Origin of the sequence: Streptomyces blattellae, from assembly GCF_009709555.1 — a bacterium.
GTDB classification, from domain to species: Bacteria; Actinomycetota; Actinomycetes; order Streptomycetales; family Streptomycetaceae; genus Streptomyces; species Streptomyces blattellae.
On record NZ_WJBG01000246.1, the window covers coordinates 1 to 97,663 of the forward strand.

Here is a 97,663-nt window from a genome sequence, read left to right on the forward strand (position 1 = left end):
CCTCCCTGACCGCGGACGACATCATGCGCGCGGCCGAGGATCTGGTGCCCCTGCTCCGCGAACGAGCCGCCGAGACCGACGAGTCGCGACGCATCTCGGACGACATCCACCGGCGGATGCAGGACGCCGGCCTCCTCCATATCCTCAGGCCCAAGAAATACGAGGGCCTGGAGCTCACCGATCATGAGCACGCGATGGTGACCCTGACGCTCGCCCGCGGCTGTGGCTCCACCGCCTGGGTCTTCTCCATCCTGAGCGCCAGCAGCGTCGTCGGCTTCGCCTTCCCGGAGGAGGCGCAGGACGAGATGTGGGGAGAGGACCCGTACGCGACGATCGCCGGAAACATCAACCTGAACCCGAAGGCCAAGGCGGAGCGGGTGCCGGGCGGCTACCGGCTGACCGGCCAGTGGGGGTTCTGCAGCGGTTCGGACTTCTCCCAGTGGCTGATGTGCAATGCGCCCGCGGGGGAGAACGGCGAAGGGCACATGTTCCTCGTCGACCAGAAGGAAGGCGTGACGATCGACGACTGGTTCCCGACAGGTCTGCGGGGGACCGGCAGCCGGTCGATGGCCTTCGAAGACGTGTTCGTCCCCGATCGCCGGGTCCTGCCGATGCGCGACATCGGCCGGATGACTGAGGAGCGGCGCTCCCTGCACCCCACGTTCGACTCGCTGTGGTCGTCCTGGCCCGCGGCGGGCCGGTTCCCGTTCTCGGCCGTCGCTGTCGGCGCCGCGCTGGGCGCCGCCGACCACTTCGCCGAGACGGCCGCGTCGGCCACCCGCGTCGCCAGCGCCGTGGGCGGCGTCACCAAGCTCGCCGACCAGGAGTACGTCGCGACCGAGTTCGCGGAGGCCGCCGGCGAGCTGGAGATGGCGCGCATGCTGGTCGACCAGCGCAGCCTGGAGGCTTCCCGGCGGAACACCGCACACCAGACCACGACCCCCGCCGAGCTGATACGTGACACGCGCGACAACGCGCTCGTCACCCGCATCGCGCTGCGCAACGTCCAGCGGATCGCTGCCCTCGTCGGTGCCAAGGGAGGCAACCCCAAGCACCCGGTCTCCATCGCCAAGCGCGACGTGGAGATGGCCTCGAACCATGTCAACCTCAGCTGGCGCCGCGCGGCCGTCGACTACATGGCCACCGTGGGGCAGGGCTGAACGGCCCCGCCGCGCACGTTTCTTACGATCAGAAATCAAAGGTAGGGACATGAATGCGTATTCCCCCCACAGCGACGACCTGAGCGCACACGGCGTGGCCGTGGCCGAGCCGATTCCCGTACTGCCCGCGGATGCCTTCAAGATGGCGTTCCGCCTCTACCCGGGCGGGGTGTCGCTGATCACGGCCGACGCCGGCGCCGGTCCGGTGGCGCTGACCGCGACGTCGGTGTCGCCGGTCAGCGCCGAGCCGCCCCTGATCATGTTCTCGCTGTCCGCTCTCTCCTCCAGCACGCCCACGCTCAGGGAGGCGGAGACGGTCGTCATTCACCTGCTCAATGCCGGCAGTATCGATTTGGCACAGTTGGGTGCCACGAGCGGTATCGACAGGTTCGCCGATACGGCCCGCTGGGAACGGCTGGCGACGGGTGAACCCGTTTTCACGGAGGCGCCGGTCTGGATCCGCGCGCGCGTCCAGAACCGTATGGAGGTCGGCGGCTCGACGGTGATCGTGGCCGAGGCCCTCGAATCCAGCGTGCAGCCGGAGTCGTTCGACACGTTGGCCTCCAGCGACGGGCTGGTGTACGTCAACCGGACGTGGCACCGCATCGGGACCCACTCCGAGATCAACTGAACGCGGCGCCCTGCTGAAGGAGTCGGGTATGCGCAAGCCCCATCGTCGGATCAGGAGCAAGCTGGAGGAAGGCGGCCGGGCATTCGGCATCAGGCTCCAGTTGCCGAGCCCGGACATCGCGGAGATCGCCGGGTATGCGGGCGCCGACTTCGTCTGGCTCGACGCCGAACACGGCACGATGGACCTCCGGGACATCGGCGAGGTCGTCCGTGCCGCGGACGCATCGGGCATCGACGCGATCGTTCGTGTGCCGGACCACTCGGCGAGCTTCATCCAGCGAGTACTGGACACGGGCGCCGCCGGGATCATCGCGCCGCACGTCCGTACCGTCGCCGAGGCGGCTGCGATCGCCGAAGCGACACGGTTCGGCCCGACCGGTACCCGGGGAGCGTGTGCGTCCACCCGCGCGTTCGGTCACCACAGCCCGGACTGGCCGGCCGATCGCCGGCGTGCCGACGCCGACGTTTTCGCCTTCGGGGTCATCGAGGACGCCGACGGTATGGAGAACGTCGAGGCCATCGCCCGTGAGTCGGGCCTGGACGGCCTGCTGTTCGGCGCGTTCGATCTCGCCCAGGACATGGGGCTCGAAGGCGACGTGGCCCATCCCGACATCGACAAGGTGCACCAACGATTCCTCGCGGCCGTGCGGGCGGCGGGCACGGAGTATCTCGCCGTCCCCGGCTGGGGATCCGGTGGTGTCAGCGCGCTGGCCGAGCACGCCCGGCTCTTCAGTCTCTCCGGGGACCGGGCCGTGCTCGCCACCGCGTTCCGCACCGCGCTCGTTGAGGGGGAGAGGGCGCTGATGACCGACTGAGCGAACCGCACGACCGAAGAGCCCCACGAGGCACCCCTCTCCGTCGCCGGCATGAGGAGTCGAGAGGGCGAAGGAATCCGAGTAGCAGCGCGCGGGGGACGCCCCGGGCGCTGTTACCGCTCGCCGCCGATCCGGACCTCCCCACCCGGGCGGCGGCACACATCAGGAATGGCCGGGCTGCGAGATCACGGCAGGGAAGGCCCGTAGACATCCGCTGAACCCACGACGCCTGAACGAACAGGTGAGTTACGCGATGAGCCGCTTCACATCTGCGTTTCCCCGCACAGCCCTCCCATGTCATGGAGCAGCCGCGCCCAGTGACATCGTGGCGTGGGCGGAAAGACGTCCTGTCTGGATAATCCGTTCCAACTGCCAGACGAGCTCAAACCGCCAGACGAGAGGCAACGATTTCCTGGCGAGACATTTGGCGGTGTTCGTCGACGTGCACATCAGCGCCACCGTTCGGGATGTTCAGACATCTCGACGGTGGCGTTTTTCGCGCTGTATGGCAAGGGTCGCGGGTTTCGCGACGAATGCACGATACCGCGGGTTCTACGACACAGTGGTCAATATCCGCGGCCCCCTGGACCATGCGGCAGCCAACCTTGGTGAACGCTTGCGTTCACTGCACGGTCCGGCGGCAGAGCAGCCGCCCTCGCCGAGGAGGGAGAGTGCGCTGACGGAATAAAGCCGTGGGGGCCCCAATCGATGTGGAGCCGCCATGTCGGGATCTTTCGACCGGTAGTGTTTTCCCGGTTTCTGTCCATACGCAGGGAGAGAGAAGCGCATGACAACGACGTCCAGCGTCATCACTTTGAATGTCAACGGTGAAAAACACACCTTGCCCGTCGACCATCGCACGACCTTGCTCGACGCGTTGCGGGAGCGGCTGGATCTGACCGGGACCAAGAAGGGTTGCGACCAGGGCCAGTGCGGGGCGTGCACGGTCTTGATCGACGGGCGACGGGTCGTGTCCTGCCTGCAGCTTGCGATGGCGGCCGAGGACCGTGAGATCACCACGGTCGAGGGCCTCGCGGAGGACGACCGGCTGCACCCGGTGCAGCAGGCGTTCCTCGATCTGGACGGCTACCAGTGCGGTTACTGCACCCCGGGACAGATCTGCTCGGCCGTCGGAGTGCTCGCCGAGCATGCGGAGGGCTGGCCGAGCGCGGTGACCGGTGATGTCCGGCCGGAGGCGGGAGCGCCCGCACTGACGGCGGAGGAGATCCGGGAGCGGATGAGCGGCAACCTGTGCCGCTGCGGCGCGTACGTGGCCATCGTCGACGCGGTCGCCCGGGCGGCTCAAGCCCCGGACCAGGCATCCGCCGTGAGCGCTCAGGACGAGGGGTCGATACGGTGAAGGAATTCCAGTACCAGCGCGCGGGAGACGTCCGGGGCGCTGTCGCACTGCTGTCCGCCGACCCCGAGGCTCGCTTCCTGGGCGGCGGCACCAACCTCGTCGACCTCATGAAGACCGGCGTCGAACGACCCGCCCGGCTCATCGACATCCGGCGGCTGCCCCTCGACCGGATCGAGCCGACCGGGGACGGCGGGCTACGCCTCGGCGCGACCGTGACCAACAGCGATCTGGCGGCTCATCCGGAGGTCCGCAGGCGCTACCCGGCACTGGCACAGGCGGTGTTGGCCGGTGCCTCCGGGCAACTGCGCAACATGGCCACGGTCGGTGGGAACCTGCTGCAGCGCACGCGGTGCGCCTACTTCGCGGACCTTTCCAAGCCATGCAACAAGCGCGTCCCGGGCAGCGGGTGCCCCGCCATCACGGGCGAGCACCACAACCACGCGATCCTGGGCGCCTCGGCCCATTGTGTCGCCACGCACCCCTCGGACATGGGTGTCGCGTTGACCGCCTTCGACGCGATCGTGGAGTACGAGACGGCCGAAGGACCGGGCGAGTTGCCGCTCGCCGACTTCTATCTCCCGGTCGGCGACAGCCCGCATCGGGAGACGGCCCTGCCGCCGGGCGCGCTGATCACCGGCGTCGTGCTGCCGCCGGTCGCGGTCGCCGCGCACTCCCGCTACCGCAAGGTGCGCGAGCGTGCCTCGTACGCCTTCGCGATCGGCTCGATCGCCGCCGCGCTCGACGTCCGGGACGGCATCGTCCACGACGTGCGCCTGGCCTTCGGAGCGGTGGCGTCGCGGCCGTGGCGTGCCCGCGCGGCCGAGCGGCTGCTGGCGGGTGGCCCCGCGGACGCGGACGCCTTCGCCGCGGCAGCCGACGCCGAACTCGCCGCGGCGAGGCCGCTGGCCGACAACGCCTACAAGGTGACGCTGATCCGCAACCTCGTGGTGTCCGAACTCGCCACCCTGGCCCAGGAGGGGACCCGATGACTGTCACCGCAGGAAGGGAAGTCACCGCATCCGTCGGCACCGCGAAGGTCCGTCTGGAGGGCCGGGAAAAGGTGACCGGAGCGGCCCGCTACGCGGGCGAGGTCCCCTTCCCCGATCTGGCGCACGGCTGGCTGGTGCTGTCCACCGTCGCTCGTGGCCGCATCCGTTCGGTGCGGACCGCGGACGTCCTGAAGATGCCGGGCGTGCTGGAGGTCTTCCACCACGGCAACGCCCTGCCCATCGACGCCGGCTTCGTCATCCCGCTGCTGGGCACCCCTCCGGACTCCCTGGTCGCGCTGTTCCAGGACGACCGGGTTCCCTGCGCGGGCTGGCCGGTGGCGCTGGTCGTCGCCGAGACCTCCGAACAGGCCAGGGAAGCCGCCGAGGCACTCGTGGTGCACTACGAGACCGAGCCCCACGACATCCGGCTCTCCGGCGAGCGTCCGGACGCCGTCCCGCTGGACAGCCAGGTGAGCGGGCCGGGAGTGACCCAGAAGGGAGACCTGGACGCCGAACTCGCGGCGTCGAGCTTCGTCGTGGACGCGGAGTACACCACCCCGCAGGAGCACCACAACCCGATGGAGCCGCACGCGGCCGTGGCCCGATGGCACGACGGCATACTTGAGGTCGTCGACGCCAACCAGGGCAGCGGCTACATCGCGCAGCTCCTCGCGCAGCTGTTCTCGCTCGACCCGGGCGTCGTGCGGGTACGCGCCGAGCACGTCGGCGGCGGCTTCGGCGGCAAGGGGCAGATCAGCGTGCACCAGGTCGCCGCCGTGATGGCCGCGACCGTTCTGCGACGCCCGGTCCGCGTGGTCCTCACCCGCCGCCAGATGTTCTCGCTCACGGGCTATCGCAGCGCCACCGTCCAGCGCGTCCGGCTCGGCGCGGACGCCGGGGGGCGGCTGCGGGCACTGAGCCACCGGGCGGTCGCCATGACCTCGACCACGTACGACTTCGCCGAGCCGACCACCGCCGTGGCCCGGGTGATGTACGACGCGGACGCCCACCACACCTCCAACGAGATCGTCCGGCTCGACGTGCCGACCCCGTCGTTCATGCGCTCGCCGGGCGAGACACCGGGGGCGTTCGCGCTGGAGTGCGCACTCGACGAACTCGCGGAGAAGAGCGGCATCGACCCGATCGAGCTGCGCGTCCGCAACGAGCCCGAACGGGGACCGGTGTCCGGGCTGCCCTTCAGCAGCCGCAACGTGGTCGCCTGCTTCCGCGAAGGGGCACGGCGGTTCGGGTGGAACGACCGCGACCCCCGTCCCGGCATACGCCGGGACGGGCGCTGGCTGATCGGCACGGGCACCGCGGCGGCGACCCACCTCGTGATGTCCGTGCCGTCCACGGCGGCCGTGACCGCGGAGGCGGACGGGACCTTCACCGTCCGGATCGGCGCGGCCGACATCGGCACCGGCGCGCGGACCACGCTCGCGATGATCGCCGCCGACGCCCTCGAAGTCGTGCCGGACCGGGTCCGGATCCGCATCGGGGACAGCTCCCTGCCTCCGGCGGTCATCGCCCTCGGTTCGACGGGGACGCGCTCCTGGGGCTGGGCGATCAAGATCGCGGTCGATGAGCTGCGGGACATGCTCACCCCCGGCGTGATCATCCCGCCCGAGGGCATCACCGCCAGGTCGGACACCACCGCCGCCGTCGTCGGCCTCATGCAGAGCGCGCCGAAGGAACGGCACACCTATGGAGCGCACTTCGCCGAGGCCGCGGTGGACACCACCACCGGCGAGGTGCGGGTGCGGCGCATGCTCGGTGTCTTCGCCGCGGGCCCGATCGTGAACCCGTTGACGGCTCGGTCCCAGCTCATCGGCGGCATGATCTGGGGCATCTCCATGGCCCTGCACGAACAGGCGATCGTGGACCAGTCCACGGGCTGCCTCGTCGGAGCCGACTTCGCGAACTACCACATCGCCGCGCACGCCGACGTCCCGTCGGTGGAGGCGACGTGGGTGGACGAAGCCCCGGACCCGGATGACCCGGTCGGGTTCAAGGGCATCGGCGAACTCGGGAACGTCGGGCCGGCCGCGGCGATCGCCAACGCCGTCTGGCACGCGACCGGCGTACGCCACCGCAACCTGCCCATCCTCCCCAGCCGGGTTCTGTCGTCGCGCGGCGACGCTGTCTGACGAAAGGCGACACCATGAATACCTCGCAGCGATCTGCCAGTGAGACGACAGACGATGTGCGTCCTGAACACGACTCCGACATCGTGGTCGTGGGCGGAGGAATCGCCGGCCTCGCGGCGGCCTTCCGCCTTCACGAGCAGGGCTGGAGTGTGACCGTTCTCGAAGCGGCGGAGGCGGTCGGCGGGCGGATGTCCACCGTCGAGCGCGACGGGTACGTGCTCAACCGCGGGGCTACGATGCTGCCGGAATCCTTCACCAATATCGTCAAGTTGACGGAGGACGCCGGTCTCGGGAAACCGTTCAAGCCGCTGGCCGTCACCGTGGGCATGCCGCGTGACGGTCGGATGCGCTTCCTCGTCCGCCGATCCGGCCCCGGCGCACTCCTGGACCTGGTGGGCACGGATCTGCTCTCCTTCCGCAGCAAATTGCTGATGCCTCGCCTCGCGGTGGATCTGCGGCGCTGGCGCCGCCAACTGGCGAATGACAAGACGTATCAGGCGGCGGCACGACTCGACAACGAATCCGTTGCCTCATACGCACTTCGCAGGCTCAACCAGGAGATTCTCGACTACGTGCTGGATCCGTTCCTCCGCGCGCTCTACCTGGGCGAAACGACTGACATGTCGGTCGTCGACCTGTTCCTCTCGCTCAGCAAGCTCGGCGGCGGGCCGATGCAGTATCCGCGCGGCATCGACTTCCTGGCCAAACGGCTGGCGTCCTTCGTCGACGTGCGCACCGGAGCCACCGTCCAGGACGTCCGGCATGTCGACGGTGGCGTTCGCACCGTATGGAAAGACAGCGAGGGCGAGCACACGCTCACCACGCGCGGCGCCGTTCTCGCCATGAACGGACAGGACCTGCTGCCGGTCTACCACGACCTGTCCGACCAGCAGCGCGAACTGATCCAGTCGGTCCGCCACAAGAGCGTGCTGAAGGGGATCTTCGCGTTGCGCCGCCTGCCGGCGGATGTGCCGACCCTCATTCCCGTGCCCCGCGCCGCAGGCATGGGCCTCGGCATCACCGTCGTCGACTCCCAGTCGATGCCCGATTCGGTTCCGCCCGGCGGGGCCGTGATCTCCGGTCACTGGGTCAGTGAATACAGCAAGGGAATACTCGAACGTCCCGACGACGAATTGATTCCCGAAATGATAAAGGAGATGGAGACGGTCATACCCGGCCTTTCCGCCGAGTTGGAGTTCGTCCATGTCGTACGATGGGGCTTCGCGACGAACGCGCGATACCGTGGGTTCTACGACACGGTGGCGAATATCCGCCGCACCCTGGCCGAGGATGACGTCATCCAGCTCGCCGGCGAATACCTCGCGCTCTCCGGGACGAACAACTCCGTCGACAACGGCGAACGCGCGGCAGCCCATCTGAACGAACGTATGCGTTCGCTGTACGGCCCGCCGGTGAAACGCCCGAATCCGTGAATCGACCTGAGCCCGAAACCGCTCCCGATTCCGGATCCACGGCCAAGACCTTCCGCGGCGCTGCCCGTCGGTGTAACCCCGACGGGCTCGCCCGGCCCGCGGCGAACCCGGACTGCGCCGGGTTCATTGACTGACCGACGACGGAAGACAGAAGGTGGCATTATAGGCCGAAGCGATGTGGATATATGCGCCGTTGCGTAGGTGAGGTGTTCATGGCAATCCTGGGCGAGGGTGGCGAGGGCGCTGCGCTCGACGAGGTCGCCGTCGTGCTGCTGGACGATGCGGGGATCGTCAGGCTGTGGTCGGACACGGCCGCTCACCTGCTGGGACATGCGGCGCGGGAGGCCTGTGGCCGGCCTGTGTCGCAACTGCTCGTCGATCCATCGCAGTGGAGAGCGGAGACAGCGACCGGTTCCGCCGCCGGGCGGCGGCTGTTTCGGCGCAGATCCGGACCGCCCGTCGAACTCGTGGTCCGTACGGTACGCGTGGACGGCATGGACGGTTCTTCCGAGGCCGTTCTGCTGTCGCCCCCCGCGCCGGGCGGGACGCCGGGCGGGACCGTCGCCGAGCAGGGATCGAGCTTCCTGACCTCCCTGCTCGGCCAGGACCGGCTGGGGGTCGTGCTCTTCGACCCCGAACTGGGCGTCGTACGCGCGAACAGCCTGGTGGGGTCGGCCGGGTTGCCGACCCTGCGCGCGGGTTGCCGCCTGCGTGACGTGGTGCGCGCGGAGGACGCGGAGGCGGCCGAGACCCACCTGCGCCAGGTACTGGAGACCGGAGTTCCACTGGTCGGGGGACAGATGCGGATGCGCCCGACCGGTACGTCCGCTCAGGAGCGCTATCTGTCGGCATCCGTTGTCCGCCTGGAGGACGCCGCCGGCCGTCCGACCGGCGTGGCGGCACTCGTCACCGACGACACGGAGCAGCGGCGGGCCATGCAGCGCGCCGCGGTGCGCCATGACGCGTCGGTCCGCATCGGTGCCTCCCTGGACGTGGCCCGTACCGCCAAGGACATCGCGGACGTGCTCGTACCGACCTTCGCGGACATGGCTTCGGTGGACATCGGCGAGGTCGTACTCGAAGGCGACGAACCCGCAAAAGGTGTCTTCCCGAGCGGGCAGTGGCGGATGCGGCGCGTGGCGGCGGTCTCCGCCGGTGGTCCCTGGCCCGCCGAGCTCATCCAGGTGGGCGGTGTCATCCCGCCGCCCCCGGACGTGCCACAGGCGCGGCGGGCGGCGCTGCACGGCGACACCGTCCTGAAGACTTCACGGCAAGAGATGGAGGAGTCGCTCGGAGACCCGGAAGCGATCCGCGCGCTGCTGCCCGAGAAGGGGCATTCGTTGGTCATCTCGCCGTTGTTCGCGCGCGGCCTGCTGCTGGGTTTCGTCTCGGCGTGGCGGACCGAACGGCCCGAGGTGTTCCAGCGGGGGGACGCCGATCTCCTGTTCGACATCGCCTCGCGTGCGGCGCTGAGCGTGGACAACGCCCGCAGGTACACACGGGAGCGCCGGGCGGCGGTCGCGCTGCAACAGCGCCTGCTTCCCCATGCGACCACACGCGCCACAGCGGCGGAGTCGGCCGGCCACTACGTGCCCGCGGGCGGTGGGGCGGACATCAGTGGCGACTGGTTCGACGTCATCGCCCTGTCGTCGTTGCGGGTCGCCTTCGTCGTGGGTGACGTCGTGGGCCACGGCCTGCACGCCGCGGCCACGATGGGGCGTCTGCGGACCGCCATCCGCACGCTGGCCGAGCTGGAACTGGAGCCCGGAGAACTCCTCATCCACCTGGACGACCTCGTGCAGCAACTCGCCGACGAATCCGCTCCCGAGGACCGGGACTCGATCGGCGCCACCTGCTTGTACGCGCTCTACGACCCCATCGCCGGCACGTGCGCACTGGCCAACGCCGGGCATCCGCCCCCCGCCGTGATCCCGCCCGACGGCACCGCCCGGCTGATCGAGGTCAGCCCGGGTCCCCCGCTGGGCGTGGGCGGCATGCCGTTCGAGGTCACCACGGTCCGCATCGAGCCCGGCAGCACCCTCGCCCTCTACACCGACGGCCTCGTGGAACGAGCCTCGGACCATCTCGACGAGCGGACTCAGGACCTCCTGGACTCGCTTTCGTCCCTCTGCAGCAGCGCACGAGGCCTTGAGGACATCGCCCACGACGTCGTGTCCGCGGCGTCCGAAGGGCCACCCCGCGACGACATGGCGCTTCTCCTGGCCCGTACCCACGTGCTTCCGGCCGCCGACACCGCGGACTGGCAGTTTCCCCCCGACCCCTCCCGGGTGGCCGACGCCCGCAAAGTCGTCGCCCGCCAGCTCGCCGACTGGGGGCTGGACGACCTCGGCTTCACCACCGAACTGATCGTGAGTGAACTGGTCACCAACGCGATGCGCTACGCGGACGGCACCGTGGGACTGCGCCTCTTCCATGACGACAAGACCCTGGTGTGCGAGGTCTCGGACTCCAGCAACACCCAGCCACGGCTGATCCGGGCGCGGGCCGGCGACGAGGGAGGGCGCGGCCTCTTCCTGGTGGCCCAACTCGCCAAACGGTGGGGGAGCCGGTACCACCGCAACGGCAAGACCATCTGGGCCGAGCAGACGATCACCGCCGACTCGGGCCTGGGACTCGACTTCGCCGGCATCTGGGACACACCGGAGATCTGAGCACCCGCCGTCGCCCGGCCAGTCGCCGGCCGGTAGGTGCGGGCACCATGCGCGTGACGGATGCGAAGCACCTCCGGTGCGGGCGACATGACCCGGCTCCGGTGCGGGTCCGTCGCCGTGAGCGGGGGTCGGCTCCGGTGGTTGGTCATGTGGGCGACCGGTGTCGGCTGCGAGGGTGTGGTCGCGCGAGCATGGATGGGGAGCGGCTCCGGTGCGGGTCCGTCGCCGTGAGCGGGGGTCGGCTCCGGTGGAGGTCATGTGGGCGACCGGTGTCGGCTGCGAGGGCGTGGTCGCGCAGCGCGTGGATGGGGAGCGGCTCCAGGGCGGGTCATGTCGCCGTGAGCGGGGGTCGGCTCCGGTGGAGGTCATGCGGGCGACCGGTGTCGGTCACGAGGGCGTGGTCGCGCAGAACGTCGAGGTCGGCCTGCTCGTCGGCTCAGCAGGCCTCGGGGTGGGCGGGGCCGAGGTCGTAGGCGGAGGTCATGACCTGGCTCCCGGCGACCGGTGCCGGGAGGCGGGCCCCGGCCGAGGGTCGGATGAACGGCAGCGCGTCATGCGCCGGTGATCAAGGTCCCTGCGGCCGGGGCCGGGAGCCGGTCAGCTGCCGCTGATCGCGGCAGCGGTGGAGCGCAGCGCCTGGGCGGTGCGGCGGAGGTCGGCGTGGACCAGTCGGCCCGCGGCCTTCATCAGCCGTCCCGCGACGATGACGGTGTCCACGTTCTGGGGATTGGCGGCCTGGACCACGGCTGCGATCGGGTCGCGTTCGGCGGTGAGCATGTCGAGGTCCTCCAGGCGCAGCAGGACGACGTCGGCCTGCTTGCCGGGGCGCAGGGAACCGATCCGATCGGCGAGCCCCAGCGCGGTGGCGCCGTCGAGCGTGGCCATCCGCAGGACGTCCTTGGCGGTCAGCGGTGAGTCGTCGGTGATCTGGCTGGCGAGCAGCGCTGCCCGCATCAGGGAGAACATGTCGCCGGGGACCGAGGACACCGCGTCGACGCCGAGGCCGGTGGTGACGCCGAGGCGCCGGTAGCGGCTCGCGACCGGTGCGCCGACGCGCATCTGTGCCTCGGAGGCCGGCGTCACGGCGGCCTTGCCGCCGGAGTCGCCGATCAGCTTGAGCTCGTTGTCATCGAGCGAGTTTCCGTGCACGTAGAGCGTGTTCGGGCGCAGCAGGCCGCGCTCGCGCAGGGCGGAGATCGGCGTCGGCGTGACGGGGCCGGCGCTGACGTGGAAGGACAGCGGCAGGTTCAGGTCGTCTGCCACACGCCATTCCTCGACAACCGTCTCTATCGGCGTGAAGGACGGGCCGAGCGGGCCGTACGCCATGGTGACGAGCGCCTTGTCGTCGGACAGGCGCGTGGTGCGGACCCGGCGGACATCGGCGAGGTCGGGGTTTGCGTCGACCGCGCCGTAGGTGAACACCGCGCGAAGTCCCGCCGCCTGCAGGGCGTCGATCGCCGCGTCGGCTTCCTCGGGCGTGTAGAGCCCGTGCGAGTAGTCCAGCTGAGTCGTGATTCCGGCGTTCAGGCTCTCCAGCGCGCCGGCCAGGGTCGCGTTGTACATGTCCTGCGGGCGGAACCGCGGGCCGTACTGCCCCAGGACGCCGAGGTACGAGTTGAGGTCCAGGCCCACGGTCGCGCTGCGCAGCGCCGACAGCCATACGTGGCGGTGGGTGTCGACGAACCCCGGCAGCACGATCCGGTCGGTGGCGTCGATGACGGTGGCGCCGTCGGCGCTGAGGTTGCGCCCGACGGCCGTGATCCGCCCTCTCTCGATCAGGACATCGGTGCCGGCCTGGGCTACCGGCTGGGGCTCGGTGTCGATCACATGGCCGTTGCGGAGCAGGATGCGGGCGCTCGCCGTGGGTGTTGAGCCGGTGGGTCGGCTTCCCCAGGGCGCCGCGGTCGCGGGTGACGAAGCCAGGGTGGCCGCGGCCGCGGCGGCGGCCGCGCCGGTCAGCACGGTTCGGCGGGGCAGATTCATTGTTGAACTCCGTTGTCTTGGAAGGTCGCGTGGGCGGGACCCGTAATTTGGTTCGCGGTGTGCGCCGCAGCGGCACTGGTCGCCGCGGTCGCGGGCGCTCGGCCAGCTAAGCGGACAGCAGTCCGCTACTGGGGGAGAACGTACCGGACGGTTGTCCGGTTGGCAAGGATGAAGGGTGTCAGGCGACCCTGGGCGCGAGTTCGGGGTGACCGCTCCCGAAGGGAGTGCTCCGGCGTGGGAAGGTTGATCGCGCTTGCCACCCGGACGGCCGTCCGCTAGCGTTTATCGATAGTGGACAGCTGTCCGGTTTGCTTGGCCGTTACGGCGTGAAAGTGGCTGTCGGCGTGCTTCTGCGCACCCGCAGCACCAGCTCATCGGTCCGTGCCTGACCACGGCGGCCGGCCGGATCACCGCGACAGGGTTCACCGGCGCCGTGGACGGCGCTGCCCCAACGGCACGGACACGTGCGGGTGTTCACCGAGCTGAAGAAGGCCGAACCTTGGAGGTGGGATGGTCGAGAGGCGCAGGCTCGGCACGACCGACATCGAGATAACCCCCATCGGCCTCGGATGCGCGCAAATGACCGTGAGCGGGATGACCTCTCGGGTCTATTCCACGCGGGAGTCGGGCGCCGTGGTCCAGGCCGCCTTGTCGGGCGGAGTCAACTGGTTCGACACGGCGGAGGGGTACGGTCGTGGAGAATCCGAGCGGGCGCTGACCACCGGTCTGCGGGCGGCAGGTGTGCGGCCCGGCGAGGCGGTGATCGCGACCAAGTGGCTGCCCTTCGGTCGCCGGGCCTCGAACATGTCGCGCACCATCGACGGCCGTGCCGACGCGTTGCAGGGCTACCCCATCGATCTCTACCAGATCCATCAGCCCTGGAGTCTCTCGCCCGTCGAGAGCGAGATGCGCGAGATGGCCAAGCTGCTGCGGGCCGGCAAGATCCGGTCGATCGGCGTGAGCAACTTCAGCGCCCGCCAGATGTCCCGGGCAGCCGCTGCCCTGCGCGCAGAGGGTGTCGAACTGGCTGCCAACCAGGTGCAGATCAGCCTGCTGAACCGCACCGTCGAGCGCAACGGCGTGCTGGACAGCGCCCGCAAGCTGGGTGTCACGCTGATCGCGTACTCGCCGTTGCAGGCCGGCATCCTCACCGGACGCTTCCACGACGATCCCGCCGCCCTGCGCCGGGCGCCCTTGTTGCGCAAGGCCATGTTCGGCCGCGCCCGGGACCTGGAGCGCAGTCGGAACCTGGTGCGTGAGCTGGGCAGGATCGGCGACGCGTACGGGGTCTCCCGCGCTCAGGTGGCGTTGAACTGGCTGATCAACTTCTACGGCGACACCGTGGTGGCGATCCCAGGCGCCTCCAAGGCGAAGCAGGCCGAGGAGAGCGCCGGCGCGCAGACGTTCCGGCTCACCGAGAAGGAACTCGGACGCCTGGACGAGCTGTCGTCGTGACAGCTGTCAGGCGCGGGAGTCCGTACCCGGCCTCATGGCTCTTGTCTCAGCAACGTCCCCATCAAGGAGCACAAAGGAGCACAACGCGTGTCTCACCTGCCCGACGTACAGGACCCCGGCCACAGCCGTGTGGACAACATCGACTCGCTCGACGGCCTTCACACCGACCTGGCCCGACGGCACAAGGCCACAGAAAGCAGTGGAGCCACGGTCCCGGACGAGGTGGTCGACGCCGACTTCGCCGCCGTGGAGCGCGACGGATACGTCATCCTGGAGGACCTGCTCACCGAGTCCGAGTGCGAGGAGATCCGGTCGGCCGTCACCCCTCTGCTGGACCGGACCGGCCGCAACACCTTCGAGGGCGAGCGGACCCAACGCGTCTACAGCGTCCTCAACAAGACCCGAGCCTGTGACCGGCTGGTCGACCACCCGAGAGTGCTGGCCCTCCTGGACCGGCTGCTCATGCCCAACTACCTGCTCTCCCAACTCCAGGTCATCAACATCCAACCCGGCGAGAGCGCCCAGCTGCTGCACCCCGACGACGGCATGTACCCCGTGCCCCGACCCCGGCCGCCGCTGAGCGCGGCCACGGTGTGGGCCATCGACGCCTTCACCGAGGACAACGGCGCCACCGTGGTGCTGCCGGGCAGTCAGCGCTGGGGCGACCGCCGGCCGGCCGACGGCGACGCCCGGGTGAAGGCCGTCATGCCGCCCGGTTCGTGCGTCTTCTTCGTCGGCACCCTGTGGCACGGGGGAGGCGCCAACGCGTCCGACCGTGCCCGTCTTGCCGTCACGGCCCAGTACTGCGAGCCGTGGCTCCGGCCGCAGGAGGCGTTCACCCTGTCCACCACCCCGGACACGGTCCGAGCGGTGTCGGAGGACCTCCGCCGGATGCTCGGCTACAGCATCCATCCGCCCTTCCTCGGGATGGTCGACGGCATGCACCCCAAACGTCTGCTCGACGGGGCGTCCTGACCGTCCTCCGCTTCACCCGGCGGGCTCCGCGCGGCCGTTCGGCGATCGAGTACCGGTGCGGCCGCCCGTCCATCGGGGCTCGGGCACCGAGGTGCGGAGCCCGCATCCGCCGACGTCGGCCGGTCCGTGAGGCCGGCGTGGTGGTGGGCCTTGCCGCTGCTGTGGTCCACGGCCGACCGCAGCCGGCTGTCGACGAGCCGCACATGGCTGAGCGAGCCTCCGCCGGGAGACTCGCTCCGCCCCCATGCCGCTGCAGCCGTCCGGTTCGCCAGGTCCACCCGGTCCACCAGGTCCACCCGGTTCACCCGGTTCACTTGGTTCGCCCGGGAGAACTCGTGGCCACCCGCGCATGTCCGGCCCACGCCATGGCCGACTGCGCCTTACGGCACTCGGACCCAGGCGCCGTACTGCAAGGATCCCAGGATCTGGCTGCCCTGTTCCCGCACTGCCTTCTCCAGCCGGTCGGTCAGGGTGTCGTCGGCCACGAGGCCCTCGGGCAGGGACAGGCCCATCTTCTCCAGGGCGGGTTCGAGGCTGCGCAGCGTGTACGCCAGCCACGGGACGATCGGCGAGTCCCCGCCCGACGCGACGGAGGCGTGGCATTCGAGCGTCGGGCCGGGCAGTCCGGCATCGAGGAAGGTGCGGTTCAGCCGTCGCCCGAAGTCCGGCGGAGTGCCGTTGGCCAGAAACACCTCGGTGAGCAGCCGGTAGCTGTCGTCCCACAGGGAGGCCGGCGGCCAACTGGGGTTCTGCACCGTGAAGTCGATCTCGTGGAAGACGAGTACGCCGCCGGGCCGCAGGAAGCGGGCGAACCGTCGGAGCGTGGCGGCCGGATCGTTCTGGTACAGCAGGACGAAGCGGCCCACCACGGCGTCGAAGCGTTCCGTGGCCTCGAAGTCGTCGAGGTCGGCGACCTGGAACTCAAGGCTCTTGCCGAAGCCCTCGTCCCGCGCCCTGACCCGGGCCTTCTCCGTGGTCACCGGGTCGCGGTCGATGCCCAGGACCCGGCCGCGCGGTCCCACGATCTCGGCGGCCAGCATCGAGACATCACCCATCCCCGAGCCGAGGTCGAGAACGGACATGCCTGGCCCGAGACCTCCCAGGCGCAGAAACTGCTCCGTCGAGGGCCGCAGGATCCGCGCCTGCAGCATGAGTCGCTGATGCTCCTGGTCGGAGCTTCCGAGCACATAGTCGGCCTGCGCGTCCGGGGTTGCGATCGCTGTGGCCTGCGGGGAGTGTCCGCTCATCAGGTCTTCCTTCGTGGAAACCCGGCCTTCAGGCCGGGAGGAAACGAAGCTCCTGCGGAGCAGGGCAGGCAGAGCCGGTTCGCCGCCGGCGGACCGGCGTCCACCGCATCCCGGCCGACCCGCGCCACTCACACGGGAGCTGACAGAACGTGAGGTGTGACGCAACAGGTCAAGTACGTTCGGCTGCGTCCGCCTCGTGTACAACAAGGCGCTGGAAGAGCACACATGGGCGTGGTACGGGCGTGAACTCGTCGTGATCGACCTCAACGGGAGTCCTCCCGGACGGGGCAGTCGTCGATGAAGCAGGAACCCCAGCGGGCGACCGTTGGAGCCCCCGCCTGTTGCGGGGGTGGAAGCCGACAGGCTTCTCTCACGGACCGACCGGGCCATCGGCACCGGTCGTGACGCCACCGTCCGCCCGCCCTGCTCCGAGCTAAGCGGACAGTAGTCCGTTACTCCTGGCAAACGTAGCGGACGACTGTCCGGTTTGCAAGTGCGGGATAGGCGCAGGCTCGTGAGTCGGTGACCGGAGCCCTCGCCAATTCTGCTGGGGCGCGGCGCAGTTGCTGGAGGCGCGTGGGCTCGCGCGGACGCGCTCGGGGTCTGGTGGATGCAGGCCGGTGAAGGTGTGGGTGCGCGTGGGCTCGGCCCGACAGCCGGACGGCTGCCCCCTACGTCTCCCGTAGTGGACAGCCGTCTGCTTCAGCCGGGCTCGGTGGGGCGGACGGACCGGCCGTCACCGGCCGAGGTGACGGTCGTCCGCAACTCCACCCTCAAGCTGCGTCAGTGCTGCGGGGCAGCGGGCGAGCGGGTGGGGACCGCGTCGAGTTCGGCGAGCGTCTCCTTGTCGAGCGTGACCGCGCCCGCCGCCAGGTTCGCCTCAAGGTGACCGGCGTTGGTGGTGCCCGGGATGAGCAGCACATTCGGGGCGTGGTGCAGCAGCCAGGCCAGGCCGATCTGCACCGGGGAACATCCCAGCTTCTCGGCGGCGGCGAGCACGGCAGGCTCGTCCGTCACCTTCGGGCGACCCGGGAACGCGCCGCCGAGGGGGAAGTAGGGCACCCAGGGGATCTGCTCCTGCGCGCAGAACTCAAGCATGTCCTCGTCTTCGCGTGAGGCGAGGCTGTAGGGGTTCTGCACGCAGACGATGCCGGCCGGCAGGGCGCGGCGCAGTACGTCCAAGGTCACGCTGCTCAGCCCGATCGCACCGATCTTGCCCTCATTGCGCAACGCGATCATTTCCGCGAGCTGGTCGTCGAGGTCGACCACCTGGTCGTCCGGGACGGGGGGTCCCATGTGCGCGCCATCGACGCGGCGGAGGTTCACCACCGGGATCTGCTCCAGCTGGAGGGTGGTGAGCTCGGCCTCGATCTCGGCCCGCAGCTCCTCGGGCCGTTGCGCCAGACGCACCGGGACCGGTCCGTCGGGGTCGGAGGTGGCGCCGAGCTTGCTCACGATCAGGACGTCGTCCTGGGGACGTATCGCCTCGCGGATCACCTCGTTGACGAAGCCGCTGCCGTAGAACTGGGCGGTGTCCACGTGGTCGACGCCGAGGTCGATCGCCTGGCGTACCAGGGCGACGGCGGCACTGCGGTCGCTCTGCAGGCGGGCCAGCTGCATCGAGCCGTACCCGACGCGCGAGACGGTTCGGCCGGCCAGCGAACCAGCGCCGCCGGGGCGCGGGGCCCCGGCGGGAGTGGCGTCGGAGGTGGGGGTGCCTGCGGACGTCATGGCTACCTGCTCTCGTGAGAGAATGATAAAAACGGAGGATCCTCCGTTACGTCCACCGTAGCACTACCGGAGGTGCCTCCGTTTTGAGACCGCCCGAAGCGTCACCGGCCCGCACACCGGCCGACTCGCCGGATGCCGCCGGCCGGCCGGGCCGCCGTGATGCGCGTCGCAACCGCGAGAAGCTCCTCACCGCCGCGCAGGCCGCCTTCGCGGCAGCCGAGGGCCCGGTCGCGCTGGAGGCCATCGCCCGGCAGGCCGGGGTCGGGATCGGGACGCTGTATCGCCACTTCCCCACCCGCGAAAGCCTCATCGACGCCGTCTACTCCGCCGAACTCGACAGCGTCACGGCGAGCGTCCCCGCCCTGCTCGAACGGTACCCCGCCGACGTCGCGCTCCGGGCCTGGATGGGTCGCTACGCCACCTTCGTCGCCACCAAGCGCGGGATGATGGAAACGCTGCGGGCCGGGTTCGCCGCCAGGCGCATCCCGCCTCCCTCGCGGGAACGGGTCACTGCCACGATCGCCGACATCCTGGAGCAGGGTGTCGCGGAAGGCACGCTCCGTGCGGATGTCGACGCGGAGGATGTCACGACGATGCTCATCGGTGTGTTCTTCGCCATGGCGGCCGACTCTCCCCGGCAGCAGATCGACCGTCTGCTCGACCTCCTCTCCGACGCGCTCAGGCCGCAGGCGGGTGCCGCTGCGGACTCGTGATCAACGCCAGCGGGCCGGGCGTCCGTGCCGGAACGGTGGTGCGGACCGAAGCCCGGTCCGTGCTGTCGCCAGGCCGCGCAACTCGCCGCCGCGGCCGGCGCGGTGTCGGTGACCCGGGTCCAGGGCCGGGCGGTCCTCGTGCCGGCGGAACACGGTGTGAGGCACTCGGACGGTGATCGCGCCCCATGTGCCCCGCCCCTGGCCGCACCGCATGACGCGTCCACGGCCGAGCCGCCGAGAGGGCCGCGAGCCGCGGTCCGGTGACGCGGAGACAGCCGGCGAAGACCATCCGCGCGCTTCACCCGGAGTCGGCGGACGCGGCGGGCCACGAGTTCGTGGACCTCGCACGTGGTGTTGATCCCGAAGAGGTACCGGCCGTAGCGGGCGGTGAGGAAGTCGACGTACCCGGAGTAGGGGTGGTCGGGCTCGAAGTTCTCGCGGCTGATCGTGCCGACGCCCGGCTGGTAGGCGATCGGGCAGATTTTCCCGGCCGGTGCCTGCGGTGCCCAGTCGTCGCCGGTGTTGATGTCCTCCATGAAGTCGGCGTCGATGTTGCCGGTGCGGGCCCAGTAGTCGCGGAACTGGAACCGGCCATTGGTGCGCAGTTGCACGGTGTGCTCATGGGCCGGGGCCATGACGTGCAGCCGCCCGCTGCCCGCGACGCCCCGGTTCTGGACGTAGAGCGAGCCGAAGATACGGGTGTCGCCGTCGCGCATCGACACGAACATGTTGTCGACGTCGACCCAGGCGAACCGCTCGTAGTCGGCCGGGTCCACGCCCAGTTCGGCGATCTCCGCGGCGCTGTAGGAGCGGAAGTCGGTCTGCGGCAGGACCCGCTTCGCCTTGACGGTGCCGAAGCGGTCGTACGTCGCGCGTCCGCCGGTGAGATACGCCCAGGTCTCGGCGAGCCGCAGATCGACCTTGAGCCACTGGGTGACGGCGTTGAACTGGTTGAAGTACTGGCGGTCGGCGAGCTGCTGCTGGGAGATGCCGACGGCCTGGCGGGCGTACTCCCAGTACATGTCCCAGCCGCTGCCTGCGTAACGGTCGGCGTGCGCGGCCATGTGCGCCTCGACGGCGGCGAGGAAGAGCGACTGGCCCCGGTTGATGCGGATGCAGTAGCCCGGGATGCCGGGGGAGTAGACGTTGCGCTCGTCGATGACGCCCTCGGTGCGCATCAGACGGTTGATGCCGCTGTCGTCCGCCGCGGGGTAGCGGGTGTGGGCGCGGGCGTGCAGGTTGCGCAGCGTGAGCTTGAGGATCTCGTCGTTCAGCTCCTCGTCGCCCTCGTGGCCCCAGGTCTTGAAGAAGTACTCGCCGAGGTACTGGGAGGCCTCCTCGCCGTAGTTGCCGACGTAGGTGTTCTCGCGGGTGAGGCCCGCCGCGGTGATGCCGGTGTAGTGCTTGCCGTAGGGCAGTCGCCGCACGATCTCGCCGTCCGCGTCGAGCTTGCTCTTCGCCAGACCCTTGCCCACGATCTGCACGTAGTCGTCGGTGAAGCGGGCGGTCTGGTCGTGGTAGAAGAGCGAGTGGTACAGGTCGAGGTCCTCGCCGTCGGGGCCCACCAGGACCTCCTCGCCGAGGAACGGCACCGTCCCGAGGGCCTCACCCAGGATCGCGTGGCTGCGCTTCTTGCCCTCGTAGAACGTCGAGCCGATCACCCGCAGGCCCTCGTGGGCCTCCCAGGCGCCCTCGTAGGTGAAGAACATCTGGTTGTAGATGTACGACAGCCGCGACCGCGCGAAGTCGAAGTTGGCCTTGAGGCAGCGCCCCCAGGCGGCGCGGCGGGTGAGCGGGGAACCGTCGAAGTCGACGTCCTTGAGGGAGGTCTCGCCCTCCTGGGTGCCGGTGGTGAACGGCTCGTCGAGGAAGGCCCGGAAGACGTACCTCACCGGAGGGATGGGCTCCCGGCACGACTGGGAGTCCTTCGGGGACGCGTACGAGCTGCCCTGCGACCGCGCGTACACCGAGACCTGCGCTGCCATCGCCTCGGTTCACTTCAGCTGGCGGATGGCGCTGCTCACCGGCGAGGCCCGCCACTCGGACCTCATCGAACGCACGCTGTACAACGGCTTCCTCAGTGGTGTGGGCCTGGACGGGCGTACCTGGCTGTACGTCAATCCGCTGCAGCGGCGTGCGCACACACACGAGCGGCCCGGCGACCAGACCTCGCAGCGGACGCCTTGGTCCGCTGCGCCTGCTGCCCGCCCAACGCGATGCGCCTGCTGGCCGGCCTTCCGCACTACTTCGCCAGCGCCGACGACGGCGGTCTGCAACTGCACCAGTACGCCACCGGCGAGTACGCGGGCAGCGGCCTCGCGGTACGCGTGAGCACCGAGTACCCGTGGCACGGCACGGTGACCGTGACCGTCGACGACGCTCCCGCAAAGGAGCGCACCCTTTCCCTCCGGGTTCCCGCGTGGTGCGGGCAGTTCCGTCTCTTCGTGAACGGAACGCCCGTGCGGGAACAGCCGGAGCGCGGCTGGCTGCGCCTCACCCAGGCCTTCCGGCCGGGCGACACCGTCCGGCTCGAACTCGACCTGCCGGTGCGCCTGACCCACCCGCACCCCTATGCCGACGCCGTGCGCGGGTGCGTGGCGCTGGAGCGCGGTCCGCTGGTGTACTGCCTGGAGGAAGCCGACAACGCCGGTGGTCTCGACGGTGTCGTACTCGACCCCGCTACGGCTCCCGTTGTGCGCGAACGCCCCGATCTGCTCGGCGGCGTCGCCACCATCGTCGCCTCCGGTCGACGTCTCTCGCCGGACGAGACCGATTGGTGGCCGTATCCCACCGACGCCGCGCACACCCGACTCGCCGACCGGCCCGTCGGGTTGACCGCCGTGCCCTACTACGCCTGGGCGAACCGCAGCGACGGCGCGATGCGTGTGTGGATACCCCGGCAGGGGTGAACGGACGGCCGGCGACGGCGCCTTGGCATGCGGTGGCACGACACAAGCCACGCGCCGTCTCCGGCCGGAGGCCCAGGCGCTCCCCGGTGCCCGACGCGGTTCCGCAGGCATTCGCCGGCCTCGGTGCCTGCTCCCGGGCAGCGGCAGAGCCTCAGGGCAATCGAGACTGTCGCGTACGGGCGAGCAGCTGACCGAGACGCGGTGGCGGTGCCCGAGGTGGGGCACGACCTGATGGTGATCGACCCAGGGGTCATGGATGCCGCTCGGCGGCCGGAGGTCCGGGCCGAGGCCATTGAGCCTGTGCCGGCCGCGCTTGCGGTGGCCTGTGGAGTGGAGAAAACCGGCGCGGGCGTGGTGGGTCAACTTCCGGGTGATCGACCAGGGCGTGTTTCGAACGTCCCGTCGTCCGCCCGGAGGGCGGGCCGCGGTGGCGATGGCGCGGCGACGGGGGAGCGTGCGATCGCAAGGCGCCGGTGCGCCCTCATGGCGGAGCTGTTCGGGCGTTTCGGCAACGCAGCTGGGGCCCCTCTGGGGGAGTGCGTGCCAGGCGTCGCGGGGCAGACGGGGCGTTGGGGGTTTCACCGAGCAGAGAGAGTCGCGGCGGTCCGCGCCGCGGTGGGCGTCTGAAGTCCGGGACGTCGAGTGTGGCCCGGCTCAGGCCTTCATCGTGGCGAGGACGAGCGCCTGCAACTGTTCCGCGGTGTGGTCGAGGGGCTGGGTGCTGCGCTTGGCGCGGCACATGGCCACGGTTCCCTCGACGGCCGCGACGATGAGCGTCGCGAGCTGGGCCGCCTGATCGGGCTCGGCGCCGTGCTCGCGCAACGAGTCGGCGAGCAGGCTCTCCCATGTGGTGAAGACGTCGGCGGCGGCCGCGAGGGCGGCCGGCGTCTCGTCGCCGGCGGGTTCCTCGATGGCGACGGCGAGCACGGGGCAGCCGGCCCGGAAGTCGCTGTCGACGACGATCTTGCGCCACAGGGTGAGGAAGGCCCGCAGACCGGCGACCGGACCCGCCGCCAGTTCCTTGCGCAGGCAGCGCGCGGTCCACTCGCCCGTGAAACGCACGGCCTCGGTGGCCAGTTGCTGCTTGCCCTCGGGGAAGTAGTGGTACGTCGACCCGAGCGGCGCCCCGGCGTGCTTGGCCATCTCGCGGATGCTCGTCGCGTTGAGGCCGCGTCGGCTGATCATGTCGGCCGCACCGGCCACGATCCGCTCGCGTGCTGACGGGCTGGGCTTGGTCACGTACGTGATCCCTTCTGACCCCACTGGCTATAACGATCGTCATAGTCTAGCGTGGTCGTCGTCCATAACGACCGTCATAGACGCATGCCGTCGCACGAAACGCAGAGAGAGGGATGTCCATGCCGATGATCCGGCTCACGGCCCCGGCCGGCGCCCTGACCGAACAAGGCCGCAGCAGCGTCCAGCGGGACCTCGCCGCGGTACTGCTGCGCTGGGAGGGCGCCCCCGACACCGCCTTCTTCCGCGCCCAGGCCTGGAGCTACCTGGTCGAACTGGAGCAGGGCGCCCAGACCACTGCCGAGGACGACGCACCGCGCTTCCTGGTGGAGGTCACCGTCCCGCAGGGTGCCCTCTCCGAGCGCCGCAAGGCCGGTCTGGTCGAGGAGGCGACGAAGACCGTGCTGGCCGCTGCCGGACTGGCCTCGGACGACGCCCTGCGGGTGTGGGTGCTGGTGCACGAGCAGCCCGACGGCACCTGGGGCGCCGGCGGGGCGGTCATCCGGTACGCCGACCTGGTGGCTCTGGCGAAGGGGCAGCGCACCGATGCGTGAACTGACCTACGTCGCCAAGCGCACCGTCGAGTGGCGTGAGGCGCCCGACCTCAAACTCCAGTCGGACGGGGAGGCGATCGTCGCTCCGGTCGCCGCCACCCCCTGTGACGTCGACTCCTCCATCCTCGCCGGCCATGGCTTCATCGACCCGCCCTTCGCCCTCGGCCACGAGTGCGTCGCCCGGGTCGTCGAGACCGGCGACGCCGTCACCGCCGTGGCCCCCGGCGACCTTGTCGTCGTGCCCTGGTCCATCAGCTGCGGCAGCTGCGACCGCTGCCGGTCCGGGCTGACCGCCCACTGCTCCGCCGTGCCCTACATGGCGATGTACGGCGCCCCCATCGGCGGCAGCTGGGGCGGACTCTTCTCCGACCTGGTCCGCGTGCCCTACGCCGACGCCATGCTCGTACCCCTGCCCACCGGCCTCGACCCGGTCGCCATGGCCTCCGCCAGCGACAACTGGTCCCTGGCCTGGCGCCTGGTCGCCCCCCACCTCAAGGCCCGCCCCGGAGCGCGGGTGCTGGTCGTCGCCCGCGGCAGCATCGGCCTGTACGTCTGCGACATCGCCCGCGCCCTCGGCGCCTCCGAGGTGCTCTACGTCGATCCGGAGCCCGAACACCGTGCGCTGGCCAGGGGATACGGCGCCGCCACGGCCGAGGTGCTGGAGCCGATGCCGCAGAGCTACGACATCGCCGTTGAAGCCACCGGCCGCGTCGACCAGCTCGCCCTGGCCGTCAAGTGCCTGACCCCGGAAGGGATCTGCGAATCGGCGGGCAACCACTTCCGCCCCGGCGAACTGCCCCTGCTCGACATGTACCTCACCGGCGTCACCCTGCGCATCGCCCGCGACAGCGTACGCGCGCACATCCCCGACGCCCTCGAACTCGCGGCCTCGGGCAAGGTCGCCCCCGAGAAGGTCGTCTCCCATGTCATCGACTGGGAGGACCTGCCGGCCGCGCTGCCGGAGAGGCACCTCAAGCCCGTCTTCGTCCGGGCCGATGACTGACCTCACCCGGACCTCGCCCCGCCCTCCCGCCGAACTCAGAAACCCGATGCACACCTCCCGCACCGACCCGCCCGCACGAGGGACAGCCGAGGACCTGGCGCACCAGAAGGCGGCCATCGCCGGCCTCGGACACGAACTGCGCGCCCTGGTGGACGCCACAGTTCGAACCGCTGCCTCCCCGGACACCCTCCACCGTGTGGCAGACGGTGTCCGTCACCTCACCGGTCAGCTGACGGGGCGACGGCGGGCCCGTGCGGAGATTCCCGAGGTGGACGAGTTCCCGGCGGGGCCACGGATGTACAGCCCGGTCACCGGGGCCGGCAGCCCGCTGGCCCCACCCCTGCACATGACGCCCACGTCGGACGGCCTGATCGGCCACTGCACGCTGGGCATCGCCCACGAGGGCCCGCCCGGGTACGGTCACGGCGGCATGAGCGCCATGCTCCTGGACGAGGCCATGGGCCGCGCCTGCGTAGCCGCGGGAATGCCCGGCCTGACCGTCTCCCTTCAGCTGCGCTACCGCCGGCCCGTCCCGCTGGAAACACCGCTGAGGGTCCTCGGCCGAGTCACGGGCACGGATGACCGCAAGATTTTCGTGACCGGGTCGGTCACCACCCAGGAGGACCCTGCCACTGACCTGGTCACCGCCGACGGAGTCTTCGTCGCACCCGACCTGCATCGCGCCCGCGCCCTCTTCCCCGACCTGCCGGGAGAATCCTGACGCTGCCGCGAGGCAGGCGGCGCCACGGTGGCGCGGGCCACTGAACTCGGCCTCGGGGACGGTGCGGCGCCGATGCTTTCAGATCACCGCGCCTGCGCAGCCGCGGCGTGCGTGGCCTGGTGTGCCTCGGTGATCAGGGCGGTCGCGACCTCCAGGACCGCCTTGCGCTTCTCCTCGTCGGTACCCGGAAGGTCGTCGAGGGCGATCATGCCGGCGTGCATCGTGAAGACCGCGCTGACGCAGCGGACCTGGTCGACCAGCGGGGCGTGCGGGTCGATGAGGATGTCGCGGAGGCCCAGCATGCGGTTGCGGAACCTCTCGCCGGTGCGCAGTTCCTTCAATGTCGCCTGGTTCTCCTGCATGAAGCGGAAGAGCGGGAGCGCCTCGGCGAGGGCCTCGCTGTAGCGGCGGACGATCTCCTGCTTCGTCTCCAGGGTGGGCGGCTGCCGCCTGCCCCACTCGATCAGGTCCTCGATCGGCTGCGTCAGGTCCTCGAAGAGGCTGACAAGGATCTCTTCCTTCGTCTTGAAGTGGTAGTAGAGCGCCGCCTTGGTGACGTCGAGGCGCTCTGCGATCTCGCGCAGCGAGGTCTTCTCGTAGCCCTGCTCGGCGAAGAGTTTGAGCGCCACGTCCTGGATGCGCTGGCGGGTGTCCCCGCGGCGCCGCTGCTTGGTGCCTTCCATCGTGCCGCCCATTCTCGCGCTCCTCATGCCCTCTGGAAACTTACTTGCCGTCCGACTAGATAACTTACTTGACGCCCGGCTAGTTCCCGGTCTACCTTTCCGAGTGTAGTCAACTTGCCGGGCGACAAGTAAGTGCCCGGGTTTGAGCGATTCCGCATAACAACACGCAGCACAACAGGCAGATCAGGGACGCAGTCCTAGGGAGTGGGAACGATGGCGGACACACAGGCAGTCGACGCGGTCGACTCAGCTGACGCAGAGGCTGAGGAGCAACCCAGGAACACCACGCTCGTGATGTTCGCGCTCATGATCGCGATGATGCTCGCGATGCTCGACAACATGATCATCGGTACCGCGATGCCGACGATCGTGGGCGAACTCGGCGGCACCGAGCACCTGTCGTGGGTGGTGACGGCGTACACGCTGGCCACCGCGGCGGCCACCCCGGTCTGGGGCAAGCTCGGTGACATGTACGGCCGCAAGACCACCTTCATGTCCTCGATCGTGCTCTTCCTGATCGGCTCCGCACTCAGCGGCATGGCGCAGGACATGGCCCAGCTGATCGGTTTCCGGGCCGTGCAGGGTCTCGGTGCCGGTGGTCTGATGGTCGGTGTCATGGCGATCATCGGTGACCTGATCCCGCCGCGGGAGCGCGGAAGGTACCAGGGCATGATCGCCGGTGTCATGGCGGTCGCGATGGTCGGCGGACCGCTGGTCGGTGGCACCATCACCGACAACTGGGGCTGGCGCTGGACGTTCTACATCAACCTGCCGCTCGGTGTCGTCGCGCTGGGTCTGATCGCTGCGGTGCTGCATCTGCCGAAGAAGAGGGCCAAGTCCGGTATCGACTACCTCGGTGTCATCCTGCTGACCCTCGGCATCACCTCCATCGTCCTGGTCACCACCTGGGGCGGCGTGGAGTACGACTGGGCGTCCGGGCAGATCATCGGGCTCACCATCGGCGGTGTCGCCGCGCTCATCGGGTTCGTGTACTGGCAGACCAAGGCCGCTGAGCCGGTGGTGCCGCTGCACATCTTCCGCAGCCGGAACTTCACGCTGATGTCGGTCATGGGCTTCATCACGGGCTTCGTGATGTTCGGTGCCACGCTGTACCTGCCGCTGTACCAGCAGTCGGTGCAGGGGGCCTCCGCGACCAACTCCGGGTTGCTGCTGCTGCCGATGCTCGGCGCGATGCTGGTCACCTCGGTGCTGGCGGGGCGGATCACCACGAACACCGGCAAGTACAAGGTGTTCCCGCTCGCCGGCAGTGCCCTGATGATCGTCGGCCTGTACCTGCTGTCCACGATGGACACGGGCACCTCGCGGGTCACGTCCGGCGTCTTCATGGCGGTCGTCGGTCTGGGCCTCGGCTTCCTGATGCAGGTCACCATGCTGGTCGCGCAGAACAGCGTCGAGATGAAGGACATGGGCGTCGCGTCCTCGGTGACCACCCTGCTGCGTACGCTCGGCTCCTCCTTCGGCGTCGCGATCATGGGTGCTCTGTTCAACAGCCGGGTCGCGGACGTCATGGCCGAGCGGGCCGGGGAACTGGGATCCCAGGCCACCGAGCAGACGGCGCAACTGGACGCGGCGAGCCTGGCGAAGCTGCCGGAGGCGGTTCGGGAGGCCTACCAGTACGCGGTCTCGTCCGGAATCCACTCGGCCTTCCTCCTCGCGACCGGGGTGGCCGTGGTCTCGCTGGTGGCGGCGGTGTTCGTGAAGGAGGTCGTGCTGCGCGGCGGGGAGCCGGGCGCTGAGGGGGCCGTCGAGAAGCCGCCGGTCGTCGAGCCCGTCTGATCCGATCCGACACTGAGCAGAAGGCCCCCGGATGGTGTCCGCCCCGGGGGCCTTCGTCGTGCGTGTTCAGCTGCTCGGGCGCAGGCCGCGATTACCACGCCGTCGGATCAGTCGCCTTGCCGAGAACCCGAGTAGTCGTGGAAGCCGCGCCCCGACTTCCGGCCGAGGAGCCCGGCCTCCACCATGCGCAGCAAGAGCGGCGGCGGGGCGTGCAGCGGGTCCTTGAAGTCCGCGTACATGGCCTCGGCGATGGCGGTGAGGGTGTCCAGGCCGATCAGATCGGCAAGGCTCAGCGGGCCCATGGGATGGGCACAGCCCAGGACCATGCCGGTGTCGATGTCCTCCGCGGAGGCGAGGCCGGACTCCAGCATCCGGACCGCGGACAGCAGATAGGGGACCAGCAGGGCGTTCACCACGAAGCCGGCCCGGTCCTGGGCGCGGATCACCTTCTTGCCCAGGACGTGCGTGGCGAAGTCCTCGGCCCTGGACTGGGTCTGAGGCGCCGTCAGGAGCGACGGCACGATCTCCACGAGTTCCAGCACCGGGACCGGATTGAAGAAGTGCACCCCGATCACCTGGTGCGGCCGGGTGGTGGCCATGCCCAGTTTCATGATGGGCAGCGAGGAGGTGTTCGACGCGAGCAGCGCGTCCTCCCGCCCGACGATCCGGTCGAGTTCGGCGAACAACCCGACCTTGACGTCTTCGTCCTCTGTCGCCGCCTCCACCACCAGGTCCCGGTCGGACAGGGCCACGAGATCGGTGGTGACCCGCACTCGGTCGAGCGCGGCCTCACGATCGGCGGCCGAGAGCTTTCCGCGCCGGACAGCGCGGTCGAGCGAGGCGGTGACCCGGGACAGGCCCGCCTCGGCCGCGTCCGCGTTCATCTCGTGGATCACCACGTCCAGGCCGGCCCGGGCGCAGACCTCGGCGATGCCCGAGCCCATCAGGCCGCAGCCGACGACACCGACCCGGTGTATGTCTGCCTTCGCCTCTGCCAGGTCAGGGCCGTGTGCTGGTGCCGAAGGGCGCCCGGCAACCGTCCTGCCGACGCTTTCCGCCGCCGTGCTCATCGGAAGGCTGCCTGCCCGGTCAGAGCCTGGCCGATCATGAGGGTGTGCATCTCCACGGTGCCCTCGTAGGTGAGGACCGACTCCAGGTTGTTGGCGTGCCGGATGACCGGATACTCCAGGGAGATGCCGTTGGCGCCCATCACGGTGCGTGCGGTGCGGCAGATCTCCAGCGCGGCGCGGGTGTTGTTGAGCTTGCCGTAGCTGACCTGCTCGGGGCGCAGGCCGCGGTCGTCCTTGATCCGGCCGAGGTGGAAGGCGAGCAGCGTGCCCTTGGCCACCTCCAGGGCCATGTCGGTCAGCTTGGCCTGCGTCAGCTGGAAGGAGCTGATCGGGCGGCCGAACTGGACGCGGTCGCCCGCGTAGGCCAGGGCCGTGCGGAAGGCGGAGCGGGCTGCTCCCATGGCGCCCCAGGCGATGCCGTACCGGGCCTCGTTGAGACAGGACAGTGGTCCGCGCAGCCCGCGTACCTCGGGGAGTACGGCCGCCGCGGGCAGTCGTACGGAGTCCAGGACGAGTTCGCTGGTGACGGAGGCCCGCAGCGACATCTTGTGCTTGATGGCGGGGGCCGAGAAGCCGGGGGTGCCGGCGGGGACGACGAAGCCGCGGATCCCGTCCTCGGTGCGGGCCCAGACCACCGCGACGTCGGCGACCGATCCGTTGGTGATCCACATCTTGCGTCCGTCGAGGATCCAGTCGTCGCCGTCGCGGCGGGCGGTGGTGCGCATGCCGCCCGGGTCGGAGCCGGAGTCGGGCTCGGTGAGTCCGAAGCAGCCGATGGCGGTGCCCGCCGCGAGACGGGGCAGCCACTCCTCCTTGTGTTCCTCCGAACCGAACGCGTGGAGGGCGAACATGGCCAGCGAGCCCTGTACCGAGACCAGCGAGCGCAGACCGGAGTCGGTCGCTTCCAGTTCCAGGCAGGCCAGGCCGTAGTCGACGGCGCTCATGCCCGCGCAGCCGTAGCCCTCCAGGTGCATGCCCAGCAGGCCGAGCTCCCCGAGTTCCTTGGTGAGCCCGCGGATGTCGTCGATCGCGCCGTTCTCGAACCACTCGGCGATGTGCGGTTCGACGCGCCGGTCGCAGAAGGTGCGGACGGTGTCACGGACGGCGCGCTCGTCAGGGGTCAGCAGGCTGTCCAGTTCCACGAGGTCCAACGGGTCGGCCGGGCGGGGGGCGTGCTGCGCGTGCATCAGTTCTCCAAGAATCAAGGGATGACAAAGGCGGGGCCGCCGGCATAGGGGAGTGGACCGACGGCCCCTGGTCAGAGGGAATCGCCAGAAGGCTCAGAAGGCGGCCCTGGGGTTGATGACGAAGTTGCTGAAACCGCCGTTGCGCTGGGCGATTCCGCCGATGGCCTCGTTGATCTGTTCCAGCGGGAACACCTGGTGCTCCAGCGGGCTGAGGTCGATCACACCGGCTTCCACCAGGTCGGCCATCGCCTGGCCCTCGCCGGAGGTGAACCAGGCCGATCCGATCAGCCGCAGCTGCTGGTCCATCATCCGGTGGATGTCGATGGGCAGGTCACCGGCGACGGCGCCGATGTTCACCGCGATGCCGCCGCGCGCCATCGCCCGCATACCGGCCAGGAAGGTCTCGTGCGGCGCACCGGGGCCGAGGGCGTCGATGTAGATGTCGACGCCGTAGCCGTTGGTCTCCTCGCGGATCCACTCGTCGAGCGGGCCGTCGTTGAGGGAGTGCAGGTGCAGTCGGCCGCCGCCGAGCTTGCCGACCTGGTCGAGCAGGCTCTGGTCGCGGCCGGTGCCGTAGACGTGGGTGAGGCCGAAGGCGGGGGCGAGGAGCGCCGCGCCGATGCCGAGGGTGCCGCTGATGCCGTTGATCAGGACCGACTTGCCCGGTGCGGCACCGGCCTTGCGGAGGGCGGAGTACATGGTGCCGAGGTAGCCGAAGCGGGCGGCGGTGTCGAAGGACAGGTTCTCGGGGAGCTTCACCAGCGAGTACGCCGGGGCCAGCATGTACTCGGCGAGGCCGCCCTGGTAGCGGTCGAGCAGGTCGATCGCGGTGGGGGAGAAGCCGAAGTACCCGGCGAAGGCGTAACTGGCGCAGTTGATCGAGTCGTTGTCGCGGCAGGAGCGGCACGAGCCGCAGCTGCGGCCCGGGTTGACGTACACCCGGTCGCCGACCTCGAATCCGTGGACCCCTTCGCCGACCGCCTCGACCACTCCGGCCGGGTCGAGTCCGAAGATCGCCGGAAGGGTCGGCAGGGGGCTGTGCGGGAACCAAGTGGTCCACATGCTCAGGATGTTGGCGAGATTGGGGACGATGTTGACGGCGTGGACGGCCACGCGGACGTCGCCGCGACCCGGCTCGGGGACAGGGAGTTCCTCAAGCTTCATCGGTTCGCCGACGTGGTGCATCCGCGCGGCTCGCATGGTCGCACTCATGGCTTCTCCTCGGGGAGGGGTGGTGGAGATGTCGCCGGTGGAGCCGGCCCCCATCTCGGTGAGCGGGAATGGGTGTGGAGGGCGGTCGGGGTGCGTGAGGGGAGGGCGCCCGACAGGTGTCAGTCGCCGAGCAGGGTGGTGAGGCGCTGCCGTTGCAGCTTCCCGGTGGCTCCGCGCGGCAGCGCCGGTACGACGCGGAGGCGACGGGGCCATTTGTGCCGGGCCAGCCGGCCGTCGAGGTGGGCGCGGACGTCGTCCAGGGACGGTTCACCGGCGTCACTGACCAGGAAGGCGGTCACGAGCTCGCCCCAGACCGGATCCGGCGTCCCGGACACCGCGACCTCGACGACTCCCGGCAGGTCGGCCAGGGCGTTCTCGACCTCGGCGGGGTCGACGTTCTCGCCCCCGGTGATGATGGTGTCCTTGACCCGGCCGACGACCTCCACGCGGCCCTCGGCGTCGAGGCGGCCCCGGTCACCGGAGTGGAACCAGCCCTCGGCGTCGGTCACGGGGACCGGCCCGGCCGCGGTCCAGTACTCGGCCGCGACCGACGGACCGCGCACCCAGATCTCACCGGGCGCTCCGGTGGGTGCGGGTGACCCGGTCGCGTCCACCACGGTCAGCTCCACGTGCGGGACGGGGAGGCCGGTGGAGGTCGCGGCGTCGTCGGGCGCGGAGTACGTCACCCCCGCACTCGTCTCCGTCAAGCCGTAGGAGTTGACCACACCGATCCCGCGGGCCCGGAACATCTCGCGGGTGGCGCTCTGAGCCGGTGATCCGCCGGACAGCACCCACCGCAGGGTGTCCAGGTCGCCGCCGCCGAAGCGGGGGTGACGGGCCAGCAGGGCCGACATGGCCGGTACGGCGAAGGCGCAGGTGACCCGGTGGTCGCGGACCAGGTCGAGGAACAGGCCGGGGTCGAAGCGCGGAGCCAGGATCACGGTCCCGCGCCGCGCCCACGTGTACTGCGGGAGCCCGCCCAGTACGGCGACATGGGCCAACGGGGTGGCGACGAGCGCGGTGTCCTGCTCGCCGAGGGGCAGCCGCGCCAGCCCGTTGACCATGCTCCAGTGGAGATTGCCGTGGGTCAGCGCGACGCCCTTGGGGCGGCCCGACGTGCCGGAGGTGAACGCGATGACGGCGACGTCGCAACCGGCCGGCGGATCACAGGTGGGCGCCTCGGGCCCCTCGTCGCCGGGGTACAGGTCCGCCCAGGTCAGCCGGAGGCCGGTACTCGCCGGGAAGCCCTCGTCGGCGACCACGGCCACGGGGGCGGTCTCCTCGCACACGACGGCGAGTTCGCCACCGGTCACCTGCGGGTGGAGCGGCACCAGCACCGCGCCCATCCGGGCGACCGCGAACAGCGTGATCAAGGCCTCCGGCCGCGCCGCCCCCTGCATCACCACCCGGTCGCCCCGGCGCACACCGAACGTGTCGAGGCGGGCGACGGTGCGCCGTACGGCGATGTCGAGTGCGCCGTAGGACCAGCTTCGGCCCTCGAAGACCAGGGCGGTCCTGGATCCGGCCTCGGCCGCGCTCCCCACCAGGTGGGCACCGAACCAGGTGTTCATGCCCGTACCCCCGCTCCACGTCTGGCCCGCGCGAGGGCGCCGAGCGTCGACCCCGTGAGGTCGCCGGCCGAGACCGGCACCTGCCGCTCCAGCAGCCGGCGGGCGGCCAGGTGCTCGGCGGGCCAGTTCAGCGTCTCCGCGGCGACCAGCCGGTCGCCGCGGAAGGCGTACGCCGCCAGCCGGTCGGGGGAGTCGCCCGGCACCACGCGCACCTCGTCGGTGTCCGTACGCAGCCCGGCGATCTGCAGTTTGACGGCGCCCTGGTCGCTCCAGAACCACGGCAGGCTCCGGTACGGGGCCGCTGACCCCGCGATACGGCGGCCCACCAACGCCCCCTGGTCGGTGGCGTTCTGCACGGACTCCAGCCGCACCAGCCCGGCCGCGTGCGGGTGGGGATGGCGGGCACAGTCGCCGACGGCGGAGATCCGCGGGTCGGTGACCGAGCGGAGGTGCTCGTCGACGATCACGCCGTCGTCCACGGCCAGACCGGCGTCACGGGCCAGCTCGTCGCGCGGCGCGGCGCCGATGCCGTAGACGACGAGGTCCGCTGGGAGCACGCCACGGTCCGTGACGACCCTCTCGACCCGTCCGGCGCCCTCGACGGCCCGTACGCCCGTGCCGGTGAGGATCCGGACGCCGCTGTGTTCGTGCCGCTGTCGCAGGTGCTCCTGCAGTTGGGGGGAGACGGCCCGGCTCAGCAGCCGGCCGGCCAGTTCGAGCACCGTCACGCGTGCTCCGCCGGCCACGGCGACCTGGGCGAGTTCGAGGCCGATGAATCCTCCGCCCACCACGACCACGTCCCGGGCCGTCGTCAGCGCCCGGCCGATCGCCAGGGCGTCGTCGAGCGAGCGCAGCGCGTGTACGCCGTCCAGCCCGGCGCCGGGCACGGGCAGCCGGCGGTTGCGCGCGCCGGTCGCCAGGACCAGGTGGTCGTACGGGACACGGGTGCCCGTGCCGGTGACCACCGTGCGGGCGGCGGTGTCGAGGGCGGTCACGCGCTCGCCCAGCCGGAGTCCGATGGCGCGCTCCCGGTAGAAGGACTCGGGCACCAACTCGACGCGTGTGCCGTCGGGTTCGGTGTGGGCCTGCTTGGACAGCGGCGGTCGCTGGTACGGCAGATGGCGCTCATCGGCGAAGACGGTGACCGGTCCGTCGTACCCGGCGCCGCGCAGGGCCGAGACGACGCTGTATCCGGCCTGCCCGCCGCCGACGACGACCACGCCCGCGGCGGACGTCATACCTGCTCCTCGGGCACGTGGACGACCAGTCCGTCCAGGGCGTCGGACAGCCGGACCTGGCAGCTGAGCCGGCTGGTGGCACGGCGCTCGGCGGCGGTGAAGTCCAGCATCTCCTCCTCCACGCCGTTCGGCGGCCCCACCAGTGCGGTGTGCTGCTCGTCGACGTAGACGTGGCAGGTGGCGCAGGAGGCGTTGCCTCCGCACTCGGCGACGATGCCGTCGACGCCGTTCGAGACGGCCGCCTGCATGAGCGCCGTACCGGACTCGGCGGTGACCTTGCGCTCGGTGCCGTCGGGCAACTGGAAGATGACGATGGGCATGAAGTACTCCTGGTGGGGACGGCTCAGGTGCCTGCCGGCTCAGGCGGCTTGCCAGGTGACGTGCAGCGAGGTGAGCCCGCGGAACACCCAGCCCTCCATGTGGTCCTCCGTACCGTCGTCGAGGCGGAGGCCTTTGAGGCGGCTGAAGACGAGGGGCCAGGCGAGTCCGCTGACCTCGTGGCGCGCGACCCACGCGCCCATGCAGAAGTGGGGTCCGCCGCCGAAGGCGAGGTGCGGGCGGTGGGGCCGGTCGATGTCGAACTCGTCGGCCCGCTCGAAGACCGACTCGTCCCGGTTCCCCGAGGCGATCACCAGGGCGACCCGGCTCCCGGCGGGCAGGGCGACACCGGCGATCTCGTGGTCCTGGACCAGCTGGCGCGGATACATGCCGATCGGGGAGACCCAGCGGGCGGTTTCCTCGAAGACCCGCTTCCACAGCGAGGGATCTGCGAGGACGCGGTCCCGTACGTCGGGGCGGTTCAGCAGCGCCTGCGCGCCCACGCCGAAGACGTCACGGGGCTCGTTGACGCCTCCGCCGATGACGACCTTGACGTTGTTCTGGATCGCGGAGAGCGCCATGTCCGCGTGGACCATCGAGGAGATCACCGAGCCGTCGGGCTCGCGCCGGACCGCCCCGGCGATCTCCGCGACCGCCTCCTCGATGGCGTCGGTGGCCCGCTCGGCACGCAGCCAGACGTCGGGGTCGTCGGCGTAGTTGCCGTTGGCCGCCATCATCGCCCGCGACCACTCGGCGATGTCGTCGGCCGTGGCGTTGCGCAGACCGAGGACCAGGGCCAGGTTCGCCGCCGCCAGCGGTTCGGCGAAGTCGGCGACCAGATCGGCCTCGCCGCGCCCGGCGATGCGCTCCAGCAGGTCGTGGGCGTTCTTCTCGAAGGCGTCCGCCCACAGGTCGCGCACCTGGCGGGGCCGGGTGGGCGGCTCGGCGCCGGCGCGCAGCAGCCGGTGCTCCGCGCCGTCCTCGCGCAGCAGGTTCGGGCCGACGGTCCGCAGCAGCAGCGAGCCCTGCTCGCGGGAGCTGAACACCTCGGGCAGCTTCTCGGCGTGGACGATGTCGCCGTACCGGGTCAGCAGGTGCCGTCCGACGGACGGCACCCAGGCCAGCGGCGCGGTGCGGCGCAGTTCGGCGTAGGCGGGGTAGGGGTCCCGGCGCAGTTGGGCGAGGTCGAAGTCGACGACGGGTGCGCCGGGGGCCGCCGTGGTCGGGGTGCTCATGCCGTGCCCGCCGCGCCGATGAGGACGAAGAACAAGGTGGCGGGCTCGGCGCCGTTGTTGCGCCAGGCGTGCCGGGTGCCGTTCTGCACGACCAGATCACCGGGACCGAGGATCGCGGTCTCGCCGCCGTCGAGGTCGAGGACGATCTCTCCGCTCAGGACGACGCCGTAGTCCACGGTGGGCGTGGTGTGCATGCCCGGGTTGTCGGGCTCGAAGAGTTCCGCCAGACCGGGCGTGTTCTCCAGTTGCTCGGCGCCGGCGGCAACGGGGTCCCAGCCCGGGTCGGCGTAGACGCTGCCCGGCGGGAAGGTGACGGTCAGGGCGATCGTCTCGCCGGGGGCCGGGACGTAGGACTTCAGGGTCTGCGTCGGGTCGGCCGACGGGGTCGCGGGAGCCGCCGTGTTCCACACCAGGGAGCGGGCGAAGCCCGGGGTGTGGGTGTACTGGCGGGTGACGGGCGGCTCTCCGTCGCTGACGATCACGGGCTTGCCGCTGGCGCTGACACCGGTGACGACTCGACGGACCATGGTTCTCTCCCTTGAGAAGCACTGCTGAGAAGCACTGCTGAGAAGCACAACTGAGGAAATCAAGACGTTAGGGGTATGACAGTAAGAGTCCTGACGACTTTGCGGTTGTCGTGACCCGAAGCGGACTGCGTCCGCGGGCGGTTCGCTATGAGTGGTGGCGTATGGGCGGTCAGTCTGCGGCCGGAGTGTCCTGATTGACCAGGGTTCGCAGCAGGTGAACCAGCTCACTCAGCTGGTCGTCGCGCAGGACCGCCGTCCAGGCCCGCTCGCGCTTCGTCTGGGCCGCGATGGCCTTGCGCAGCGTCTGGGTGCCCTCGTCGGTGAGCTCGACGACCAGCTGGCGACGGTCGGTCTCGTCCCGCTCGCGAGTGACCAGCCCCCGGCTCTCCAGGGTCGCCAGCGCGCTGGAGATGCTGGCACGGGTGGAGCCCGAGACCCGGCCGATGTCCTGCTGGCCGATCGGGCCGTAGACCCACAGGGCGTTCAGGATCCTGAAGCCCGCCCAGGTCAGGCCGAGCGGCCGGTGGACGTGCTTCTCGAAGTCCTTGGTCAGCCGGGCTTCGAGGCGGGTGAGGTCGGTGACCATCTCGATCGCGTCGAGGTCCCGGGGCTCGGTCGTCCCCAGCTCGCGATGCTGGTGGCGCAGCAGCTCCGAGAACTCCCGGGTCCGGCTCGCGCCGGCGGTCCCCGTCTCGCGCACGGTGTCCGTCACGATCTCCCGCCCTTTCTGCTCCGACCGCACCGCTGTCAGCCGGCGACGATCGGGTTGACCATGGTCCCGACGCCCGTGACCTCGGTCCGCAGGACCTTACCCTCGGTCAGGTACAGCCGGGGCGTGCGGCGGACACCGCAGCCCGCCGGAGTGCCCGTGAAGATCATGTCGCCGGGCTCGAACGTCACCCGCTTCGACAGCCAGGCGATCAGCTCGGGCACGCTGAAGATGAGGTCCGAGGTCCGGCCCCGCTGCACCTCCAGGTCGTCGACCCAGCCGGCCACCTCGATGTCGTCCGGGTCCTCGAACTCGTCGACCGTCACCAGGTACGGGCCGACCGGGCTGAAGGTGTCGTACGACTTCGGCAGCGTGAACTGGTTGATCGGCTTGCGCCACTGCTCCTTGCGGTCGCTGATGTCCTGACCCGCGGTGACACCCGCGACGTAGGACCAGGCGTCGGCCTCGGAGATGTTCTTGCCGGTCTTCCCCATCACCACCACGAGCTCGGCCTCGAAGTCGACCTTGTCGTACTGCGGCTCCACCACGACCGCGTCGTACGGGCCGACCACGGACGAGGCGAACTTGGCGAACACCGACGGCTCGTCCGGAACGGGCAGGTTGGACTCCTCGGCGTGCGCACGGTAGTTCAGGGCCACGCCGATCGCCTTGTACGGCTTGGCGACCCGGCCCAGGTCACGCGGCTCGAACGGCTTCCAGTCCGCGTCCGCGGCCCGCTCGGCGAGGGTGCGCAGCTCGTCGTGGAGGGAGAGGTCGGACAGCACCTCCAGGCGCGGCTCGATCGCTCCCTTGCCGGCGTCCGCGACGTCCAGGGCACGGTCGTCGCGCACGACGACGGGGCGGCCGGCGAGGTTGGCGAGCTTCATGCGGCTTCATCCTTCTTCTGGTCGACGGGCCGGGGCAGGTCGAGCGCGAGACCGCCCTCGACCTGGACCCCGAGGGTGTTGATGACGGTGGCGATGGTGAGGTACTGGCCGACCGTGTAGAGCACGTCGATGACCTGCTCGGTGCCGAGGTGGGACGTCAGCCGGTCCCACAGCTCGTCGTCGACGCCCTGGCGGTCCAGGAGCGAGTCGGTGGCGGCGAGCAGTACGCGGTCGAGCTCGTCGAGGCCGTCCCAGTCGCCTGCCGCGGCGGCGAGGATCGTGTCGTCGGTGAGTCCGGCCCGGCGGGCGATCCGGACGTGCTGGTCCCACTCGTACGCGGCCTGTGCCCGAGCGGCGATCCGCAGGATCATCAGCTCGCGGGACGCCAGCGGCAGGGTGTTCTTCCCCAGCACGTGGTTGCCGAAGACGAGGAAGCGGCGCAGCGCGTCCTCGTGGTGGGCCAGGGTCGCCCAGATCGTGTAGATCCGGCCGTCCTGATCGCGGTACGGCGCCAGCGACGCCAGCGTCTTCTCGTGCAGCGCGCTCTCGTCGACGGGCTGCAGGCGGGCCTTCTCGGGCACCTCTCCCGGCATCGGGGACCTCCTCGGCTCGATGGCGTCAACGTATTCGTATGACCCTTGACCGTCAAGGGTCTAACAAATATTGTTCTCGCCATGACGATCCAGAGCCTTGGGTACGTGGGCATCGGTGCGCCCGACCCGGACGCATGGGCGGAATACGCCCGCACAGTGATAGGCCTCAGCGTCGAGAGCGTCGAGCCGGGAACGGCAGCCGATGGCGGCTGTGCCGCGGGCGGCGACTTCGCGCGTTACCGCCTGCGCATGGACCAGCACCCGTTCCGCATGTGGCTGACCGAGGCGGAGACCGGCGGCGTGACGGTCATCGGCTGGGAGGTCCGCGACCCCGCGGCGATCGACGAGATGACCGTGCGCCTGAAGGAGGCCGGCGTCGACGTCACCGCGGGCACGGACGAGGAGTGCCGCGACCGCCAGGTGACCCGCATGGTCCACTTCACCGGCCCGCTCGGCATCCGCACCGAACTGTTCTGCGGCCGCCGCCTCGCCCCGAGCCAGTTCGTCTCACCGCTGGGCGTCGACTTCGTGACCGGCGAGCAGGGCCTGGGGCACGTGGTGATGAAGACGCCCCGCGTGCAGGAGGCGGTCGACTTCTACTGCGAGGTGCTGGGATTCCGGCTCAGCGACACCGCGGACTACCCGTGGGGCACCTTCTACTTCCTCGGCTGCAACCCCCGCCACCACAGCATCGCCTTCATCCGCTCGTACAAGAACGAGGGCACCCACCACATCCTGTGCGAGGTGACCAGCCCGGAGGAGGTGGGCCGCGCCCTGGACCGCACGCGCCAGCATGACGTCAAGCTCATGGCGACGCTCGGCAAGCACGCCAACGACGGGATGTTCTCCTTCTACATGACCTCACCGGCCGGCTTCGGCATCGAGATCGGCGCGGGCGGCGTGCAGGTCGACGAGAGCACCTGGGTCAGCCGCACCTACACCGCCGACATCTGGGGCCACCACCCGGTGGACTGACCGCCCCGGCCTTCCCTGCCCGCCTTTGACGAAAGCAGCCGTATCCCATGCAGCCGTATCCCATGCTCCAGAGCTATCTGCAGGACACCTGGGTCACCCCTACGGCCACGCACGCGTCGGCGGTCGCCGTACGCGACGCGGTCACCGGCGAGACGGTCTGCCACGTCTCCTCCGAAGGGCTCGACGTCGCGGGGGCGTTCGACCACGGTCGGCGCGTCGTCGGCCCCGCCCTGCGCGCCCTCACCTTCCACCGGCGAGCCGACCTCCTGGACGCGACCGCCGCCGCCGTACGCGCCCGCCGAGAGGAGCTCTACGCCCTGTCCACGCGCGCCGGAGCCACCCTGAACGACGCCAGGTACGACATCGACGGCGGCATCCGCGTCCTTCGCGACTACGCCGCCCGCGCCCGGGCCGAACTCCCGGACGTGCCGCACCTGGTGGAGGGCACAGCCGAGCGTCTCGCGCGCGGCGAGGACTTTCTCGGCGTCCACCTGGTCGCGCCCGCTCCGGGCCTGATGCTCCAGGTGAACGCCTTCAACTTCCCCGTCTGGGCCCCGCTGGAGAAGCTCGCCCAGGCCGTCCTCGCCGGACTGCCCAGCGTGGTGAAACCGGCCACGCCCACCGCGTATCTCACCGAACACCTCGTCCGGATCGTCACCGAGGCCGGGATCCTGCCGCCCGGCACTCTCCAGATGGTCGTCGGCTCGGTGCGCTCGGCGCTCGACCTGCTCCGGGAACAGGACGTGCTCTCCTTCACCGGCTCGGCCGTCACCGCCGCGAGCCTGCGCACGCACCCGAACCTGGTGGCCCGCTCGGTACGGTTCAACGCGGAGGCGGACTCCGTCAACGCCATCGTCCTCGCGCCGGATGTCCAGCCGGGGTCCCCGCTGTTCGAGGCGTTCGTACGCGAGGTCGTGAGCGAGATGACCGTCAAGGCGGGCCAGAAGTGCACCGCCATCCGCCGCATCCTCGTCCCGCGCGCACACGAGGCCGCCGCCCTCGACGCGATCTCGGCCGAGTTGGCGGGGGTGACCATCGGCAACCCCGCCTCGGAGGGCGTCCGCATGGGGGCCGTCGTCAGCCTCGACCAGCGCGACGACGTACGGCAGGCGGTGCGCAGGATCGCAGAGTCGGGCCGCCTCGTGCACGGCGACCCCGACAAGGTGCGCGTGGTCGACGCCGACGCGGAACGCGGCGCCTTCCTGGACACCCTGCTCGTCTCCGCGGATCCGGATGCCGCCGCGCCGCACGAGGTCGAGCCGTTCGGACCGGCCGCGACCGTGCTGGCGTACCGCGACACGGCCCATGCCCTCGACCTGGTGGCACGCGGCCGGGGCAGCCTGGTCGCCTCCGCGGTCGGCGACGACCTCGCCTGGACATCCCTGTTCGTCCGGGAGTCGGCCCCTTGGCACGGGCGGCTGCACCTGATGGACTCGGCGAACATGACGCAGACCACCGGGCACGGATCGCCGCTTCCCGCACTGCGCCACGGTGGCCCCGGCCGGGCCGGCGGGGGCTCGGAGATGGCGGGCGTGCGCGGTGTCCTGGACCTGATGCAGCGCACGGCACTCCAGGCATCGCCGAGGCTGCTGGACTCCCTCCGTGCGACACACACGCGCTCGTCGGCTGACCCCGTGTGACCGCAATGCGGACGCAGCACCTGCGCTTGATGGCGCACCTGCGCTCGTACGACCGCCTCGGTCGGCTCCCGCAGGACTGTCGACGCGACCGAGTGGTCGGCGCCGATGACGAGGGCGAGCCCCCCGTATGCCCGTGGCGGTGACGTAGACCGGCGGAGCCTCTTGCGCGCCGCTGATGATGTCGGATCCCTCGGCGGCGCGGCGGAATTCGGAGAACCCGTCGATACTCTGGATGGCCCCGATGGTGGCGCCGAGGCGTTGTCGCATGCGTCGCACGTCGGTCGCGATCGACATGACGGGTAGCGGGGCGCCACCGCGGAGACCTTGACCGAGCGGGGCCAGGTCCAGCGGTCCTGCCGGCGCGATGCCGTCGCCGACTCGCTGTACCGGTCGGCGAGGTCGACGTGGCCTGCCGCGGCGAGGCGGTCGAGCCATTGCGCTTCGTCGTCCGTGAGCGCGTTACTGGCCAGCACCGCCAGGCCCTGTTCCAGGATGAGCGCCGCGTCCATCGTGACCTCGCGGGTCTGGGCCCACGCGGCGCGGTAAACAGGAGGCCGCCGCCGCCCAGTTGCCGTGGGCGCCCTCCCACTCGGCCAGCCACGTCGCGGAGATGATGGCCAAGGGAGTGTCTACGCCCACGGCATCGGCGAGCGCCTCCTGCGTGAGCGCCATAGCCTCCGTCATGTACGGGCCGGCCTTCATGCCCAGGTTTCGCGCGAGGTTGTAGCGCACCATCGCGTGGTGTCCGGGGAGGGAGACGCTGTCCGCGAGCGCCTCCCGTAGAAGCGTGAAAGACTCCTCGTCCCGGTCGTGGTCGCCGCCGGTCCCAGCTTGGACGAAGAGAATCGTACCGAGGAGCGCGGTGACGACGAGGTGTGGCACGGAGCCTCGCCGAGTGAGCAGGCGTGCCGCACGCAGCGCGGCGATGGCCGAATCCATCGTCGCGGATCAGGACGTGGCCGCTGCGAGTGCCGCGATGCCGCTGCCCACCGGATACGCCTCCGCCGTCAGGCAACTCCTCGCGCTCGCCTGTGGGTCGGGGACCCTCGCCTGTGGGTCGGGGACGGTCCCCGTGGTCGGGGACCTCGCACCCCACCGTTTCCTGCGAAGCTGGCTGTTGTCAGTGGGCCGCCGGTCACCAGCCTGAGCCGGAGGGCCCGCGAATCCGCCTGGTGGCACAGTCGGGACGACGGCCCGGTCGGTGAACCGTCACCGACCGGGCCGTGCTCACCGTGGATTCACGCGGACTGCTGGCCGCCGCGCCACGGCGGGGCCGCCGTCCGGTGGCCGTGGTCCCACACGTGGGCGGCCTTGTCGGTCTGTCGGCGCAGCCGGTCCTGGAGCTGGTCGACGAGCTCCGTGCCCGTGGCCTCCTCAGCGAGGACGACGACCTGCCGGTTGCCGACGTGCAGTTCGGCTGTCGCCGACCAGGGGCGGTCCGCGTGGTGAGCGGCCGCTCGTGCGATCCGCACCTCGCCGGAGACGTCGGGCAGTCCCGGTCGGCCCACAACAGCGTCGATCTTCGTACGCGCGTACTCCAGGGTCTGCTCGTCCACCGGGCCGTCTGTCCGCAGCCGCACTGTGGGCGCTGCGTCCTGCGTGCTGTCGTTCGTCATTACTCGTTCCTCCTCAGGACGAAAGGGATCGGCACGGTTCAGGCGGTGGTGTCGGGCAGCCACAGGTCGGGGCCGAAGACCTCGTAGCGGATGCGCTGTGACGGAACGCCGGCGCGCAGCAGCTGGGCGCGGGCCTCGCGCATGAACGGCAGCGGGCCGCACAGGAACACCGTGGCGTTCTCGGGGATTCTGATGCCGTAGAGGTCCATCAGGCCCTCGTGAGCGTCGGGTTCCTCCGGGCCGGGGCGCTCGTACCAGAAGACCGTGCGGGCGTTGGGCAGTTGCCGAACCAGCTCGCTCGTCTCGGTGCGCAGGGCGTGCTCGGCGGGGGAGCGGTCGGCGTGCAGGACCAGCACCGGGCGGGCCGCGCCGAGGGCGGTGAGATGGGCCAGGATGCTGGTCATGGGGGTGCCGCCGATGCCTGCAGAGATCAGGACGACGGGAGTGCCGGCGTCGGCCGGGCCGTCGAGGAAGACGTCTCCGAACGGGGCGGACAGTGTCAGTTCGTCGCCGTCGTGGACCTGTTCGTGCAGAAGGTTGGAGACCTCGCCGTCCGGCGCGTCGGCCGTGCCGGCGACCCGCTTGACGGTGATCCGCCGCAGTTCCCCGCCCGGGTCGGACGACAGGCTGTACTGGCGCAACTGGTGTACCCCGTCGGCCATGAGAACCCGTACGCTCACGTATTGGCCGGCCCGCGCCGACGGGGCCGGTTCGCCGTCGGCCGGGCGGAGCACGAAGGACACCACGTCCGGTGTCTCGGTGCGGCGCTCGACGACCGTCCACTGCCGCCACACCTTGCCGGGCTCAACGCCCGCGTCCTGGTACAGGCGGGCCTCACGGCCGATCAGGGCGCCGGCCATCAGCCAGTACACCTCGTCCCAGGCGGCGGCGACCTCTGGGGTGACCGCGTCGCCGAGGACGTCGGCTATCGCGCCGAACAGGTACTTGTGGACGATCGTGTACTGGTCGTCGGTGACGCCGACGGCGGCGTGTTTGTGCGCGATCCGGTCCAGCAACGCGTCCGGGCGGGTGTCCGGATCGTCGAGCAGCGCTGTCGCGAATCCGGCGATCGAGCCGGCCAGCGCGCGGCGCTGGGCTCCGCTGGCCTGGTTGCCGCGGTTGAACATCCCGTCGAGGAGTTCCGGCCGGTCGCGGAACATCGCGCCGTAGAAGCGCGTGGTGATCTCGTCGAGCGCGCCGGCCACGGCAGGCAGCGTGGCGCGGATGACGGCGGCGGATTCTGCGGACAGCATGAAGACTCCCAGGCAGGTGGGTGAGGTGGGACAGTTGCCGCAACCCAAAGGGCGACCGTCTTCTGTGTAGCAGGCACCGGACCGCGTTTCGGCGGCGCTGAGCGAGGAGGGGCCGAACGGCCCCACCGATTCAGGCACAGCGGCCCCATGGGTCCCACCCGGGCCAGGGCCGGATGGTGCGGGGACGACCTCCCGTCGGCCCTGTCCGTTTCCGTTGTCGGAGGCGTCCGACAACGATGGCGTTCGCAGTCGCCCCACAAGAAACGTGTGGCGGAGTTCGGATCGCTCGGTGGCCTACTGGTCGCGGTGCCACTCCCGGTACGCGGCCACGGCCGTCGGCAGAGTGGGGAAGATCCGCTCGGTGCCGACCGTGTCCGCGAGGCCGTACGCCGTCAGGTCGTCCAGCAGGTCCTGCTTGACGCGGGCGAGGGCGAAGACGAGGCCGCGGTCGGTGAGTTCGCGGCGGAGTTCGTCGACGGCGTCCAGGGCGGTGATGTCGACCTCGACGTGGGCCTCGGTGTTGAGGACGAACCATTGGGCCGGGCTGGACTGTTCGTCGACCGCCAAACTCCGGCAGGCGCAGGCGCAGGCGCAGGCGCAGGCGCAGGTCCAGGTCCAGGTCCAGGTCCAGGTCCAGGTCCAGGTCTAGGTCCAGGTCTAGGTCCCGGGCCGTTCCGGTGCTGGTCGGGATGATGTTCACGGCGGCGGTGCGGCCACGGCGCAGGTCCTTGTGAGGGCCGTCGAGGACGACCTGGTCGTTGGTGCAGCCGTGTCCGGGTCGTACCGTGTCCTTGTTTGCGCCCATGACGACGGTGGCGTCAACTCCCTTGCCCGGCACGGACAGCAGCACCTTGCGGGCCCCGCCCTTCAGGTGCAGCCCGGCGTCCTCGCGGTTGTGGAAGCGTCCGGTGGACTCAATGACGACGTCCACGCTGAGGCCGGCCCGGTCCAGGGCGGCGGGATCGCGTTCGGCGGTCCCGGCGATGCGGTGGCCGTCGTATATCGCCAGTCGCGGGAATCGGACCGTCAGATGGCGGGACCGGTCCTTCCCTGTCGCAGATCATGCGCGTTTCCGGGCCCGAACGGCCCTTTCCGCTCCGACGTTTCCGCATTCCGACGCGTACCGGTTTCGACCGTCTGCCCCGCGTCGGCTGGTGCCGAACGCCAAGGGGGAGGCCGGACGGGCCTCAACTATGAGGACCATGCCGTGCGAGTCGGGACCATCGGCCCCTGGAACCGCGGCCGCGTGGTCGGGACGCTCGGGACCAGGGCCGGCGCCATCGTCCGCGGCCCGCTGGTCTCGTATACCGGAGGTGTCTTTCCATGATTCGCCCCATAACTGTCGGCCTCGACGGATCTCCCGAAAGCCTGGCCGCCGCCGACTGGGCCGCGCGCGAGGCGCTGCGCCGTGCCGTGCCCCTGCATCTGGTGCATGCCTCGATCTGGCAGCCGCACGACGTACCCGCCGCTCAGGACCTGGACACGCAGAAGCACTGGGCTCTGCGCGTTCTGCGGGAGGCCGAGGAAGAACTGCGCGGCAGGTATCCGGAGCTGGTGGTCAGCACAGAGCAGATATCCGACACCGCAGCCGAGGTACTGCTGGGGCAGGCGGAGAAGGCGCAGATGCTGGTGCTCGGCTCCAGCGGTCACGGCGCCATTGCCGGGTTCCTGCTCGGCTCCGTCGGGCAGCAGGTGCTCGCACGGGCGAACAGCCCGGTGGTCATGGTGCGGGCGAACACCTCCTCGTCCGCCGGGCACGACGGTGGAGAGGTCGTGGTCGGGCTCGACGACCTGGGCGACCCGGCCGCGCCCCTGCTGGAATTCGCCTTCGCCTCGGCCGCCGCCCGCGGGACCGCACTGCGCGCTGTGCACGCGCCGAACCTGCCGCCGCTGTACGGACACGGCCCGGTAGTGGGGCAGCTGGCCAGCCAGGAAGGCGGCATCACCGGGCAGGCGAAGAAGGCACTGGCCGACACTCTCACGCCGTGGCGCGAAAAGTACCCGCAGGTCCCGGTCGCCCACACCGTCGAACTCGCGCGCCCGTCCGGAGTCGTACTGCGCGCAGCCGCGTCGGCCGGACTCGTCGTGGTCGGCCGCCGCACGCACCGTCCGGCGCTCGGTATGCGCATCGGACCGGTGGCCCACGCCGTGCTGCACCACACCGCCGCCCCGGTCGCCGTCGTGCCTCACGACTGAGGGGCTGGGTGCCGCCTGGCTTTGGGGCCGGGTGGCCCCATCGTGAGGACATCCGGTACCTGCCGCCGCAACGCGGACCGGCCGACCCTTGAACCGCACCGACGAGACAGACCCGAGGAGCATCAAATGAAGGCAGCAGTCGTCCGGTCCTTCGGCGAGCCGCTGGTGATCGAGGAGCGGCCGGACCCGGAGCCCGGCCCCGGTCAGGTACGCATCCGCTTGGAGGCGTCCGGGCTGTGCCACACCGACATCCACGCGGCGCACGGTGACTGGCCGGTCAAGCCCACCCCGCCGTTCGTCCCCGGTCACGAGGGTGTCGGCATCGTCGAGGCGCTCGGCGAACGGGTGACGCACCTGGCGGTCGGGCAGCGGGTGGCGGTGCCCTGGCTGGGCTGGGCCTGCGGGCGGTGCGAGCACTGCCTGTCGGGCTGGGAGACGCTGTGCGAGAAGCAGCAGAACACCGGCTACAGCGTGGACGGCGGCTACGCCGAGAAGATGCTTGCTCCGGCCGACTTCGCCGCTCCGGTCCCCGAGACCATCGACCCGCGTGACGCCGCTCCGCTGACCTGCGCCGGTGTCACCACGTACAAGGCGCTGAAGGTCGCGGGCGTCGCTCCGGCCCAGCTGGTGGCGATCTCCGGCATCGGCGGTCTCGGGCACCTGGCCGTGCAGTACGCGAAGATCGCCGGGGCCACGGTAGCCGCGATCGACGTCACCGACGACAAGCTCGACCTCGCCCGGGAGCTCGGCGCCGACATCCTCATCGACGCCCGCAAGGAGGATCCGGCCGAGGTGCTCAAGCAGCACGGCGGCGCGCACGCGGCGCTCGCGCTGGCCGTCAACGAGCAGGCGTTCGCCTCCGTCTACGGCGGGCTGCGGCGCGGCGGCAAGCTGGTCATGGTCGCCCTGCCCGCGGGCGGAACCATCAGCGTGCCGATCTTCGACACCGTGGTGAACGGCACCTCCGTCATCGGCTCCATCGTCGGCACCCGCCAGGACCTGGACGAGGTCTTCAAACTGCACGCCGCCGGACGCACCAAGGTGATCTACGAGACCCGGCCGCTGGAGACTGTCAACGAGTCCATCGCCGAAGTCCTGGACGGGCGGATCAAGGCACGCATCGTCTTCGAGATGTGACCCGCCCAACCCGCCGCCGACCGGGCGTCAACCGGGGCCAGCGCCCGGTCGGCGACCCGGCCCAGGCAACCCCGTCCCCCGTTATGTTCTTCGCGGTCCTGCAAGAGGGCCGCTGGCCTCCGGGCCCGGACGAAGGTGCGGCCACAGAGCGGCGGAACGCAGGACACGCCTGACGAGCCGCTCCTCGCGGCCATCATCTATGTCCTGGTCAGCAGATGCGCCTGGCGCCAACTGCCGCCCTGCTTCGGGATATCGAAGTCGACCGTCCACCGCCGGTTCCTGATCTGGTCGAGAGCCGGTGTCTGGGGACGCGCCTCCACGAAGCCGTGCTGCACCGCCTCGACGACGCCGGCCTCATCGACGTCACCCGCGTCGTGCTCGGCACCGCCCACGTCGGGCTGAAAAAGAGGGGCGGACACACAGGTCCGAGTCCCGTGGACCGGGGCAAGCCGGGCTCCAAGACGCACACCCTGTCGGACGTGAACGGGGCTGGGCTACCCCTTCTCGTCGGCATCTCAGCCGGCAACACCCATGACAGTGAAGGGCTGAAGCCCATGGTGGCGGGTCACCAAACGAGACACGACCCTGATCGAGTCAAGCGAACGACTAGAGCGGCGCCGCCGGGTCATCGAGCGCACCATGTCCTGCTGTCCTGCTGTCCTGCTGTCCTGCTGTCCTGGCTGTCCGGCTACCGCCGGCTCAGCGCTCGCCGCGAACGCAATCCCCGCAACTACCTGGCTTTCCTCAGACTTGCCGCCGCTCTGTGCTGCTACAAGCGACTCGTCCGCCTCACCACATAGGACACGGTCTCAGCGATTGTCTCACGTGGCAGGTTTCGCGAGCTTCTTGTAACAGGTGTCAGGGCGGCGGCCTTGGCCGGGCCTCGGCTCTGCCAGTCGTTGCGGACCATGTACGGGATCTTGAGACCACGAGCAGCCCATGGCAGGCTCGGGCCGCATGATCGACGAATTCGCGAAGGGCAACCTGCACGGGAGACTGCGGCGGGACCGCAAGGCGCTGCTCTGGAAACTCGACGGCTTGTCCGAATACGACGCCCGCCGACCTTTGACAGTGACCGGGACCAACCTCCTCGGCCTGGTCAAACACGTGGCCACCGTCGAGGCCAGGTACTTCGGCGAGGTCTTCGACCGCCCCTCCCCGGAACCGCTGCCCCGGTGGCAGGACTCCAACGGCAGCGATCTGTGGGCGACCGAGGACGAGACCTGCGACCAGATCGTCGAGTTCTACCGGCGCACGTGGGAACACTCGGACGCGACGATCAACGAGCTTCCCCTCGACGCCCCCGGCCATGTGCCGTGGTGGCCGGAGCCTTATGCCGACACGAACCTGTTCGCCATCGTCGTCCATGTCCTCGGCGAGTCCATCCGGCATGCCGGGCACGCCGATATCCTGCGCGAGGGCCTCGACGGCCGGACCGGGCTGCGCGTCGAACACGAGCAGCCGATCGACGAGGAAGCCCGTGCAGCCTACTGCGCGAAGATCGAGCAGGCCGCCAGGTTGGCCGCGCCAATCAAGGCTTAGAGGGTGTCTCACGTGACTTGATGTTCCTGCGGCATGAGCCGGTTGTGGGTGCTGATCTATCGAAACGTCTGGTTCCTGGTGAACTCTGGGCGCTGGCCGCCCCGTTGCTGCCGTCGTTCGGTGCTCGTCCGCAAGGTGGTGGGACCGCTCCGTGTGACGAGCGGGCCGTGTTCACGGCAGTGATGTACGCGCTGACCAGCGGCTGTGCCTGGCGGCATCTGCCGCCGGCGTTCGGCACGTCGCCCGCCACCGCGCATCGCCGCCTTCACGGTAAGGACCGAGGCCGGCCTGTGGCGTCGGCCGCGCCGCGCGGTGCTGGACGGACTCGGGGCCCAAGGTGAGGTGGCCTGGACCTCGGCGATCGTCGACGCGGCCTCCGTTCGCGCCCAAAGGGGGGATCGCGGACCGGGCCGAACCCGGTTTATCGCGGCAGGAAGGGCAGCAAGCTGCGCGTGCTGTCCGATGCCCAGGGCATCTTGACTCGCCGTCGCCGTGTCCGGCGCGAACATGCACGACAGCCTCGCGCTCAAGCCGCTCAAGCCGCTCACCCGCGGCATACCGCCGTCCGGTCCCGCCGGGGACCACGGCGGAGCCGACCCGTCGAACTCCGCGTGGACAAGGCGTACTTCTCCGCTGAACACCTGGCCCGGCTGCGCGAGCGCGGTCTCGTCGCGCGCATCGCGCGGCCCGGCATCGAGTCCGGCGAACGCCTAGGTCGGCACCGCTGGAAGATCGAGCGGTCGATCGCTTGGCTCGTCGGCTACCGCCGCCCCACCGTCCGATACGAACGAAAGGGCTCGCACTTCCTCGCCTTCCTCGGCCTGGCCGCCGCCCTGAACCTGCTGTCGGGAGTAAGGCCGAATTTCGTCTCGCGCCCCAGAACCGCCCGGGCGCGGGCGCCTGACGGACATATGCCCAGGTCAGGCGCCCTTTTTCTACGCCTAGTAGAAGCCCAGCTTCTGCGGCGCGTACGACACCAGCAGGTTCTTCGTCTGCTGGTAGTGCTCCAGCATCATCTTGTGCGTCTCACGGCCGATCCCGGACTGCTTGTACCCACCGAACGCCGCGTGTGCCGGGTAGGCGTGGTAGCAGTTCGTCCAGACGCGGCCCGCCTGGATCGCGCGGCCGGCCCGGTAGGCGGTGTTGATGTCGCGGGTCCACACCCCGGCGCCGAGGCCGTACAGGGTGTCGTTGGCGATCTTGATCGCGTCGTCGAAGTCGTCGAAGGACGTCACGGACACGACCGGTCCGAAGATCTCCTCCTGGAAGATCCGCATGCGGTTGCCGCCCTCGAAGATGGTCGGCTGGACGTAGTAGCCACCTTTCAACTCGCCGTCGTGCTCGACGCGTTCGCCGCCCGTGAGGATCCTCGCGCCCTCTTGGCGGCCGATGTCCAGGTAGGAGAGGATCTTCTCCAACTGGTCGTTGGAGGCCTGCGCGCCGATCATCGTGTCGGTGTCGAGGGGATGGCCCGCCGTGATCTGCTCGGTACGGGCGACGGCCGCCTCCAGGAACTCGGCGTAGTGACCGCGCTGGACGAGCGCCCGGGACGGGCAGGTGCACACCTCGCCCTGGTTGAGCGCGAACATCGTGAAACCTTCGAGTGCCTTGTCGCGGAAGTCGTCGTCGTGCGCCCATACATCGTCGAAGAAGATGTTCGGCGACTTGCCGCCGAGTTCCAGCGTGACCGGCTTGATGTTCTCGGAGGCGTACTGCATGATCAGCCGCCCCGTCGTCGTCTCACCCGTGAACGCCACCTTCGCCACCCGCGGGCTCGACGCGAGCGGCTTGCCCGCCTCCGCGCCGAAGCCGTTGACGATGTTCACCACACCCGGCGGCAGCAGGTCCGCGATCAGGCTCATCCAGTAGTGGATGGACGCCGGAGTCTGCTCGGCGGGCTTGATGACGACCGCGTTGCCCGCAGCGAGGGCGGGCGCGAGCTTCCAAGTCGCCATCAGGAGAGGGAAGTTCCACGGGATGATCTGTGCGACGACGCCCAGCGGTTCGTGGAAGTGGTACGCCACCGTGTCGTCGTCGAGCTCGCCCAGCGAGCCCTCCCGGGAGCGGATCGCGCCCGCGAAGTAGCGGAAGTGGTCGATGGCCAGCGGGATGTCCGCGGCGAGGGTCTCCCGGACCGGTTTGCCGTTCTCCCAGCTCTCGGCGACCGCCAGCGGCTCCAGGTGCGCGGCCATCCGGTCGGCGATCTTGAGCAGGATGTCGGACCGCTCGGTCGTCGAGGTGCGGCCCCAGGTCGGGGCGACCGCGTGCGCCGCGTCGAGTGCCCGCTCCACGTCCTCCGCGGTGCCGCGCGCGACCTCCGTGAACGGCTGCCCGTTCACCGGCGACGGGTTCTCGAAGTACTGCCCGCGGATCGGCGGCACCCATTCGCCGCCGATGAAGTGGTCGTAGCGCGCCTGGTAGGAGACGATCGCGCCCTGTGTGCCGGGCGCCGCGTAACGGGTCATGGTGCTCTGCCTCCCGGAGCTGCGCTGCCCGCCGTTGGGCAGCTCTCGGCGCGAGGCTAGGGACGGGGACGTTGCGAGTAGGTTGCGTGGACGACGCCGCTCCTACCCTCCTTGGACGTGCTGATGTGAGCAGGCCACGAGTGACGGTCGGTCAGCGGGTCACCCAGCGCGTCCGGTCGGCGCGTGGCCAGCCGGTCGGCGCCGACAGCTCCGACTCCAGCGTGGCCAACCGCGCGCGGACTGCGGCGGTCGGGCGCACGGCGGCCAGTGCGCGCCAGACGTCGACGTCGTCCTCGCCCCACGGCGCGTGCGCCCAGCCGGCCAGCAGGTCGGGGTCGCCGCGGGCGATCAGCGCCGTCCGCAGGCCGGCGGCCAGGCGGTGCCTCAGCCGCACCACCGCCGGTGCCTGCGAGGCGGGCAGCAGCGGGCCGGTGTACGCCGTCACCGCCGCCGTGACCGCACCGGTCTCCAGGCGTCGCTCGACGGCGGCGGCATCGGACTCGACCGACGAGGTCAGCCGGTAGGGCCGTGAGGCCAGCAGCCCAGGGCCGAGAATTCTGCGCAGCCGGGCCAGTTCGGCGCGCAGGGTCACCGGTGTCACCGACTCGTCCTCGTACAGCGCGCAGAGCAGCTCGTCGCCGGTCAGCCCTTCCGGGTGGCGGGCCAGCAGCACCAGGATCTCGCTGTGCCGACGGCTGAGCCGGAGCCGGCGGCCTCCCGAGACGAGCAGTGCCTCGTCCCGGCCCAGCGCGGTCAGCTCGGGCGTGTCGGCGGTCGGCTGCCCCTCGGCGAGCAGGGCCAGCTGGGACTCGGCGGCCCGGGCGACCGCCTGGACGAAGCCCAGGCTGTGCGGATGCGCCAGCCCATCGCCGCCGGTGATGTCCACGGCGCCCAGCACTCGCCCGGTGCGCGGATCGTGCACCGGAGCTGCCGCGCAGGTCCAGGGCTGCACCCGCCGGATGAAGTGCTCGGCGGCGAAGACCTGCACCGGACGGTCGACGGCGACAGCCGTGCCGGGCGCGTTCGTGCCGACCGCGGTCTCCGCCCAGCGCGCGCCGGGCACGAAGTTCATCCGGTCGGCCCGTCGACGGGTCGTCGGATGGCCCTCGACCCACAGCAGCCTGCCGTGAGCGTCGCACACCGCGAGCAGATGCTCGCCGTCGGTCGCGAACGTGCCCATGAGCTCCCGGAACAGCGGCATCACCCGGGCCAGCGGATGCTCGGCGCGATAGGCACCGAGGTCACCGTCCGCTAGCTCCACCCTCGCCGTGCCGTCGGGGCCGACCCCCGCCCGCACGGAACGCCGCCATGAGTCGGCCACCACCGCACGCACGGGCCGCGGCACCGTGCCCGCCTCGGTGAACGTCTCATACGCGCGACGCAGCATCCGCACACGCTCGGCAGGGTCGGCCCCCGGTTCCAGGGCCACCCATGGATCGGTCAACTCGGCCTCCCCGGACGGCGATGCGGCTGGGGACATCGTCACTCCGGGTGCGCGCGCGGACAACCACTTCGACCGGGGCGGCCCGAACGAGGGGCGTGGTTACCCGTCAGGCTCATTCGACCCGTCCCCGGTCGTGCGGTCGACCGGTCTCAGGTCAGGCTTCGGATGGCGGTTTCAGGTAGGCCCCGGCGGCCAGTCTCAGGGCAGGGCCCGGATGGTCAGTTTCTGGGCAGGGCCTGGGTGGCTGGTTTCAGGGCAGGGCTCGGCCGACCGGTCTCCAGGTCAGGCCCGATCGACCGGTCTCCAGGTCAGGCCCGATCGACCAGTCTCAGATAGCGAGCCCAGTCCCAGTTCGGTCCGGGATCGGTGTGGTCCGTGCCCGGCACCTCGTGGTGCCCGATGATGTGCGCGCGGTCCCTCGGGATGCCGTGTCTGGTGCAGATCGCCGCGGTGACTGCGGCCGACTCCTCGTACATCACGTCGGTGAAGTAGCCGGGCCGGTCCACCCAGCCTTCGTGCTCGATGCCGATGCTGCTCGTGTTGTACTCCCAGTTCCCTGCGTGCCAGGCGATGTCGGACTCTCGGACGCACTGCGCCACATGCCCGTCGGCCGAGCGGACGACGTAGTGCGCGGACACTTCCTTCTTCGGGTTCTGGAAAATGGACAGGGTGGTGGTGAAGGTCGCCTGCGTGACGTGGATGATCACGCGGTCGACCAGTCGCTCCGTAGCGGGTTCTGCCGCCGTGTAGTTGGAGGTGTTCGCCGGGTGCCACTCGGCCGACGGGTGGTCGACAACCTGGACCCGCTGGACCCGCGCTCCGGCCGGCGCGTCGGGGAGCAGCGCGTACGGTACGGCGGCCAGGGCGGCGCCCTTCAGCAGTCGGCGTCTCGTGGGAAGCGGTCTTGCCCGTTCCATGGGGGCGGTGCCTTTCGGTGGTCAGAAGGTCTTGCTCAGTGCCGCCTTGGCCAACGGCGCCTCGACGCACTGGGTTGCGAATTGGTACGCGTCCAGCTCACTGAATCCTTGGTCGCGCACCAGCCACTGCACCAGGTCGAGTTGGGATCTCCGGAACGCGTCCTCCAGCGGGCGTGCCGATCCCGTCGAGATGATGTGGGTGTCCGACTCGATGCGCGGCCAGGGTGTGGCGAGTCCCTTGAGCACTTCGACGATCACCACAGTGTTCATCGCGCACTCGACGACGACTCCGCGTGTCTCGCCCTCGCCCTCGCCCTGCCGGGCGTGGCCGTTGCCGAGTGTGTCCATGTTGCCGCCATGTGCGTCGGGCACCAGGGTCGAACGCACCTCCAGGTTGGCGGGAGCCACGCCCACGGTGCCGTGCATCGGGTCGAGGGGCAGTTCGGTCTCGATGTCTTCGGTCTCGATGTCACTGTCCTGCGCCCGGAACAGGGCCGTACGGCGGGTCCGGTCGAGCTGCCGGATCCAGACCCGGAGGTCGCTCATCATCCTGGGGTCGCTCATCGCGGTACAGCTCCGTTCTGCGGAAGGTCGGTGGGGAGGGGGTGCCGGGCGGACATGCCAGGGCACGCTTATTCGCTCCTGAACCCCGGATGCAGCCGTTTCCCAAGACATGTGGATCCCCCCTTTCACCTCGCCGCGCCCACCGCCCTCTGACTCGACGGCCGCGCCTCACGTGAATCAAGGTACGTCGCATGCGGGGTGGGCAGAAGCAGGCGCCGTGTATCCGTGGACGGGTGCGGGATTGTGGAAAACTCGCTCACCCGGACGGGTGAAGTCCGGCTGAGGTCAGTCGAGTTCGGCCGCCGGCGCAGAGGCGTCCGTCGATCAGGGGCGGTGGGCCGCAGCCGTCGGGGCGCTTGCCGATGAGACGTGTTCGGCCGCAGCCGTCGGGTGGGCTGCCGAGCAGGCGCGCTCGGCCACGGCTTTGGGGTGTTTGCCGATCAGCCGTGTTCGGCCACGGCCTTGGGGTGTTTGCCGATCAGCCCCGTCCGGCCACAGCCGCCGGATCGTCCAGCACCGCCCGTACGACCGAGTGCGCGGCACCCAGCAACGGCCCCTCGGGACCCAGCCGCGATATGGCCACTGGACATGCGGGCCCCGCCGTACGGCGTGCCAACTCGGCCTCCAGGGAGGGCAGCAGCCATGGCGCGAGCCCGGCCAGCGCGCCGCCCAGCACCACAACCTCGGGGTCGAGCAGATTGACGGCCCCGGTCAGCGCGATGCCGAGCGCTTCACCCGCGTCGCGCAGGGCACGTCGTACAGCCGTGTCGCCGTCCGAGGCGTGCCCCGCGAGCAGCCCGACGCGGTCCTCGCCCGGCTCCAGGCCGGCCGCTCGCAGCACCGCCTCCTCCCCGGCGTACTGCTCCAGGCAACCGTGGCCCCCGCACCGACACGCCGGTCCGTCCGGACGGACCGGCACATGTCCCAGCTCGCCCGCGAAACCCCGCGTCCCGCGCAGCAGTTGCCCGTCCACCACGACCGCCGCGCCGATGCCGATCTCGGCGGACACATGCAGGAAGTCCCGCGGGGTGCCCTCGCCGAGCCGGAGTTCGGCGAGCGCGCCGAAGTTGGCCTCGTTGTCGACGGTCAACGGGAGGCCTGCGGGCAGCAGCGCGCCGAGGTCCGTGTCGTGCCAGTCGAGGTTCGGGGCGCGTACGACCGTTCGCGCGTCGCGTGCCACCAGGCCCGGCACGGCCACGGCGAGCCCGGCCGGCCACAGGCCCTCGTGCTCGGCCTCGGTGACGATCCGGCCCACCAGCTCGGTGAGTTCCTCGATCACGGGGCGGGGGGAGCGCCCACGGTTCGTGCCGTACCGCACGGCCCGGGCCCGCACCTCTCCGCGCAGATCGATCGCGCACACCGCGAGATGGTCCACGCCGACCTCCGCGCCGATACCCGCCGGACCGTGTCCGCTGACGGCGAGTGCCGAGCCGGGCCGTCCCACCCGGCCGGGACGCTCGGGGCCCAGCTCCTCCAGCAGTCCCGAGCGGATCAGCTCGTCGACGAGGGTCGACACGGCGGCACGGGTCAGCCCGATGCGCGAGGCGACGGCGGCACGGGAGAGCGGCCCCTCGGCGCTTACGGTGTGCATCACCCGGGCGAGGTTGCGGCGGCGCATGCCCTGTTGTGTGTCGGGCAGTGCGCGCCCCCTTCCTGTCGGCCGGGCCTCGTGCAGCGGTGCGGTCATGCCTCCGTCGTCCTCAGTGGTTCCCCGCGCTCCGGTCGAGCAGCGGGGCCGCGTCGGAGAGTACCCCGGAGATCCTGGCCAGGGTTGCCTCGTCCCGCTCCACCGCGTCCAGCACCGGTCCCTCGGCGGTACGCCAGCGCCGGGCCACCGCGGCGGGATCCTCGCCGGTCAGCAGGCCGGCCGCCTGCGCGGCGGCGCCGAGCGCGACCAGTTCCCTGGCCTCGGGCACCTGCACGGGGCGCCCCGACAGCCGTCGTACGGTCTGCTGCCATGCCGTGCCCCGGGCGCCGCCGCCGATCAGCAGCAGCGGGGCGGAGCGGTCGGCGTCCTCGTCGAGGACCAGGTCGAGCGCGCCCAGCAGCGCGTGGACGGCGCCGTCGTAGGCGGCCTGGAGGAGCTGGCCTGCGGTCGTGTCGTGCCGCAGGCCGTGCAGCAGGCCGGAGGCGTGGGGGAGGGCGGGGGTGCGTTCGCCGTCCAGGTAGGGCAGCAGGGTGACGTCGGTGGCGGGCTCCACGGCCTCGCGGTCCAGGCCCAGCAGGGAGGCGACGCGGTCGACGGCGAGCGTGCAGTTCAGGGTGCAGGCCAGCGGCAGCCAGTCGCCGTGTGCGTCGGCGAAGCCGGCCACGGTTCCGGTCGGGTCGGTGGGGCGCCGCTTCGACACCGCGTACACCGTGCCCGACGTGCCCAGGCTCAGCACCGGGGTGCCGGGACGCAGCCCGAGGCCCAGCGCGGCGGCCGCGTTGTCGCCGGTGCCCGGGGCGACCAGGGTGCCCTTGGAGAACGGCAGGTCATGGCTGTCGCGCACGGTGCCCGCGACCTCGCCGGGCCGCACCACACGGGGCAGCAGCGCGGGGTCAAGCCCGACGTGCGCCAGGATCTCCTCGTCGTACGCCTCGGTCCCGGATGCCCACCAGCCCGTCCCGGACGCGTCACCGCGGTCGGTCGTGCCCTGTCCGGTGAGGCGTTCGGTGAGGTAGTCGTGGGGCAGGCGTACGGCCTTGGTGGCGCGGACCGCGTCCGGCTCGTGCTCGGCCAGCCAGGCCCACTTCGTGACCGTGAAGGACGGCGCGGGGACGAGCCCGGTGCGCTCGGCCCAGAACTTCGCGCCGCCCAGTTCCTCGGTCAGCCGGCGTGCCTGCGGCGCCGAACGTACGTCGTTCCACAGCAGGGCAGGACGCACGGGCTCGCCCTGGCCGTCCAGTGTGACGAGCCCGTGCTGCTGGCCGCCGATAGACACCGACGCGGCCTCGTGCGCGGCGTCACCGCACTGGCGCAGGGCCTCGCACAGGGCGTCCCACCATTGGCGTGGATCGCTCTCCCGGCCGGCCCCGGCGGACACGGTGTGCGGTGCCTGGCCGCTCGCGACGACCTCGCCGGTGGACACGTCGACGACCAGCGCCTTGGTGGACTGCGTGGACGTGTCCACACCGACGACGAGCGGACCCTCGGCTGCTGACATCGGGTTCTCCCTTTTCCTGCGGCTCATGTCTGGCTCACGCCTGACGAAAGACACCTTGTCTCTTCCCAGAGATGCCTCCGCATACTAATTTGTAAAGCGCCATGACGAAATAGTCGTGCGCGACAGTCGCAAGCGAGCAAGGGAGCCGCGGCATGAACTACCAGCCCACCCCCGAGGACAGGTTCACCTTCGGCCTGTGGACCGTCGGCTGGCAGGGAAGGGACCCGTTCGGCGACGCCACACGGCGTGCCCTCGACCCGGTCGAGACGGTGCAGCGCCTGGCCGAGCTCGGTGCATACGGAGTGACCTTCCACGACGACGACCTGATCCCCTTCGGGTCCTCGGACACCGAGCGCGAGTCCCACATCAAGCGCTTCCGCCAGGCGCTCGACACGACCGGCATGACCGTGCCGATGGCCACGACCAACCTCTTCACCCACCCGGTCTTCAAGGACGGAGCCTTCACGGCGAACGACCGTGACGTGCGGCGCTACGCCCTGCGCAAGACGATCCGCAACATCGACCTGGCGGTCGAGCTCGGGGCCAAGACCTACGTCGCGTGGGGGGGCCGGGAGGGTGCCGAGTCCGGCGCCGCCAAGGACGTACGCGTGGCTCTCGACCGTATGAAGGAGGCCTTCGACCTCCTCGGCGAGTACGTCACCTCCCAGGGCTACGACCTGAAGTTCGCGATCGAGCCCAAGCCGAACGAGCCGCGCGGCGACATCCTGCTGCCCACCGTCGGCCACGCACTGGCGTTCATCGAGCGCCTGGAGCGCCCCGAGCTGTACGGCGTCAACCCCGAGGTCGGCCATGAGCAGATGGCCGGGCTGAACTTCCCGCACGGCATCGCGCAGGCCCTGTGGGCGGACAAGCTCTTCCACATCGACCTCAACGGTCAGTCCGGCATCAAGTACGACCAGGACCTGCGCTTCGGCGCCGGCGATCTGCGTTCCGCGTTCTGGCTGGTCGACCTCCTGGAGAGCGCCGGTTACGCCGGACCCCGCCACTTCGACTTCAAGCCGCCGCGGACCGAGGACCTGGACGGCGTGTGGGCGTCGGCCGCGGGCTGCATGCGCAACTACCTCGTCCTGAAGGAGCGTTCCGCCGCCTTCCGTGCCGACCCGGAGGTCCAGGAGGCCCTGCGCGCCGCGCGTCTGGACGAGCTGGCGCAGCCCACCGCGGGGGACGGTCTGCAGGCGCTGCTCGCCGACCGCTCGGCCTTCGAGGAGTTCGACGTGGAGGCCGCCGCCGTGCGCGGGATGGCCTTCGAACGGCTTGACCAGCTGGCCATGGACCATCTGCTGGGGGCGCGCGGCTGAGCACGCGCGCGTGCCGGTGAAAACCGGCTGCCGGACGATACCGAAATCCAGTGGTGAGGCGACCTCCGCGCGGAATGCTCCGGAATCATGCGATCCATGCCATGAGTCCGTATCAACCGCCGTGCGGGGGTCGCCTCCCGCGCCGGTCCGAGGCGACGCTTGACGGTATGGCCATGCCGCCGGTACCACCTCAACCGCCTGGACCACCGGGTGGCACGCCGCCTCCAGGCGGCGGCTTCGCACCGCCCTCGTACGGTGACTGGCCGCCGCCGGAGCAGTCGTCGGACGACGGCCCCGGCCGGCGCCGCAATCCGCTCTTCATCCTGATCGCCGCACTCGTGGGCGTCGCCGCTGTCGTCGCCGTGGTGCTGGTCGCTTCGGGAGGCAACGATGCGCCGGGCGAGAAGGCGCCCGCCGAGAGCAGTACGAGCGGCACTCCGCGGCCGTCCCTGAGCCTCCCGACCGAGCTGCCCAGCAGACTGCCCAGCGAGGTGCCTTCGCTGCCCTCGCAGTTCCCGAGCGGTCTGCCGAGCGGTCTGCCGAGCGACATCGAGTCGCTGCTGCCGTCGCTCGGGGTCGACCTGCCGTAGACGTCGCTCTGGGGCGGCCTGACTCGGGGGGATGTGGTTCAGTGCGGCACGCGCGCGTGCCGCACTCTCACGGCCCGGGATCAGATCCCGCGCGGCAGCCGCACGTACGTCACGGTCGTCTCGACGCCGCTGTCCACGAGCCGGCCGTTCGCGTCGAACGCGTCGGTGCCGTCCGTCATGCCGAAGTCGTTGTCGTTGATGAGGGCGAGGGTGTCGCGATCCACGCGCGCGACGCCCTCGATCTTCCCGGGCACGCCGTCGACCGTGCCCAGGTCGACGACGAGGCGCTTGGCCAGGACAGGCACACCGGAGGCCGCCGGGTCGTCGAGTTGCTCAAGCGACGGGGAGGTCGTGTCGTCGTCCCAGGGGCCGCCGAGGATGTTCGCCTTGCGTCCCACGTGCACGAGTTGCAGCCGCGCGGTTTTGTCCGTGCGCTCCTCGACCAGCAGCCGGTCCCGGCCCACGGCGACCACCGACGAGATCTTCAGCTCGGAGGTGTCGTCCTCGCCCGGGTCCACCACGTTCACGGGGTCGAAGCGGTACGCGTACTCGGCGGTGACCGCTTTCTTCTTCGGCGAGAAGCGCAGCAGCCGGGTGGTGAGCGAGGCGTCCCCCACGTCTCCGTCGGGCAGGGACAGGGGGCTCTGCACGGCTATCACCAGGTCACCGCCGGGCAGTTGAGCCAATCCCTCAAAGCCCCGGTTGGTCTTCCGACGCAGCAGGACGGACGGCAACGACTGCACGACCGGGTAGTCCGCACCCATGAGGTTCAACCCTTCGGGCACATAGCGCGCCAGCACCTCCCCGCGCGCGGAGACACGCACCAGAGAGGGCCCGTACTCGTCGGCCAGCCAGAAACTCCCGTCCCCGGCCCGCACAATGCCCTCGGTGTCCAGCCCGTTCGCGTCCGCCGGCGTGTCGTGTGCCTGACTCCAGGTCAGCAACCACGCCTGGCCGCCGGATGCTGTGGCGGCGAGCGCCGACAGGAACCGCCATGCCAGACCGGTACCACGCGCGCGTGCCCGCACTCCCCGTCCGTCGATCTCCAGGGCGTCCACGAGTAGTTGGTTCACCCGGTCCGCGCCGAGGCCGTCGGGCAGGCTTCAGCCGGGCACCGGGCACCGGGCACCGGGCACCGGGCACCGGGCACCGGGCACCGGGCGTCGCGCAGCGCCAACACGACGCGGAATCCGGGGGGCGCGCATCCGTCCCCACTCGCTCCCGGAACTCCACCCTGGTCGTCTCGGGCTCCCGGGCATCCCACGGAGGCGCCGTGAAGACCGCCGCGTATGCCTCCGAAGGCTGGTCGGCGACGGTGAGCAGCCTGGCCGAAGTGCTTCGTGCCACGCCAACCCACCGTCCTAGACGGCCCCTTCAGACGAATGGATCTCTGCCGACGCAAGCGCCGTCGCCGGATCCCGGACCGCCCTCCCTGCGGGCACCCAGCGGCCTCGCTCTTTCCGGTACGGCCACCAGCGTCCGTCCCGGCCAAGGCGCAGCTGAGCGGGTGCGCCGACGACCGTCCACCGGTTGGCGCGAGCGCGCAGAGGCGGCCTCTCGTCCTCCTCCCAGGCCGACTCCAGAGCGGCACGCGCGCGTGCGAGCGTTTCCCCGGCGACGGTCCACTCCTCCTCCAGCACGGACAGCGCGGCCGTGCCTCCCAGGCTCCAGGCACGGACGGCCAGTTCCAACGATTCCCTGCTGCGCCCCGACCCGTCCGCGAGCCGGTCCAGGACATGCGGTCCGGGGGTGCCCGCTGACAGGCGTACGGCGTCCTGCGCAACGGTCGATTCCGTCTCCGGCGCGTCCGATTCCGGTGTGGCCCGCAGAGCCTCGGCGAGCAGGAAGTGCGCCTGCGCGGCAGTCCGCGCGGCCAGGTACTCCAGCGCGGCCGGATCGATGCCGGGTACGGGCGGGGCCTCGGTATCCAGTGAAGGAGGAACGCCGGGCTCGTCAGGCAGTTCGGGCGACGCGGGCAGCGGCGGCAGGACGCCCGCGGACCCGTAGGCCTCCGCCGCATCCACTCCCTCCGGCTCGGAAAGCCTCTCGGTGGGAGCGGTGCTGCGGGACTGCAGGGCGTCCACCACGGCCTGTTCGCCCCGTCCCCGCATCAGCAGCAGGACGAAGGGATCCTCGTCCAGCAGGCGTGCCACCTGATAGCAGAGCGCGGCCGTGTGTCCGCAGTGGTCCCAGGCACCGCAGTCGCACATGGGCTCCAGATCGCCCAGGCCCGGCAGCAACTCGATCCCCGCGGCTGCCGCGTCCTCGACCAGATGCGGCGGCATTTCGTGGTCCAGCAGCGCAGCGACATGCCCGGCTCGTTCGACGGCCATGTCCGCGAAATGGTCCCACTGATCGTCGGTCAGCTCCGCCAGCAGGACATCGGCACGGTGCCTTGAGTGATCGCGGTCCTGGACGACGGCGGTGATGCGCCCCGGCCGCACCGACACCGCGCCGCAGGCTCCCGCGCGCGCGAGCCTGCGGCCCGTCTTCACCTGCTGCGAGTCCAGCGCCGCGTCCTCGAGTGCCTGCAGCCAGGCCTGGCCCCACCAGGTCTGAGCGAAGCTCCTCCCGCTCGCGGGAGGCAGCGCCGCGAACGTGCGCTCCGTGTCACGGTCGTACGCGTTCATCGCGTGCCCCCTCGCAGTTCCACCAGATCGGCCAGCTCCGCGTCCGTCAGTTCGGTCAGTGCCGCCTCGCCGGAGCCGAGTACCGCCTCGGCCAGTTCCCGCTTGCGGCTCAGCATGTCGGCGATGCGGTCCTCGATGGTCCCTTCGGCGATCAGCCGGTGCACCTGCACCGGCCTGTCCTGGCCGATCCGGTACGCGCGATCGGTGGCCTGCGCCTCCACCGCGGGGTTCCACCAGCGGTCGTAGTGCACGACGTGCTCGGCGCGGGTGAGGTTCAGCCCGGTGCCCGCAGCCTTCAATGACAACAGGAACACAGGCACTTCCCCGTCCTGGAATCGCCTCACCATCGCCTCCCGTTCCGCGACGGGGGTGCCGCCGTGCAGGAACTGCGAGGACATGCCACGGGCCGCCAAGTGCCGCTCGATGAGCCGCGCCATCTGGACGTACTGGGTGAAGACCAGGACGCTGGCCCCCTCGGAAAGGATCGTGTCGAGCAGTTCGTCCAGGAGCTCCAGCTTCCCGGAGCGTCCGGTGATCCTGGGCCGCTCTTCCCTGAGGAACTGCGCCGGATGGTTGCAGATCTGCTTCAGGCCCGTCAGCAACTTCATGATCAACCCGCGCCGCTCCATGCTGTCGGCACCGGAGATCTCCGCCAGTGTCTCGCGCACCACGGCCTCGTACAGACCCATCTGCTCCTTGGCGAGCGACACGGCCCGATCCGTCTCGGTCTTGGGCGGCAGCTCGGGTGCGATCCCCGGGTCCGACTTGCGCCGGCGCAGCAGGAACGGCCGTACGAGCCGGGCCAGGCGCTCCGCGGCGGCCGGGTCCTGACCGCCCTCGACGGCCTGGGCGTAGCGGGTGCGGAAGGCGCCGAGCCGGCCCAGCAGACCCGGGGTCGTCCAGTCCAGGATCGCCCACAGCTCCGACAGGTTGTTCTCCACGGGGGTGCCGGTGAGCGCCACGCGCGCGCGTGCGCCGATCGAGCGCAGCTCCCGGGCGGTCGTCGCGTACGGGTTCTTCACGTGCTGGGCCTCGTCGGCCACGACCATGCCCCACGGCACATCGGCGAGCCGGCCCGCGTCCAGGCGCATCGTGCCGTACGTGGTGAGCACGAACTCCCCGTCGTCCAGGGCCCCCAGATCGCGGCGCGGTCCGTGGAAGCGGCGCACGGGTGTGCCCGGTGCGAACCTCTCGATCTCGCGCTGCCAGTTGCCCATCAGGGAGGTTGGACAGACCACCAGGGTGGGCCCGGCCGCCGACTCGTCGGTCTGCCGGTGCAGATGCAGAGCGATCAACGTGATCGTCTTGCCGAGCCCCATGTCGTCGGCCAGACAACAGCCCAGGCCCAGGGATGTCATCTGCGCCAGCCAGTTGAGGCCACGCCGCTGGTAGTCGCGGAGCGTGGCCGCCAGCGCGGCAGGCTGCTCGACCGGCTCCTGCGCCTCGGGGTCCGCGAGTCGCTCCCGCAGGGCGGCCAGCCACCCGGTCGGGTGCACGTCGACCCGCTGACCGTCGACCTCCGCGCAACCCGTCAGAGCGGCGCTCAGGGCGTGGACGGGTGTGATCTTGCGGTCCTGCATCGCGCGGGCGCGATGTACTTCCCGGGGGTCGATCAGGACCCATCGGTCACGCAGCCGCACGATGGGGCGGTGCGCCTCGGCGAGCTGATCCACCTCCTCTCGGGAGAGGCGCTGGTCGTCCAGCGCGAATCGCCAGTCGAAGGCGAGCAGGGCGTCCGCGGTCAGGAACGAGGGGGTGTCCGAGGAGGCGGCGCCCGGCGCCGACTCGTCGTCGGGCGGGCCGACCACCGCGTGGGCAGTCAGTTTGCGGGCCAGCTCGCGGGGCCAGTGCACGTCGACTCCGGCGCCGGCGAGGGCACGGCTGCCTTCGCCGAGCAGGTCGGTGATCTCCTCGTCGGCCAGCTCGACCGCGTCCGGCACGGCCACCGAGAGCAACGGCGCCAGCGGAGGCCACGCGCGCGCGGCGCGGCGAAGTGCCAGGAGAGCGTCCATCGGAGCGCGCGATCCGAAGGCGCCCGTTCCCGACCACACGCGAACGGCGTCCGCGACGAGCGCGGGATCGCTGACGCTGTGCACCTGCGGCACGGCCCGGAACGAGACAGCCGCGTCGTCCTGCGCCGCGGCGGCCAGACCGCGCGCCTCGATCCGCAGCGAGAGCCGCACGCCCGCGTCATGACCCGCGGCCAGATCGGCGGCCCACGGACGCTGATCGGGCAGATGCTGAGGCTCCCGGCAGGCGTACGCGGGCCCGCCGGTCACCAGCGGCGCGGCGGGGGAGCGGGGCAGCGTGTCGGCGACCGCGTCGAGGAAGGACCGCAGCAGTCCGTCCGGGCCGGGCAGCCGCAGCGGACCCTTGCCCGCAATCGGCACGGCATGCGACTCGGGCGGCATGGCGGCGGCGAGCGCGCGCAGGCGATCGACGTCCTCCGCGCGCAGGGGACCGACCCGCCAGGCGTCGTGGTCGCTCTCGGAGAGGCCGGGCAGCACAAGCCCACGGGCCACGAGGTGCAGGGCGTGCACTGCGGCAGCGCCCCAGAACACGGCCGCCCGGTGGGCGTGCGCAGCGACACGCGCGCGCGTGAGTACCGGCAGGGCGGCATGCACCGGTAGCAGCACAGCGGGCACGGTCACCAGCTCGACTCCGTCCCCGCCGGGCAGAACGACGGTCAGGTCCTCGACGGAACCGGACGCGACGACCGCTGGGACTTCGCCGTCGGGACACCAGAATGCGACGCGGCCGGTGCGGGCCGGATCGCCGGGTACGAATACCGCATGGCAGCGGGCCAGTTCGTTGATCTCGGACGGCGTCGCGGCGAACTCGGACGGTGTGGCGACGGGAGGTGTCTGCACAGCGATGACTTATTCCTCAAATTTGACTACCAGTGTCGGGTCGCCGAGGGTACAGCACCGAGGCGGCTCGCTCGGTATGACCGGACAGTGAACCGGGTCACTCCACGCTCCGGCTGGGTATCCACTCAGTGCGGAGACACATGTGGCTGTGCGATCTCAGGGGTGCCTCGGGGTTCGGGTCTCAGGGGTGTCTCAGGGTCGTGGTCCGGAACTGTGGGAGGCGCGGACCCGTTTTCAGGACAGAGAGCGGCAGTGGCCGCGAAGGAGGCGACACATGTCGAAGAACGCGAAGATCGCCGCAGGAGGTGTGGCAGCCGGGATAGTCCTGCTGATCTGGCTGCCCTGGTGGGCGGCGCTCCTGATAATCCTGGGAGTCCCGGCAGCCGCGTACCTCACGCTGGACCCCTCGCAGCGGCGCAGGTTGCGCCGCGTCACCCGCAAGGAGCTCGGCCGCTGAGGGAATACCGTATCGGCGCATCCCGGTCGGCCGCAGTACAGAAGCCGACCACATCGCCGCCCGCGGGCCTGCCGACGGTACGGTCCGCGGGCGGCTCGCGGGACTCGCGAGGCGGAGTCCCGCGGTCGTGACCCGCTCAGATGGGGCGTACGGCCATCTTGTCGAGGGCCTTGAGCAGACCCGGCAGCTCAGGTCCCCGGCCCACCGGCATGACCTCGCCGGGCTCATCGTCGAGCAGCACGAAGGCGATGTCGTCGGTCCTGGCCACGAGGGACCAGCCCGGGCCGTCGGCGCGCAGGGTCCGCGCGTCGCCCGGTGCGAAGGAAGACCGTACACGGCCGAGTGGCGGCGGCGTGTCGACGTAGGCGCGGGCCTCTGCGAGGACGCGCCGGATGCCGCCATGGCCGGGCTTGGCCGCTTCCTCGGTCTCGTCCTGCTTGTGGGGCGTCTCGTCCTGCTCGGCCTGGCCCGTGTCCGCCGACTCGGCCTGGTCCGGGTCCGTCGCGGACGAGCCGTTGGGGCTCTGGAAGTCCGCGTCGTCGATCTGCTCGCGCCACATCGCCCACTGCCGCGCAATCTCGTCCGCGCCCAGGCGGCGCTGGGCCGAGCCCCAGACGCTGGTGTCCGGGGGCGCCAATGGGGGGCGGTCCGCGACATCGGGACCGGGATCGTGCGGTGCGGGCACACCGGGCGCCGCGACGGCGACCTCCAGAGGCCAGCCGGGCAGCGCGGCCACGACCGTCCGCTCGTCGGGCGACAGGTCGTACTCCATGCCGCAGTCCCAGGACGCGATGGCCACGGCGACCAGCGACACGTCGTCGATGGCGACCGTCCAGCGGGCGCCGTCGCCGTCCTGGCCGAGCACCAGGCCGTACCCGTCGGCCAGCGGCGCGAGTCCGAGTGCCGCGCAGGCTTCCGGGTAGTCGTCGCCCAGCACGCTCGGGAACTTCGCCGGCGTCAGCAGCACCGCCGTGAGCACATAGAGCGCGTCGTCCTCGGCGGCGACGGCGTCCTCGTCCGTCCCGGCCATCCCAGCCTCCCCATCGGTCCGTACAACGGCGCACCCTAGTGCGACTGGAAGGCCGTTGTCACGACTCCCAGGCCCACCCGGAGCTGCAGTTTTCCGGCTCGACGGGGCGAATCGACCACGGCTGCTCCCCGGCGTCAGGCGGTCGGCAGCCCGAGGAGCGCCCGGGCCACGGTCTGCGGCGACTCGTCGCGTTCCCGCGCGAGCGCGATGACGGCCCGGCAGGCCAGTTCGCTCACCCCGAACGACAGCGCCTCCGGCGACACCCAGCCGGCTGCCTCGTCGATCTGTTCCTGGTCGTCCTCGGCGCACGCCGACACATAGGCAGCGGCGGCCTCGAACAGATTGTGCGTGCGCCTGTCCCGGCCGGTGTCCCGCTCCGCACGCAAGGCGTTGAGGAATCTGGCACCGGACTTGCGGACCCTCCCGAACATGCTGACCACCTTCCCCCTGCGTGGTTGCCACGGCTGATCCTTCAGCTCCTGCTCCTCAACGTAGAGTTGAAGCCCCGGCGGCAGAAGAGGGACGACGCGGTGAAGCGTTTCGAGCGACTCGAACGAATCCGGCGGATGGACCCGTACGAGGACGCGTCCGAGATCTACCGTCTCTCGGCGGCGTACGAGTTCCCCTGGGACTTCACCCGATCCCTGGAACTGGCCCTCTACCGTACGTACGCCGTGCCCGGCATCGGCAGGCTCCTGGCCGCGACGGCCGAGCTCACGGACCGCACGCAGAAACGCTACGACGACACCACCCTGCTGCTGGACGCCGTCGTCGAGCACGGCTTCGGCAGCGGAGAAGGCCGCACGGCGATACGCCGTATCAACCAGATGCACCGCAGCTACGACATCAGCAACGACGACATGCGCTACGTCCTGTGCACGTTCGTCGTCATGCCCAAGCGGTGGATCGACTCCTACGGATGGCGCAGGCTGTCACACCACGAGAGGGTCGCCTCCGCGGTCCACCACCGCACGCTGGGCCGGCACATGGGTATCCAGGACATACCCGAGTCCTACGAGGAGTTCGAGGCCTGCCTCGACGCGTACGAGGAGGCCCACTTCGGCTGGGACGCGGACGCGCGACGCGTATCGGACGCCACCCTCGCCCTGATGGCCTCCTGGTACCCACGCCCACTGCGCCCCCTCCTGCGCACAGCGACCCTCGCCCTGCTGGACGACCCGCTGCTGCGGGCCTTCCACTACTCTCCGCCGAACGCCGCCACCCGCACCCTGGTGCGCCGTGCCGTACGGACGCGCGGACGGCTCGTCCGTCTCCTGCCACCACGGAGGGCACCGCACCACGCGCGCCAGAACTGGGAGATCAAGGGCTATCCGAACGGCTACCGCCTCGACGAGCTGGGCACCCGCCCGGTGCCCGGACTGCGCGGCTGCCCCGTGCGCCCCACGGATCCGTCAGCCACGGCCGACGAGTGAGCCGATCGTCTCCCGCGGCCAGGCAGTTCGGTGCGGGAGGTGGCCCGCGCGTGCCGGATTCCGTCGCGAGTGCCTTCGGGGCGAGCTGGGCGATGAACGGGAAGGCATGGATGCCGCGAGCGCTCGTGTGGTGACAGTGCCCGGCGCCGGCCGCAACGTCATCGCCGACCGCCCCGGCGCTCTCGCGGCGGCGGTCGCCGGGCGAGCATGAGGCTCAGCCTTCGCGCACCGCCAGTGCCAGGAACCGGGCGTCCTCGTCGACGTACGACGTCATACGCCACCCCGAACGCGCCAACAGAGGCCGCAGGTTGGATTCCGCGCGCAGGTCGTCCGGGGTGAGCTGCCGTCCCTGGCGTGCCGCGAGTGCCGCCCGGCCGATCGGGTGGAAGAGGGCCAGGGTGCCGCCCTTGCGTACCACGCGCGCCAACTCCCTCAGGTTCTGGTCCGGTTGGGGGAGATGGGCGATGAGCCCCGCCGCGAACACGGCGTCGAGCGACTGCGAGCGCAGCGGCAGCGCGGCGACGTCGGTGAGCAGCAATTGCCCGTCCCGGTCCCGTCCGGCCCGTACGGCGGCCTCCAGCATGGCCGGGGTCAGATCGGCTCCCAGGACCACTCCGGAGGGCCCCACGGCCGCGCGCAGCGGCGTCAGGGCCCGGCCCGTGCCACAGCCCGCGTCGAGTACCCGGGCTCCCCCGGGCAGGGCGAGTTCGGTGACCGCGGCCGCGTAGGCCGGGCCGTCGTCCGGAAAACGGCTGTCCCAGTCCGCCGCGCGGGCGCTGAAGAACTCCTGGACATGTGTGTGGTCGTCGCTCATGATCCGCATGATCCCTCACTGACAGGGAGGACGTCGCGGCGCACACGTTCGAGCGCGACGCGATCGTTCAGCCACCTCTCTGCGTCATATTCCAGCACCTTTCGAAACGCGCCCCCTTGGTGTGCCCCTGCCCCCTAGCGTCCCTGGGCCATGGGACACCTGGACCACGCCGCCCTGGGCTGGCTGACACCCGCACTGTCGTACGTCATGGCCTGTATAGGCGCCGCGCTCGGACTGCGCTGCACCGTCCGAGCGCTCGGTGCCACCGGCCGGTCGCGCCGCAACTGGCTCATCACCGCCGCCTCGGCCATCGGAACCGGCATCTGGACCATGCACTTCGTGGCCATGCTCGGCTTCAGCGTCAGCGGCACCGACATCCACTACGACGTGCCGCTCACCATCCTGAGCCTCCTCGTCGCCATGGCGGTCGTCTGTACCGGCGTCTTCGCCGTCGGCTACAGCCGTGACCGCGGCCGTGCGCTGCTGATCGGCGGACTCACCACCGGCCTCGGCGTGGCAAGCATGCACTACCTGGGAATGGCGGCGTTGCGCCTGCACGGAGACGTCGGCTACGACCCGGTGCTCGTCGGACTCTCCGTGCTGATCGCCGTCGTCGCCGCCACGGCGGCCCTGTGGGCGGCCCTCAACATCAAGTCCCCGGTCGCCGTCACGATCGCCTCGCTCATCATGGGGGCGGCGGTGAGCAGCATGCACTACACCGGGATGTTCGCGGTGAGCGTGCACGTCACGCCGTCCGGCGAGGTCCTGCCCGGCGCCACGGCGATGCAGTTCATCTTCCCCCTCGCCGTCGGCCTCGGGTCCTACCTGTTCCTGACCTCGGCCTTCGTCGCCCTGTCTCCCACGACGGGCGAGCGCGAGGCATCCGCCTCGGCCCAGCGTCCGGTCGAGAGCGTCGCCCGCTGAGCGGGTCCGTCGAAATGTCGAAGTCCGGGGCGTATCGGCGCACGCCCAAAGGAGCGCGGGGGTGTGCCGATGTGCGGCTACCGCCGCGCGGGCGCGACCAGCCACGACGGGCCCGTGGCCGACGGACCGGGACCCGCAGCCGACGCACCGGACGTCCAGCGGAGCGCCTAGCGGCGGATCCGCCCCGGAGAGGTCCGGCAGGGACGCCCCGAACGACTTCCGAGCGAGGAGGCCATGCGTACACCCCGAAAAGCCCCTGAAGCCGGCGCCGCGCCGCCGCCCGTGCGCGGGCGCCGCGCCCACGCCGGACCGCCCGCGGACGAAGGGCGGGACGACCCCGTGGACACGGTGGTGGCCGACGCACCCGCGCGCGGAAGGCGATGGCGGATACGTCCGCGCACCGTACGCGCCAAGATCGTCTGCCTGCTGATGGTGTCGGTTGTCTCGCTGCTCGCCCTGTGGGCCTACGCCACCGTGAGCACCGCCCAGGACGTCTCCCGGCTGCGGCAGTTGCAGCGGGTGGACTCCGCGATCCGTGCCCCCGTCGCGGACGCCGTCGCCGCGCTCCAGGCGGAGCGCGAGGCCGCCGTGCGTCACGCCACCGATCCATCCGCCGGACAGAGCGGTGACATCGGGCGGCTCGCCGAGCGCACGGACCGGGCCGTGAAGGAACTCCGGCTCGGCGAGGACAACACCGTCGCCGACAGCGAGGCACTCCCCGCCGGAGTGGCCGCACGTCTGGAAGCGTTCGTCATGGCCGCCGAGGAACTACGCCCGCTGCGCACCGCGGTGCTTGACCGGCGCGCGGGCTGGGACGAGACGTACCGGCAGTACACCAGGACCATCGCGGCGGCCTTCACCGTGGGCGGCGCGCTCACCGGCATCCAGGACGCCGAACTCGGCTCGGACGCGCGCGTACTGCTCGAATTCTCCCGCGCGGGCGAGGCGCTGGCCCAAGAGAACGTCGTGCTGGCAGGCGCACGCCTCGCCGGTCGCCTCGACGGAGAGCGGATGCGGCGGTTCACCGGAGCCGTCGACACCCGCCGCACCCTCACCGAGTCCGCCGTCGCGGACCTGCGCGGTCCCGAACGCACCGCTTGGCGGGAACTCGCCGACGGCAGCGCCTACGCCGCCCTGGGCGCCGCCGAGGACAAGATCCTCGCGACCGGCTCGGGCGCACGGGCGATCGACGCGGCACCGGAAGCCACCTGGGATCGGGCGCACGCGCGCGTGCAGGACGCGATGCGCACGATCGAAGCGAACGCCGGACGGGGCGTCGCCGACCGGGCCGACCCGTTCACCCGAGGTCTGCTCACCCCGGCCGGTGCCGCGGTCCTGCTCGGCCTCGTTGCCGTCGCAGCGTCGCTCGTCATCTCCGTACGCATCGGCCGGGCTCTCGTGGTCGAGCTGGTGACTCTGCGCAACAGCGCCCTGGAGATCGCCCGGCGCAAGCTGCCCGAAGCCATGCGGAAGCTGCGCGCGGGCGAGGAGATCGACGTCCACGTCGAGGCGCCGCCCGGTCCGCCCGCGGAGGACGAGGCCGGTCAGGTCGCCGAGGCGCTCGCCACCGTGCACCGCGCCGCGCTGCGGGCCGCCGTGGAGCGCGCGGAGCTGGCCAGCGGCATCTCCGGTGTCTTCGTCAACCTGGCCCGCCGCAGCCAGATCCTCGTCCACCGTCAGCTCAGCCTCCTCGACAGCATGGAACGCCGCTCCGAGGACCCCAACGAACTCAGCGACCTGTTCCGGCTCGACCACCTCACCACCCGTATGCGGCGCCACGCCGAAAGCTTGATCATCCTCTCCGGGTCGGCACCCGGCCGGGCGTGGCGCATGCCGGTCTCCCTGACGAACGTGGTCCGCGCGGCGGTCTCCGAAGTCGAGGACTACGCGCGCGTGGAGGTACGACAACTCCCCGACGCCGCCGTCATCGGGGCGGCCGTGGCCGACCTCACCCACCTCCTCGCGGAGATCGTCGAGAACGCCGCCCAGTTCTCGCCCCCGCACACGCGCGTGCGGATCACCGGCGAACCCGTCGGCAACGGCTACGTCATCGAAGTCGAGGACCGGGGCCTGGGCATGGGCAAGGAGACCCTCGCCGAGGCCAACCGCCGTATCGAACAGTCCGAGGCCCTCGACCTGTTCGACAGCGACCGGCTCGGCCTCTTCGTGGTCAGCAGGCTCGCGGCCCGGCACGGCGTCAAGGTGCACCTGCGGACCTCCCCCTACGGCGGTACCACCGCGGTCGTGCTGCTGCCCACCGCCCTGCTGCACAGCGGCGCGGAGGATCGTTCCCCTGGCAAGACCGCGGAGAAGGAACGGCCCGCGGAAGGCGAGTACGCGCGCGTGCCCGGTCCCGCCCGCCATCAGGAGTCCGTGACCGGGCCCGCGGACCGCCCCGCGCTGGTGGCCCCCGTAGCCGCCGCTGTGGACACCGCGGCAGACACACCACCCCCCGGAGTCACCACCTTGCGACTGCACCGCCCGTCGGACGACTCCGAAGCCTCCGACGACCTTCCCCGCCGCGTACGGCAGGCGAACCTCGCCCCCCAACTGCGCGACGGGCGCCCAGAGGATCCGGCCCCACCGGCTACCCCGCGGGACGACGACGAGCGCACACCCGAACTCGTGCGGGACCGCATGGCGGCATACCGCGACGGCTGGGCGCGCGGCGGCGGCAGGCAGCCGGGACGCGCTGCCGCTCCCAAGACCCCGGCGGGCAGAGACAGCAGCGAAGGAGACCCTGCATGATCCAGGACCCGAGCACGAGAGCCGCCCAGCACCCGGGCGAACTCGACTGGCTGCTGGATGACTTGGTCCTGCGCGTGAGCGAGGTCAGGCACGCCGTGGTGCTGTCCAACGACGGACTGGCCGTCGGCGCGTCCACCGACCTCCGCCGTGAGGACGCCGAACACCTCGCCGCGGTCGCCTCCGGCTTCCACAGCCTGGCCAAGGGCACCGGCCGGCACTTCGGCGCGGGCGGCGTACGCCAGACCATGGTGGAGATGGACGACGGCTTCCTGTTCGTGGCCGCGGCGGGCGACGGCTCCTGCCTCGCCGTCCTGACCGCCGTCACCGCCGACATCGGGCTGGTGGCCTACGAGATGGCGCGGCTGGTCAAGCGCGTCGGCGAGCACCTCTACGCGGCACCGCGCGTCGCCGCCCGGCCGCCCGCCGCCGGATGAACCGAGAGGGCGGTCCGCGCACATGAACGATCACCTGACGGGCGCCCCGCGGGAGCAGGGCAGCCAGTGGTACGACAACGAGGCCGGACCCCTCGTCCGCCCGTACGCGATGACGGGCGGACGCACCAAACCCGGCCCCACCGGAGTGCGGTTCGACCTCATCGCACTCGTCACCCTGGACGCGGGCGCATCCGGATTCGACGACACGGCACTCGGGCCCGAACACCGCGCGCTTGTCGATCTGTGCCGAAACGAGACCCAGTCGGTCGCGGAACTCGCCGCGGGCGCCGATCTGCCCGTGGGCGTGGTGCGTGTGCTCCTGGGGGACCTGCTGGAACTCGGCTGCGTCACCGTCAGCCGCCCGGTGCCGCCGGCGCAGCTTCCCGACGAACGGATTCTGCGCGAGGTGATCGAGGGATTGCGGGCGCTGTAGATGAACGTTCGGAAATCAGCCAATAGCGGTCCAATCCCTCAAGAGAAAGCCGCAGTTGTCATGATGCTGCCTTCACACGTCGACCGTTGCCGGCACTCCCGAGAGAAGTGATCGATGGTCTCCGAGCACTCCGACGCCCAGGGCGGCGAGTCCGCCCCTCTGGCGCTGAAGATACTGGTCGCCGGCGGATTCGGCGTGGGCAAGACCACCCTGGTGGGCGCGGTCAGCGAGATCAAACCCCTGCGCACCGAGGAACTGCTCAGCGAGGTCGGCCAGTCGGTGGACGACACCGACGGCGTGGACCAGAAGGTCACCACGACCGTCGCCATGGACTTCGGGCGCATCACCATCAGGTCGGGCCTGTCCCTCTACCTCTTCGGTACACCGGGCCAGGACCGTTTCTGGTTCCTGTGGGACGAGTTGTCGCAAGGAGCCCTGGGCGCCGTCGTCCTCGCGGACACCCGGCGCCTGGAGGACTGCTTCCCCGCCGTCGACTACTTCGAGCACCGGCACATCCCGTTCGTGGTCGCCGTGAACTGCTTCGCCGGCGCACGGACGTACGGCGCACATGACGTCTCGCGCGCCCTCGACCTGGACCGGGGAACACCCGTGGTGCTCTGCGACGCCCGCGACCGCGACTCGGGCAAGGAGGTACTGATCCGACTCGTCGAGTACGCCGGGCGCATGCACACCGCCCGGCTGCTCAACTCCGTGAGCTGAGGCGGGAGTACGGCTCAGTCCGCGATGCCCTTCTGCGCCAGGACTTTGTCGGTCGTGACCCGGACCGCAGCTCCGCGAGATTCTCCGAAAGGTGAGCGCGACCGGTCTGCACCACACAGTCGAACGGCGGCCGGTCGTCGTCCACGCACAGCGCGGCACGCCCGTCACGGGGCAGATCGGCGTCACATGCGGGCTCCCGGCTGCCCGGACGGTCGACAGCCTGTCGGTGTGGGTGGCGCACGAGACGAACGCCCGCCATTCGTCATCGGTCATCTTCTGTGCCACGCCCCCGTCCTCCTTGCCCCGATGCCCCGTCGTCCGGAAGGGTGGCCGGCAGATCCTCCAGCCAGGGGGAGACACCTTACGGGGAGACCGGACCATGGCGCAGAAGCAGGGACTTGACTGGCTGCTGGACGATCTGACCGAGCGCGTCGAACAGGTGCGGCACGCATTGGTCCTGTCCAACGACGGGCTGGTCACGGGAGCGAGTACGGGCTTACGACGGGAGGATGCGGAACATCTCGCCGCTGTCTCGTCCGGGCTGCACAGTCTGGCCAAGGGCTCCGGACGCCACTTCGGCGCGGGCAGAGTGCGCCAGACCATGGTGGAGTTCGACGACGCGGTCCTGTTCGTCACGGCTGCCGGCAGCGGCAGCTGTCTGTGCGTCCTCAGCGGCGCGGAGGCGGACATCGGTCAGATCGCCTACGAGATGACCCTGCTCGTCAATCGTGTCGGTGAGCACCTCGGCGTGGATACACGCCAGCCCGAGCGCTCTCCAGCTCCAGACGCTTGACCTGCGTGTTTCCCATCTTCTGCGGAGTTATCCACAGGCTCGCCACGAGATCCGCCGGACCGGCTACGGTTTTTTCACGGCGATCGCACTCGGCGTGAGCCGCTGACTCCACGGGGGAGACATGTCCGGCGACACCATCACCAAACCGCACCGACTTTCCTGGGCGCCGAGCCGCGCCGCACGCGAACTCGGGTTGAAGCGGCGCGAGTTCGACCTCGCCGTGCACCTCGGGCGCATCCGGACCGTGCCCGACGAAGGAGGCGGTGGCCGTCGCGTGGCCCAGGAGGAGATCGAGCGGCTGCGCGCCGAAGAGGGTTTCCCGGAAGGGCTGTCCAGCGCTGTCAAGGCGGTAGGGGCTACGGAAGGCGCCCGCATCATGGAGGTGACCGCAGGCAGGTTCACCCGCCTCGCACGGCTCGGCCTGATGGCCCCGGTCTCGTTCTACATCAACCGCTACCGAGCGATTGTCTGGCTCTATCTGGCCGAAGAACTACGTCAGTTCGCGACCGACGAGAAGAACACCCGGCTGTTGAACGGCCGAACACCCGAAGGACTTCGCGACCAGCTGGACGCCGGCCTGGACCTACGGCCCCGCAACTGGCGCGGTCGTCACCTGGGCTTCCTCCTGCGGCAGGCCGACGACCCCTGGCAGCACGCCGGTGCCGTGGCCGCCCTGCTCGACCCGGTACAGATCGCGGAGATCGTCACAGACCCTTATGAGCGGGCCCATCTGAACAGGTTCCGGCCCGCCCCGCCCGCTCACGGCGCCCCCGGCTCGCCCGCGGCGCACCTCGCCGAGCGGATCATGACGGCGGACGACGCCGACGAAATCAGCTGGCTCCGGGCGGACCTGACCCAGGCGCTGGACGAGGCACGCAGGCACCGCCCCGCACCACGACCGACGGCGAAGCAGCCGGAACCCCCTGCCACCCCGCACCGCACTCCCGCCCGTACCCAGGAGCCCAGGCGATCACGAGCAGGGCTGGTGGGCTGGCTGCGCCGCAGAGGAGAGTGACCTACAGCGCCCGGAACAGCCCCTCCTGGACGACGGAGACGAGCAGCCGTCCCTCCATGTCGTAGATGCGCCCGCGGGCAAGGCCCCGTCCGCCCGCCGCGATCGGCGACTCCTGGTCGTACAGGAACCACTCGTCCGCGCGGAACGGCCGATGGAACCACATGGCGTGGTCCAGCGATGCCATGTCGAAGCTCCGTGGGCCCCACAGGGGTTCGACCGGGATCCGGACGGCGTCCAGGAGGGTCATGTCGCTGGCGTAGGTCAGCGCGCAGGTGTGCACGAGCGGATCGTCGCCCAGCGGCCCCACCGCGCGCATCCACACGGCGCTGCGCGGCTCGGCGTCCTTGACCTCCTCGGCGGTCCAGCGCAGCCGGTCCACATAGCGGATGTCGAAGGGCTGGCGCCGGGCCATGCGCTCCAACTGCTCCGGCAGCGCGCCCAGATGCTCCCGGATCTCCTGCGACACCGTCGGCAGGGACTCCGGGTCCGGGACCTTGCGAGCCGGTGGCAGCTGGTGTTCGAAGGGACCTTCCTCAGGCATGTGAAAGGAGGCGGTGAGATTGAAGATCGTGCGGCCCTGCTGCACCGCGGTGACCCGGCGGGTGGTGAACGACCGGCCGTCCCGGACCCGCTCGACCTGGTACACGATCGGCACGCCCGGTCGGCCCGGGCGCAGGAAGTACGCGTGCAGCGAGTGCACCGGGCGTTCGCCGTCCGTGGTGCGCCCGGCGGCGACCAGTGCCTGGCCCGCGACCTGGCCACCGAAGACCCGTTGCAGGGACTCCTGCGGGCTGCGGCCCCGGAAGATGTTGACCTCGATCTGCTCAAGGTCGAGCAGGTCGACGAGTCTCTCGGCCGGATTCGTCATGGGTGAAATTCTCCTGTGCTCACAGCTGGCCGACGTCGGTGACGCGGACCACCGCACGCCCTTCCGCGTCGGAGGCGGCAAGATCGATCTCCGCGCTGATGCCCCAGTCGTGATCGTCATTCGGGTCGTCGAAGATCTGGCGCACACGCCACAGGCCGTTCCGCGGCTCCTCCTCGATGACCAGCAGTTTGGGGCCGCGGGCGTCGGGACCGGTGCCGAGGTCGTCGTACTCGTCCCAGTACTTGTCCATCGCCTCGCCCCAGGCGTCCGCGTCCCAGCCGGACTCGGCGTCCATCTCGCCCAGCTCCTCGACCTGGTCGAGGGCGGCCAGCTCGACGCGGCGGAACAGGGCGTTGCGGACCAGGACCCGGAAGGCGCGCGCGTTCGCCGTCACCGGCTTGACCTCGTCGGCCTTCTCCTGGGCCTCCTCGGCGGTCATCTCCTCCGGGTTGGCGAGTTGCTCCCACTCGTCCAGCAGGCTGGAGTCGACCTGGCGCACCATTTCGCCGAGCCACTCGATCAGGTCCTGAAGGTCCTCGGACTTGAGGTCGTCGGGGATGTTGTGGTCGAGCGCCTTGTAGGCGCCGGCGAGGTAGCGCAGGACGATGCCCTCGGTGCGGGCCAGCTCGTAGAAGGAGACCAATTCCGTGAAGGACAGGGCCCGTTCGTACATGTCGCGGATGACGGACTTCGGCGACAGCGGGTGGTCGCCCACCCAGGGGTGGCTCTTGCGGTAGGTGTTGTAGGCGTGGAAGAGCAGCTCTTCCAGGGGCTTCGGGTACGAGATGTCCTGGAGCCGCTCCATCCGCTCCTCGTACTCGACGCCGTCCGCCTTCATCGCGGCCACGGCCTCGCCGCGCGCCTTGTTCTGCTGGGCGGCGAGGATCTGCCGCGGGTCGTCCAGAGTCGACTCGACGACCGACACCATGTCCAGGGCGTACGACGGCGATTCGGGGTCCAGCAGCTCGAACGCGGCCAGGGCGAACGTGGACAGCGGCTGGTTGAGCGCAAAGTCCTGCTGGAGATCGACGGTGAGGCGCACGATGCGGCCCGAGGCATCAGGCTCGTCGAGCTTCTCGACGATGCCGCCGTCCAGCAGCGAACGGTAGATGGCGATCGCCCGCCGGATGTGCCTGAGCTGCTGCTTGCGCGGCTCGTGGTTGTCCTCCAGGAGGTGCCGCATCGCCTCGAAGGCATTGCCGGGGCGAGCGATCACCGACAGCAGCATCGTGTGTGTCACACGGAAACGCGAGGCCAGCGGCTCCGGATCGGAGGCGATGAGCTTCTCGAAGGTGTTCTCCGTCCACCCGACGAAACCCTCGGGCGCCTTCTTGCGGACCACCTTGCGGCGCTTCTTCGGGTCGTCACCCGCTTTGGACAGCGCCTTCTCGTTCTCGATGACGTGCTCGGGTGCCTGCGCCACGACGAAACCCGCCGTGTCGAAGCCCGCGCGCCCGGCCCGCCCCGCGATCTGGTGGAACTCACGGGCGCGCAGCGTGCGCACGCGGTTGCCGTCGTACTTGGTGAGCGCCGTGAACAGCACCGTGCGGATGGGGACGTTGACGCCCACGCCGAGCGTGTCCGTGCCGCAGATGACCTTCAGCAGACCGGCCTGGGCGAGCTTCTCCACCAGGCGCCGGTACTTGGGCAGCATGCCGGCGTGATGGACACCGATGCCGTGCCGGACGTAGCGGGAGAGGTTGCGGCCGAACTTGGTGGTGAAGCGGAAGTTTCCGATCAGTTCGGCGATCTGGTCCTTCTCCTCGCGCGAGCACATGTTGATGCTCATCAGCGCCTGCGCCCGCTCCACGGCCTGGGCCTGGGTGAAGTGCACGATGTAGACCGGCGCCTGCTTGGTGTCCAGCAGTTCGGTCAGTGTCTCCGTGAGCGGGGTGAGGCGGTACTCGTAGGAGAGGGGGACGGGGCGGGTCGCCGAGCGGACCACGGCGGTCGGGCGGCCGGTGCGCCGGGTGAGGTCCTTCTCGAACATCGAGACGTCGCCGAGCGTGGCCGACATCAGGACGAACTGCGCCTGCGGCAGTTCGAGGATCGGGATCTGCCAGGCCCAGCCCCGGTCGCCCTCCGCGTAGAAGTGGAACTCGTCCATCACGACCTGGCCGACGTCGGCCTGCTTGCCGTCGCGCAGGGCGATCGACGCGAGCACCTCGGCGGTGCAGCAGATCACGGGGGCGTCGGCATTGACGGACGCGTCGCCGGTGAGCATGCCGACGTTCTCGGTGCCGAAGAGCTTGCACAGCTCGAAGAACTTCTCCGAGACGAGCGCCTTGATCGGGGCGGTGTAGAAAGTGACCTCGTCACGGGCGAGTGCCGCGAAGTGCGCACCCGCCGCGATCATGCTCTTGCCGGAGCCGGTGGGCGTCGACACGATCACGTTCGCACCGGAGACCACCTCGATCAGCGCCTCCTCCTGGTGGGGGTAGAGGGTGAGGCCGCGCTCCTGGGCCCACGACTCGAAGGCCTCGTAGAGAGCGTCGGGGTCGGCGGTCTGCGGCAGCTGATCGATGAGGGTCACGCACCCATCTTGCCCGCCCTCCTGCCCGATGGGGGAATCGGATGCAGGCCAGAAGATCGCGAACGCTACGCTGTCTCGCCGACGGAGCGTCAGCGCGCCCGGTCAACTGGACAGCGGTATACGAGGAATGGGGCGGGTAACGGCGATGATGGGACCAGCGCACTCACTGTCGGGAGCCGCGGCCTGGCTCGGCGTCGGAGCGGCCGCGGCCGCGACTGGGCACACGATGCCGTGGCCGGTGCTTCTGGTGGGCGCCCTGATCTGTGCCGGTGCCGCGCTCGCCCCGGACCTCGATCACAAGTCGGCCACCATCTCGCGGGCCTTCGGACCGCTCTCGCGCGGGCTGTGCGAGATCGTCGACAAGCTGTCGTACGCCGTCTACAAGGCGACGAAGAAGCAGGGCGACCCGCGCCGCTCCGGCGGGCACCGAACGCTCACGCACACCTGGCTGTGGGCGGTCCTGATCGGCGCGGGTGCCTCGGTCCTGGCGATCACCGGGGGGCGCTGGGCGGTGCTGGGAATTCTGTTCGCGCACATAGTCCTGGCCATCGAGGGCCTGCTGTGGCGGGCGACGCGGGGATCCAGCGCCGATGTCCTGGTGTGGCTGCTGGCGGCTACCAGCGCGTGGATCCTCGCGGGCGTCCTGGACGAGCCGGGCAACGGCGCCGGCTGGCTGTTCACGGAGCCCGGCCAGGAGTACCTGTGGCTGGGCCTGCCGATCCTGCTGGGGGCGCTGGTGCACGACATCGGGGACGCACTGACGGTCTCCGGCTGCCCGATACTCTGGCCGATACCGGTGGGCCGCAAGCGCTGGTACCCCATCGGCCCGCCGAAGGCCATGCGGTTCCGTGCGGGCAGCTGGGTCGAGCTGAGGGTGCTGATGCCGGCCTTCATGCTGCTCGGGGGCGTGGGCTGCGCGGCGGCGCTCAACGTCATCTGAGCCCATCGGCACCAGGCTGGGGCACCGGGTTGCCGGCGGCCCAGCCCACCCGCCCCGTGCTGTCAGCCGCTCTGCCCGGTGCTGCCGTACCGCTTCTCGAACCGGGCGACGCGGCCCTCGGTGTCCACGGTCCGTGCCTTGCCGGTGTAGAAGGGGTGGCTCTCGGAGGAGATCTCCACGTCCACGACCGGGTAGGTCTCGCCGTCGTCCCACTCGATGCTCTGCTCGCTCGTGGCGGTGGACCGGGTCAGGAAGGCGTAGCCGGCGGCGCGGTCACGGAAGACGACCGGGTGGTAGTCGGGGTGCTGGTCCTGCTGCATGGCGGCTCCTTGTACGGCGCCGGGATCGTCGGCGCGGGGGACGACAGGTCAGCCGGAGAGGGTCTCCTCGTCGACGATGTGCATCGCGGCCTCCTCGGCCGAGGCCGCGGCGCCGTCGATGCCGACGTCCGTGGCGACCATGGCGCTCTCCTCGTCCTCGTGCGCCCCTTCGTCGGGGGCGACGAGACGGCCGGAGCGGACAGCGCCGACCTCGTTGTCCCAGAGTTCCCCATCGGTTCCTTGGCTGTCGCCGATACCGTCCCCGTCGGGCGCGGTGAGATCCGGCAACTCCTCGGCGAGCCGTTGGTCCAGCGTCTCGCCGCGCCGGCGCTCGGCGGCCGTCACGTCGGAGCGCTCCACCGCCCACGGTCTCTCCGGAGGGGACCAGCCCCGGTCGAGGGGGTCGTCGACACCGTCGTCGACCAGGGTGTCCTCCGCGTCCAGCAACCCCGCGTCGTCCTGGACCTCGGATCCGTCGGGCTGGTAGACGTCGTCTCCCCATCCGTCGACGCTGTTCACGGGTACCTCCAGGTGATGGGGACGGGCCCGTTCCGACCGCGGTCGGTGGCGGGCGGCCGGGGCACGGGGCGCGGCCGCACTCGATCGGAACCGAGCGGTTCCCGGACGCACTCCGCGAGCCGGTACCGATATCCAGCCTTCCACCCCCTTTCGGGCCCGCGCAACGGCACAGGTGAGAGAGGGCAGGTTCGGCAGGGCCAGGCTTGGGCGCGACGCCGTCCGGGCTGCCGGAATCGGCTTGGACGCCACGCAGCCCGGCCCGCCGCCGGATCGGTCTGCACGCCACCCCGCCCGACCCTCCTGATCGGCCCGTACGTCACTGGGCCTCGGCCGAGCACCCTGGGATCCGCTCGGCCGAGCATCCCGGGATCCGCCTCCGTCGAGCCCCCCGGTATCCCCCTCGGCCGAACACCCCGGCATCCACCCCCGCCGAGCACCCGGGAGGGGACAGCCAGGGCTCAGTCGTCCAGATCAGCCGACGACCAGACGCGGTCGTCGTCGGTGACGAGTTCGACCCGATCGACGGCCGCCGCGTCCCCGTACGCGATCCAGGTGGCCCGGCCGGAGGACGGCATCCACCACTCGCCGGCGTCGCGGGTGGAGCCGTCGGTGAGGAGGAATCGGCATGTGTAGTGGGTGCCGGGAGGGCCGTCCGTGATCTGCATGACGACCACGCGCTCGGCACCGAGGCGGCTCGGCTCCACAGTGCCGACCGCGCTCCCGGCACCGGTGACCAGCAGGGCTCCGCGGTCGCTCGCGGCCACCTGGGCAGGCCCCGGGTCGCGGTCGAGCAGCGTCGTGCCCGCCGCGCCCAGGCAGAGACCGGCAGCGGCGGCAGCGGCGACCAGCAACGGCACTCGATAGGAGCGGCGGGCGGCGGTCCGGGGGCGCAGGTCCAGACGGTCGAGGACTTGGGCGTCGAACCCGGACGGGGCCGCGACCGCGGGCGCCGCGGGCAGCACGGAGTCGACGGCCGCCGAGACGTCGTCGTACGCCGCACGGCAGGTCGGGCAGGTGGTGAGGTGGCGCAGGAGCTGCGCCTGCTCGCCGGGGAGCGTGCCGAGGGCCAGAGCGATGAGCTCGTCCTCGTCAGGGTGTGGTGCCATCGGGGCTTCCCTCCTTCAGCGAGTCGCGCAGCCTCCTCAGACCGGTGCGGATGCGGGTCTTGGCGGTGCCGAGCGGGATGTCCTCGTGCCGGGCCACTTCGGCGGCCGTACAGCCGCCGAGCACGGCGAGTGCCACCGCGCGGGCCTGCTCGACCGGCAGGGAGCGCAGGCGCCGTACGGCGCGCTCGCCCTCCAGCGCGGCCAGCGCAGGCCGTGCCGTGCCGTCGGCCTCGGCGTCGTCCCGGAGAGTCACGGCGAGCAGCCGCTCCAGGGTGTCGGCCAGGACGGGGGTGGAGCGGCGGGCCCGGACCGCGTCGATGGCGGCGTTGCGCGTGATGGTGAGCAGCCAGGTGAGGGCCGACGCACGCCGGGCGTCGTAGTCGCCGGCCGCGCGCCAGGCCCGTACGAACACCTCCTGGCTCACGTCCTCGGCCAGGCCGGGATCACGGGTCACCGACAGTGCGAGGCCGTACACCGCGTCCTGGAAGCGGCGGACGAAGGCGACCGCCGCCTGCTCGTCACCGAGCGCGAAGCCGGCGACGAGTGAGGCGTCGTCGACCCGGTCGGCACGCGGGAACAGCTCCACACCCTCTATCTACGCATGTGCGCGCCGAAGGGATTGCGCCCCATGCCGACTCGGGCGTCCGCAATCCCCCCGCGCCCCTCGCCCGTACAACCACCGTCAGAAGGGACGGAGAGATCATGAGGCGAAGCAGGATCACCGTCGCCGGGTTCGCGCTGGCGGCGGCACTGGCGCTGGCCGGCTGCGGAGGGGGAGGCGGCGGGGACGGCGGCGGCGCGTCCGCGGCCAGGGACGCCTCCACCGTCAGGACGAGCGACTCGCCGTTGGGTGACATCCTCGTCGACGGCGGCGGGCGCACGCTGTACCTCTTCACCGAGGACGGCGAGAACACCAACTCGATGGAGTGCGACGCGGCTTGCCTGGAGCTGTGGCCGCCCATGGAAGGCAAGCCGGAGGCGGGCGCCGGCGCCGACGCCGGTCTCATCGGCACCACGAAGGGCGACGGCGAGGCGCAGGCGACGTACGCCGGGCATCCGCTGTACTACTACGCCCCGGACCGCAACGAGGGTGATCTGAAGGGCCAGGGCATCGACGGGGTCTGGTACGTGCTCGACGCCGAGGGCAGAGCCGTCACCGATGCCGTCCCGTCGCCGGATGACGACGGCACCGGCGGTTACGGGTACTGAACCGAGTGGACCTGGTGGCTCACCCGTGCCATGACCGCCACAGTGCCGCGTACGCCCCCTCCGCCGCGACCAGTTCGTCATGGCTGCCCAGCTCGCTGATCCGGCCGTTCTCGACGACGGCGATGACGTCGGCGTCGTGGGCGGTGTGCAGCCGGTGGGCGATGGCGACGACGGTGCGGCCGTCGAGGACCCGGCCCAGGGACCGTTCCAGATGGCGTGCCGCACGTGGGTCGAGCAGGGAGGTGGCCTCGTCGAGGACGAGTGTGTGCGGGTCGGCCAGCACCAGGCGGGCCAGCGCGATCTGCTGGGCCTGGGCCGGCGTGAGCGCCGCTCCGCCCGAGCCCACCTCGGTGTCCAGGCCGTCGTCGAGCCCTCGCGCCCAGCCGTCCGCGTCGACCGCGCCCAGCGCTGCCCACAGCTCGGCGTCTTCGGCGTCCGTCCTGGCGAGCAGGAGGTTGTCCCGCAGGGAGCCGACGAACACGTGGTGCTCCTGGTTGACCAGTGCCACATGGGAGCGGACCGCCTCGGCGGGCATCCGGGACAGTTCGGCGCCGCCGAGGGTGATGTGGCCGTCCCGGGGCGCGTAGATGCCGGCGAGCAGCCTGCCCAAGGTGGACTTGCCCGCGCCCGACGGGCCGACCAGAGCCAGCCGGGTGCCGGGGGCGACGTCGAGGGAGACCTTCCGCAGGACGTCCACGCCTTCGAGGTAGCCGAAGTGGACCCGGTCCGCCCGCACGTCGCGCCCGTCGGGTGACACCTCTGCGTCACCGGCGTCCGGTTCGATCTCCCGGACCCCGACCAGCCGGGCCAGCGACACCTCGGCCACCTGCAGCTCGTCGTACCAGCGCAGGATCAGCCCCACCGGGTCGACCAGCATCTGCGCGATCAGCGCACCCGTCGTCAGCTGGCCGACGTCGAGCCAGCCCCGCAGTACGAACACGCCGCCCACCATCAGGACGGAGCTGAGCACCATCACATGGGTGACGCCGATGACCGGGAACAGCACCGAGCGCAGCCACAGTGTGTAGCGCTCCCAGGCCGTCCACTCCTTGATCCTCCGGTCCGACAGCTCGATACGGCGGTCACCGAGGCGGTGGGCTTCGACGGTGCGCCCGGCGTCCACGGTCTCGGCGAGCGCGGCGGCCACGGACGCGTACCCGGCGGCCTCCGACCGGTAGGCGGAGGGCGCCCGCTTGAAGTACCAGCGGCAGCCGACCACCAGCAGCGGCACGGCGAGCAGGACCGCGGCGGCGAGCGGCGGGGCCGTGACGACGAGTCCGCCGAGCAGCAGCGCCGCCCACACGACGCCGATCGCCAGCTGCGGTACGGCCTCACGCATCGCGTTGGCCAGCCGGTCGATGTCCGTCGTGATCCGGGACAGCAGGTCGCCGGTCCCCGCACGTTCCAGGACGCCCGGCGGCAGCCCGACCGACCGCACGAGGAAGTCCTCGCGCAGATCGGCCAGCATCCGCTCCCCGAGCATCGCGCCCCGCAGCCGAACCTGTCGTACGAACACGGCCTGGACGACGAGCGCGACCATGAACAGCGAGACGGTGAGCTCCAGATGAAGCTCGCGCGCCTCCTCCGACACCCGCTCCACGAGCCCGCCCAGCAGATACGGGCCCGCCATCGAGGCGATCACGGCGACCGTGTTGACGCCGATGAGGAGCAGGAAGGCACGGCGGTGCCGGCGGAAGAGTTCGGCCACATAGGCGCGGACGGTCGCGGTGGCGCCGACGGGCAGGGTGTTCGCCGTCGTCGGTGCCGCCGGGTCGTAGGCCGGTGGCGCCACGCCGATCATGCTGTCTCCTCGATCTCTTCCAGTTCTTCCCATACGTCTACGTCGTTCAGGGCCGCCTCGTCGTCGGTCTCGCGGGTGACGACGGCCCGGTACCGGGGCTCCTTCACCAGGAGGTCGCGGTGCACGCCCACCGCCGCGACCTCGCCCTCATGCACCAGCACGACCCGCTCCGCGCGGTCCAGAAGCAGCGGCGAGGAGGTGAACACGACGGTCGTGCGCCCCTGCCGCAACTCCCGCACGCCGGTTGCGATCCGTGCCTCGGTGTGCGAGTCGACGGCTGACGTCGGTTCGTCCAGGACGAGCACTTCGGGGTCCGTCAGCAGTGACCGGGCCAGCGCCAGCCGCTGCCGCTGGCCGCCGGACAGGGAACGCCCGCGCTCGGTGATCCGGGCGTCCAGCGGGTCCTCCGCATCGAGCGAACCCTGGACGAGCGCGGTCAGGACGTCCTCGCACTGCGCCGCCGCCAGTGCCCGCTCGGCAGCCACATCACCGGACGCGGGCACGTCGAGCAGTTCGCGCAGCGAACCCGACAGCAGCACCGGATCCTTGTCCTGGACGAGGACGGCCGTCCGTGCGGAGCCGAGCGGGAGTTCGTCCAGCGGCACACCGCCCAGCAGGACCGACGTACTCTCCTCCGCGGGGTGCCCGCCCAGCCGTTCCGCCAGCCGCCCGGCCGCGTCGGGGTCGCCGCACACCACCGCGGTGAACCGGCCGGCGGGAGCCAGCAGACCGGTCGCCGGGTCGTACAGATCCCCGGACGGCACCTCGGCGGCACGCGATCCGCCCGTGTCCGTGGCACGCTCCAGCGACAGCACACGCGCGGCACGCCGGGCCGACGGACGCGAGAAGGAGTACGCCATCGCGATCTCCTCGAAGTGCCGCAGGGGGTAGGTCAGGACCATGACCGAGCTGTAGACGGTGACCAGTTCGCCGACGGTGATCCGGCCCTGGCGGGCGAGATGCACGCCGTACCAGACCACCGTGATCAGCAGCAGCCCCGGCAGCAGCACCTGGATCGCGGAGATCAGGGACCACATCCGGGCGCTGCGCACGGCCGCGCGGCGCACTTCCTGGGAGGCGCTGCGGTAGCGGTCGAGGAACAGTTCCTCGCCGCCGATGCCGCGCAGGACGCGCAGTCCGGCCACGGTGTCCGAGGCCAGTTCGGTGGCACGCCCCGCCTTCTCACGCTGGATGTCCGCCCGCCGGGTCGCGCGGGGGAGCAGCGGCAGCACGGCGATCGCCAGGACGGGCAGACCCGCGGCGACGACCACCCCCAGTGCGGGCTGGTACACGACCAGGGCGACGCAGACCAGTACGACGGTGACCGCGGCCGCGGTGAACCGGGACACGGCCTCCACGAACCAGCCGATCTTCTCGACGTCACCCGTGGAGACGGCCACGACCTCACCTGCCGCGACGCGCCGGGTCAGCGCCGAGCCCAGCACCGCTGCCTTGCGGGCGAGCAGTTGCTGAACGCGGGCGGCGGCGGTGATCCAGTTGGTGACCGCCGTGCGGTGCAGGAAGGTGTCGCCGAGCGCGATACCGGCACCGGCCAGTGCCAGCAGGCCGCCCGCGAGGGCCAGCCGGCTGCCTGAGCGGTCGACGACTGCCTGGATGGCGAGGCCGACACAGAACGGCAGCGCGGAGACGGACACGAAGTGCAGCAGGCCCCAGGCCAGCGACTTCAACTGCCCACCCAGCTGATTCCGGAAGAGCCACCGCAGGAAACGGGGGCCCGAGCGTGCGTCCGGCACACCGGGGTCGGGATACGGAAGGCCTTGAATCTGCATGACGTCCCAGTGGCTCGTGACAGGTCGGAAGAGGTGGAGGACGGAGGTGAGGACGGAGGTGGAGGACAGGGGCGGCGGACAGGGGCGGGAGGGCGGCGACAAGCCGTGACAGGTTCGCGTCGCAACGTGTCCAGAGGCAAACGGTTTTCCGGGCCGGCGAACAGATCCGGCTGCGAGGGCGCCGGAGCCCTCGCCGGATCTGTCTCTGCACCTCATTGCCAAGGGCGCCCGACTCCCCGTAGAACACCGGCCATGAAGAGACGGATCATCATGTCCATGCTCGCCGGAGCGACCCTCCTCGCGAGCACCTTCCTCACGGCGGCCCCCGCTCAATCAGCCGACGTCCCGCCCGAGTTCAGCACCACCGACTGGCACGACCCCCTAACCGCCGTCCCGCCCGTCCCCAAGCCCTCCGGCACGTCCTGCCAAGTCACCCTCGCCGAGGCGCAGTTCCGGGACTTCACGCCGTACACCGGCGCCTACACACCGCCGGACGGCTGCGGCGACCGCTGGAGCAAGGTGGTCCTGCGCATGGACGGCACGGTCAAGGGACGGCAGTTCGACCGGCTCGGGTATGTGCGTCTCGGCGGTGTCGAGATCTTCCGTACGTCGACACCGCAGCCGTCGCCCGACGGCATCGAGTGGTCCGTCGAGAAGGACGTCACGCGCTACAGCGACACCTTCCGCAGCGCCCAGGACGTCGAGATGCTCATCGAGAACGTCGTGGACGGCACGTACACCGGGATCATCGACGTCAAGGTCACGCTGACGTTCTACGCGGCCGAAAAGACCAGCACACCGGCAACAGCCCCCGACCAGATCCTCACCCTCGCCGCCGACTCCACCCTCACCGCCCCGCGCAACAGCGAACGCATCGTCGCCGAGGTGTACGCCACCGGCTCCGGCGGCGGCTGCGAGGAGTACTGGTATCTGACCGTGCCCGACTCGGCGCCGTACTCGTGCCAGGCCGATGGCGGCCCCTACCGGGAGGTACAGGTGACGGTCGACGGCCAACTGGCCGGAATCGCCGCGCCGTTCCCGACCGTGTGGACCGGTGGCTGGTCGAACCCCTTCCTCTGGTACGTCGTTCCGGGCCCGCGCGCCTTCGACATCAAGCCGATCGAATACGACCTGACACCGTTCGCCGGCCTCCTCAACGACGGCCGTCCGCACCGAGTCGAGGTCTCCGTGGTCGGCGTCCCCGAAGGGCAGACCGGCTGGAGCACTCCCGTGAACGTCCTCGTCTGGCAGGACGCGAAGAGTGCACACGTCAGCGGGAAGCTCACCGCCCACCGCACGGCCGAACTCACCAACTCCTCGACGTATACGCCCGGTTCGCAACACCGAGTGGACACCGAAGGCGGACATCGGCTCACCGTCGCCGGATACGTCGACACCTCGCACGGCCGGGTGACGACCACCGTCAGCCGATCCCTGGCGAACACCTCCGTGCACCGCTGGACGGAGGGCGAGACGGTCGACGGTCTCGACGCCCGCTGGACGGACGACGAGTCGGTCACCGTCGATGGACGCGGTCCGGCCCGGACGACGCGCACAGAGCGGACGTACACGATGGACGGCACGACCACGATCGGCGCGGGCGACCGGTTGCGGACGGTGCTGTCGCTCGGCGACCGCGCCTCGGTCGTCGCCTTCCAGGGTGGCCGGCGCCTCGCGTGGTCGCGGCTCGACGACACCTATGCGGGCGACGCCACGTACACGACCAACGTGCCGCGCGACCAGCGGCACGCGGTCGGCACGACGAGCGAGCGGTACCGGCTGCAGGGGACGGGCGGGTGCTACGACCGGGCGCTGACGACTGTTCAGGGGGTGCTGACCGAGGACCGACGCAGCTGTTGAGGTCTGTGGTATGTCACATGCCACCAGGGGCGGATTTACATGACCGATACACAAAGGTTTCCGGAAGGATCAACGGCGCCCGGAGAGTGATCGGCACGGAAACCGCTTTCCGTATGGCAGAAGTCCTACGGGGCTTCTGCTGTACCGCCGTCCCCTCTAGGAGTTGCCCGTGCCGCCGTCCGTCCCGTCCCTGCCGCGACGCGTCGCACGCATACTGCGTACCTCTCTCTTCGCGCAGGTCGCCTGCGCGCTCGTGCTGGGCATCGTCGTCGGCAGACTGTGGCCCGACTTCGCCGCGGATCTGCAGCCGCTCGGCGACGGTTTCACCCGGCTCATCAAGACGATCATCTCGCCGCTGGTGTTCTGCGTGGTCGTCGTCGGCATTGCCAAGGCCGGTGACCTGAAGGCGTTCGGCCGGATCGGGCTGAAGGCCCTGATCTGGTTCGAGATCGCGAGCACGCTCGCCCTGCTCATCGGACTTCTCGCCGCCAACGTCGTGCAGCCGGGTTCGGGGATGAACGTCGACCCGTCCACGCTCGACACCTCGGCGGTCGACGCGAAGACCGGCGGCGGGGAGCTGCCCTCGACCACTGAGTTCATCATCGACGCGATCCCGACCAGTTTCATCGGAGCCTTCGCCGAGAACGAGCTTCTCCAGGTGCTCATCCTGGCCTGTCTGGTGGGCGCCGCGCTGCTCCACCTCGGCCACACCAAGGTGCCGCAGGTCCTGCCCGCCATCGAGCAGGCCCAAGAGATCATCTTCGCGGTCGTCGGCTTCATCATGCGCCTCGCCCCGATCGCGGTGTTCGGTGCCATGGCCGTCCTGATCGGCCAGTACGGGCTCGGTGTCATCGAGACCTACGCCAAGCTGATCGTCCTGTGCTATGCGGCCGCGGCGTTCTTCATAACGCTGCTCGCCGTCGCCCTGCGGATGGTCACCGGGCTGAGCCTGTGGAAGTTCCTGCGCTACATCCGTGAGGAGATGCTCCTCGCGCTCGGCACCGCCTCCACGGAGTCCGTCATGCCGCGGGTGATGCAGAAGCTGCGCAAGGCCGGCGCCCGCGACGACGCCGTCGGGCTGGTGCTGCCCACCGGCTACTCCTTCAACCTCGACGGCGCCTCGCTCTACCTGTCCATCGGCACGCTGTTCATCGCGCAGGCCGTGGGCGTGGACCTCAGTCTGAGCCAGCAGATCACCGTGATCCTGGTGCTGATGCTCACCAGCAAGGGCATGGCGGGCATCCCCGGTTCCGCCTTCCTCGCCCTGTCCGCGACCGCTTCCTCGCTGGGTGCCATCCCCGCCGGGGCCGTCGCCCTTCTGCTCGGCGTGGACCGCATCATGGACTCGATGCGCGTCGTCACGAACCTGCTCGGCAACTGCGTCGCCGTGTTCGCCGTGTCCCGGTGGGAGGGTGCGCTGGACATGGAACGGGCGAGGAAGGTGCTGGGCGGAGAGGTCGAACCCACGGCCAAGGGCGGCGAAACCGACGAGTCCACCCCTGCCGACGAGGCGCCGCGAACTGATGCCCCCGCCCCCGCCGCCGTACTCACCCGGCCGGCCAAGGAGCCCGCACCCGAGGCCAGTTGACGCACCACACCCTCATGCGGCCACCGTCCCTTTCCAGGGGTGGTGGCCGCGGCATTCTCAACCCTGCCGCGCCTTGTCCACCAACGTGTCCAGCAATGACCCGAGCACGGCACGCTCCACGTGCGTCAAGGGCGCCAGGATCTCGTCGGCCGCCGCTCTGCGCGCCCCCCGAAGCTCGCCCAGCGCCTTGTGCCCGTCGTCGGTCAACTCGATGCGGATCACCCGCCGATTGCTGGGGTCGGGCACTCGCCGCACCTTTCCGCTCGCCTCCAGCCCGTCGACCAGCGAGGTGACGGCCCGCGGGACCACCTCCAGCCGCTCGGCGAGGTCGGCCATACGTGGCGGCGCCTCGTAATGCGCGAGGGTGCGCAGCAGCCGGGACTGCGCCGGGGTTATGCCCAGGCCGGACTGCTCGATGTGCCGCTTCTGGATCCGGTGCACACGCCGGGTGAACCGCAGCAGCTGCTCGGCCAGCGGACCGTCGGGATCGGGGGTGGTCATGCGGGAACAATATCAGGATGCCGTTCATTGTGAGTATAGGTAACAATGAGCTATGCTCCGTCAATCATCGTCCACTCACCACCGCAGGAGCCCATGAAACCCGAGCGCGAACCCGCGTGGACCCCGCCCGCCGACGCCGACGCCGAGGAGCAGCCCCGGCAGGTGCGGCGCATCCTGGCACTCTTCCGTCCGTACCGCGGACGTCTCGCCATCGTCGGCCTCCTGGTCGGCGCCTCGTCCCTCGTCTCCGTAGCCGCCCCCTTCTTCCTGAAGGCCATCCTCGACACCGCGATCCCGCAGGGCCGCACCGGGCTGCTCAGCCTCCTCGCGCTCGGCATGATCCTGAGCGCCGTCCTCACCAGCGTCTTCGGCGTCCTGCAGACCCTGATCTCCACGACGGTCGGCCAGCGCGTCATGCACGACCTGCGCACCGCCGTCTACGACCGGCTGCAACGCATGTCGCTCGCCTTCTTCACCCGTACCCGCACCGGCGAGGTCCAGTCCCGCATCGCCAACGACATCGGCGGCATGCAGGCCACCGTCACCTCCACCGCCACCTCACTGGTCGCCAACTTCACCAGCGTGGTCGCCACGATCATCGCGATGATCGCGCTGGACTGGCGACTGACCGTCGTCTCGCTGCTCCTGCTGCCGGCGTTCGTGTGGATCAGCCGCCGCGTCGGCGACGAACGCCGGAAGATCACCACCCAGCGCCAGAAACAGATGGCCGCGATGGCCGCCACGGTCACCGAGTCGCTTTCGGTCAGCGGCATCCTGCTCGGCCGCACGATGGGCCGCTCCGACTCGCTGACGAAGTCGTTCGGGGAGGAGTCCGAGGAACTGGTCGACCTCGAAGTGCGGTCGAACATGGCCGGGCGCTGGCGGATGGCCGTCATCACGATCGTCATGGCCGCGATGCCCGCCGTCATCTACTGGGCCGCGGGCATGGCCCTCCAGCTGGGCGGCCCCGCGGTCTCGATCGGCACCATCGTCGCCTTCGTCTCCCTCCAGCAGGGCCTGTTCCGCCCGGCCGTGAGCCTGCTCGGCACCGGCGTCCAGATCCAGGCCTCTCTCGCCCTGTTCCAGCGCATCTTCGAATATCTCGACCTGCCCATAGACATCACCGAGCGCGAGCACCCCGTCCACTTGGACCGCGTCAAGGGCGAGGTCCGCTTCGAGGACGTCGAGTTCCGCTACGACGACAAGAGCGGGCCGATCCTGGACGGCATCGACGTCACCGTCCCCGCCGGCGGCTCTCTCGCGATCGTCGGCCCGACCGGCGCGGGCAAGTCCACGCTCGGCTGTCTGGTGCCGCGGCTGTACGACGTCACGGGCGGTCGCGTCACCCTCGACGGCATCGACGTCCGCGACCTCGACTTCGACACCCTCGCCCGCGCGGTCGGCGTCGTCTCCCAGGAGACGTACCTCTTCCACGCCTCCATCGCCGAGAACCTGCGCTTCGCGAAGCCGGAGGCCACCGACGAGGAGCTGCACGCGGCGGCCAGGGCGGCCCAGATCCACGACCACATCGCCGCGCTGCCCGACGGGTACGACACGGTCGTCGGCGAACGCGGTCACCGCTTCTCCGGCGGCGAGAAGCAGCGCCTGGCCATCGCGCGCACGATCCTGCGCGACCCACCCGTGCTCATCCTCGACGAGGCGACCAGCGCCCTGGACACCCGCACCGAGCACGCCGTCCAGGAAGCGATCGACGCACTGTCGGCCAACCGCACCACGCTCACCATCGCGCACCGCCTGTCCACCATTCGGGGTGCCGACCAGATCGTGGTCCTGGACGCCGGGCGCGCGGTCGAACGCGGCACCCATGAGGAGCTGTTGGGCCGCGAGGGCCGGTATGCGGCTCTGGTCCGCAGAGACGCCCAACTGGAGCCGACAAGGTGAAGATATGCCGAGTTTGTGACGATATGCGGGTTACGGTCTCCGCATGTACTTCGACACTCCGCCACGGAGCACCATGCGACTGACGCGTCGGGGCCGTATCGCCCTCATCGCGGCCGGCGCCGTCCTGGCCGGCACCGCCGTGGCGGTGCCGCTGCTCACTCTGGGCGGCGAGGAAGAGGCCGAGCCGGCGTCCCTGGTGATCCCGGAGGGCTGGCGTGCGGGCCAGGTCTACGACGCCGTCGACAAGGCCCTTGAGCGACCGCCCGGCACCACCAAGAAGTCTCTGGCCAAGGCCAACCTGAGGCTGCCGGTCGACGCCGAGGGCAACCCGGAGGGCTATCTCTTCCCGGCGACGTACCCGATCGACGAGAAGGCCACGCCGGAGGCGCTGCTGTCGACGATGGTCGACACCGCCAATCAGAGGTTCAACGGCGTCCCGATCGCCGCCGGTGCGCAGCGCAACGCGATGAACGTCTATCAGGCGGTGACCATCGCGAGCATCGTGCAGGCCGAGGCCGCCACCAAGGCGGACATGGGCAAGGTGGCCCGGGTCATCTTCAACCGGCTCGAACGCGGTATGCCGCTCCAGATGGACTCCACCATCAACTACGCGCTCAACCGCTCCACCGTGAAGACCACCCTCGACGACCTGCGGATCGAGAGCCCCTACAACTCGTACCAGCGCATGGGACTGCCGCCCACACCCATCGACAGCCCCGGCGAGGAGGCGCTGCGCGCGGCGGCCACTCCGACGCCGGGCGACTGGCTGTACTTCGTCACGGTCAAGCGGGGCGACACCCGCTTCACGGCCGACTACGCCGAGCACCAGCGCAACGTGGCGGAGTTCAACGCCCTCCAGAAGGCCCCGCAGGCCACGACATGACCGGCAGGGGCATCACGCGGCGACCGGCTCCTCGGCGGGCAGTCGCCTGATGTCCCGCACGGCCGCACGGCCCGCCCGGTTGGCGCCGATGGTGCTCGCCGACGGACCGTAGCCGACCAGATGGATCCGCGAATCGGCGACCGCGCGGGTCCCGTCGAGCCGGATCCCACCGCCCGGCTCGCGCAGCCTCAGCGGCCTCAGATGGTCGATGGCGGCCCGGAACCCGGTCGCCCACAGGACGACGTCGGCGGACACGTGCCGCCCGTCGTTCCACGCCACCCCCTCCGGGGTGACCCGGTCGAACATCGGCTGCCGGTCCAGGACCCCGTCCGCGAGCCCTTGCCGAATCGCGTCGTTCAACAGCAGCCCCGTGACGGACACCACGCTCCGCGGCGGCAGCCCCTGCCGCACCCGTTCCTCCACCAGGGCGACCGCAGCACGGCCGGCGTTCTCGTCGAAGGGCCCCTCGCGGAAGACCGGGGGCCGCCGGGTGGCCCAGGTCGTGGCCGCCGCGTACGGGGCGATCTCCAGAAGATGCTGCGTACCGGACGCACCCCCGCCGACCACGGCGACCCGCAGCCCGGCGAACTCCTCCGGCCCCGCGTACTGCGCCGTGTGCGACTGCCGGCCCCGGAAGGTCTCCTGACCGGGATAGCGCGCCGAGAACGGCCGGTCCCAGGTTCCCGTCGCGTTGATCAGCGCCCGGCTCGACCACACGCCGTCCGAAGTCTCCACGAGCAGCCGCCCCGCGTCGCCCGCACGCACGGCACGGACGTCGACGGGCCGCCGTACCCGCAGATCGAACGGCCCCGAGAGTTCTGATGACGTGCGCGGCGGGTGGTGTGCGCGAGGATGGGATGCATGTCAGATGCCTTCACCACCCGCGTGCTGAACGTGACCTCCGGTTCCACGGAGCGGGTCGTCGATCTCACCCACGACTGCGAGACCTTCCTGCGGGAGACGGCCGCCGGCCGCGACGGCCTGCTGAACGTCTTCGTCCCCCACGCCACGTCGTGTGACTTGCAACTGTCACGTTCCCCAGTGAACCGACTCAGCGGCCCCTAGAGGTGTGGGCCCTGGGTGGAGGGCCCACAGTGAGCATTGCGACGATTGAACGGCCGACGACGCGGGAGAACCCGGGCACGGCCAAGGTGGCAGGCATAGACCTGACCCAGTTCCTGGACGACATCACCGGGTGCCAGCCGGAGGACCTGGCGGACATCTACGTCCGGCGGTCCAAGCCCAAGGAAGACCTGGCAACCCTGACCAAACACGCCTGGGACATGGTGGAGGCGGCCCACCGGGAGGACCGCAAGGTCCGGGCCGTGTGGTGGGAGCAACGGAGCGCATCCAAGTCGTACGTACGGCGGGATGAGCTGGAGGCGGCCATGGCGGCCGTCATGGAGGGCCATTCCAAGACGCTGTATGTCCGCAAGCTGGACCGGTTCGACCGGCGCGGCATGGGGACCGTGGGCAGTGCGCTGGATGAGCTGGACAAGCGGCGGGCCCGGCTCCGGGTGGTGAAGGAGGGCCTGGACTCCAGCGTCCCCGGCCAGCGCATCATCTTTGCCGTTCTGGCGGAGCGGGCCCGTGAAGAGGCCCAAGACATCGCGTGGCGCACCCAGGAGGGCAAGGACGCCCATAAGGCCCTGGGGGAGTGGCAAGGGGGCGTCGTCCCGTACGGCCTGGAGCGTGACCCCAACAAAAAGGGCCGTCTCCGGCGGCGGGCCGACGAGTACCCCATCGCGCGGGAAAAGATCGCGGTCCCACTACTGAACGGCGATTCAGCACGTACGGTTGCCCACCGGCTGAACGCGGAGGGCATCCGAACCCGGAACGGCAAGCTGTGGTCGGCCACGACCGTGGCCAAGCTGGCCCATTCCCCACTGTGGGCTGGGTTGCTCCCCGACCGTGAGCGCATCATGGACGAACACGGCAACCCCACCGGCCGATGGAGGCACACGGGACGGGCGTACCTGGATGAGAAGGGGCGCACAGTCAGTGTCGGCCAGGGCGTCATCACCAAGGGCGAACGCGCCCGTATTCAAGCCAAGTTGGCGGCCCGTACCCGGCCCGGAGGCGGGGGCAAGCGGGCCCCGGAATACCTCCTGACGGACACACTCCGGTGCGGCCGATGCCGTGGCCCGATGGAGGGCGGCGGACAGGTGGCCCTTGGCGGCCGGTATCACTGCCGTAAGTGGTCCAGGGAGGGCAAGGCCGGATGCCTGGGCGTCATCACCCGCGCGTGCCGGGTGGATGAGGCCGTGACGGCCATGTGGTGGTCCCACGTGTCGGCCCTGGAGCCGGGGGACGCTGCCCTGGACGCCATCGCACGCCGCTGGGTGTCCATCAAGGACCCCGAAAAGGACACCCGCCGTAAGGAGATCGTGGCGGAGCTGGACCAGGTGAAGGCCCGCATGGAGAAGCTGGACCACGACCACTACGTCCGGGGGAAGCTGTCGGAGGAGCGGTACGAGACGCTGAGCGAACAACAGGCCAAGATCCGAACCGAACTGGAGGCGGAACAGGAGGAGTTGGCAAGGGATTCGGACCTGTCGGCCCTGTTGAGTGACCCGGAAACCCTCCGGGAGGTCTGGGAGGCTTCACCGCAAGACGAACGTCGGGAGTTGATCCGGTGTGCGCTCCCCCGGGTGACGATCGCACCCGCCAAGGGTCAGGGTGACAAGACGCCCATCCTGGAGCGGTTGACTGAGGGGCCTCGCGTTCCACGGACAGGGATGCGACTGTTTACTTCAGGCGACGATTCGCAACTTCACATGTTCGGCGTGGACTTCTCGCGGAGGGCGATAGCCGACGGCTGAGTGAAGGCGCTTGCGATTGTACCAGAATTCGATGTACCGGGTGATGTCATGCCGGGCGGCCTCGCGAGTCAAGTACGTTACCCGCGACACTCGTTCGTTCTTCAGGGCCCCGAAGAACGACTCCGCCATGGCGTTGTCGAAACAGATCCCGGTACGCCCGGCCGACCGGCGAAGTCTCAACCCCTCGAGAACCTTTGCGTACTCGGCGGACATGTAGTTGCTGCCCCGGTCGGAGTGAAATATGGCACCCTTCGAGAGCTTCCTGTTCCGTGCCGCCTTACGGATGGCCCGGGATATCAATGGCGTCTGGTAGTGGTCGTCCATGGCATAGCCGATGACCTCTTTGGTGCAGCAGTCGATAACGGTTGCCAGATACAGCCAGCCCTCGCCGGTGGGAATGTAAGTGATGTCACCGACGAGTTTTTCACCGGGTGCCTCGGCGGTGAAGTCGCGGCCCACGAGGTCCGGCACCGGACCGGGTGCCGCCTGGGTGAGAGACCACTGCTTCGGCCGCGGCTGGCAGGGCACCAGGCCCAGCTCGCGCATCAGCTGGCGGACCAGCTCCGGGCCGGCGGCGACGCCCCAGCGCAGCAGCTGCGCGTGGACGCGCCGATAGCCATAGGTGCCGTCGGACATGTCGAACGCCTTCTTGATGAGCAGCCGCAGTTCCTCGCGCCGCTGGGCGGTCGCGGAATCGGGCCGGTTTCTCCAGTCGTAGTAGCCGGACTTGGACACGCCGAGTTTTCTGCACATGAACTCGACGGAGTACGCGCACTCCGCGTTGTCGAGCCGCATCGAATCGATGAACTCGTACTTGCTCGCTACCGGGGATCCTTCGCGAAGTACGCTGCGGCTTTTTTCAGGAAGGCGTTCTCCTGCTCAAGCTCTCGGTTCCGGCGTCGCAGCTCCTTCAATTCGGCACGCTCGTCCACCGGCAGCGGCCCAGCCTGCTGTCCGTGCTCGCGCTCATGCTGGCGCACCCAGGTGCGGAGCGTCTCGGGATTCACGTTGAGTTCCCGGGCGACATGAGCGACCGGCTTGCTGGATTTCAAAGCCAGTTGGACCGCTTCTTCACGGAACTCCGGCGAGTACGGACTTGGACGTGCCACTTGCTTCTTCCCTCGATTCCTTACAGGACAACCCTATTGGGTCCCTG

Annotated in this window: 79 protein-coding genes and 11 pseudogenes; 44 read left to right on the top strand and 46 right to left on the bottom strand. The window is 70.4% G+C overall.

From position 1 onward, the window contains the following. The 9 genes from GFH49_RS36345 to GFH49_RS36385 all read left to right on the top strand — a co-directional run. A partial coding sequence (locus tag GFH49_RS36345) for an acyl-CoA dehydrogenase family protein (protein ID WP_155060330.1) occupies nt 1-1,160 on the top strand: 1,160 nt, incomplete at its 5' end. Between the two features lie 49 nt (nt 1,161-1,209). Further along, nucleotides 1,210-1,791, top strand: coding sequence for a flavin reductase family protein (locus GFH49_RS36350; protein WP_155060331.1), 582 nt, complete (start codon nt 1,210-1,212; stop codon nt 1,789-1,791). 28 nt (nt 1,792-1,819) lie between these two features. Then, nucleotides 1,820-2,605 (top strand): HpcH/HpaI aldolase family protein, encoded by a 786-nt coding sequence (locus GFH49_RS36355; RefSeq protein ID WP_155060332.1) that lies wholly within the window; start codon nt 1,820-1,822, stop codon nt 2,603-2,605. A 787-nt stretch (nt 2,606-3,392) separates the two neighbouring features. Then, nucleotides 3,393-3,965, top strand: coding sequence for a (2Fe-2S)-binding protein (locus tag GFH49_RS36360; protein WP_155060333.1), 573 nt, complete (start codon nt 3,393-3,395; stop codon nt 3,963-3,965). After that, nucleotides 3,962-4,954 carry an FAD binding domain-containing protein gene (locus GFH49_RS36365; protein WP_155060334.1) on the top strand — a complete coding sequence of 331 codons (993 nt, stop codon included), beginning with the start codon at nt 3,962-3,964 and terminating at the stop codon, nt 4,952-4,954. Before GFH49_RS36360 ends, GFH49_RS36365 begins: the two co-directional genes overlap by 4 nt. Then, nucleotides 4,951-7,101: a xanthine dehydrogenase family protein molybdopterin-binding subunit gene (locus tag GFH49_RS36370; protein WP_155060335.1), complete on the top strand. Its 2,151-nt coding sequence runs from the start codon at nt 4,951-4,953 to the stop codon at nt 7,099-7,101. Before GFH49_RS36365 ends, GFH49_RS36370 begins: the two co-directional genes overlap by 4 nt. A gap of 14 nt (nt 7,102-7,115) precedes the next feature. Further along, nucleotides 7,116-8,534 (top strand): protoporphyrinogen/coproporphyrinogen oxidase, encoded by a 1,419-nt coding sequence (locus GFH49_RS36375; protein ID WP_155060336.1) that lies wholly within the window; start codon nt 7,116-7,118, stop codon nt 8,532-8,534. 212 nt (nt 8,535-8,746) lie between these two features. Further along, nucleotides 8,747-11,206, top strand: a complete 2,460-nt coding sequence (locus GFH49_RS36380) for a SpoIIE family protein phosphatase (protein ID WP_155060337.1) — start codon at nt 8,747-8,749, stop codon at nt 11,204-11,206. Between the two features lie 211 nt (nt 11,207-11,417). Then, nucleotides 11,418-11,771, top strand: coding sequence for a hypothetical protein (locus GFH49_RS36385; protein ID WP_155060338.1), 354 nt, complete (start codon nt 11,418-11,420; stop codon nt 11,769-11,771). Nucleotides 11,772-11,803: 32 nt separating this feature from the next. Here GFH49_RS36385 and GFH49_RS36390 read toward each other — a convergent pair whose 3' ends face one another. After that, a complete protein-coding gene (locus GFH49_RS36390; RefSeq protein ID WP_155060339.1) occupies nt 11,804-13,189 on the bottom strand; it encodes an amidohydrolase family protein in 1,386 nt (461 codons plus the stop codon). A 510-nt stretch (nt 13,190-13,699) separates the two neighbouring features. Between GFH49_RS36390 and GFH49_RS36395 the strand changes: the two genes are divergently transcribed. Both GFH49_RS36395 and GFH49_RS36400 read left to right on the top strand, forming a co-directional pair. Continuing rightward, a complete protein-coding gene (locus GFH49_RS36395; RefSeq protein WP_155060340.1) occupies nt 13,700-14,644 on the top strand; it encodes an aldo/keto reductase in 945 nt (314 codons plus the stop codon). A gap of 87 nt (nt 14,645-14,731) precedes the next feature. Then, a complete protein-coding gene (locus GFH49_RS36400) occupies nt 14,732-15,619 on the top strand; it encodes a phytanoyl-CoA dioxygenase family protein (RefSeq protein WP_155060341.1) in 888 nt (295 codons plus the stop codon). Between the two features lie 380 nt (nt 15,620-15,999). Here the strand turns inward: GFH49_RS36400 and GFH49_RS36405 are convergent, their stop codons facing one another. After that, complete coding sequence (locus GFH49_RS36405) at nt 16,000-16,866, bottom strand: class I SAM-dependent methyltransferase (protein ID WP_155060342.1); 867 nt, start codon at nt 16,864-16,866, stop codon at nt 16,000-16,002. Between the two features lie 181 nt (nt 16,867-17,047). On the opposite strand from GFH49_RS36405, the pseudogene GFH49_RS41695 reads away from it, so the two are divergent. Continuing rightward, nucleotides 17,048-17,101 (top strand): annotated as a pseudogene (locus tag GFH49_RS41695) (helix-turn-helix domain-containing protein); the annotation flags it as partial. Nucleotides 17,102-17,649: 548 nt separating this feature from the next. On the opposite strand, the gene GFH49_RS36415 reads toward GFH49_RS41695, so the two are convergent. Both GFH49_RS36415 and GFH49_RS41330 read right to left on the bottom strand, forming a co-directional pair. After that, nucleotides 17,650-18,597 carry an aldo/keto reductase gene (locus GFH49_RS36415; protein ID WP_155060343.1) on the bottom strand — a complete coding sequence of 316 codons (948 nt, stop codon included), beginning with the start codon at nt 18,595-18,597 and terminating at the stop codon, nt 17,650-17,652. A 101-nt stretch (nt 18,598-18,698) separates the two neighbouring features. Next, entirely contained in the window at nt 18,699-18,884 is a 186-nt protein-coding gene (locus tag GFH49_RS41330; RefSeq protein WP_328288319.1) for a hypothetical protein, read from the bottom strand. On the opposite strand from GFH49_RS41330, the gene GFH49_RS36420 reads away from it, so the two are divergent. Both GFH49_RS36420 and GFH49_RS36425 read left to right on the top strand, forming a co-directional pair. Next, nucleotides 18,864-19,310, top strand: a complete 447-nt coding sequence (locus GFH49_RS36420; RefSeq protein WP_328288318.1) for a TetR/AcrR family transcriptional regulator — start codon at nt 18,864-18,866, stop codon at nt 19,308-19,310. The two genes, GFH49_RS41330 and GFH49_RS36420, sit on opposite strands and share 21 nt — an antisense overlap. 1,878 nt (nt 19,311-21,188) lie before the next feature. Beyond that, nucleotides 21,189-22,219: pseudogene (locus GFH49_RS36425) on the top strand (glycoside hydrolase family 127 protein); the annotation flags it as partial. Between the two features lie 654 nt (nt 22,220-22,873). On the opposite strand, the gene GFH49_RS36430 reads toward GFH49_RS36425, so the two are convergent. After that, entirely contained in the window at nt 22,874-23,458 is a 585-nt protein-coding gene (locus GFH49_RS36430) for a TetR/AcrR family transcriptional regulator (RefSeq protein ID WP_155060345.1), read from the bottom strand. A 119-nt stretch (nt 23,459-23,577) separates the two neighbouring features. On the opposite strand from GFH49_RS36430, the gene GFH49_RS36435 reads away from it, so the two are divergent. From GFH49_RS36435 to GFH49_RS36445, 3 genes are read left to right on the top strand one after another with little or no spacing between them, the layout of a single operon-like run. Beyond that, entirely contained in the window at nt 23,578-24,009 is a 432-nt protein-coding gene (locus GFH49_RS36435; protein ID WP_155060346.1) for a tautomerase family protein, read from the top strand. Beyond that, nucleotides 24,002-25,012: a zinc-dependent alcohol dehydrogenase gene (locus GFH49_RS36440; protein ID WP_155060347.1), complete on the top strand. Its 1,011-nt coding sequence runs from the start codon at nt 24,002-24,004 to the stop codon at nt 25,010-25,012. The genes GFH49_RS36435 and GFH49_RS36440 overlap by 8 nt, the downstream gene beginning before the upstream one ends. Beyond that, the gene (locus tag GFH49_RS36445; protein ID WP_230396703.1) at nt 25,005-25,733 is read left to right on the top strand and encodes a PaaI family thioesterase; all 729 of its coding nucleotides are present in this window, start codon (nt 25,005-25,007) and stop codon (nt 25,731-25,733) included. The genes GFH49_RS36440 and GFH49_RS36445 overlap by 8 nt, the downstream gene beginning before the upstream one ends. Nucleotides 25,734-25,816: 83 nt before the next feature. On the opposite strand, the gene GFH49_RS36450 is transcribed toward GFH49_RS36445, so the two are convergent. Next, the gene (locus GFH49_RS36450) at nt 25,817-26,428 is read right to left on the bottom strand and encodes a TetR/AcrR family transcriptional regulator (RefSeq protein ID WP_155060348.1); all 612 of its coding nucleotides are present in this window, start codon (nt 26,426-26,428) and stop codon (nt 25,817-25,819) included. Nucleotides 26,429-26,629: 201 nt separating this feature from the next. Between GFH49_RS36450 and GFH49_RS36455 the strand changes: the two genes are divergently transcribed. Further along, nucleotides 26,630-28,213: an MDR family MFS transporter gene (locus tag GFH49_RS36455; RefSeq protein ID WP_155060349.1), complete on the top strand. Its 1,584-nt coding sequence runs from the start codon at nt 26,630-26,632 to the stop codon at nt 28,211-28,213. Nucleotides 28,214-28,320: 107 nt separating this feature from the next. On the opposite strand, the gene GFH49_RS36460 is transcribed toward GFH49_RS36455, so the two are convergent. The 11 genes from GFH49_RS36460 to GFH49_RS36510 all read right to left on the bottom strand — a co-directional run bounded on the left by GFH49_RS36460 (nt 28,321) and on the right by GFH49_RS36510 (nt 38,760). Next, nucleotides 28,321-29,211 (bottom strand): 3-hydroxybutyryl-CoA dehydrogenase, encoded by an 891-nt coding sequence (locus GFH49_RS36460; protein ID WP_196218251.1) that lies wholly within the window; start codon nt 29,209-29,211, stop codon nt 28,321-28,323. A gap of 68 nt (nt 29,212-29,279) precedes the next feature. Beyond that, nucleotides 29,280-30,470 carry an acyl-CoA dehydrogenase family protein gene (locus GFH49_RS36465; protein WP_155060351.1) on the bottom strand — a complete coding sequence of 397 codons (1,191 nt, stop codon included), beginning with the start codon at nt 30,468-30,470 and terminating at the stop codon, nt 29,280-29,282. A 93-nt stretch (nt 30,471-30,563) separates the two neighbouring features. Then, complete coding sequence (locus GFH49_RS36470; RefSeq protein WP_155060352.1) at nt 30,564-31,682, bottom strand: alcohol dehydrogenase catalytic domain-containing protein; 1,119 nt, start codon at nt 31,680-31,682, stop codon at nt 30,564-30,566. A gap of 119 nt (nt 31,683-31,801) precedes the next feature. Then, nucleotides 31,802-33,253 (bottom strand): class I adenylate-forming enzyme family protein, encoded by a 1,452-nt coding sequence (locus GFH49_RS36475; protein ID WP_155060353.1) that lies wholly within the window; start codon nt 33,251-33,253, stop codon nt 31,802-31,804. After that, nucleotides 33,250-34,491, bottom strand: coding sequence for an NAD(P)/FAD-dependent oxidoreductase (locus tag GFH49_RS36480; protein WP_155060354.1), 1,242 nt, complete (start codon nt 34,489-34,491; stop codon nt 33,250-33,252). Before GFH49_RS36480 ends, GFH49_RS36475 begins: the two co-directional genes overlap by 4 nt. After that, nucleotides 34,488-34,811, bottom strand: coding sequence for a 2Fe-2S iron-sulfur cluster-binding protein (locus tag GFH49_RS36485; protein WP_155060355.1), 324 nt, complete (start codon nt 34,809-34,811; stop codon nt 34,488-34,490). Before GFH49_RS36485 ends, GFH49_RS36480 begins: the two co-directional genes overlap by 4 nt. A 39-nt stretch (nt 34,812-34,850) precedes the next feature. After that, entirely contained in the window at nt 34,851-36,044 is a 1,194-nt protein-coding gene (locus GFH49_RS36490) for a cytochrome P450 (protein WP_155060356.1), read from the bottom strand. Beyond that, complete coding sequence (locus GFH49_RS36495) at nt 36,041-36,571, bottom strand: cupin domain-containing protein (RefSeq protein ID WP_155060357.1); 531 nt, start codon at nt 36,569-36,571, stop codon at nt 36,041-36,043. Before GFH49_RS36495 ends, GFH49_RS36490 begins: the two co-directional genes overlap by 4 nt. Nucleotides 36,572-36,740: 169 nt before the next feature. Beyond that, the gene (locus GFH49_RS36500) at nt 36,741-37,283 is read right to left on the bottom strand and encodes a MarR family winged helix-turn-helix transcriptional regulator (RefSeq protein ID WP_230396704.1); all 543 of its coding nucleotides are present in this window, start codon (nt 37,281-37,283) and stop codon (nt 36,741-36,743) included. 35 nt (nt 37,284-37,318) lie between these two features. Then, nucleotides 37,319-38,167: a fumarylacetoacetate hydrolase family protein gene (locus GFH49_RS36505; protein ID WP_155060358.1), complete on the bottom strand. Its 849-nt coding sequence runs from the start codon at nt 38,165-38,167 to the stop codon at nt 37,319-37,321. After that, nucleotides 38,164-38,760: a carboxymuconolactone decarboxylase family protein gene (locus GFH49_RS36510; RefSeq protein WP_155060359.1), complete on the bottom strand. Its 597-nt coding sequence runs from the start codon at nt 38,758-38,760 to the stop codon at nt 38,164-38,166. The genes GFH49_RS36505 and GFH49_RS36510 overlap by 4 nt, the downstream gene beginning before the upstream one ends. Nucleotides 38,761-38,841: 81 nt before the next feature. Between GFH49_RS36510 and GFH49_RS36515 the strand changes: the two genes are divergently transcribed. After that, the gene (locus tag GFH49_RS36515; RefSeq protein WP_155060360.1) at nt 38,842-39,735 is read left to right on the top strand and encodes a VOC family protein; all 894 of its coding nucleotides are present in this window, start codon (nt 38,842-38,844) and stop codon (nt 39,733-39,735) included. 47 nt (nt 39,736-39,782) lie between these two features. Next, complete coding sequence (gene paaZ, locus GFH49_RS36520) at nt 39,783-41,375, top strand: phenylacetic acid degradation bifunctional protein PaaZ (RefSeq protein WP_230396705.1); 1,593 nt, start codon at nt 39,783-39,785, stop codon at nt 41,373-41,375. Nucleotides 41,376-41,834: 459 nt separating this feature from the next. Here paaZ and GFH49_RS36525 read toward each other — a convergent pair whose 3' ends face one another. The 5 genes and pseudogenes from GFH49_RS36525 to GFH49_RS36545 all read right to left on the bottom strand — a co-directional run. Further along, nucleotides 41,835-42,314, bottom strand: a complete 480-nt coding sequence (locus GFH49_RS36525; RefSeq protein ID WP_155060361.1) for a hypothetical protein — start codon at nt 42,312-42,314, stop codon at nt 41,835-41,837. Between the two features lie 299 nt (nt 42,315-42,613). Beyond that, entirely contained in the window at nt 42,614-42,991 is a 378-nt protein-coding gene (locus GFH49_RS36530; protein ID WP_155060362.1) for a hypothetical protein, read from the bottom strand. Nucleotides 42,992-43,029: 38 nt separating this feature from the next. Beyond that, complete coding sequence (locus GFH49_RS36535; RefSeq protein WP_155060363.1) at nt 43,030-44,244, bottom strand: globin domain-containing protein; 1,215 nt, start codon at nt 44,242-44,244, stop codon at nt 43,030-43,032. 294 nt (nt 44,245-44,538) lie between these two features. Then, nucleotides 44,539-44,808: pseudogene (locus tag GFH49_RS36540) on the bottom strand (STAS domain-containing protein); the annotation flags it as partial. 82 nt (nt 44,809-44,890) lie between these two features. After that, a pseudogene (locus GFH49_RS36545) lies at nt 44,891-45,241 on the bottom strand (type I glyceraldehyde-3-phosphate dehydrogenase); the annotation flags it as partial. Between the two features lie 326 nt (nt 45,242-45,567). Here GFH49_RS36545 and GFH49_RS36550 point away from each other — a divergent pair. The 5 genes and pseudogenes from GFH49_RS36550 to GFH49_RS36570 form a co-directional block, all read left to right on the top strand. Next, nucleotides 45,568-46,440 carry a universal stress protein gene (locus tag GFH49_RS36550; protein WP_155060364.1) on the top strand — a complete coding sequence of 291 codons (873 nt, stop codon included), beginning with the start codon at nt 45,568-45,570 and terminating at the stop codon, nt 46,438-46,440. Between the two features lie 126 nt (nt 46,441-46,566). Next, nucleotides 46,567-47,577 (top strand): alcohol dehydrogenase AdhP, encoded by a 1,011-nt coding sequence (adhP, locus tag GFH49_RS36555; protein ID WP_155060365.1) that lies wholly within the window; start codon nt 46,567-46,569, stop codon nt 47,575-47,577. A 129-nt stretch (nt 47,578-47,706) separates the two neighbouring features. Beyond that, nucleotides 47,707-48,377: pseudogene (locus GFH49_RS36560) on the top strand (transposase); the annotation flags it as partial. Nucleotides 48,378-48,534: 157 nt separating this feature from the next. Next, nucleotides 48,535-49,119 (top strand): DinB family protein, encoded by a 585-nt coding sequence (locus tag GFH49_RS36565; protein WP_155060366.1) that lies wholly within the window; start codon nt 48,535-48,537, stop codon nt 49,117-49,119. Between the two features lie 44 nt (nt 49,120-49,163). Continuing rightward, nucleotides 49,164-49,955, top strand: a pseudogene (locus GFH49_RS36570) (IS5 family transposase); the annotation flags it as partial. A gap of 105 nt (nt 49,956-50,060) precedes the next feature. Here GFH49_RS36570 and exaC read toward each other — a convergent pair. From exaC to xylB, 6 genes and pseudogenes are all read right to left on the bottom strand, one after another. After that, on the bottom strand, nt 50,061-51,584 hold the full coding sequence (gene exaC, locus GFH49_RS36575; protein ID WP_155060367.1) for an acetaldehyde dehydrogenase ExaC: 1,524 nt from the start codon (nt 51,582-51,584) through the stop codon (nt 50,061-50,063). Nucleotides 51,585-51,735: 151 nt separating this feature from the next. Next, a complete protein-coding gene (locus GFH49_RS36580) occupies nt 51,736-53,064 on the bottom strand; it encodes a GAF domain-containing protein (RefSeq protein ID WP_230396706.1) in 1,329 nt (442 codons plus the stop codon). Between the two features lie 272 nt (nt 53,065-53,336). Continuing rightward, nucleotides 53,337-53,945, bottom strand: a complete 609-nt coding sequence (locus tag GFH49_RS36585) for an N-acetylmuramoyl-L-alanine amidase (RefSeq protein WP_155060368.1) — start codon at nt 53,943-53,945, stop codon at nt 53,337-53,339. 48 nt (nt 53,946-53,993) lie between these two features. Then, nucleotides 53,994-54,476, bottom strand: a pseudogene (locus GFH49_RS36590) (acetamidase/formamidase family protein); the annotation flags it as partial. Between the two features lie 511 nt (nt 54,477-54,987). After that, complete coding sequence (locus GFH49_RS36595; protein ID WP_155060369.1) at nt 54,988-56,196, bottom strand: ROK family transcriptional regulator; 1,209 nt, start codon at nt 56,194-56,196, stop codon at nt 54,988-54,990. A gap of 13 nt (nt 56,197-56,209) precedes the next feature. After that, nucleotides 56,210-57,655, bottom strand: a complete 1,446-nt coding sequence (gene xylB / locus GFH49_RS36600) for a xylulokinase (RefSeq protein WP_155060370.1) — start codon at nt 57,653-57,655, stop codon at nt 56,210-56,212. 152 nt (nt 57,656-57,807) lie between these two features. Here xylB and xylA point away from each other — a divergent pair, with 152 nt between their 5' ends. After that, on the top strand, nt 57,808-58,974 hold the full coding sequence (gene xylA / locus GFH49_RS36605) for a xylose isomerase (RefSeq protein WP_155060371.1): 1,167 nt from the start codon (nt 57,808-57,810) through the stop codon (nt 58,972-58,974). Between the two features lie 167 nt (nt 58,975-59,141). Continuing rightward, nucleotides 59,142-59,564 (top strand): hypothetical protein, encoded by a 423-nt coding sequence (locus GFH49_RS36610; protein ID WP_155060372.1) that lies wholly within the window; start codon nt 59,142-59,144, stop codon nt 59,562-59,564. A gap of 80 nt (nt 59,565-59,644) precedes the next feature. Here GFH49_RS36610 and GFH49_RS36615 read toward each other — a convergent pair. From GFH49_RS36615 to GFH49_RS36625, 3 genes and pseudogenes are all read right to left on the bottom strand, one after another. Then, a pseudogene (locus GFH49_RS36615) lies at nt 59,645-60,538 on the bottom strand (esterase-like activity of phytase family protein); the annotation flags it as partial. 387 nt (nt 60,539-60,925) lie between these two features. Further along, nucleotides 60,926-62,194: an SWIM zinc finger family protein gene (locus GFH49_RS36620; protein ID WP_155060373.1), complete on the bottom strand. Its 1,269-nt coding sequence runs from the start codon at nt 62,192-62,194 to the stop codon at nt 60,926-60,928. Further along, nucleotides 62,191-65,064: an SCO1167/SCO6262 family helicase gene (locus GFH49_RS36625; protein WP_155060374.1), complete on the bottom strand. Its 2,874-nt coding sequence runs from the start codon at nt 65,062-65,064 to the stop codon at nt 62,191-62,193. The genes GFH49_RS36620 and GFH49_RS36625 overlap by 4 nt, the downstream gene beginning before the upstream one ends. 274 nt (nt 65,065-65,338) lie before the next feature. Here GFH49_RS36625 and GFH49_RS36630 point away from each other — a divergent pair, with 274 nt between their 5' ends. Next, nucleotides 65,339-65,521, top strand: a complete 183-nt coding sequence (locus GFH49_RS36630) for a tail-anchor membrane protein (RefSeq protein ID WP_155060375.1) — start codon at nt 65,339-65,341, stop codon at nt 65,519-65,521. A 136-nt stretch (nt 65,522-65,657) separates the two neighbouring features. On the opposite strand, the gene GFH49_RS36635 is transcribed toward GFH49_RS36630, so the two are convergent. After that, nucleotides 65,658-66,551 (bottom strand): hypothetical protein, encoded by an 894-nt coding sequence (locus GFH49_RS36635; protein WP_155060376.1) that lies wholly within the window; start codon nt 66,549-66,551, stop codon nt 65,658-65,660. Between the two features lie 134 nt (nt 66,552-66,685). Beyond that, a complete protein-coding gene (locus GFH49_RS36640) occupies nt 66,686-66,982 on the bottom strand; it encodes a hypothetical protein (RefSeq protein ID WP_155060377.1) in 297 nt (98 codons plus the stop codon). A 99-nt stretch (nt 66,983-67,081) separates the two neighbouring features. On the opposite strand from GFH49_RS36640, the gene GFH49_RS36645 reads away from it, so the two are divergent. Next, nucleotides 67,082-67,984, top strand: coding sequence for an oxygenase MpaB family protein (locus GFH49_RS36645; RefSeq protein WP_196218252.1), 903 nt, complete (start codon nt 67,082-67,084; stop codon nt 67,982-67,984). Nucleotides 67,985-68,198: 214 nt separating this feature from the next. On the opposite strand, the gene GFH49_RS36650 is transcribed toward GFH49_RS36645, so the two are convergent. Next, nucleotides 68,199-68,798 carry a class I SAM-dependent methyltransferase gene (locus GFH49_RS36650; RefSeq protein ID WP_155060378.1) on the bottom strand — a complete coding sequence of 200 codons (600 nt, stop codon included), beginning with the start codon at nt 68,796-68,798 and terminating at the stop codon, nt 68,199-68,201. Nucleotides 68,799-68,948: 150 nt separating this feature from the next. Here GFH49_RS36650 and GFH49_RS36655 point away from each other — a divergent pair, with 150 nt between their 5' ends. The 5 genes from GFH49_RS36655 to GFH49_RS36675 all read left to right on the top strand — a co-directional run bounded on the left by GFH49_RS36655 (nt 68,949) and on the right by GFH49_RS36675 (nt 74,057). Next, nucleotides 68,949-69,722, top strand: a complete 774-nt coding sequence (locus GFH49_RS36655) for an MHYT domain-containing protein (RefSeq protein ID WP_155060379.1) — start codon at nt 68,949-68,951, stop codon at nt 69,720-69,722. Nucleotides 69,723-69,956: 234 nt separating this feature from the next. After that, nucleotides 69,957-72,470, top strand: a complete 2,514-nt coding sequence (locus GFH49_RS36660; RefSeq protein WP_155060380.1) for a sensor histidine kinase — start codon at nt 69,957-69,959, stop codon at nt 72,468-72,470. Then, nucleotides 72,467-72,904, top strand: coding sequence for a roadblock/LC7 domain-containing protein (locus GFH49_RS36665; protein WP_155060381.1), 438 nt, complete (start codon nt 72,467-72,469; stop codon nt 72,902-72,904). The genes GFH49_RS36660 and GFH49_RS36665 overlap by 4 nt, the downstream gene beginning before the upstream one ends. A gap of 22 nt (nt 72,905-72,926) precedes the next feature. Further along, entirely contained in the window at nt 72,927-73,337 is a 411-nt protein-coding gene (locus tag GFH49_RS36670) for a DUF742 domain-containing protein (RefSeq protein WP_155060382.1), read from the top strand. A 114-nt stretch (nt 73,338-73,451) separates the two neighbouring features. Continuing rightward, nucleotides 73,452-74,057: a GTP-binding protein gene (locus tag GFH49_RS36675; protein ID WP_155060383.1), complete on the top strand. Its 606-nt coding sequence runs from the start codon at nt 73,452-73,454 to the stop codon at nt 74,055-74,057. Between the two features lie 64 nt (nt 74,058-74,121). On the opposite strand, the pseudogene GFH49_RS40850 reads toward GFH49_RS36675, so the two are convergent. Then, nucleotides 74,122-74,342: pseudogene (locus GFH49_RS40850) on the bottom strand (pyridoxamine 5'-phosphate oxidase family protein); the annotation flags it as partial. Between the two features lie 94 nt (nt 74,343-74,436). Between GFH49_RS40850 and GFH49_RS36680 the strand changes: the two are divergent. Then, on the top strand, nt 74,437-74,850 hold the full coding sequence (locus GFH49_RS36680; protein WP_155060384.1) for a roadblock/LC7 domain-containing protein: 414 nt from the start codon (nt 74,437-74,439) through the stop codon (nt 74,848-74,850). A gap of 121 nt (nt 74,851-74,971) precedes the next feature. After that, nucleotides 74,972-75,865, top strand: coding sequence for a DUF6397 family protein (locus GFH49_RS36685; protein WP_155060385.1), 894 nt, complete (start codon nt 74,972-74,974; stop codon nt 75,863-75,865). Nucleotide 75,866: 1 nt separating this feature from the next. On the opposite strand, the gene GFH49_RS36690 is transcribed toward GFH49_RS36685, so the two are convergent. Together GFH49_RS36690 and GFH49_RS36695 are read right to left on the bottom strand one after the other, a co-directional pair. After that, nucleotides 75,867-76,733, bottom strand: coding sequence for an acyl-CoA thioesterase (locus tag GFH49_RS36690; RefSeq protein WP_155060386.1), 867 nt, complete (start codon nt 76,731-76,733; stop codon nt 75,867-75,869). Nucleotides 76,734-76,752: 19 nt separating this feature from the next. Next, nucleotides 76,753-79,266, bottom strand: a complete 2,514-nt coding sequence (locus GFH49_RS36695; protein WP_155060387.1) for a DEAD/DEAH box helicase — start codon at nt 79,264-79,266, stop codon at nt 76,753-76,755. 145 nt (nt 79,267-79,411) lie between these two features. Here GFH49_RS36695 and GFH49_RS36700 point away from each other — a divergent pair, with 145 nt between their 5' ends. Further along, complete coding sequence (locus tag GFH49_RS36700) at nt 79,412-80,206, top strand: metal-dependent hydrolase (RefSeq protein WP_155060388.1); 795 nt, start codon at nt 79,412-79,414, stop codon at nt 80,204-80,206. Between the two features lie 62 nt (nt 80,207-80,268). Here GFH49_RS36700 and GFH49_RS36705 read toward each other — a convergent pair whose 3' ends face one another. The 4 genes from GFH49_RS36705 to GFH49_RS36720 all read right to left on the bottom strand — a co-directional run bounded on the left by GFH49_RS36705 (nt 80,269) and on the right by GFH49_RS36720 (nt 82,737). Next, the gene (locus tag GFH49_RS36705; protein WP_155060389.1) at nt 80,269-80,526 is read right to left on the bottom strand and encodes a type B 50S ribosomal protein L31; all 258 of its coding nucleotides are present in this window, start codon (nt 80,524-80,526) and stop codon (nt 80,269-80,271) included. A gap of 48 nt (nt 80,527-80,574) precedes the next feature. Beyond that, nucleotides 80,575-81,045, bottom strand: coding sequence for a DUF5709 domain-containing protein (locus GFH49_RS36710; RefSeq protein ID WP_155060390.1), 471 nt, complete (start codon nt 81,043-81,045; stop codon nt 80,575-80,577). 458 nt (nt 81,046-81,503) lie between these two features. Then, complete coding sequence (locus GFH49_RS36715) at nt 81,504-82,151, bottom strand: anti-sigma factor (protein WP_155060391.1); 648 nt, start codon at nt 82,149-82,151, stop codon at nt 81,504-81,506. Beyond that, complete coding sequence (locus tag GFH49_RS36720) at nt 82,135-82,737, bottom strand: sigma-70 family RNA polymerase sigma factor (RefSeq protein ID WP_155060392.1); 603 nt, start codon at nt 82,735-82,737, stop codon at nt 82,135-82,137. The genes GFH49_RS36715 and GFH49_RS36720 overlap by 17 nt, the downstream gene beginning before the upstream one ends. A gap of 116 nt (nt 82,738-82,853) precedes the next feature. On the opposite strand from GFH49_RS36720, the gene GFH49_RS36725 reads away from it, so the two are divergent. Continuing rightward, nucleotides 82,854-83,360 (top strand): COG4315 family predicted lipoprotein, encoded by a 507-nt coding sequence (locus GFH49_RS36725; RefSeq protein WP_155060393.1) that lies wholly within the window; start codon nt 82,854-82,856, stop codon nt 83,358-83,360. Between the two features lie 19 nt (nt 83,361-83,379). Here the strand turns inward: GFH49_RS36725 and GFH49_RS36730 are convergent, their stop codons facing one another. Further along, on the bottom strand, nt 83,380-85,161 hold the full coding sequence (locus GFH49_RS36730) for an ABC transporter ATP-binding protein (RefSeq protein WP_155060394.1): 1,782 nt from the start codon (nt 85,159-85,161) through the stop codon (nt 83,380-83,382). Next, a complete protein-coding gene (locus GFH49_RS36735) occupies nt 85,158-86,951 on the bottom strand; it encodes an ABC transporter transmembrane domain-containing protein (RefSeq protein ID WP_155060395.1) in 1,794 nt (597 codons plus the stop codon). Before GFH49_RS36735 ends, GFH49_RS36730 begins: the two co-directional genes overlap by 4 nt. Before the next feature lie 252 nt (nt 86,952-87,203). Between GFH49_RS36735 and GFH49_RS36740 the strand changes: the two genes are divergently transcribed. After that, complete coding sequence (locus tag GFH49_RS36740; RefSeq protein WP_155060396.1) at nt 87,204-88,811, top strand: peptide-N4-asparagine amidase; 1,608 nt, start codon at nt 87,204-87,206, stop codon at nt 88,809-88,811. A 169-nt stretch (nt 88,812-88,980) separates the two neighbouring features. Continuing rightward, nucleotides 88,981-90,399 (top strand): cation:dicarboxylate symporter family transporter, encoded by a 1,419-nt coding sequence (locus tag GFH49_RS36745; RefSeq protein WP_155060397.1) that lies wholly within the window; start codon nt 88,981-88,983, stop codon nt 90,397-90,399. Nucleotides 90,400-90,456: 57 nt separating this feature from the next. On the opposite strand, the gene GFH49_RS36750 is transcribed toward GFH49_RS36745, so the two are convergent. Then, the gene (locus GFH49_RS36750) at nt 90,457-90,900 is read right to left on the bottom strand and encodes a MarR family winged helix-turn-helix transcriptional regulator (RefSeq protein ID WP_155060398.1); all 444 of its coding nucleotides are present in this window, start codon (nt 90,898-90,900) and stop codon (nt 90,457-90,459) included. A gap of 93 nt (nt 90,901-90,993) precedes the next feature. Here GFH49_RS36750 and GFH49_RS36755 point away from each other — a divergent pair, with 93 nt between their 5' ends. Both GFH49_RS36755 and mltG read left to right on the top strand, forming a co-directional pair. Then, the gene (locus GFH49_RS36755) at nt 90,994-92,802 is read left to right on the top strand and encodes an ABC transporter ATP-binding protein (protein ID WP_155060399.1); all 1,809 of its coding nucleotides are present in this window, start codon (nt 90,994-90,996) and stop codon (nt 92,800-92,802) included. 43 nt (nt 92,803-92,845) lie between these two features. Then, complete coding sequence (mltG, locus tag GFH49_RS36760) at nt 92,846-93,685, top strand: endolytic transglycosylase MltG (RefSeq protein ID WP_155060400.1); 840 nt, start codon at nt 92,846-92,848, stop codon at nt 93,683-93,685. A 12-nt stretch (nt 93,686-93,697) separates the two neighbouring features. Here the strand turns inward: mltG and GFH49_RS36765 are convergent. Further along, a pseudogene (locus tag GFH49_RS36765) lies at nt 93,698-94,495 on the bottom strand (NAD(P)-binding domain-containing protein); the annotation flags it as partial. A 51-nt stretch (nt 94,496-94,546) separates the two neighbouring features. Between GFH49_RS36765 and GFH49_RS36770 the strand changes: the two are divergent. Next, nucleotides 94,547-94,699: pseudogene (locus GFH49_RS36770) on the top strand (YjbQ family protein); the annotation flags it as partial. A gap of 80 nt (nt 94,700-94,779) precedes the next feature. Next, nucleotides 94,780-96,507 (top strand): recombinase family protein, encoded by a 1,728-nt coding sequence (locus tag GFH49_RS36775; protein ID WP_196218249.1) that lies wholly within the window; start codon nt 94,780-94,782, stop codon nt 96,505-96,507. Here GFH49_RS36775 and GFH49_RS36780 read toward each other — a convergent pair. Then, a protein-coding gene (locus GFH49_RS36780) for an IS3 family transposase (RefSeq protein ID WP_155056154.1) occupies nt 96,439-97,616 on the bottom strand; the annotation gives its coding sequence in 2 pieces (ribosomal slippage) (nt 96,439-97,355 and nt 97,355-97,616; 1,179 coding nt in all). The two genes, GFH49_RS36775 and GFH49_RS36780, sit on opposite strands and share 69 nt — an antisense overlap. Nucleotides 97,617-97,663 lie beyond the last annotated feature (47 nt).

Excerpts from the sequence above, each read along its gene's own strand:
- GFH49_RS36350 (WP_155060331.1), top strand. The coding sequence starts at position 1,210 with ATGAATGCGTATTCCCCCCACAGCGACGACCTGAGCGCACACGGCGTG.
- GFH49_RS36355 (WP_155060332.1), top strand. The coding sequence starts at position 1,820 with ATGCGCAAGCCCCATCGTCGGATCAGGAGCAAGCTGGAGGAAGGCGGC.
- GFH49_RS36360 (WP_155060333.1), top strand. The coding sequence starts at position 3,393 with ATGACAACGACGTCCAGCGTCATCACTTTGAATGTCAACGGTGAAAAA.
- GFH49_RS36370 (WP_155060335.1), top strand. The coding sequence starts at position 4,951 with ATGACTGTCACCGCAGGAAGGGAAGTCACCGCATCCGTCGGCACCGCG.
- GFH49_RS36375 (WP_155060336.1), top strand. The coding sequence starts at position 7,116 with ATGAATACCTCGCAGCGATCTGCCAGTGAGACGACAGACGATGTGCGT.
- GFH49_RS36380 (WP_155060337.1), top strand. The coding sequence starts at position 8,747 with ATGGCAATCCTGGGCGAGGGTGGCGAGGGCGCTGCGCTCGACGAGGTC.
- GFH49_RS36390 (WP_155060339.1), bottom strand. The coding sequence starts at position 13,189 with ATGAATCTGCCCCGCCGAACCGTGCTGACCGGCGCGGCCGCCGCCGCG.
- GFH49_RS36395 (WP_155060340.1), top strand. The coding sequence starts at position 13,700 with ATGGTCGAGAGGCGCAGGCTCGGCACGACCGACATCGAGATAACCCCC.
- GFH49_RS36405 (WP_155060342.1), bottom strand. The coding sequence starts at position 16,866 with ATGAGCGGACACTCCCCGCAGGCCACAGCGATCGCAACCCCGGACGCG.
- GFH49_RS36415 (WP_155060343.1), bottom strand. The coding sequence starts at position 18,597 with ATGACGTCCGCAGGCACCCCCACCTCCGACGCCACTCCCGCCGGGGCC.
- GFH49_RS36435 (WP_155060346.1), top strand. The coding sequence starts at position 23,578 with ATGCCGATGATCCGGCTCACGGCCCCGGCCGGCGCCCTGACCGAACAA.
- GFH49_RS36440 (WP_155060347.1), top strand. The coding sequence starts at position 24,002 with ATGCGTGAACTGACCTACGTCGCCAAGCGCACCGTCGAGTGGCGTGAG.
- GFH49_RS36445 (WP_230396703.1), top strand. The coding sequence starts at position 25,005 with ATGACTGACCTCACCCGGACCTCGCCCCGCCCTCCCGCCGAACTCAGA.
- GFH49_RS36450 (WP_155060348.1), bottom strand. The coding sequence starts at position 26,428 with ATGGGCGGCACGATGGAAGGCACCAAGCAGCGGCGCCGCGGGGACACC.
- GFH49_RS36455 (WP_155060349.1), top strand. The coding sequence starts at position 26,630 with ATGGCGGACACACAGGCAGTCGACGCGGTCGACTCAGCTGACGCAGAG.
- GFH49_RS36465 (WP_155060351.1), bottom strand. The coding sequence starts at position 30,470 with ATGCACGCGCAGCACGCCCCCCGCCCGGCCGACCCGTTGGACCTCGTG.
- GFH49_RS36470 (WP_155060352.1), bottom strand. The coding sequence starts at position 31,682 with ATGAGTGCGACCATGCGAGCCGCGCGGATGCACCACGTCGGCGAACCG.
- GFH49_RS36475 (WP_155060353.1), bottom strand. The coding sequence starts at position 33,253 with ATGAACACCTGGTTCGGTGCCCACCTGGTGGGGAGCGCGGCCGAGGCC.
- GFH49_RS36480 (WP_155060354.1), bottom strand. The coding sequence starts at position 34,491 with ATGACGTCCGCCGCGGGCGTGGTCGTCGTCGGCGGCGGGCAGGCCGGA.
- GFH49_RS36485 (WP_155060355.1), bottom strand. The coding sequence starts at position 34,811 with ATGCCCATCGTCATCTTCCAGTTGCCCGACGGCACCGAGCGCAAGGTC.
- GFH49_RS36490 (WP_155060356.1), bottom strand. The coding sequence starts at position 36,044 with ATGAGCACCCCGACCACGGCGGCCCCCGGCGCACCCGTCGTCGACTTC.
- GFH49_RS36495 (WP_155060357.1), bottom strand. The coding sequence starts at position 36,571 with ATGGTCCGTCGAGTCGTCACCGGTGTCAGCGCCAGCGGCAAGCCCGTG.
- GFH49_RS36505 (WP_155060358.1), bottom strand. The coding sequence starts at position 38,167 with ATGAAGCTCGCCAACCTCGCCGGCCGCCCCGTCGTCGTGCGCGACGAC.
- GFH49_RS36510 (WP_155060359.1), bottom strand. The coding sequence starts at position 38,760 with ATGCCGGGAGAGGTGCCCGAGAAGGCCCGCCTGCAGCCCGTCGACGAG.
- GFH49_RS36515 (WP_155060360.1), top strand. The coding sequence starts at position 38,842 with ATGACGATCCAGAGCCTTGGGTACGTGGGCATCGGTGCGCCCGACCCG.
- paaZ (WP_230396705.1), top strand. The coding sequence starts at position 39,783 with ATGCAGCCGTATCCCATGCTCCAGAGCTATCTGCAGGACACCTGGGTC.
- GFH49_RS36525 (WP_155060361.1), bottom strand. The coding sequence starts at position 42,314 with ATGGATTCGGCCATCGCCGCGCTGCGTGCGGCACGCCTGCTCACTCGG.
- GFH49_RS36530 (WP_155060362.1), bottom strand. The coding sequence starts at position 42,991 with ATGACGAACGACAGCACGCAGGACGCAGCGCCCACAGTGCGGCTGCGG.
- GFH49_RS36535 (WP_155060363.1), bottom strand. The coding sequence starts at position 44,244 with ATGCTGTCCGCAGAATCCGCCGCCGTCATCCGCGCCACGCTGCCTGCC.
- GFH49_RS36550 (WP_155060364.1), top strand. The coding sequence starts at position 45,568 with ATGATTCGCCCCATAACTGTCGGCCTCGACGGATCTCCCGAAAGCCTG.
- adhP (WP_155060365.1), top strand. The coding sequence starts at position 46,567 with ATGAAGGCAGCAGTCGTCCGGTCCTTCGGCGAGCCGCTGGTGATCGAG.
- GFH49_RS36565 (WP_155060366.1), top strand. The coding sequence starts at position 48,535 with ATGATCGACGAATTCGCGAAGGGCAACCTGCACGGGAGACTGCGGCGG.
- exaC (WP_155060367.1), bottom strand. The coding sequence starts at position 51,584 with ATGACCCGTTACGCGGCGCCCGGCACACAGGGCGCGATCGTCTCCTAC.
- GFH49_RS36580 (WP_230396706.1), bottom strand. The coding sequence starts at position 53,064 with ATGTCCCCAGCCGCATCGCCGTCCGGGGAGGCCGAGTTGACCGATCCA.
- GFH49_RS36585 (WP_155060368.1), bottom strand. The coding sequence starts at position 53,945 with ATGGAACGGGCAAGACCGCTTCCCACGAGACGCCGACTGCTGAAGGGC.
- GFH49_RS36595 (WP_155060369.1), bottom strand. The coding sequence starts at position 56,196 with ATGACCGCACCGCTGCACGAGGCCCGGCCGACAGGAAGGGGGCGCGCA.
- xylB (WP_155060370.1), bottom strand. The coding sequence starts at position 57,655 with ATGTCAGCAGCCGAGGGTCCGCTCGTCGTCGGTGTGGACACGTCCACG.
- xylA (WP_155060371.1), top strand. The coding sequence starts at position 57,808 with ATGAACTACCAGCCCACCCCCGAGGACAGGTTCACCTTCGGCCTGTGG.
- GFH49_RS36610 (WP_155060372.1), top strand. The coding sequence starts at position 59,142 with ATGGCCATGCCGCCGGTACCACCTCAACCGCCTGGACCACCGGGTGGC.
- GFH49_RS36620 (WP_155060373.1), bottom strand. The coding sequence starts at position 62,194 with ATGAACGCGTACGACCGTGACACGGAGCGCACGTTCGCGGCGCTGCCT.
- GFH49_RS36630 (WP_155060375.1), top strand. The coding sequence starts at position 65,339 with ATGTCGAAGAACGCGAAGATCGCCGCAGGAGGTGTGGCAGCCGGGATA.
- GFH49_RS36635 (WP_155060376.1), bottom strand. The coding sequence starts at position 66,551 with ATGGCCGGGACGGACGAGGACGCCGTCGCCGCCGAGGACGACGCGCTC.
- GFH49_RS36640 (WP_155060377.1), bottom strand. The coding sequence starts at position 66,982 with ATGTTCGGGAGGGTCCGCAAGTCCGGTGCCAGATTCCTCAACGCCTTG.
- GFH49_RS36650 (WP_155060378.1), bottom strand. The coding sequence starts at position 68,798 with ATGAGCGACGACCACACACATGTCCAGGAGTTCTTCAGCGCCCGCGCG.
- GFH49_RS36655 (WP_155060379.1), top strand. The coding sequence starts at position 68,949 with ATGGGACACCTGGACCACGCCGCCCTGGGCTGGCTGACACCCGCACTG.
- GFH49_RS36660 (WP_155060380.1), top strand. The coding sequence starts at position 69,957 with ATGCGTACACCCCGAAAAGCCCCTGAAGCCGGCGCCGCGCCGCCGCCC.
- GFH49_RS36665 (WP_155060381.1), top strand. The coding sequence starts at position 72,467 with ATGATCCAGGACCCGAGCACGAGAGCCGCCCAGCACCCGGGCGAACTC.
- GFH49_RS36670 (WP_155060382.1), top strand. The coding sequence starts at position 72,927 with ATGAACGATCACCTGACGGGCGCCCCGCGGGAGCAGGGCAGCCAGTGG.
- GFH49_RS36675 (WP_155060383.1), top strand. The coding sequence starts at position 73,452 with ATGGTCTCCGAGCACTCCGACGCCCAGGGCGGCGAGTCCGCCCCTCTG.
- GFH49_RS36680 (WP_155060384.1), top strand. The coding sequence starts at position 74,437 with ATGGCGCAGAAGCAGGGACTTGACTGGCTGCTGGACGATCTGACCGAG.
- GFH49_RS36685 (WP_155060385.1), top strand. The coding sequence starts at position 74,972 with ATGTCCGGCGACACCATCACCAAACCGCACCGACTTTCCTGGGCGCCG.
- GFH49_RS36690 (WP_155060386.1), bottom strand. The coding sequence starts at position 76,733 with ATGACGAATCCGGCCGAGAGACTCGTCGACCTGCTCGACCTTGAGCAG.
- GFH49_RS36700 (WP_155060388.1), top strand. The coding sequence starts at position 79,412 with ATGATGGGACCAGCGCACTCACTGTCGGGAGCCGCGGCCTGGCTCGGC.
- GFH49_RS36705 (WP_155060389.1), bottom strand. The coding sequence starts at position 80,526 with ATGCAGCAGGACCAGCACCCCGACTACCACCCGGTCGTCTTCCGTGAC.
- GFH49_RS36715 (WP_155060391.1), bottom strand. The coding sequence starts at position 82,151 with ATGGCACCACACCCTGACGAGGACGAGCTCATCGCTCTGGCCCTCGGC.
- GFH49_RS36725 (WP_155060393.1), top strand. The coding sequence starts at position 82,854 with ATGAGGCGAAGCAGGATCACCGTCGCCGGGTTCGCGCTGGCGGCGGCA.
- GFH49_RS36730 (WP_155060394.1), bottom strand. The coding sequence starts at position 85,161 with ATGATCGGCGTGGCGCCACCGGCCTACGACCCGGCGGCACCGACGACG.
- GFH49_RS36735 (WP_155060395.1), bottom strand. The coding sequence starts at position 86,951 with ATGCAGATTCAAGGCCTTCCGTATCCCGACCCCGGTGTGCCGGACGCA.
- GFH49_RS36740 (WP_155060396.1), top strand. The coding sequence starts at position 87,204 with ATGAAGAGACGGATCATCATGTCCATGCTCGCCGGAGCGACCCTCCTC.
- GFH49_RS36750 (WP_155060398.1), bottom strand. The coding sequence starts at position 90,900 with ATGACCACCCCCGATCCCGACGGTCCGCTGGCCGAGCAGCTGCTGCGG.
- GFH49_RS36755 (WP_155060399.1), top strand. The coding sequence starts at position 90,994 with ATGAAACCCGAGCGCGAACCCGCGTGGACCCCGCCCGCCGACGCCGAC.
- mltG (WP_155060400.1), top strand. The coding sequence starts at position 92,846 with ATGTACTTCGACACTCCGCCACGGAGCACCATGCGACTGACGCGTCGG.